Below are 113,441 nucleotides of genomic sequence, written 5' to 3'. Positions count from 1 at the left end.
GATTTAGTTAATAACTAACCTAAATTAATGCCCGTTTAGATTATAAATGGGCATTTTATCAAAAATTATTTAATATCTGTAAAAGATCCTAATTTTTTAAACATATTATTGATATGTTTATATGATGAACCTATACTCAATTTATAAGAAATTTAACTATACTAAAATAAATCATTACTAATAATAAATAACTGAATGGAATACCATTATGTCCCAAGATCGCCTAGAACAAATAATGTTGTTCTTAAAAAGCCATAATATCGCGACTGTCGAGCAGTTGGTTAAAGTTACAAATTCTTCGCCCGCGACAATTCGCCGTGATTTGATTAAATTAAATGAAGAAGGTTCGATTATTCGTACGCACGGTGGGGTGAGTTTAAATCAATTTATTCCCTTTCAGCCGACAACCAATGAAAAGCAATATCGCCAAATCGTCGAAAAAGATTGTATTGCCGAGTATGCGGTTTCGTTGATTTCTGCGGGAGATTCGGTGGTATTGGATGCCGGAACGACAACATTATGCATTGCAAAGAAAATCGCGCATATGCCGTTGCGGGTGGTGACGACCGATTTGCATATTGCCTTGCTGCTTTCCGAATATAAACAAATCGAGCTGATTTTAACGGGCGGGCGGATAGACAATAGTAGCCAATCTTGTATTGGTAATCACGGATTAACGTTTTTACAAAATCTAAATCCTGATATAGCCTTTATTAGCTGTAACTCGTGGAGTTTAGCTCGCGGTGTGACGGCTCCGACGGAAGAAAAAGCCTATTTGAAAAGATATTTGCAGCAAAACGCCAGAAAACGCGTATTGGTTGCGGATAGCAGTAAATACGGAAAATATTCTTTATTTTGTGCATTGGGATTAAATCAATTCACCGACGTGATTACCGATAAAGGACTAGCTCCCGAGGATAAAAAAGAACTTGAAGAAGGTTCGTTCAAACTGGCGTTAGTTTAAACTAAGTCCTGTTATTTTTTATTTTTAATACGCCGTCTAACAAAACAAACCCCATCGCAATCATCAAACACACAAACAGCGGGTAGGTTTCTGCGTCGATTTTTTCGCCGATGATGAGGGCGACGATGAGCATCATAATGGGTTCGACGTAGCCTAATAAGCCGAGCAAGTTAATCGGGAGGATGTTGCTGGCGGCGATGTAGGAGTTGAACGCTACGCCGCTGAGTAATCCGAGTAAAAATAACAGCCCGACGATGTGTTCGTTGGCGAGTTGAACGCTGGGAATATCCACTTGCGAGGCGAAGTAAATGCAAATCGGTAAGGTGGTGAGCATTTCGAGGGCGAAGGCGGCGATGTCGGTCATTTTCAGTTGTTTTCGAATAATGAAATACAGCGCATAGCCGCAGACGGCGAGGCTTTCCCAAGATAATCCGCCTTTGAGGGCGATGTTGGATGTGACGCCGATTGCGGCGAAAATAATGGCGATGAATTTCAGTTTGGAAATATGTTCGTTGAAAAAAATGCGTCCGCATAACACTAATACCAACGGCAAAAGCAAATAGCCGAGGGAGACGCTGAGGGCGCTGCCGTTATTCGGCGCCCATAAAAACAACCACATTTGAAAGCCCATCATTGCGCCGTTAAAACAAAAGACCAAAAACAGCCAAGGTTGTCGTTTGATACGTTTTAGATGACTGATCAGCATATGTTTTTGGCGAAAGATAAATACCGCTGCGACGACGAAGGGCACGGTGAAAATAACGCGATAGCCGAAAATATCTTCGCCGCTTAAAGGCAGTAATAAGGTGGAAAAATAATAAATATAGCCGAATAATACGGAAGCGAATAAAGAAAAACCGACGCCTTTTAACATATTTCATCCAAAAACATTGCGAAATTACACCGCACTTTACCCTAACATTTGCCAAAATGCACGAATTAACGGGAGATTTAAACATTTCTTTTGCGCGCAAATGCCTAAATCGAACGGCTCGACCGGAATGTCGAGAGATAAGGTGGAGATTTGGCTGTTGAGCGGGCTGTTTTTGATCACCACATCGGGCAACATTGCCACGCCGCAACCCAAAGCGACCATTGAAACGATGCCTTCGTGTCCTGAAACCGTGGCGTAAACCGTGGGATGTTTCACGTTTTTTTGCCGAAACCATTGGTCGATTCGTTGCCGCGCCGGGCCTTCCACCGGCAAGATAAACGGAATTTTTTGCCAATCTGTCGGGGTTTGTTGCAACAGTTGCGTTGCCGTGCACGCCACGCGCGGGGCGATTAACGAAAGGGTAATATCGTCGATATAATGAAAAATCAGGTTATTCGGTAAATTCGCCGGTCTGCCGGCTAAGGCGAGATCCACTTGTTGATTCTGAATGAGTTGCACCGCCATTGCCGGATCGCCGGTGGTGAGTTGAATTTCCACTTTCGGATAATGGGCGCGGAATTTTTCCAATAAACTCGGCAAGTGGCTGTAGGCGGCGGTGACGGAACAAAACAGGCGTAATTCTCCGCTAAGTTCTTGTTGTGCAGAGGTGAAAGATTGTTTCAGTTGTTGCCATTGTTGCCAATTTTGTTGGGCGAAGCGTAAGAAAGTCTCGCCCGCTTCGGTTAACGAAACTTGTCGATTGTCACGTAAAAGCAAAATTTGTCCGAGTTCTTCTTCCATTCGTTGAATTTGGCGGGAGAGGGTTGACGGCGACATATAATGTTGCGCGGCGGTTTTGCTGAAATTTTTGCTTTCCGCTAAGTGAATAAATAGATTGAGATCATTAAAATTCATCGTGTAAGCCTTAAAGTGCGGTGGTTTTTTGCTGAGAAATTTTGCCTCTACGTTGCAAAAAACGCAACATTAAATGTCAATAATATCAATTTACGCAATGTTTAAAAAGCGTATAATCTTTGACATTACAACACAATATGCAAACACAACCTCATCAACAAAGAGTAACAAAGGATTAAAAATGGCTAACTATTTCAACACATTGAATTTACGTCAACAATTAGATCAATTAGGTCGCTGTCGTTTTATGGATCGCGAAGAATTTGCCGATGAAGCGAATTTCTTAAAAGGCAAAAAAGTGGTTATCGTCGGTTGCGGCGCACAAGGTTTGAACCAAGGTTTAAATATGCGCGATTCCGGTTTGGATATTAGCTATGCGCTACGTCCGGAAGCTATCGCGGAAAAACGCGCGTCTTTCCAACGTGCAACGGAAAACGGCTTTGTGGTCGGTACTTATCAAGAATTGATTCCGACCGCGGATTTAGTGATCAATTTAACGCCGGATAAACAACACAGCAAAGTGATCGCCGATGTAATGGGCTTAATGAAACAAGGTGCGGCGTTAGGTTATTCGCACGGTTTGAACATTGTGGAAGTGGGCGAACAAATTCGTAAAGACATCACGGTTGTAATGGTGGCGCCGAAATGTCCGGGTACGGAAGTGCGTGAAGAATACAAACGCGGTTTCGGTGTGCCGACATTGATCGCAGTTCACCCTGAAAACGACCCGAAAGGCGAAGGTATGGCGATTGCGAAAGCGTGGGCTGCGGCAACCGGCGGTCATCGTGCGGGCGTGTTGGAATCTTCTTTCGTGGCGGAAGTGAAATCCGACTTAATGGGCGAACAAACCATTCTTTGCGGTATGTTGCAAGCGGGTTCTATCGTTTGTTACGACAAATTGGTGGCGGACGGCAAAGATCCGGCGTATGCGGGCAAATTAATTCAATACGGTTGGGAAACCATCACCGAAGCCTTAAAACAAGGCGGTATCACGTTAATGATGGATCGTTTGTCCAACAGTGCAAAATTACGCGCTTTCGAACTTTCCGAACAAATTAAAGACAAATTGGATTTCTTGTTCAAAAAACATATGGATGACATTATCAGCGGCGAATTCTCTCGTGTGATGATGGAAGACTGGGCGAACGGTGACGCGAATTTATTAAAATGGCGCGAAGAAACCGGCAAAACCGGCTTTGAAAATGCACCGAAAGCGGACGGTATCAAAATCAGCGAACAAGAATATTTTGATAACGGCGTATTAATGGTGGCAATGGTTAAAGCGGGCGTAGAATTAGCCTTCGACACAATGGTGGCATCCGGTATTTATGAAGAATCCGCATACTACGAATCATTACACGAATTACCGTTAATCGCCAACACCATTGCGCGTAAACGTTTATATGAAATGAACGTGGTGATTTCCGATACGGCGGAATACGGTAACTACTTATTCGCAAATGTCGCTACTCCGATTTTGGCGAAAGACATTATCCCGAACCTTGAACGCGGCGATTTAGGTGAGCCGACACCGGCAAGCGAAATCGACAACGTGACATTACGCGATGTGAACGACGCGATTCGCAATCATCCGATTGAATTAATCGGTCAAGAATTACGCGGTTATATGACAGATATGAAACGTATTTCTTCACAAGGTTAAGACACTTTATCCGAGCCGGTCGCAAAGACCGGCTTTTTTGTTTTTGTCAGGAGGAAAAATGAAACTTTGGTATTCCACCACCAGCCCTTTCGTGCGCAAAGTACGCGCCGTGGCGCATTATCACCATTTGCAAGATCAAATCGAATTATTATTGGTCACGCGCGCCTTTTCCGCCGATTCGCCGCACAATCAAGACACCCCGTTGGGTAGAGTGCCGGCATTGCAGCTTGATAACGGCGAATGGTTATATAATAGTCAAATTATCGCCGAGTATTTGGACGCTATCGGCACGCAGCCGACCTTGTTCCCGCAAGGCGAAAGCCGTTGGCAAGTGCTGAATTTGTATGCGTTGGCAGAAGGTGTGTTGGAAAATTTGGTCGGTTTGGTGCTGCCGGAAAGAATGTTTCGTCCGGAAAACGAATGGTGGGTTGGGCGTCATCAACAAATTATGCAACGAAACGACCGCACTTTAACGCTTATCGCGCAAACATTGAAACAATTCGGCACCAAATTAAACATCGGCACGTTATACACGGTGTGTATGATTGATTTCTTGCTATTTCGCGCCAATGTCACCGGCGCGGCGGAATATGCGGCGATGGACGAATTGCGTCAATGGTCGGAGGAAATGAACCGGTTATATCCTTGCTTGCAAGCCACCAAACCGGTAATGCCGCCGCAATAAACGCGAGAAAATTTCACCGCACTTTAAGTTAAGCGGTTCAGTGTAATTCGAATGCGGGCGCGTCGGTGCGATGCGCCGCTTTGTGTTCGCGAATAATCGTCATAAATGGTTGGGCAAAACGTTCCAATTTAATCGAACCGACGCCGTTGATTTGCAACATTTCCCTTGCGGTGGTCGGTTGATATTGCGCCATTTCTTGCAAAGTCGCGTCGTTAAACACAATATAGGGCGGAATATTTTCTTTATCTGCGATTTGTTTACGCAAGAAACGCAAGCGCGCGAACAGATCTTTGTCGTAATTAACCACCGCACTTTTTTCCGCCGTGCGCGTGATGACGGATGAAATTCGCGGCGTTGCCAGTTCTAATTCACATTCTCCGCGCAACACGGGCTTAGCGTTTTCGGTGAGTTGTAACGTGCTGTTATATTGATCCACCACTTGGCGGAGCAAACCTAAATGCACCAACTGACGAATCACCGATTGCCAATATTCTTTGCTGCGATCTTTCCCGATGCCGAACACGCTGAGTGTATCGTGACCGTTGTCTTTGATCTTTTGATTTTGCAAACCACGCAAAACCGCCACCACATAATGCACGCCGAAACGTTGCCCGACGCGATACACCGCCGACATCACTTTTTGCGCGTCGATTAAGCCGTTATATTTTTTCGGCGGATCCAAGCAAATATCACAGTTATTGCAAGGCGTTTGCCGCATTTCGCCGAAATAATTCAGCAACACCAAACGCCGGCAGGTTTGGCTTTCGGCGAACTCGCCGATAGCTTGCAATTTATGTTGCTCAATTTGACGTTGCGGCGTTTCCGGTTTTTCCAGCAGCATTTTTTGCAACCACGCGTAATCGGCGGGCTCATAAAATAGCACTGCTTCCGCCGGTAAATCGTCGCGTCCGGCACGTCCGGTTTCTTGGTAATAGGCTTCAATGCTGCGCGGCAAATCGAAATGGGCGACAAAGCGCACGTTGGATTTATTAATACCCATTCCGAACGCGATGGTCGCTACCACCACTTGCACATTATCGCGTTGAAAATCTCGCTGAACCCGCTCACGCAGGGCGTTATCCATTCCGGCGTGATAGGCTTGCGCCGCCACGCCTTTTTTGCGCAAACTTTCCGCGATACGTTCGACTTTATTGCGGCTGTTGCAATACACAATGCCGCTTTTGCCTTTTTGTCCGAGCACAAATTGGCAAAGCTGCTCCATCGGTTTGAATTTTTCCACCAACATATAACGAATATTCGGACGATCGAAACTGCCGATATAAATATGCGGCGTTTGTAATTTCAGGTGAAATAAAATATCGCGCCTTGTGGTTTCATCCGCCGTGGCGGTCAGCGCCATAATCGGCGCGTCGGGAAAGCAGCTTTTCAGCCCGCCGAGCTGGGTATATTCGGGACGAAAATCGTGTCCCCATTGGGAAATACAATGGGCTTCGTCAATAGCGATAAAACTGACTTGGCATTGGGAAATAAAATGGAAAAAGCTTTGCGTGGTGATTTTTTCCGGCGATAAATACAACAACTTCAGTTGTCCTGACATCGCCATGCTTTGCACTTGTTGCTGTTGTTCGAAGGTTTGGGTGGAATTGAGATAATCGGCGGCGATTCCGTTGGTAAGCAGTTGATCCACTTGATCTTTCATTAATGAAATCAAAGGCGAAATCACCAAGGTTAAGCCGGAAAAACAAAGCGCAGGAATTTGATAGCACAGGGATTTTCCGTTTCCCGTCGCCATTACCACAAGACTGTCTTGTTTATTTAAGGCGGCGTGAATCACCTCTTGCTGCCCTTTGCGGAAGGATTGGTAGCCGAAAACCGAATTCAGCTTTTCAAGTGCGGTGGTTTTTAGCGCAGAATCTTGCGAAAAATCCACCGCACTTTTTGCTGTTTCTGCGTGTTCCGCCGAATGCGCCGATACGCTCATTTACGCGAAGCTCACCGTTTCTCCGTGCGCACGGCAGGCTTCTTCCAAGCATTGCCAAAATAATTTACCGTCGGAAGTCACCCATTGTTGATTTTTAAAGGCGAAATGAAAGCCGCCGTTTTTACCGGCAAGCCAGAGTTCCAGCAAAGGTTCTTGCTTGTTTACCACGACTTGACTGCGATCGGCGAAGGTGATGGTGAACACCGAACCTTGCGTGTCGCAATCCACATCACAATCCTGTTGTTCTAATTGTTCTTCGATGCTTAACCAGATTTGCTCGATATTTTGATGAAATTCCGCTACGTTCATAAAACTTTCCCGAATAATAAAAGAATAAACCGAGATTATAGAGATTTTCGCGCTTTTTCGCCAGATTGTGATAGCGCAAAGCGCGATTTAATGGTAAAAAATATCATCTTAATTCAGAAGGTAAAAAATAATGTTTCAACCATAAGGTAGATATTTGATGAAAAAACTGATTGCTATTTTTATACTCGGCGTCGTAACGCTTTCTACAGTCGGTTGCGGCGTAAAAGGTCCGCTGTATTTTCCGGAAAAACAAACCTCGCAAACACAACAATAAACGGTAAGGTAATTTATGGATTTTTTCCACTATCAAGATAATCAATTAATGGCGGAATCCGTTTCGGTTCGCCGCCTTGCCGAACAATTCGGCACACCCGCTTATATTTATTCCCGCGCCACCCTTGAGCGCCACTGGCACGCTTTTGATGATGCGCTGGGTCAACATCCGCATTTAATTTGCTTTGCGGTGAAATCCAATCCCAATATTGCGATTTTAAATATTATGGCGAAACTCGGTTCGGGCTTTGATATTGTGTCGCAAGGCGAATTGGAACGTGTATTAGCCGCCGGCGGCGACGCGAGCAAAGTTGTGTTTTCCGGCGTGGCGAAATCGGTGCAAGAAATTCGCCGCGCGTTGGACGTCGGCATTCGCTGTTTTAATGTGGAAAGTCCGGCGGAATTGTATCGCATTAACGAAGTGGCGGGCGAAATGGGCAAAATCGCACCGATTTCGTTACGCGTCAATCCCGACGTGGATGCGCATACGCACCCTTACATTTCCACCGGTTTGAAACAAAATAAATTCGGCGTCAGCGTAGATGAAGCGCGCGAAGTGTATCGTATCGCCGCCGAATTGCCACATATCGTCGTTACCGGAATGGATTGTCATATCGGCTCGCAATTAACCGAATTACAACCGTTTTTAGATGCTACCGATCGTTTAATCGTATTAATGGAGCAGCTTAAACAAGACGGAATTAACATCAAACATTTGGATCTCGGCGGCGGCTTGGGTGTCACTTACACCGATGAAAACGCGCCGCATCCGACGGAATATGCCGCGGCGTTGTTGGCAAAATTAAAAGATTATACGGAACTGGAAATTTTGCTCGAACCGGGTCGCGCCATCACCGCAAATGCCGGCATTTTAGTCACGAAAGTGGAATATTTAAAAAGCAACGAAGCGCTTAATTTCGCCATTGTGGATGCCGGAATGAACGATATGATCCGTCCGGCGTTATATCAAGCCTATATGAACATCATAGAAGTTGACCGCACTTTAGCGCGTGAAAAACGCGTTTATGATGTGGTCGGCCCGATTTGCGAAACCTCGGATTTCTTAGGTAAACAACGCGAACTGGCGATCGCCCAAGGGGATTTTATCGCCCAACGTTCCGCCGGCGCATACGGCGCAAGTATGGCTTCCACCTACAATTCACGCCCGCGCGCCATTGAAATTATGGTGGATGGCGATCAAGCACATTTAATCAAACGCCGCGAAAGCTTCGCCGACTTATGGCGCTTGGAATCGGTATTGCCTTAGCTTGCTGAAAAGTAAATAAAAAACACCGCACTTTCATTTGATTCTTAGAATGATAGAAAAAGTGCGGTGTTTTTTTGTTTTATTTCACACCAATGTCATCGCCGGTAAGCAATATTTTCTATACTTTTGGCGATATTCACTCGGCGACAATCCGGTTTTCTGCCTAAAACATTTACCAAAGTAACTTTGTTGATTAAAACCCGTTTGTTCGGCAATATCCCCCACAGATAAACTGCTTTCCAAAAGTAACTGTTGTGCTTTGGCAAGGCGAAATTCCATTAAATATTGGTAAGGTGTAGTGTTCATTGTATTTTGGAAACAGCGTAAACATTCGGATTTGCTGACGTGTGCACTCTGTGCCAAGCTGTCTAATGAAATCTCTTCGGCATAATGGCGTTCGATATAGTGCAAAAATTGTCGCATTCGTTGGGCTGGTTTGTTTTTGGGGATTTCGGCGGTTGGCTGAACAGATTGGGTGTGTTGCAATAATGCCAACCATAAGCGAGATAAGGTACTTAATACGGCATATTCATAAAAGGGAATAGGTTGATTTTCTAGTGCAATCAGCTCTTGCAATAATGCGGTAATCGCTTGATGTCCTGCGGTTTGAGCGGTAAAGGCATAAAGCGGTAAATGCTCGTTTCCTGCAATGCGATTAACTTCACGGCTTGCAGGGCTACCTAAATAAAAACTGACTAACTGGCGTGGAAAACGGAAAGTTTTGTAGCAGGCGTTTTCGGTCGGCACAATTTGGTGCAAGATATTTTCGTTGATAAACACCGTATCACCTGCCTTCAAGTGATAACGTTGTTCCAGCGTTACACATTCGATTTCCCCTTTTTCAATGTAAGTAAATTGAAAATCATCGTGCCAGTGCATAATATGAAAGCATATTTGCTCGGGTACGGCAACCGTCATTTTTTCATCTAATACCAGATAGGGGAAATCGGTGTGAGCATTAAGATTGGTAAAGTTTAAATAGTCGTTGTTTTGCATTTTATTGCCAATATTGTCGGTTAAATATCGATTTATCCAACAATATTAGCAATATCTCGTCAATATTCAAAATTTCACTTAGGGTGCTGTACTGTGTTTCGGTACAAAATATTCATCTTTAAAAGCCCCTTCTAATTTTAGAAAGGTAATTTTCTTGTCGATACCGCCAGCATATCCTGCAAGGCTATTATTAGACGCAACCACTCTATGACAAGGCACAATCAAATTAAGATTGTTTTTGCCCACTGCCGTACCGACCGCTTGTGCCGACATACTTTCAATGCCTTTGCTTTGGGCGATTTTTCGGGCGATTTCTTTATAAGTGGTTGTCGTTCCGTAGGGAATTTCACGCAGGATATGCCAAACTTCTTGTTGAAATGCCGTGCCGATCATATGAATAGGCGGTTCAAAATCAGGTTGTTTGCCTTGAAAATAAACATCAAGCCAACGCTTCATTTCTCGGATGCTTTGCGTTTCCTTCGGTTCATATTCTTTATCAAGACAGTAGGCATAATACTTTTCGCCTTTAAACCAAATACCAACCACGCCGACATCATCACTGGCAAGTAATATTTCGCCAACAGGCGATTGATAGAAACTGGTGTAGTGCATATTATTTTCCTTAAGCTTGCTCCGACAGCGACAAAGTCGCAATCGGTTAATCATAAGTCAGCCACGTTGTGGCTGATAATATATCTAAATATTTCGATCAAAATAACGTTCATCGTATTCAATCCCAGCTTCATTTAAAAGATATTTTGTTTCTTCAAGAAAGCTAGTGTATTGATGATGCTCTTTTTTATTTTTGATGTAATTAACGATTTTTTCACGTTCTTTATCCGAATAGCTGATCGCACAATAGCCTTTAGACCACGCATAAAATTGCGGAAATTCGGCGTGATGTTTTTCTAATAGCAAATGTGTCGCATTTTTCAGCTCTCTGACAAAATCAGCAACGGCAATATCAGAGTGTAATGCCGTAAAAATATGAATATGATCAGGCATTCCGTTCACACGATATAAAACCGAATTTCGCTCTTGAATAAATTTCCAAATATAAGTATATAAAATCTTCTCGTGTTCTACGGTAATTGCAGGCTTGCCATTTTTCGTTCTAAAAACAATATGATAAAGCAATCTTGTATAACTCATTTTCACCTGCCGTTACAGTCGCAAAGCGACTGACTTATGATTAACCGATTGCGACTTTAGTCGCTGTCGGATAAACGTCTTTTTCCTAGCACGGCAAAGCCGTACTAGGTTAATCATAAGTGAGCGACTTTGTCGCTCTTTTTGAGATAGCAAAACTACCGACTTATGATTAACCGATTGCGACTTTAGTCGCTGTCGGATAAAAGCAACAAGTGTTTTATCTCAATTTTTCGCTCGAGATCGCAAATTTTCCAAAAAATCTCACCGCTTGTTTTAATCTTTCGGTTTCGCTAATAAGAATGCTCCAACAAGTGGCACAAGTGCCACGCTATAAAGTGCGGTAGTTAATCCGTAAATATCGGCGATTTTTCCAAGTATTGGGGCAGTAATCCCGCCGATACTGATGGCAAGCCCAAGCGTGATGCCTGATGCAAAACCGATACGGTTCGGCAAATATTGTTGCCCTAATACCACGGTCGGGCTGTACACAATATGAATTGCCGCCCCCATTGGCAATAAAAGTGCGGAGGCGAAAAGTTCGTTTCCTGTCATCGCAAGCAAGGCAATACTCGGAAACAACACGGCAAAACCACACTTCAACACATTGCGCGCACCGAATTTATCCGCCAATTTTCCGCCGAATAAGGTGCAAATTGCGCCGATGGTGTAATAAATGCTGAGCATGGTATTGCCTACCGTTTCAGTTGTGCCGAGAACGTTGATCCAATAAAGTGCCAAAAAAGTGTTCAGCCCGTAATAGATAATCGAACGCCCGAACATTACCACACACAACACGGAAAATGCGCCCCATTGATCTTGTTGTGTTGCCTGTGCATTTGCTTGTTTCGCTTTTATTGAACCGCCGTTTAATTCGGTCAATGCACGGTAATAACGCCCAATCATCAAACAAGCGAGCAGTTCAATCAGCAAAAACGTGAGCGTACCTTGCACACCGAATAAAGCGATTGATGCAGTAATTAAAATCGGACCCATTGCCGCCCCCGTACTACCACCAAAAGCGAAGATACTTAATGCCGTGCCACGATTATGCAAGCCTGATGCAAGATTGACTAATTTCGCCGCTTGCGGATGAAACATCGCAATGCCGATACCGCTTATCATCACGGCTAAACAGAGTTGCCAAAAATCAGATGTGTAACCCGTTGCCGCAATGCCACCGCCAGCCAATAACAACCCCACCGGCACAATCCACACCCAATTAAACTTATCCGCCAAATGCCCAAACAGCGGCTGCACCACCGAGCTGACCATATTGGCAACCAAAACCAACATCGCTGCTGTGGTGTAATCATAATGATGAATAGCAATTAAAAAGGGCAATAACGCCGTTAATGCGGTTTGATTGATATCCGAACAAAAATGCCCGAACGCCATTAGATACTGATAGATTTTTTGGTTTGACATAAATACCCCTTAATAACTGATTGGTATTTTATGTGCTGAATCTGGATAGATGTTAGCAGAAAATCGGCTGATTTTATGAATATATCGTCAAAAAAGAGCTTAAAATGAAAAAATGGCAAGATCTCAACGCTTAAATGTTATTTTTTCGATGCTGATCGCAAAAATCGTTATTGCTGGTTGTCAGTTCAAAAACATTGGAAATAATAAATCCACTTAATTTGAACCAAGGAACAAGCAATGAAAACGGAACTTATCAATCCAACAGAATATAACGAAATTTTACATCAAGCTATTTCACACATTCACACCACCAGAACCCAAGTCGCCAAACAGATCAACAGCGCAGTGACTTCAGTGTATTGGGTGTTAGGCAAGTTGTTGTTTGAAAAACAACTATCGGAAGGTTATGGCAGTGCAGTGGTAAAGCAACTCTCTATCGACCTGAAAAAAGAATTCCCTGATATGGGGCTTTCACCACGCAATTTATGGGATATGAAGCGCTTTTATGAGCGTTATTATCAGGCAGATGAAAAACTGCGACAAGCTGTCGCAGTTTTGCCGTGGGGACATAATTTACTGCTTTTGAATAAAGTTGAAAGTTTAAAGATGGTTGAATTTTATGCTAATGAAACTATCAATAAGAATTGGTCAAGAGCGTTATTACTCAACGCTATCAAAATGGATACCTATCGCCACGTTCAAAATCAAATCGCTACGCATAATTTTGCTGAAACCTTGCCACAAATCAGTGCGGAATACGCCAATGAAGTATTTAAAAATTCCTATAATCTCGGCTTTTTGGGCGTAACTGAACCGCTTAAAGAGCAAGAATTAGAAAAAAGGCTGACAGAAAAGATCCGCACTTTTGTGCTGGAATTAGGCAAAAGCTTTTCCTTTATCGGCAATCAATACCGTTTGGAATATAACCAAAAAGAGTATTTTGTGGATATGCTTTTCTTTCATCGTGGGTTGCAATCTTTGGTGGTGATTGAGCTTAAAATCGGCAGTTTTAAGCCTGAATATGTTGGAAAGATGAATTTCTATTTAACACTGTTAGATAAGTTAGAAAAAGGCGACCACGAAAACCCGTCAATCGGCATTATTCTGTGTGCGGATAAAGATCATTTAGACGTAGAAATCGCTTTACAAGATATCGCCAAGCCTATCGGTGTGGCGGAATATCAACTCTTGCTACCAAAAGACGAATTGCAAACATTGGTGTTAAATGAGTTAAATAAAGAGAAATCATAACGGAATGAAAACTGCGACGTAGCGTCGCAGTTTTCGTTGTAACTTATTCAAGTGGTCGGATTTTTAAAAAATTTTGCAAATGCCAATACTCAGCACTGCCGTACTGTGTTACTCATAGCGAACGATTTTAATACTTCAACACTTCCCCTTCTTTCGGCACGCTCACGCGATCAGTCATTTTGTTTGCTTTGACAAACTCACGCATTTCATCGCTGGTTACCGAGCCGTGATTAACGGCGTCCATATGCACGGTGATGATTTGGGCTTTCGGGGCAACTTGATAGGCTTTTGCCACGTCTTTCGTTCCCATAATGATACCGCCTTCAATGCCTTCCAATTTCGCATCGCCTGTGTTCATTACCATTACTTGCGGTTGGTAGGCGGAAAGTGCCTGATCCACTTCGGCATTCCAAATAGTATCGCCCACGATATAGAGCGTTTTTTCCTTATCTGCTTGGAACACCACACCCATTGCATCGCCCAATACTTCGGCAAGCATCGGTACGCTATACATCTGATCCGTACCGTGTTGTCCGCCTGTTTTGCTGAGTTTCACGCCGTTGAATTCGGTGTTTTTGCCTACCACACGCACATCGGTAAAGCCTTGTGAACGAATGATTTTCGCATCGCCTGCGTTTTGTACGAAGATCGGCAAGTGTTTCGGCAGTAACTCTTGCGCCGCTTTATCCCAGTGATCATCGTGGGTGTGAGTAACAATCACCGCATCAACGCCTTTGATCACATCATCGGCTGATTGCGCCATTGAAATTAACGGGTTGCGTTTTTCGCTGTTGAGCGTTTGTGCAAAGCCTTCATACGCCCCTTTTTCCGCCAAATACGGATCAACTAAAAAGGTTGTTCCACCGTAATTGATTTTTGCCGTTGCATTGCGGATATGCTGATAATCAAAGGCTTGGGCAGAAAGTGCGGTCGTTAATCCGAGTGTTAAAAGTAGAGATTTAAGTTTCATTTTGTTTTCCTTCTATTGTTTGAACGCCGACTATTTTGCCGAAAATACGCCTATCAAAAAATTGACTTTTACGCCAATAAACGAAAGAATTGGGTCAAAGCTCAAAATAAGGAAAACTATGCCAATTAAAATCGGATTACTCTTTCACCCTGACGTTAAACTGTTTCAGTTTTCCGTTCCCCATATGATTTTTAGCGACTTATTGCCCGATCAGAAACTGTTTGATTTGTTTGTATTAAATATTGAACCGCATCGAACAGGTTCGGTTTTTCTTCATTTTGACGGCGGATTGGAACGGGCAGAAGAGATGGACGTGTTGATTGTGGCGGGTTGGCACGATGTGGACGAACCGCCGAGTGCTGAGTTGCAACGGGTGTTACAAAAGGCTTATGCACAGAACAAAATTTTGGTCGGTTTGTGTTACGGCACTTATGCGCTGGCGTACAGCGGTGTGTTGGACGGCAAAAAAGCGGCAACCCATTGGGCAGGCGAGCAAGATTTTATCAGCCGTTTTCCGCAAGTAAAACTCGACAGCAACGCCTTGTATGTGGACGACGGCAATATCATCACGTCCGCAGGCACGGCAGCAAGTTTGGATTGCTGTTTATACATCGTGCGTAAATTTTATGGCAGTCGCACCGCAAACCAAATCGCACGGATAATGGTTGTTCCGCCCCATCGGGAAGGCGGTCAGGCGCAGTTTATTGATACCCCCGTTCCCACCAAAACCAACGATCGCAATATCAATCAGCTACTTGCAAAAATTCGGGAAAATTCAACCGCTTGTTACCGCATTGATGAGCTTGCTGAACAACTGGCGATGAGCCGCCGCACCTTTACCCGCCATTTCCAAAAAGCCACCGGCACGAGTTTCACCCAATGGTTGATCGCCGAACGGTTGCAGAAAAGTTTGGATTTATTGGAAAGCTCCGCCTTGAGCATTGAACAAATCGCAGAACAAATCGGCTTTCAAAGTGCGGTCAGTTTTCGAGAACATTTTAAAGAGAAGTATCAAGTCAGCCCGAACCAGTGGCGGAAGACGTTTGGGGAGTAGGGCAAGCGGTCGGTTTGCAAAAAAACGACCGTTCTTTTACTTCAACCTATCCCTAACCCTATTCAAAAACAATTCCGCCGCCTTAGACAACGGGCGGTATTTTTTCCACGCAATATGGCTTTCAACGCTCAAAATCGGCTCAAAGGGGCGGAACGTTAGCTTACTTTCTTCGCTGGTATTCGCCAAATTATCCAAGCCCAAAGCAACGCCAATGCCTTGTTCTACCATAAGTGTGGCATTGAAAATCAAATTGTAAGTGGCGACAATATTCAATTCGCTGTAATCGTATTTCAGCCACTGCGATAAAAAATCACCCACTTGATTTTGCCATGAAGAAATCAGTGGAATATCACGCAAATCTTGGGGAGAAATACTCTCTTTTTGGGCAAGTGGATTGTCTTTTCTCATCAGTACACCCCAAACGTCTTTTTCGGGCAAGGTAAGGCTTTCATACGCACTAATATAAGCGCTTTCCATTAACAACACGCCAAAATCCAATAAACCTTGTTCCAATTTTTCTAATACATCATTGCCGTCTGCACTAATAATATGTACTTTGACTTGCGGATAATCTTGTTGGAATTGGTGCAACAGATAAATCAAATGACGCATCACCACAGTTTCACCACAACCAATATAAATCTCACCGCTAACGGCTTCGCTGGACGGCTTAAATTCCTGTTCGGTTTTTGATACCAACGCCAAAATCTCTTCGGCTCGGTGGCGTAATTTTTCGCCGTCTTCGGTCAATGTAATTCGCCGACTACCACGAATAAATAATTGTGTATCAAGCTGATATTCCAAATCAGCTAATTGGCGTGAAAGGGTGGGCTGGGTTAAATGTAAGTATTCCGCCGCCCCTGAAATAGAGCCTGTTTTAGCAAGGGCGAGAAAATAGCGTAGGGATTTGATGTCCATTTTTATGCCTTATCTATACTTTTTGGGCATAGTTTAACATAGAAACAAAGTATTATTCATACCAAAATGTTTTTCCTATAATGCACTCAACACAAACAAGGAGAGAAACAATGCAAAAACGCACCGCACTTTTCAATCTATTTTTCGCTACAAACCTATTTGCACAGGAAAAGGCGGCGTAATCGCCCACAAGCGGTTATTTTTTTCAGAAAATTTTACAAATAACAGGAGTATAAAATGAACAATATTCAAAACAAAGTCGTGATTATTACAGGCGCATCAAGCGGTATCGGCGAAGCCACCGCCTATAAATTAGCGGAGCAAGGGGCGAAATTGGTGCTGGGCGCACGCCGTGAAGAGAAGCTCAAAGCCATTGTGGAAAAGATCAAAGCCAAAGGCGGTGAAGCGGTTTACCGTGTTACCGATGTGGTGAAACCCGAAGACAATACGGCATTGGTAGAACTTGCCAAAACCTCTTTCGGTAAGTTAGATGCGATTTTCTTAAATGCAGGATTAATGCCAAATTCGCCATTCTCAAAATTAGAAACGAACAACTGGAATGCAATGGTTGATGTGAATATTAAAGGCGTGTTAAACGGCATTGCAGCGGTATTGCCAACCTTTGAAGCACAAAAATCAGGGCATATTTTAAGTGTGTCATCGGTGGCTGGCTTAAAAGTGTATCCAGGCGCAGGTGTATACTGTGGCACAAAATGGGCGGTGAAAGCCATTATGGAAGCCTTAAGAATGGAAAGTGCACAAGCAGGCACAAACATTCGCACCGCAACCATTTACCCAGCAGCCGTGCAATCGGAATTGGTGGCAAGCATTACCGACAGCGAAACATCGTCAGGCTATCGTGAGCTTTACGATACCTATGAAATCCCTGCTGAACGTGTGACAAACGTGGTTGCTTTCGCTCTTAGCCAACCTGAAGACACCAATATCAGCGAATTTACCCTAGGACCGACAACTCAGCCGTGGTAAACCTATTGATGATTTTGAATTGACCGATACCAATATGCAGAAAATCAATGCCTTAGATTATGGCAAGCCACTGATCCTAGACACTTATTCAATTAACGAAGCCTATCGCTTACACAGTATTCAATAGGAAAAACAATGCAAAAACTCACCGCACTTTTCACCCTATTGTTCGCCATAAACGCATTTGCACAGGAGAACCCGATGAAAATCAACGTTATTGCCAACGGCAAAACCTTATCCGCCACAATCAGTAACGGCACCTCCGCACAAGATTTCTACAAAATGTTACCGCTAGAATTGGAATTATCCGATTACGCTGGCGAAGAGAAAATCAGCTATCTGCCACGCAAATTAGATGTAAGCCAAGAGCCGTCGGGCGTATCTGCTAGCATTGGCGACATTAACTATTACGCCCCGTGGGGAAATTTAGCGATTTTCTACAAACCGCACGAAAAATCTCGCGGATTGGTGCATTTAGGTAAATTTGACGGCGATTTTTCGGCGATACTATCAGGCGAAAAAATCAAAGTGCGGTTGGAAAAGGCGGAGTAACCGCCACAAGCGGTCGGATTTTCTCATCAATTTGCAAATAGCAAAAAATGGCAAAATCCGACCGCTCTTTACACCTTCAAACTTTCCACCACCAATCTTAACGCGGGTGAGATATTGCGGTGTGGGTAATACAAATAACAAGCAGGTAGGGAGATGCTGTAATTGGTCAGCACTTCCACCAATTCACCGCTGTTGAGTTCGTTTTCCACCAGCTCTTTCGGCAAATAGCAAAGCCCTAACCCGAGTTTTACCGCGGTGTATTCACAATAGCTGTCGCTGAGTACCCATTGTCCTTGTACTTTTTGGACAAAAGGCTTGCCCCTGTGTTGAAAATCCCACGCATATAACCCACCGCTACCCAAACGGTAACCAATGCAATTATGCTTTTCGAGATCTTGCGGTTTCACAGGTGTGCCGTATTGGGCGAAATAATCGGGCGTTGCCACCACTGCCATTGGGATTTCCTGCCCGATTTTCACGGCGATCATTCCTTCTTGCACATCATTTCCCAACCGAACGCCTGCATCATAACGCTCTGACACAATGTCGGTCAGCTGATTTTCGCTAATCAGTTCCAACTGAATATTAGGATAATCGTTTTTAAAATGCGCAAGTTTAGGCAGTAAAACATACTGAATAACGTGCTGACTGGCGGAAATCCGCACCTTGCCTTTCGGATTTTCCCGGTTGCCGACCAAATTATCCAGTTGATTTTCCAGCAAATCAAAACTCTGACTTGCCGTGAGAAACAACGCTTCGCCAGCGTGGGTAAGCGAGACTTTTCGGGTAGTTCGGGTAAAAAGTTGCACGCCCAAACGCTGCTCTAACTGCGAAATGGTTTGGCTTAATGCCGATTGGGTAACATTTAATTTTAATGCCGCTTTGGTAAACGAGCCTTCACGAGCCACATTTAAAAAGCTGTACAGATCGTTGAAGTTTTCTTTCATAGTTTGTTGCCATTGTTATCGTAGAATGGGCTTCAGCCCATCATTTAAAACGTTGATATTGTGATTGATGGGCTAAAGCCCATCCTACATTTATTAGATTAACTTATAACTATTATAAAAAAACAGCCGATTATCTTCAAATTCCTTTTCCCTATAATACACACATCAACAACAAACACTTATTAAAAGGAACTCAAAATGACTAAATCAGTTTTAGCACGTCGTCAATTTTTACAAGGTGCGGTTGCAACAGGTGCGGCAATGGCGTTAAGCCCGTTGGCAATGGCAGTTACAAACGGCGTACCATCTCAAAATATCAACACTGGCTCAGGCAACGGTATGCTCGCTTTAACTCAAGAATGGGATAAAACTTTCCCAAAATCCGATAAAGTCGATCACCGCAAAGTGACCTTCACAAACCGTTACGGAATTACCCTTGCAGGCGATTTATATATGCCAAAAAACCGTTCGGGCAAGCTTGCCGCCATCGCATTTAGCGGTCCGTTCGGCGCAGTAAAAGAACAAACATCAGGGCTTTATGCACAAACATTAGCAGAACGTGGTTTTATCACTATCGCTTTTGACCCGTCTTACGTTGGCGAGAGTGGCGGTCAGCCACGAGGAATGGCATCACCGGACATTAACAGTGAAGATTTTTCTGCGGCATTAGATTTTTTAGGCACATTGCCTGAAGTCGATCGTGAACGTTTAGGTTTATTCGGTATCTGTGGTTTTGGCGGAATGAGCTTAAATGCGGCATCAATGGATACGCGTGTAAAAGCGTTGGCGACTTCGGTGTTGTACGATATGAGCCGTTCCATCAGCAAAGGCGTGGGCGATCAGCAAGATCTCTATACTGCGGCAGACCGCCGTTTAGTGAAAGATTACCTTGCAAAACAACGCTGGGCAGACGTGGATAGCGGCACTCGAGCGGTTGCTATGCACGAATTGCCGATTATAAACGGTCAAGTGGTTGAAGGTCTTACCCAAATTTTACCTGAAAATAAACCTGATGATTTCCCTGAAATGTGGGCAGGTTTCTTTGATTACTATCGCACAAAACGCGGTTACCACCCACGCGGCATTAACTCAAACACAGCGTGGCTTGCCACTATGCCGCTGTCGTTCTTCACCATGCCGATGGACGCTTTCACTTATGAAATTTCAGTCCCTGTATTGATCGTAGCAGGCGAAAAAGCGCATTCTCGCTATATGAGTGAAGACGCATTTGCGAAATTAACAGGCACGCAAAACAAAGAGCTGGTTATCGTACCAAACGCAACGCACACGGATTTATACGACAATGTCGCAAACAAAATCCCGTTTGATAAATTTGAACAGTTCTTTAAGGCGAATTTGAAATAACTTAACAAACCCAAAACGCTGTTTTTTCTTGTGAGAAACGGCGTTTTTACCCCTAAATCCCATACTTTTTAGGCATATCTAATCATAGAAACAAAGCATTATTCATAGTACAGCGATTTTGGGCGACATATCCACATTTAAGGAAAAAACAATGAAAAAACTGACCGCACTTTTCACTCTATTGCTCGCCATAAACGCATTTGCACAGGAGAAGGCGATGAAAATTAACGTGATTGCCAACGGCAAAACCTTATCTGCGACGCTTGCAAACAGCCACGCTTCGCAAGATTTTTACCAAATGTTACCGCTTGAATTGGAGCTTTCCGATTATGCAGGCGAAGAGAAAATCAGCTATCTACCACGCAAATTAGACGTGAGCCAAGAACCGTCAGGCGTATCTGCCCGCATTGGCGATATTAACTATTTTGCCCCGTGGGGAAATGTAGCAATTTTTTACAAACCGCATCAAAAAGCCCGTGGGTTAGTTCACTTAGGCAAATTTGACGGTGATTTTTCGGCGATTTTAACAGGTGAAAAAATCAAAGTGCGGTTGGAAAAGGCGGAGTAAAACCTTTATGTTGATCCTAGCACGGCAAAGCCGTACAAGGTTAATCATAAGTGAGCGACTTTGTCGCTCGGTTTTAAAGGTAGTAAAGCTACCGATTTCCGTCATCATTACTACCTAGGGAGAATTTGTCCCTATAAAGATTGTATTTTTTATTTACAATCTGTGACAATTTGTCACGGGTTCATTGCATTCTTGTTTATGTACAGCTTAAATTCAGGCGAAATCCAAGATGCAAATTCCAAGGCTAAATCAGCGTGAGCAAAAGTGCCCCATACCGCCCCGATTTTGACACAATCCCAATAGCATTAGTGCTTTCGAACCATTTTTGTGGCGAAAGAGTAAATGAATTAAATCCAGCTTCGTTTTTAAACCCGTCGAATTCGACGGGTTTAAAATTCGGATTATTCATCGTTTCCCACAATCCTAAATAAGCTATCGTATCTTTACTACGTAACCAGTTACGAATAACATCACAGTATATTTAGGGTTTCAATACTGTATAACGATTTTTGCGATCTGCATCGAAAAAATAACATTTCGTATCATTTCACTTTTAGCTAAATTGCCGTCAAAAACGCTATTATCCCTAATACAACCCCAGGTGAATTAGCGAAGATAATCGGCATATCTCGTTTTTCTTTGAATAGACCGTAACAAAACCACAAACAGCAATTAATCGCTGTTGCCAAAGGCTGAATTAATCCGCCTTTTACGCCGTTTAAATTCAAATTGATTTGCTCTAAATAAGAGACATACATACAAACGGCAGTAAAAGTCGCCAACCAACCCAAAATCGTCATAAAACGTTCATTCATCATTCTACATCCGTCCGATACACTCGTCCCATTTCTTCTTGCTTGCCGTTTTGCCAGTTGAGTTGGAAGGTGCATTTATCTGCTCGGGTAATGGAATGGGTGTATTCCAAAACTGTGTGTTCATCAAGATAAGCTGTGCGATGGATAAAGAACCCTGCCATTTGCGGACATTCAAGCAAACGGGTCATTTCTTCCGTTAAAACAATGGCTTCAATGGTTTCGTTTGCCGTTTTGACTTCAAGCTGAAAGATTTTTTCCAATACGTTGTAAAGCGAACGGTGTTCAAAATCCACGGTTTCAATGCTTGGGCAAAGGTAGTAAGGAATATAGCTGGTTTCCCAAATCATTGGCATATCATCAGCTTTACGGATACGCTCAAGTTTAAATACCTTGCGATTAAATTCAGGTAATTTCAGGATCTCGGCAAGTTCTTCATCAGCGGTGATAATTTCACTGCTTAAAACGATCGAACTCGGTTGATGCCCCAATGCTGTCATACTTTCGCTAAAATTGTACACTTGGTTGATGTTGCGCTGAATTTTTTCGCTGGCAATAAACGTCCCTTTGCCCCGAATTTTCTGCACAATACCTTTTTTATAAAGAGCGTCCATTGCTTGTCTGACAGTCGTTCGGCTGATATTGAGCAAATCACACAGTTCGTTTTCCGAGATCATTTTGTCGTTTTCTTGAAAAGTCCCCAACCGCACTTGTGCCGTAACGTAGTTTTCAATTTGGCGGTAAATCGGCAATTCACTTTGCAGATTTAATACAAAATGTTGCTTAAAGTGGTCATAAATGGAAGGCATTTTTATAATCTCGCTAAAAATTCCGGGGTAATTTCACCTAAATGGTTGAGCTGATAATCCGCCAACTGCCAATAGCCGTGATGGGCGACATCGGAATGGGGAACCACAATACAAGTCATTAGTGCGGATTTTACCGCCGTCATTCCCACTTTCGAGTCTTCCACACCGACACATTCTTTTGGCTTCAAACCTAATTGCTGACAGGCGTTTAAATAAACTTGCGGATGGGGCTTATTATATTCCAGCTCGTGAGCGGAAGAAATCACGTCAAAGAAATCTGCAATATCAAGGCTTTGCACAATGGCATCTAACATATAACGGGGTGATGCTGACGCAATCGCCATTCGGTAGCCTTTTGCTTTAAGCAAATTTAGGGTTTCTCGAACAAAGGGCATTATCGGTTTCGCCTTGATGATGTTATCAATAGCTTTTGCTAAAAATTGCTCGGAAATCACCGCTTGATCTGCTTTAATTTGGTATAACGCACAGGCTTTTTCCACAATCACCGGCACAGGCGAGCCAGTCCATTGCAACATATTTTCAAGGGTTACGGGAATGGCGTGAGCATTAAGCACTTCAATGCCTGTGGCTTGCCAAAGGGGTTCGGAATTAATCAATAATCCGTCCATATCAAAAATAAAGGCTTTTTTCATTTTGTGTTCCTTATTCGGTAAATAATGCGCTAAGTTCCTGCCAGCTATTGACATACAGGCTCTGCGGTTCAGGCAGTAAATTATCTTGATGATCGACCAACACCAACTGCGTAAAGCATTGATTGCGGTCGCAGGTGAAATCGTGGAATTGATTGAGAAATAGGTAATCCACTTGGTTATTGTGCAAGAATTGGCTGAGATCCGCTTTATTGTTGCAAAAGGTGATTTGCTCTACATTTATCCCCAACGCCTTAGCCTGTGCCAACTGATTGGATTGCACCAAAACCCGATAATTTTGCACTTCAAGCGATGTTAACAGGCTTTCAGCCTGAGCCAAAAATTGTATGTTATTCCCTTGAAGATCAGCAATGGCTTGAAGTTCAAATACAAAACGAAGATGTGTGTTCATCATATTTCTCCTAAGTTGTTTATTGGTTTGATTGTATGATACAACTATAAAAATAATAAAACAACTAAAAGAAGAAAATTTTATGAATAAAAATAAAAGTGCGGTTGGAAAAAACGGAGTAAATTTATCCCGGCTGTGCGACGATTTCCTTCTTATTTAAATTCCCTTTTCAACACCTGCAATAACTCTTCCAGCACTCGCCCACGCTGATAACTGCGTGAGACAATAGCGGCGATTGGCACAAACACATCGCTCTCTTCAAAGGCTAAATCGAGTTTCACTAATTCGCCTGATTGCAACGCCTTTCGTACCAACGGCTCGGGCAACATCGTCCAGCCCATCGCTTGCTTTGCCATTTCCAGTAAAATAGCGTGGCTGTTGGCGTAGGTAAATTGGGCGGTGATGCGGTCGCTAAACCACAATTCACGTTGTTCCATATCGCGAAAAACAAGTTGGCGGTGGGCTTTTAACTGCTCGCCACTAATCGATGTTGCGGCTTTTGCCAGTTCGTGTTGGGGCGAAACCACGGTGATAAAACGTTGATAGCCTAAGGTAAAGAAATCAAAGTCGTTTTTAAAATCACTGCTTAAATAAACCAACCCAATCTGCGCCTTGCCTTGCTTAATCATTGCTTCGGCTTCAAACGTTGAAGTGGTAAAGATATTCAAATTTGTGATAGGGTGCTTTTGGTTAAATTGATTGATTTGATACAGTAATTTATCGCCTAAAATACTCTCATCACACACAAGCGATAGCTCACTCTCTTCTTCACGCGATAAGGCTTCAATCTTTTGATCGAGCTGATTTTTCTGCGACATCATCGCTTGCACAAGCGGTAGCAACGCTTGCCCTGCGGGTGTGAGCACAGGCTTTTGCGCACTTCGGTCAAATAATTCCTGCCCGACATCAATTTCTAAATTCGCTATCGCCTGACTAATGCCCGATTGCACCCGCTTTAATTGACGAGCACTTGCCGAAAACGACCCCGTCTCACACACACTTAAAAAAATACGTAACTGTTCTAAACTATACATCGCACCACCTATCACAAATAATGATACATTCTAACTTTTTTCATTGCCTATCTCAAAGGATAATACGCCTGTTTTTACGATTTAACTTAATAGGAGCAAACAAAATGCAATTTAAAGAACGTATTTTTCACGCTGTATTATTTGAAGTGTTGGCGGTTTTATTGACCACGATTGGTATGGCAATTTTTACTAAACACGAAACTAGCGCCATTTTCGGCACGATAGTGGCGATTTCATTAACGGCTGTGGTTTGGAATTTTGTATTCAACTACTTCTTTGACAAAGTCTTTACCGGTGCAAGAGAAAAGCGTTCTATCAAGTTACGCACGGCACACACGGTTATTTTTGAACTTGGTTTATTAATTTTTACCATTCCATTGGTGGCGTATCTGCTGAATGTGGATTGGTGGACGGCATTTGTGATGGATATTGGTATGACTTTATTTATTATGGTTTATACCTTTGTGTTTAACTGGTGCTACGATCATTTGCGTTTACGATTTGTTGCGCCTGCAACGGCGTAGTGTGTGTTGATGGGTAAATAAGGAAAAAGAAAATGACAGATAACACAAATATCATTGCTAAATTGTTGCAACCTGTGGTATTGCCCAATGGGGTCAGCCTGCCGACTCCGCTGGCAATGGCACCAATGGAAATTATCTCATCTAAACCCGATGGCACAGCAAGCCAAACGGATATGGATTATTTTGCCTACCGTTCTGACGTAGCAGGTTTACTCATTAGTGGTGCAGCGTCAGTAAATTTAGTTGGGCGGATTAATCGTTACCAGCTCGGCATTCACGATGATAAATTTATCCCCAACCTGCAAAAACTGGTTCAGGCAGCACAGCAAGACGGCAATCGTTTCATTATCCAACTGCAACATTCAGGACGCTTGGCACAAGAAGGATTTGAACAAACAGGCGAATTACTTGCACCATCAAAGCCCGCCGCCGGACGAACTGGAGACCAAGCCCGTGCGATGACTGAAGAAGATATTGCCCAAACTATTCGCGATTTTGCCGAAGCCACTCGCCGAGCTATTGAAGCAGGTGCATCGGGTGTGGAAATTCAAGGGGCGAACCATTATTTATTGCACCAGTTTTTCTCTAAATTGAGCAATCAACGCGAAGATAAATGGGGTGGTTCGTTGTTTAATCGTATGGCGTTTGCTTTGGCAGTAACTAAGGCGGTAAAAAACGTGATTGCTGAACTTGCACCGCCTGATTTTATTTTGGGCTACCGCATTTCGCCTGAGGAAATTCACGGTAATCATATTGGTTTCACTTTTGACGAATGTTTGGAACTCATCAATCAAATTGCTGAAATCGGCGTAGATTACATTCATTTGTCGCTGGAAGAGTACGGCGGCAAAGATCCGTTTTCGCAACAGGTCAAGGAGCGTTTGGTGAGTAGAAGCAAATTGATGGTTGCTGCTGCCTTTACCGCAGAACAAGCCGCACAAGCCCTGCAACACGCCGATTTCATCGCATTGGGGCGTGCAACCTTGATTGAACCGAATTTCTACAAAAAAATTAAATCGGGCGAGATGGTTAAAATCGTAACAAGTTATATTGAAGATTACGCCAAACTTCCAGCAGATTTGATTAATTGGTTTAAACAAGCTAACAGTCCACTTCCACCATTGCCGAGGCTGTGAAATTCAACAAAGCCATTTTTTATTTATAAATTCTTACAAGCGGTCTGATCTTGCAAAAAATTGTTAAAATCTGACCGCTATATTCTCTTATTTCTTCAATTTTTTGGGTTCAGGCGGTAAGAAGTTTTCGCCAGTAACTACGGATTTTCCTGTTTTAGCTTCTAATTCTTCACGGGCATTTTTGGCGATTTTACCGCCTTGTTTGCCCGCATTGGCATTTCCTTGCACACCTTGGGCTTGTTGTACTTCCGCAATTTGTCGGGTAGATAATTCAGCTAGTGCGGTAAAAAGCAACTCGGCTTCGCTCATATGATCTCGCAAATTCTGGCTTTTTAACCCTTTCAAATCTTTATGCTTTTGCACCGAAAGCCCCGTCCACTCTTGATGAATAATGTTGGTTAAAGTGGCAAAATCTTTCGGGGTTTCTACACCGTTTTCTTTCCAATAATCCGTGAGTTTATTGCGAGTTTCTTGCCCCGTCATTCGCTGTTGGATCCACTTTTCGCTTCGCCCCATTTTCTGCCAATTTTCACGAGCACGATCAAGGCTTTGGCTCGGATCTTGAATTTCTTGTAAACGTTGATAACCCACTTGAGCCAGCCATTGTTTAAACGGCTCGGCTTTCGGGCTGGGAATGGATTGGATAAGGCGGAAAATATGTTCAACGTTCCCTGCTAATGTTTTTCGTTTTTTTCCGCTCTCTGTCATCATCGCTACCTGGGGACAATTTGTCCCTATGTAAGAATGTAGAGATTCATCTCTTTTACGGATTTTTTTCAGATAATCAGTCGGATTTGCAGAATCAGTTAAAATTGCAACCACATCAACTAAAGAAAAATACCAAGTTTCCGTTTCTTCATCATAATGGCTTCTCACAGAACGCTGTTCAAACAGTTTAATTTCTTCCATTTCCCATATTCTTTATAGTGTAAATATAAACAGTATTTTAAGATTAAAAAAAGAAACTTCAACAATGAAATGTGATTTTTTCGATCGACATCGAAAAAATAAAAAAGAACGATCGGATCTTGCAAAAAATATGTAAAATACAGCCGCTTTTTCTATGCCTTTAGAGCATAATTAACCATAAAAACAAAGTATTATTTATAAATTAAAAACCACTTTATAATGCCCCATCAACAAAACGGAGCAAACAATGAAACTTAAAACCACATTCAAAACCTTAACCGCAGCATTACTTTTAAGCACAACATTTTTGAGGGCAAACGCAATGGCAAATCCACAGACAACAGGCATTTCTTACCCGACAGGCTATGCAAACTGGTATCAAAGCGAGAACGTCAACATTCAAAAAGTGAAATTTAAAAACCCGTATGGCATTGAAATCGCAGGCAATCTTGTACTACCGAAAAACTACAAACAAGGCGATAAATTACAAGCAATCATCATCGGACACCCGATGGGTGCAGTGAAAGAGCAGTCTTCAATGCTTTATGCACAAGTGTTAGCGGAGCAAGGCAATTTCGCCACGCTTGCCATTGATATGCCTTTCTGGGGTGAAAGTGGCGGTAGCCCACGTCAAGCGGTTGAACCGACAATGTTTGAAGATGCGTTTAGCTCAGCGGTGGATTATTTAAGCACTCGCCCTGAAATCGACAAAAACAAAATTGGCGTGTTGGGCATTTGTGCTAGTGGCGGTTACGGTTTGTCGGCAATGAAAATCGACCCACGCATTAAAGCAATGGCAACCACAGCGATGGTGGATATGGGCACAGCTTCGCGTGTGATGAACATTAAACCTGAAGATATGGTCGCTGGAATGGCGCAGCGTGAAGTGGAATTTGCAGGCGGAAAACCCGCTTACACTGGCGGTACAATCACCGAATTGACGGCAGACACCAACCCAATGCAAAAAGAATTTTACGATTTCTACCGCACTTCTCGTGGTGAATATACCCCTGAAGGTGCAGATAAAAGTCACACTACAATGCCATTATTAAGCCAAAATCCGAAGCTGATTAACTTCTATCCGTTTAACGATTTGGATAAAGTAAACCGCCCATTACTCTTTATCACAGGCGATGTGGCAATCTCTCGTGGGTTCTCGGAAGAGGCGTACAAATTGGCGAGTGAACCGAAAGAACTGTATTTAGTGGAAGGCGCAAGCCATACGGATATGTATGATAATGCGGATAAAATCCCGTTTGCGAAATTGGAAGAATTTTTTAAGGCGAATTTGAAATAAGAGAATTTTTATCTTAGCACGGCAAATCCACCGACTAATCATTAACCGATTGCGACCAAAGGTCGCTGTCGGAAAATTCATTCGGTTTCTTTTTCAATTTTTCTGACATCATTCATCACTTTGGCAAAATCAATGGCTTTCTTTTGCGTGATGACGGGTTGCCCTGTTTGCTGCTCAATTTCTTTTCGTGCATTACCAGCCACTGCACCACCACATTTTAAACGGCTCGGCTTTCGGGCTAGGAATAGATTGAATAATACGGAAAATGCCTTGCATTGTTGCTGCTTGAATTTTACGTTTTTTTCCATCTTGAGCTATCATTTCAACAGGGGTACAAATTGTACCCCACTTCAAATTTAGTTCATTATCTCGACTTCGCATTTTTTTTATATATTGTTTTGGATCGGCGCTTTCCGTCAGAACCGCGACAATATCAATAATGCTAAAGAACCATTCTTCCTGTTCATTATCCCAAACAGAACGAATTTGTTGATTTTCAAAAAGTTGAATATGGTTGTTCATTATTCCCTCCTAAAATAAATAACTGTAATTTTATACAGGTAAATTTGAGATACAAGACAGCATTACTATTTTTGCGATCTTCGTCGAAAAAATAAAAAAGTGATCTGCTCCCCAAAATTTGGACAGATAATTTAGATTAAATATTGAGCTCTGTAATTTGTAGGGTTCAAATTTTTTTAAGCTTAATTTTATTCGCTATCATTTAAGGCGATTGTTATTGGTTACACTGTCGGTCAAAGACAACAGCATTTCACCTTAATTTTTCGCTCAAGATCGCAAAAAATCCGGAAAAAACCACCGCACTTTTTCCGGATTAAATCGGTAGCCCTCGTTTTGCCACGATTTCTTTCATTACTAATGTTGAATTCATTCGATGTACGTTCGGTAATTTAGAAAGAGTTTTATCATAAAGTTGTTGAAATGCATCGAGATTTTCGGTGGTGATGTGTAACATATAATCCGTATCGCCGAACAATCGCTGCGCTTGGGTGATTTGCGGGATATCGGCAAGGGCATTTTCAAAGCGATCGATGTGTTCGCTTATTACGTCTTTCAATACCACAAACACAATGGCGGAAAAATGAAAACCGGCGAGTTCCGGTGAAATTTCCGCTCGATAACCGCTAATCACACCGGATTGTTCCAATAATTTCACGCGTCTTTGGCAAGGTGAAAGGCTGATTCCCACCTTTTCGCAAAGCTCGGTGAGAGAAATTCGCCCGTTCTTTTGTAATTCGGCAATAATTTTCTTATCTATCTTATCCATTTGAAATAATCTTCCAATTATTGAGTTATCTTTGATAAATATCGCAAATTCATTTCAACACGAATCCACTACAATAATCAACAGAAAGTGCGGTTATTTTTGGAGAAAATATGAACGAAAGTTTGATTATCGGATTTTGGTTATTGTCATTATCTTTAACCGTTACGCCGGGGGCGGATTGGGCGTATGTGATGTCGGCGGGCATTGCGCGGCGGATTTTGCCCGCCTTGTTCGGAATGTTGTTGGGCTATTTAATTGTGATTGTTGCGGTAATGTTCGGCGTGGGTGCGGCGGTGGCGTCTTCGCCGGTCTTGCTTTCATCGTTTACTTTTATTGGCGCGTTTTATCTGCTTTGGCTCGGCGTGCAAGTCTTTCGCCAATCCGCGACGTTACAGTCCTCCGCCGCCGCGCAAAATGCTCTGTCCCGTTGGATCGCCAAAGGCATTGCCGTGAGCGGATTAAATCCCAAGGTATTATTAATGTTCATCGCGCTTATTCCACCGTTTTTAACACCGCAAACCGGCGTTAGTCTGCCGCTACAAATTTTCTTGCTCGGTTCGCTTCATTTGGCGAATTGTGCGTTGATTTACCCGTTTGTCGGGCTTGGTGTGGGCAAATTGGTGCAAAAACATCCCGCTTGCGCCGATTATATTCGCCGTTTTTCAGGCATTGCGATGGTGACGTTGGCGGTAATGTTGGTTGTGGAACAGTTACAGTAAGTATTAGACAGGATAAAAATAATTAAAAACCACCGCACTTCCGGCATAAAAGTGCGGTGGTTTTTTTGAAAGAAATTATTCTTTCGGTAAGCGTTTGATTGAATAGAGCAAGCCACCCCAAATAATCACTAACGCAATAACCATCATAACGATTGCAATAGAACTCATTTTATTCTCCTTTTTTAACGGCTAATTCTTCGTCTTTCCATTTTAAACGGGAAAGGAGGAAGGAGACGACAAGTAAGGCGACGGACATTCCCCAGCCGAAGGTATTAACGAACCAGCTCGGGTAGCCTTCGTAGCCTTCGGAGAACACTTTCGCCCCTTCGCTGAATAGCATAAATGCTAAGATACCGGTGGTTAATACGATGCATAAGCGCCAGAAGAAACCGACTTTAAACGAAGAAGTTTCGTTTAAGTGATCGCCCAAAATGCCGAGTTTTTCGTTGGCGACGATGGCGATTAAGGAAACGAACGCAACGGCGACGATACCGAAATAGTTGACGAATTTATCCAACACGTCAAGCATCGGTAAACCTGTGGTGGTGCCGAATAACAATACTGAAACGAACATCATCGGGATACCGACCACGAAAGTTGCCTTCACGCGGCGCATTCTTAATTTATCTTGTACCGCGGAAATAATAACTTCGATTACCGAGATAAATGATGTTAATGCGGCGAAGGTTAAAGAACCGAAGAATAATACGCCGAGCACTTGACCGAACGGTGCTTCGTTAATAATGGTCGGGAAGGCGAAGAATGCCAAGCCGATACCGCCTTTCGCTACTTCGCTTACTTCTTGACCGGCTGCCGTCGCCATAAAACCGAGGGCGGCAAACACACCGATACCGGCTAATAATTCGAAACTACTGTTAGCAAAACCGACCACTAAGCCGCTGCCGGTTAAATCCGAATCTTTTTTCAAATAAGAGGCGTAGGTGATCATAATGCCGAAACAAATGGAAAGTGAGAAGAAAATTTGTCCGTATGCGGCGATCCAAACGCTTGGGCTGGAAAGTTTCGACCAATCCGGCGTAAATAATGCGTCTAAACCTTTTGCTGCGCCCGGTAAGAATAAGGCGGAAACCACCAAAATAATAAACATCACCACTAAAATCGGCATTAAAATACCGGAGGATTTAGCAATCCCTTTTTGTATGCCGAGCGCCAATACGCCGAGCGCTACCAGCCAAACGGCAATCAATGGGCCCGTAATCATTCCGACGAATTCAAAGCTGACGCCTTGAGTAATATCACCCATTTTCAAAAATTCGCCGATAAAGAAGTCGATTGGTTTATCACCCCACGCGGTGTTAAATGAGAAATAGGTGTAGCTTGCCGCCCAACCGAGCACCACGGCGTAATAAATCCCGATGATGACATTCACCATCACTTGCCACCAGCCGAAGGTTTCAAAGTGTGGGCTGAAACGACGATAAGACAACGGCGCGCCGCCGCGATGGCGATGTCCGATGGCGTAATCTAAAAATAAAAGCGGAATCCCTGCGGTAAGAAGCGCGATAAGATAAGGAATAATAAATGCGCCGCCGCCGTTTTCATATGTTGTATAAGGGAAACGCCAAATATTTCCCAAGCCGACTGCAGAACCGATTGCGGCGATAATAAATGCGCGACGTCCGGAGAACGTTTCGCGTTTAGCCGTTGATTGTGCCATAGTAATAACCTTTAGTAGAACGTTAAATAAATGTAAAGGTCTAAAAATATAGCGCGCAAAACGTTTTCCCGTCAATAGATAAAAATATCAAATTTATAAAAAATAACTCACTTTTACAGGATAAAAGTAAAAATTTTTAGTTTTTTATTCTACTAAAATTATTAAATTTAGTAAGATAATTTAATTAATCGTTTTGCTTAATTTTTATCGCTAAAAAACAAGGGAAATTGCCGAATAAAAAGCTAAGAATAAAAAAATGACGGATTGTTAAAAATTATCCGTCATTTTGTCGTTATTTTCGCCGAAATTGCAATAAATTTAACCGCACTTTCATCAAATATCTACCTTATGGTTGAAACCCCGCCATTTATGGCGGATAATTTAATTGGAAGAGGCGTAACCTCTTCCAATTCAGGGCAACACATAGGGCCTCGCTCTTGTGAGGCTCTGTGTGTTGAAACATTAAAGCCCGTTTAATAAGGGAGCGACATCCGGCATTACGCCGCGCCAAAGATAAAACGAATGTGCCGCCTGACCGACTAACATTCCGAAACCGTCGCAGGTTTGCGCTACGCCGAGGCGTTTGCACAATGCGATGAACGGCGTATCGGTATCTTTAGCGTATTGCATATCATAGACTGCGCCGGCTTGTTGCAAAATGCGCTCGTCCAGATCGACGGTTTTACCTTGTAAGCCCAAAGAGGTGGCATTGATAATTAAATCGAATTTTTGTTGTGGAACGGCTGAAATTTCCACCGCGCGCAATTTGCCGTAAGGCGCGAATTTCTCCGCCAACTCTTGCGCTTTACTCAAAGTGCGGTTGGCAATAGTGATGTTTTGCTGCGCTTGCAACAAGGGCAATAACACGCCTTTGGTTGCCCCGCCCGCGCCTAAGATCAATACGGATTGCTGCGGTTTTAACCAATTTAATCGCTGTAAATCGCTGACTAATCCTGCGCCGTCGGTGTTATCCGCATACAACGAGCCGTCGTCCAAGCGTTTTAATGTGTTACAGGCTTCTGCGCTTAAACAGCGTTCGCTGTGCGCGTCCGCCAAGCGAAACGCGCGTTCTTTAAATGGCGCGGTGATGTTGCAGCCTTTGGCGCCGGCGGCAAAAAAATCGCGTAATTGTTGTTCGAAATTTTGCTCGTCGCCCAACATAGCGACATAATCCAATGTCTGCCCGCATTGTTCGGCGAAACGGCGATGAATGAGCGGAGATTTGCTTTGCGCAATCGGGTTGCCCCACACGGCATATTGATCCATTTTTAATTAACCTTGTCTAAATAATTGATTTGTCAACAAATCGCGAATTTCCGACGGATTGACGGCGTTGCCCACCGCCATATCCAACACCGGAAAATGTTCGCCGAATTGTGACCGCACTTCTTGCGCAGAACGGCAAGGCGGCTGACCGCTAAGATTGGCGCTGGTTGACGTGAGCGCCAATCCGCTTTGTTCGCACAACATTTTAACCGCCTCGTGCCGACACAGCCGAATCGCAATGCTGTCAAAACGTCCGGTTAAAAATCGCGGCGTATCCGGATGCGCGGGAACCACCCAAGTGGTTGGGCGCGCGTATTCGGCGTTTAATCGTTGCCATTGTGCGTCGTTCAGCTTTTCCGCATCGATAAACGGACGCAGATAAGTCAAATCCGGCGCCACCAAAATCAGCCCTTTTTCTATCGGGCGTTGTTTTAAATCGAGTAATTTTCGCACCGCACTTTCACTTCGCGGATCGCATCCTAAACCGAAAACCGCTTCGGTCGGATAGGCAATCACTTGCTGTTGTTGAAGTTGTGCGACAAGTTGTTGAAGATTCATTGTTCGGTTTCAAATAAATGACGACAGGTTTTATTCGCGCACTGCCAAGTGCGGTGCGTTTCCGTCGTTTTTTTCAGCATACAAACCTGCCCGCCGCATTGCGGACAATCCACGGAATAAGGCTTGCTCGGTAAAGTAAATTTGCATTTCGGGAAACGATCGCAAGCATAAAACGGTTTACCTTGTCTGCCGCGCCGCGCAACCAAATGCCCGCGTTGACATTCCGGACAGCTCAACGCCACCTCGGATTCTTGCTCGCTTTGCGCCTCATTTTCTTGTTCATCGGGACGCACGCTGAAACGGCAATTCGGATAATCGCTACAGCCGATAAACATTCCGTAATGCCCTTGTTTTAATTGCAAAAAATGACCGCACTTCGGACAATGCTGTTCAAGATCTTTCAATACTTTCGGTTCGATTTGCGGCCCTAAGGGTTTTAAATAAGTGCAATCGGGATAATTGGAACAGCCTAAAAACAGTCCTTTCTTGCCGCGTTTAATCTGCAATATTCCCTGACATTGCGGGCAACGTTCGTCGTGTTTGGTCGGTTGAAAAAGGCTGTCGCTCATAATCGTTCCTGAAAAATAATTCGCCTTGAGATTAACAACAAACGCGTGATTTTACAATAAATTCACGCCCGCTCGGCGCAATAATTGCGCGCACTCGAAAATCGGCAAGCCCATTACGCCGGTGAAACTACCTTCAATATGTTCGATAAAAATCCCGCCCAAGCCTTGAATACCGTAAGCGCCGGCTTTATCCAGCGGCTCGCTGCTGCGAATATAACCGTCGATTTCCGCCTCCGTTAAGGCACGAAACCGCACCTGACTGATATTCAAATCGCTCAGCAGTTGATTTTCATAAGATAAACAAAGGGCGGTCAAAACTTGGTGCGTGCTAGCGGAAAGTTGTCGCAACATTGCTTTCGCGTGCGCCGCATCGCGCGGTTTGCCGAGAATTTGCCCGTTCGACACCACAATCGTATCGGCGGACAGCACGGGCAAGTGCGGTGCGTTTCCGCGCTGTTTTTGCCACAACGTGCGCGCCGCCTGATTTTTCTCGCGCGCCATTCGTTGCACATAATGCTGCGGCGTCTCCATCGGCGACGGCGTTTCGTCGATTTCCGCGGCGAACACCTCGATTTGCAAACCGAGTTGTTGTAAAAGCTGCAAACGGCGCGGGCTACCGGAGGCAAGATAAAGTTGAGTATTTTGCATAATATTCGTGTTTAAATCGGTTGAATCGGATAAATTTAGTTTATACTTAATCGCTCGAAGAAGGAATGATTATGCTTGAATTTACCCAAGATCAATTACTCGGCGCGGTGCTGTTTTTCGGTGTGCTGTGCCTGATTTTACTTGCCGTCGCCGTGCAACGTAAACGCGATGTGACGCAATTACGTCAAGAATTGAATAAAAATATCAATGATTTCAATCAATTATTAAATAAACACGAAACCTTGTCCGCGGCGAAACAACAAACGGATCAAATCGCCGTGCGCGCGCAAACCCACGCCGAAGGTTTGCAAATTCGCTTAGCGGAACGCGATGAAAAAATTCTCTATTTACAAAAAGAATTTGATGAATCCCAAGCGCGCAACGAAACCGTGGCAGCGCATATCACCGCGTTGAAAGAACGGTTCGGGATCGCCTCGGCGCAGGCGGAAAGTTTGCAAACTCAGCTGGAACAAAGCCGTCAAGCAATGTTGCGCAAAGAACGAGAATTGGCGGATTTAAGCGAAAAACATACCGCACTTTCGCAAGAATTTACCGAGCTGAAAACCGGTTTGGCGGAAAGAGAAAAGCATTTTCTTGAGCAGCAGCAACATTTTCAACAAACCAAACAACAAATGAGCATGGAATTCCAAAATCTGGCAAACCGGATTTTGGAGGAAAAAACCGAGCGTTTCAATCAAACCAATCAAACTGCGTTGAACACTTTACTTAAGCCTTTCCGCGAGCAAATCGAAGGTTTTCAAAAACGGGTGAACGAAATTCATTCCGAATCCTTAAAAGGCAATGCGGGCTTAGAAGCGGAAATCAAAAAGGTGCTGGATATCGGTTTAACGATGTCAAAAGAGGCGAATAATCTGACTTCCGCATTAAAAGGCGAGAAAAAAACGTTGGGCAACTGGGGTGAGGTGCAACTGGAAGGCGCGCTGCAATCCGCCGGCTTGCTGGAAAATACGCATTACACGGCGCAAGCGCATTTTAAAGATCAACAGGGAAAACATAATTATCCGGATTTCGTGCTGCACTTGCCTGATAACAAACATTTGATTATCGACAGCAAAATGTCGCTGGTTGCTTATGAAAGTGCGGTCAATTCCGAGGACGAAAATGCAAAACAAAGCTTTTTGCGCGAACACGTCAAGGCGTTAAGAAATCATATCGACGATTTGGCACGCAAAGATTACAGCAATTTGATCGGAATGCGCAGCCCGAATTTCGTGTTGATGTTCGTCGCGGTGGAACCGGCTTATATCGAAGCGATGAAACTGGACGGCGGGCTGTTTAATTACGGCTATGAAAAGAACGTGATTTTAGTGTCGCACACCACTTTAATGCCGATTTTACGCACCGTGGCGAATTTATGGCGTATCGAACGCGGCAATGCGGAAGCGAAGGAAATTGCCGAAAAATCCGGCGAAATTTATAACCAAATCTGTTTGGTGGCGGAACGTTTGAATAAATTGGGCGGCGCGCTTGCCGGCGTGAGTAACCATTATAACAGCACGGTGACGGCGCTGACCGGACAGCAAGGTTTAATCGGAAAAGTCGAGCGCTTTAAGGATTTATCCGCCAAAGCCAACAAAATAATGCCGACGGTGGAATTATTGAACAACGATTTTCACACGGAAAAATTAGTCGCGTTGAAAGCCGAATCGCAAAATGAGGTTAAATCAGTGTAAAATTCGTTGAAATTCGGTTAAAAAACAGGTAATTTTCTCAACCTTATTATTAGCTTAGTTTTGGAAAAAAATGGAACACACACCTTCTTCAGCATTACAAACGAAAAAGCGCCGAGCGCCTTCGTTGTTCAGCCATATTATTTTTGCCAGCCGTTGGTTGCAGCTGCCGATTTATTTGGGTTTAATCGTGGTGCAAGGCATTTATGCCTATAAATTTATGAAATCCCTTTGGCAATTAATCGTCGATCTGCCGGTTTTGGATTCCAATGCCATTATGTTGGCGGTGTTAAATTTGATCGATGTGGTGATGATTGCCAATTTGCTGGTGATGGTGATTGTCGGCGGTTATGAGATTTTCGTGTCGAAACTGAACACCGAAGGTCATCCGGACGAACCGGAATGGTTAAGTCACGTTAACGCTTCAGTGCTGAAAGTGAAATTATCAATGTCGATTATCAGCATTTCGTCGATCCATATGCTACAAACTTTCGTCAATGCCGCCAATATGCCGGAAAAAACAATGATGTGGCAACTGTTTTTGCATTTAGGTTTCTTGGTTTCCGCGATTGCAATGGCTTATACGGATAAAATTTTATATAGCACCAGCCATAAAAGTCATTAATTGTAAAAAAAAGCATAACGCTCAAATCGTTATGCTTTTTTCTTATCTCTATTTACCCTTACAACATTTTCTTCAGTTGATATAAATACGCCAATGCTTGTTTCGGCGTCATTTCATCGGGATCCAATTTTTCCAGCATTTCTAACAACGCTTGGCGGTTGTCATCTTCTTCCATTAATGCCAGTTCGCCTTGCGATTGGGTTAAAAGTGCGGTCATTTCCGCGTGAGTTTGTTTGCCGGACAATTTTTCCAGCTGTTTGAGCTTTTGTTTCGCCGATTTAATCACCGTTTGTGGTACGCCGGCGAGGGCGGCGACGGCTAAACCGTAACTTTTGCTCGCAGCGCCTTCTTGCACAGAGTGCATAAAAGCGATGGTGTCTTGGTGTTCAAGGGCATCCAAATGAACATTGACCACGCCGTCGATTTGTTCGGGCAAGACAGTTAATTCAAAATAATGGGTAGCGAATAAGGTAAGCGAGCGTAGCTGTTTCGCCAGTTGTTCGGCGCAGGCCCAAGCTAGTGATAAGCCGTCGTAAGTGGAGGTGCCTCGCCCGATTTCATCAATCAACACTAAACTATTTTGCGTGGCTTGATGCAAAATATTCGCCATTTCCGTCATTTCCACCATAAAGGTCGAGCGACCGGACGCCAAGTCATCGGAAGCGCCGATTCGGGTGAAAATACGATCAATCGGCCCGATCGTCGCTTGCTCCGCCGGCACGAAACTGCCGATGTACGCCATTAACGTAATTAGCGCGGTTTGGCGCATATAGGTGCTTTTACCGCCCATATTCGGGCCGGTGATGATCAACAAACGGCGCTGCGGCGAAAGCTCGGTCGGATTGGCGATAAAAGGCTCTTTCAGTACTTGTTCTACCACCGGATGCCGACCGTTTCGAATCGATACGCCGATTTTTTCGACAAATTGCGGTTGAACATAATTTAAGCTGTCCGCGCGTTCCGCCAAATTCACCAAAACGTCCAACTCCGCCAAACTCATCGCGGCGGCTTGCAATGCACCTAAGTGCGGTAATAATTGGTCGAAAATTTCTTCATAGAGCTGTTTTTCCAATGCTAAGGACGCGCCCTTGGATTTCAGCACCTTGTCCTCGTAAGTTTTCAGCTCGGGAATAATATAGCGTTCCGCATTTTTCAAGGTTTGGCGACGAACATAATGAATCGGTGCTTTGTGCGCTTGCCCTTGGCTAATTTGAATGTAATAACCGTGCACGGCGTTAAAGCCGATTTTCAGGGTATCAATGCCGGTGCTTTCGCGTTCACGCTGCTCCAGATCTTCCAAATAACGCGTGGCGCCGTCGGATAAGCTGCGCCATTCGTCCAGTTCGGCATTATAGCCCGGCGCAATCACGCCGCCGTCGCGAATTAGTAACGGCGGATTATCAATAATCGCCCGTTGTAATAAATCAAATTGCGGCGAAAAATCTGCGATTTGACGGGAAAGTGCGGTTAAATTTTCGCAACTTTCCGTTTGTAACACTTGTTGGATAAAAGGAATTTGTGCTAACGCAGTGCGCAAACGGGTGAGATCGCGCGGTCGGGCGGAACATAACGCTACGCGCGCTAAAATGCGTTCCATATCACCGACTTGTTGAAGATAAGGCTGTAATTCGCCAATCAAATCTTGTTGCAACACTTCACTAATAGCCTGTTGGCGACGACGCAATTTTGTAATATCGCGAATCGGCTGATGAATCCAACGTTTTAACAAGCGACTGCCCATCGGCGTCACGCAGTGATCCAAAATTGCCGCCAGCGTATTTTCCGTGCCGCCGGCAAGATTTTGCGTGAGTTCCAAATTACGCCGCGTGGCGGCATCTAATTGCACATTGTCCGAACTTTGCAACAAGGCAATACTTTGAATATGCGGCAATGCGGTGCGCTGGGTTTCTTTGGCATAATGCAATAAACAACCGGCGGCGCATAGCCCTAGCACGGCTTTTTCCACGCCGAAACCGCGCAAATCTTGCGTACCGAATTGGCGGTTAAGTAATTGAATCGCCGTTTTTAACTCGAATTCCCAAATCGGACGACGACGCAAGCCCTTCGCATTTTCGATTAAACCGAGATCGCGAAAATCCTCGCAATATAACAATTCGACCGGTTGAATACGTTGTAATTCCGCATAGAGTTGCGCACCGCTTTCCGGCTCGCTCAACTGAAATCGTCCGGAAGTCATATCCAACATTGCCAAACCGAAACGCTCTTTCTCTTGATATACCGCTGCGATCAAATTGTCTTGCCGTTCCGGTAATAGGGCTTCATCACTGACCGTACCCGGCGTCACAACACGCACGATTTGACGCTCCACCGGCCCTTTTGCCGTCGCAGGATCGCCGATTTGCTCACAAATCGCCGCACTTTCGCCTAATTGAACCAACTTCGCCAAATAGCCTTCCACCGCGTGATAAGGCACACCCGCCATCGGAATCGGCTGCCCTGCGGACTGCCCGCGTTTGGTCAACGAAATATCCAACAACGCCGCCGCTTTCTTAGCATCGTCATAAAAAAGCTCGTAAAAATCACCCATCCGATAAAATAACAGAATGTCGGGATTTTCCGCTTTTAAGCGCAGATATTGTTGCATCATTGGGGTGTGTTGTATTAAATTTTCCATATTTATCACTGTTCTAATTATTTTATCTTATTGATTTTAAATGGATTAATTCATCTCTCGAGTTTCAATAAGTTTTAAGTGGTTTTTTAAAGTTTCATAGAAACCTACATAAAAAAATATAGGCTAAAATGTAGCTTACTTGGCTAATTAAGTATATAAAATGTTGCTATTATACTGGATTTTAGCCGGCTTTATTATTCAGGATGAAGGATTTCTTGCGGAAAACAGGGTTTAAAAGATTTTTCTGCGCTATACAAGTCCACTGACTCAGCCAAAAATAGGTGGTAAACCCACCTCAGTTTATTGACAAAGTATACTTAAGTAGGATGGGCTTTAGCCCATCATATTGAAATAATTATATTTTTTTGATGGGCTGAAGCCCATCCTACACATAAAATACGATTTAAATCAGGTTTGTCATCAGTCTAAGGTGGTAAGGTAATGTCATTTCCTTTGGATTTTGGAAATATTCATCTTCAATGGCATCAAAAAAATTATAAGCCTTTCTGTTTTTAGAGCAGATTTAGAAAGAAATATCTGAGCAATTTTGTTGAATAATTAAGATCGATTTGACTCGCAATGATTTAGTCAATTTATCATTTAAGGCTTTTATTTCTGAAAATACTTGATTTCTTTCAATAGAAAAAGTGTAAGATTTAAAATGAAAATAGGTAGTTACAGATTTAAAAATAAGCTTAATCTGATGTTTTTTATAGAAGTTTTGTATTCTAGCGACAATTTTATCATTTTGAGTGAAAAAGATTAAATTATGGTATTTTTCCTTATTCATCCTTATATCCTATGAAACATATTTAATAATAATTTTCTCAATCGTTAACCTGATCAATAAGAATTGTTCTTTTTTCAATCTTATTAATGCCATTTTCTTGATAAAGAGCCTCAACTTTCCCCTCTAAACACCAAAATTCATTTTCATAAAAAATCTCTAACCACATTTTTTCTTCTGTAACTTCGGGTTTATTCGATTGCAATTCAAATGTATAAGGATATGAGGAGTTTGTTTGAAATCCCTTAAACCAAACATAAGTATTCGGTTTATCATCCTCTTGCTCATATTCAAATTTAATACTAAGTTCTTTTGTTGCAGGATTAAATTTTATCCAACAAGGGAAAGGTTCCTCCCATAAGGATTCGGAACTTCCCTCAAGAAATTCCTCATATTCCGCAACAATATCAAGTTCTTCAAGTTTCATAGGTTATTCCTCATTATCCGTACCTTGTTGGTTTTGATTGCTTATAAAAACTTCTTATGGAATAGATAGAGATTTTCACTATAACCGATATTCTCAAAAGAGTAAAACAATCACAAAATACCACTAAATGAAAAGAATTTAGACTCAGTGAGTTTGAATGATCTGAGAAAACCGGTAATACGGCACTTTTTTGCAACAATATGAAAAAAGATCAAAATTTTACTTGATACTGTATATCAATACAGTTAATATTATATGTAATTCTACTAATGATGATTTTCCTGAGGTATAAAATGGCGACACAAGAAGATAAAGCAAAAGCATTGGCTGCCGCGTTAGGTCAAATTGAAAAACAATTTGGTAAAGGCTCGATTATGAAATTGGGCGAAACCAAAACCTTAGACGTCGAAGCGGTTTCGACCGGTTCGTTAAGTTTAGACGTTGCATTGGGGATCGGCGGTTTACCGATGGGGCGTATCGTGGAAATTTTCGGGCCGGAATCCTCCGGTAAAACCACGTTAACGCTCTCGGTTATCGCGCAAGCGCAAAAAGAAGGAAAAACCTGTGCGTTTATTGATGCGGAGCACGCATTGGATCCGATTTATGCGGCAAAACTCGGCGTGGATGTAAAAGAATTATTGGTTTCCCAGCCGGATAACGGCGAACAAGCCTTGGAGATTTGCGACGCGTTAGTGCGTTCCGGCGCGGTGGATGTGGTGATTGTGGACTCGGTTGCCGCCTTAACGCCGAAAGCGGAAATCGAAGGCGAAATGGGCGATTCCCATATGGGTTTACAAGCACGTTTGATGTCACAAGCGTTGCGTAAATTAACCGCACAAATTAAAAGCTCGAACTGTTTGGTCGTGTTTATCAACCAAATTCGGATGAAAATCGGCGTAATGTTCGGTAATCCGGAAACCACAACCGGCGGTAACGCGCTGAAATTCTATGCATCCGTGCGTTTGGATATTCGTCGCGTGGGTGCAATTAAAGAAGGCGATCAAGTGATCGGTAACGAAACCCGTGTAAAAGTGGTGAAAAATAAAGTAGCACCTCCATTCCGTCAAGTGGAATTCCAAATCCTTTACGGCGAAGGTATTTCGAAACAAGGCGAATTAATCGAACTCGGCGTTAAACACAAATTGGTGGATAAAGCCGGCGCGTGGTATTCCTACCAAGGCGAGAAAATCGGTCAAGGTAAAGCCAATGCGATCAAATGGTTGACGGAACATCCTGAATCGGCGCAAGAATTGGAAAATAAATTGCGTGCCGAATTATTGGCGAATCCGGAAAAAGCGCTAATGGCGGACATTGAACAGCCGGAAGAAGCGCTAAACGAAATGGATAGCGATTTCTAATAAACTACACTGAAAAGTGCGGTTAAAATTGACCGCACTTTCATCACTTTTTATTTCATCTAACGCTCTATCTTATAGCTGAAACATCGGTTAAGTAAACGAAATGTCATCTCTTTCACTCGGCTATGTGCTGAATTTGTTAGCCAAACGCGAATACAGCGAATTCGAACTTCGTTGTAAAATGCAGGAAAAAGCTTTTTCCGAACAAGAAATTGAGCAAACTTTAGCACATTGTCGGCAAAAAAATTGGCAAAATGATCGACGCTTTACGGAAAATTATCTTTATATGCGCTCGCAGCGCGGTTACGGCGTGCAGCGAATTAAACAAGAATTGCGCCAATTAAAAGGTATTCAAGCGGATTTAATCAATGAAGTATTGGACGAATCCGAAATTGATTGGACGCAAATAGCCCTCTCTGTATTACAAAAAAAATTTCCGCAATATCGCACCGCACTTGATCTGAAAACCAAACAAAAGATTTGGCGCTATATGCTCTCTCACGGATTTTCTCCCGACGACTTTGCCGATGCTATGTGCTCCTCGCACGAGGATGACTAAAGATGTAAAGGCGAAAACAATGCGCGATAAATTTTCGCTTGGATGTCTTTCCTGTCTTCCGTTAGCATTTTTGACGTAGTACTTTTTTGCTTAACAAGCTGCACTTTTCCTCTTTTTTCCGCCTCTTGTTCAAACACGCTTTCGAGCCGCTTAGAGAATAATTCTCAATTACAATAACTATTTGATTTTAATCATTTTTTCGTTTGTTTTTTAAGCCGTGCATTGAATAATTTGATCGGAGTCACAGTCTTGTGCTGCCTAATAATGGTTAAATAACCCATTGATTTATGACTTACTAAATATGGGGGGATATTTATGAGTGAATCGATGGATAAATCACTGCTTTCCCGAAGAACTTTTTTAAAAGGCTCTTCGCTTGGCGCCGTTGCCGTCGCAGCGGATATTTCTTTACCTTTCAATGCGGTGGCGAATCCGTTACCGACCGAACCGTCCGATAATGAAGAGAAAATCGTCTGGAGCGCCTGCACAGTAAACTGTGGAAGCCGTTGCCCGCTAAGAATGCACGTTAAAGACAATAAAATCACTTACGTCGAAACCGATAATACGGGCACGGAAACTTATAATGCGGATCATCAAGTCCGCGCTTGCTTGCGCGGACGCTCAATGCGTCGTCGCGTATATAATCCGGATCGCTTGAAATACCCGATGAAACGTATCGGTAAACGCGGTGAAGGCAAATTCAAACGGATTAGCTGGGGCGAAGCATTAAGCGAAATTGCCGAATCATTAAAGAAAAATATCGCCCAATATGGAAATGAAAGCATCTATTTGAACTACGGCACGGGTACGTTAGGCGGTACGATGACAAAATCTTGGCCACCGGGTGCGACATTGATCGCGCGTTTGATGAACTGTGTCGGCGGCTACCTCAATCATTACGGTGATTACAGTACCGCGCAAATTGCCGTCGGATTGGATTATACCTATGGCGGCGGTTGGGTAGTCGGTAATGGTATGGCAGATATTGAAAATACGAAATTAATCGTGTTATTCGGGAATAATCCTGCCGAAACCAGAATGAGCGGCGGCGGTTTAACCTATTGCATTCAACAGGCAAAAGAAAAATCCAATGCCAAATTGATTATTATTGATCCGCGTTATACGGATACCGGCGTCGGTCGTGAGGACGAATGGATTCCAATCCGCCCGGGTACGGATGCAGCGTTGGTCTCCGCTCTTGCTTATGTAATGATCACCGAAGATTTAATAGATCAGGCTTTTCTTGATAAATATTGTGTCGGTTATGACGAAAAAACTTTACCGGAATCCGCGCCGAAAAACGGTCATTATAAAGCCTATATTTTAGGTCAAGGCGATGACGGCATAGCCAAAACGCCGGAATGGGCGGCGAAAATCACCGGCATTCCGCGCGAACGGATTATCAAGTTGGCTAGAGAAATCGCTTCGGCAAAACCGGCATTTATTGCGCAAGGTTGGGGACCGCAGCGTCGCAGTAACGGCGAATTGATCTCTCGCGCGATTGCAATGCTACCGATTTTAACCGGCAATGTGGGGATTCACGGCGGCAACACCGGCGCACGGGAAAGTGCCTATGCCATTCCGTTTGTTCGGATGCCGACTTTAACCAATCCGGTGCAAGCCAGCATTCCGATGTTCTTATGGACGGATGCCATTTTCCGTGCCCACGAAATGACCGCACTCACGGACGGTATTCGCGGCGTAGAAAAATTAACCGCGCCGATCAAAGTGATTTGGAATTATGCAAGTAACTGCCTAATCAACCAACACGCAGACATCAATCGCACGCACGATATCTTACAGGATGAAAGTCAGTGCGAATTGATTGTCACGATCGATAACCATATGACCTCAACGGCAAAATACAGCGATATTTTATTGCCGGATTGCGTGGCGGCGGAGCAAGCAGATTTTTGTTTGGATGCCTATGTCGCCAATATGAACTATGTGATTTTCGCTGATCAAGTAGTTGCGCCGTCATTCGAATGTCGTACTTTGTACGATATGATGAGTGATTTGGCAGAGAAATTGGGCGTGAAAGATCAGTTCACCGAAGGCAGAACGCAAGAGGAATGGCTGCGTCATCTTTACGCTCAATCCCGCGAGCGCCTTCCGGAATTGCCGACGTTTGAAGAATTCAGACAGCAAGGTATTTTCAAAAAAGTGGATCCGAACGGTTTCTATGTTGCCTATAAGAGTTTCCGCGAAGACCCACAAGCCAATCCGTTAAAAACACCGTCGGGTAAAATCGAAATTTATTCCGAACGATTGGCACAAATTGCCGCAGCTTGGACGCTGAAAGAGGATGAAGTGATTCATCCGTTGCCGGTTCACGCCCAAAGTTTCGAACATTACGGCGATCCGTTAATGCAAAAATATCCGCTACAAATGACCGGTTTCCACTACAAAGCGCGCACCCATTCCACATATGGCAATGTGGATGTGATTAAAGAAGCGAATCCGCAAGAAGTTTGGATTAACCCGATTGACGCGGAACCGAGAGACATTAAAAACGGCGATATGATCAAAATTTTTAACGATCGCGGAGAAGTGCGCATTCACGCAAAAGTCACACCGCGTATTATTCCCGGCGTAGTTGCGCTAAGCGAAGGGGCTTGGTATGCACCGGATAATAATCGCGTGGATCACTCCGGCTGTGTCAACGTACTCACCACCCAACGCCCGTCGCCGTTGGCGAAAGGGAATCCGCAACATTCTAATTTAGTGCAAATTGAGCGCGTGTAAGGAGTAGAAAATGAAACAATACGGTTTTTATTTTGATTCGGAACGTTGCACGGGCTGCAAAACTTGCGAATTGGCGTGCAAAGATTATAAAGATTTGAGTACGGAAGTGAATTTCCGTCGAATTTATGAATACGCCGGCGGAAATTGGGTGCAGGATAACGACGGCTGTTATCGTCAAGATGTCTTTGCGTATTATATGTCAATTTCGTGCAATCACTGCAGTGATCCGGCTTGCACTAAGGTGTGTCCGACCGGCGCAATGCATAAGAATGCCGACGGTTTTGTGATCGTCAACGAAGAAATCTGTATCGGTTGTCGTTATTGTCATATGGCTTGTCCGTATGACGCACCGCAATATGATGCGAAAAAAGGACATATGACCAAATGTGACGGTTGCTATTCACGTATTCAAGCAGGACATAAACCGATTTGCGTGGAAGCCTGTCCGTTGCGTGCATTGGATTTCGCGCCGATTGACGAATTGCGCGCAAAATACGGCGAGCAAGCTTCCATTGCGCCGCTTCCGCCGGCGGAGGTGACACAGCCGAATTTGGTGGTCAAACCGAACAAACACGCCCGCCCAAGCGGTGATACCACGGGCTTTTTAGCGAATCCGAGAGAGGTGTAATATGAACGCAGGTTTACACGAATTACCGTTAATTCTTTTTACCGTCTTGGCACAAAGTGCGGTCGGATCGGTGTTAGTTTTTGCTTTTGCATTGTTTAACACACAAAATACGCAAAGCCGAAATCATATTCACAAAGCGATGTTTGTGCTATTGGCATTGCTCGGTATCGGTTTTCTTTCCTCCGTAATGCATTTAGGTTCGCCGCTGCGCGCGTTTAATTCGCTTAACCGCGTAGGCGAATCAATGCTAAGCAACGAAATTGCAAGCGGCTCCGCATTTTTCGCTGTTGCCGGACTTTACTGGTTATGCGCAATTTTAAATAAATTACCGACCGCACTTGGTAAAGTTTGGATTGCCTTGGCTGCGATTGTCGGCTTGGTGTTTATGTGGATGATGGCGAATCTTTACCGCATTCCGACCGTACCGACGTGGGATACGGTGTTAACGCCGATTTCGTTTTATTTAACTCTTGTAGCCGGCGGGCTTTCCCTTGCCTATGCCCTGTTACAACCGAATCGCCACAAAGAATATTGCCTGAAATGGTTGCCTTGGGCGTATTTAGTCGGCGTTTTGCTGATTGCCATTACCGCAGTATATCAAGGCGTTCACATCGGTAGCATTCAAAGTTCCGCACAACAAGCGGCAGCCTTAGTGCCGGATTTTGCCCAAATGACCGCCTTGCGCTTGTGCTTACTTGGTGTTGCCGCGACCATTTTGTTTAAAGGCAAAAGTTTACCGCTACTCACCCTCGCATTTTTACTCACCTTTGTCGCCGAATTTATCGGCAGAACCTTGTTCTATGGCTTGCATATGACAGTAGGAACAGCGTTCGGCGGTTAAATAATTCGTTCGCATTAAATATAAGGGTAAGAACGGTTTCTTACCCTTCTCTCTTAAAAAGGAATAATATGCACTCGGAACTCATGCAATGGATTTCAACCGGCGGGCGAATTTTAGGTTCGTTATTCTATTACGAACCGACCTCCGCGCAAGCAAAATCTGCACTGGCATTTTTTCAACAACCGGATTGGGCGCTGCAATGGGGAAATGTGGAAAATCCGCAGACCATTACGTTTATTCAACAAGGATTGCAACAAGATTTAAGCGCGCAATATCAAGCGCTGTTTATCGGCCCGAATGCGTTACCGGCGCCGCCTTGGGGTTCGGTGTATTTGGATCCGGAAGCGGTGATTTTCGGCAATTCTCTATTGGATTTGCGTGATTTTTTGGCTCGACATCAAATCGCCTTTTCCGCAAGTCAACAAGAACCGGAAGATCATTTCGGCTTAATGTTAATGCTTTCCGCTTATCTGGCAGAAAATAAACAGGAGTTATTAAGCGAATTTCTTTCTCGCCATTTTCTAATTTGGAGCGGGCGTTATTTGGAATTACTTACCGCGCAAAGCGACTATCCGTTTTATCAAGGTCTGGGCTTATTGGCACGGCAAACGTTGCGTGAGTGGCAAGAAGAGCTCGCATTAATCGTGCCGAAAGCACAATTTTATCGCTAACTTTCGGGGCGGAATATGACGGCGAAAGACGAGCGTTATTATCAAGCCTATTTAAGTCATCACAGCGTCTCGCGACGCGGGTTGTTTCGCGGGGTTTTCGGCGCGGCACATAAAACTTTGAATTCAGATATGCCGCGCACGATAACACGCCCGCCCTTTGCTTGCGCGGAACATTTATTTTCGGAAGTGTGTAACGGCTGCGGAGAATGCGCTCGTGCTTGTCCTTACGGATTAATTGATGTGCATTCCGGCAAAGCCGAATTGACGATTGATTTTGCCGCCTGTGATTTTTGCCGACGTTGTGCACAAAGCTGTGCGACCAATGCGCTCAATGTCGCCTTTAAAGCAGATACAACATTGCGCCCGTCTTTTAGCGAAAATTGCCTGCAACGGCAAAATCAATCTTGCGATGTCTGTCAACAAGCCTGTCCGCAACAGGCGATTTCCGCCGAGCTTGAAGTGGATAATGAAAAATGCAACGGCTGCGGCGAATGTAAAATCCGCTGTTTTATGAGCGCAGTGCAACTGGTTCTTACTGCCTAACCGCCCGAAAATTTCTCGCCGAAAGCCACCGCACTTTTCATTCATCGGAAAAATTAAGCTTTCAATTTAGAATCGCTTTGTGCAAATCCCGGTCAATGATACACTATCGACAATTTTTCAATTCAAAATAACAAGGCATAGGAAAAAATGCGTACCAGTAAATATTTATTATCCACATTGAAAGAAACACCGAATGACGCACAGGTTGTCAGTCACCAATTAATGCTACGCGCGGGAATGGTTCGCCCGTTGGCGTCCGGACTTTATAACTGGTTGCCGACCGGTTTGCGCGTGTTGAAAAAAGTGGAAAAAATCGTGCGTGAAGAAATGAACAAAAGCGGTGCGGTGGAAGTGGAAATGCCGGTGGTGCAACCGGCGGAATTATGGCAAGAATCACAACGTTGGGAGCAATACGGCCCGGAATTATTGCGTTTCGTCGATCGCGGCAACCGCGAATTCGTGTTGGGTCCAACGCACGAAGAAGTGATCACCGATTTGGTGCGTCGCGAAGTCAGTTCATACCGACAATTACCGCTGAACTTATATCAAATTCAAACCAAATTCCGTGACGAAGTGCGCCCGCGTTTCGGTGTAATGCGCGGTCGTGAATTTTTAATGAAAGATGCCTATTCTTTCCACACCAGCAAAGAATGTTTACAACAAACCTATGAAGTGATGTATCAAACTTACAGCAATATTTTCACCCGCTTAGGTTTGGATTTCCGTGCGGTTCAGGCGGATACCGGTTCGATCGGCGGCAGCGCGTCGCACGAATTCCAAGTGTTGGCACAAAGCGGTGAAGACGATGTCGTTTTTTCTACCGAATCCGATTTTGCTGCCAATATCGAATTGGCGGAAGCGGTCGCCGTGGGCGAACGCCAAGCGCCGAGCGCCGCAATGGAATTAGTCGATACGCCGAATGCGAAAACCATCGCCGAATTGGTAGAGCAGTTCGATTTACCGATTGAAAAAACAGTGAAAACCCTGATTGTCAAAGGTGCGACGGAAGAACAACCGCTGATCGCGTTAATTATTCGCGGGGATCACGAATTAAACGAAGTGAAAGCACAGAAATTACCGGAAGTTGCCGATCCGTTGGAGTTTGCCGATGAAGCGGACATTAAAGCCAAAATCGGTGCCGGCGTGGGTTCTTTAGGGCCGATTAACTTACCGATTCCGGCGATTATTGACCGCAGCGTCGCTTTAATGAGCGATTTCGGCGCCGGTGCGAATATCGACGGAAAACATTATTTTAATATTAACTGGGAACGCGATGTCGCATTACCGAAAATCGCAGATTTGCGTAATGTGGTGGAAGGCGATCCGAGTCCGGACGGCAAAGGCACGTTGCTAATCAAACGCGGTATCGAAGTGGGACACATTTTCCAACTCGGCACGAAATATTCCGAAGCGATGAAAGCCACCGTGCAAGGCGAGGACGGTCGTCCGCAAACAATGATTATGGGCTGTTACGGTATCGGGGTCAGCCGTGTCGTTGCGGCGGCGATCGAACAACATCACGACGAACGCGGTATTATTTGGCCGACCGACGCGATTGCGCCGTTTACCGTGGCGATTGTGCCGATGAATATGCATAAATCGGAAAGCGTGCAACAATTCGCCGAAGAATTATACCGCACTTTATTAGCACAAGGCGTGGATGTGATTTTTGACGATCGCAAAGAACGTCCGGGCGTAATGTTCGCCGATATGGAATTAATCGGCGTGCCGCATATGATCGTCATCGGTGAGAAAAACCTCGCCAACGGTGAGATTGAATATAAAAATCGCCGCAGCGGCGAAAAACAAATGATTGCAAAAGAACAATTATTGTCCTTCCTTCAAACGCAAATTCAAGCATAGAAAGACAAACGGCTGAGAAATCTCAGCCGTTTTTGTTTTGCAAATTATGCTTTTTTCTGAAATAAAGTGCGGTCGAATTTTTACAATTTTTCCACCAATTCAACTGCCGCGCCGATATAAGTCGCCGGCGTTAATTGTTGTAAGCGCACTTTTTCTTCTGCAGGAATAGCTAATTTTTCGATAAATTCGCGCATTGCCTGTTCGTCAACCCGTTTGCCGCGGGTTAATTCTTTCAGTTTTTCATAAGGTTTTTCAATGCCGTAACGACGCATTACGGTTTGGATCGGTTCCGCCAACACTTCCCAGTTTTGGTTTAGTTCGTCGCGTAAATGCTGTTCGTTGACTTCCAATTTGCTGATGCCTTTGCGTGTGGCGGCGTAAGCGATTAAACAATAACCCAAACCGACGCCGAGGTTGCGCAATACGGTGGAATCCGTTAAATCGCGCTGCCAGCGTGAAATCGGTAATTTTGAACCCAAATGCGCCATAATCGCATTGGCTAAACCGAGGTTGCCTTCGGAGTTTTCGAAGTCGATCGGGTTGACTTTGTGCGGCATTGTGGAAGAACCGATTTCGCCGGCGATGGTGCGTTGTTTGAAGTGGTTTAACGCGATATAGCCCCATAAATCGCGGTCGAAATCAATAACGATCGTGTTGAAACGCGCCACGTTGTCAAAGAATTCGGCGATATAATCGTGCGGTTCAATTTGCGTGGTGTACGGGTTCCAAGTAATGCCGAGCGAGGTGACGAATTCTTCGCTGAATCGATGCCAGTCGATTTCCGGATAGGCGGATAAATGCGCGTTATAGTTTCCTACTGCGCCGTTGATTTTGCCCAGAATGTCGATCTGTTGCAGTTGTTTGAATTGGCGGGTTAAACGATAAACGACGTTCGCCATTTCTTTTCCGACGGTGGTCGGCGACGCCGGTTGACCGTGCGTGCGGGAAAGCAACGGAATGGTTTTGTATTCGTTTGCCAAGCGGGTAACTTCGTCGATCAATTTTTGCCACTCCGGTAACAACACTTCTTCGCGCGCGGTTTTTAGCATTAAGGCGTGGGAAAGGTTGTTAATGTCTTCCGAGGTGCAGGCGAAGTGAATAAATTCGCTGACGGCGGCAAGCTCGGGAAGTGCGGTGCTTTTTTCTTTTAAAAAATATTCTACCGCTTTCACGTCGTGATTGGTGGTGCGTTCGATTTCTTTAATGCGTTCGGCATCGGAAACGCTGAAATTTTCGACGATTTGATTGAGGTAATCGTTTGCTTTTTGCGACAAAGCGGGAACTTCTTGAATTTGTGCGGTGGCTGCCAATTTTTGCAACCAGCGAACTTCAACGGTTACTCGGAATTTTAATAATCCGAATTCACTAAAAATACCGCGCAATGCGGCGGCTTTGTTTTGATAACGCCCGTCAATCGGGGAAAGCGCAGTTAATGCGTTAAGTTGCATAGCGGTTGCTCCTAAAGAGTTGAGTAGATTTGTTGCGCCGCATCGGCTAATTTACGGCGTGAAAAAAGAATTTGCCATTTGGTGCCGCCCACTTGACGCCACAGCACCGCCGAACGAATGCCGGCGAGCAAACAGGCGCGAATACGGTGATGTATCGCCGGTTGTTGCAAATATTCCGGCGAACCTTTCACTTGAATTTTGCTGCCGAGCGGGCTAATGACGTCCACATAAATGGACGCTAACGTGGCTAACATTTGTTCGTCAAATAAATCATAATGGGTCAGTTGCGTCGGCAAATATTGAATACGGCGCGCCAGCTCGGCTTTGGCTTGCGCATTTTTATTCAATTTGCTTTCCAACGCCAATAAGCTTAACCAATAGCGATGTAAATCCGGATCGCTGCCGTTGAGTTGTTCCAATAAAATTTGAAAGCCTAATTTAAGGTTACGTTCGTGCCCGCCGTAAACTTCAAGCATATTTTCCGGCGTGGTTTGCAAGAGGCTGTTTAATGTCGTTTTAAATGCCGCGTCGTCCGCCGTGCCGTCAATCGCGAATTGTTGTACTAATTTTGCCGATTGACAAACACCCGCCAACGCCAAGGTGATTTCGTAATAATTTGCCATAAAGATAAATCAAAGCTAAACTGAAAATTGTGAGCAATATAGCATTTTTTCGCTATTTTTTAAAGGCGAACCGTTCAAGCCGCTGCCGTCAAGCGGTTATTTTTCAGGAGAAAAAATGAGAACTTTATTCAAAATCGGTTTAATTTGCACCGCACTTTTACCTTTTTACGCGAGTGCGAAAATCACTGTCGAGCAAGCGCAGATTATCGCGACAAAAAACGCCGGCGAACCGAGCGCGATTTTTATGCAAATTTCAAATGATGCACCGCAGGGCGTGGGCTTAGTAATTGCGGAAAGTGATGTTGCGCGTTTGGAATTACACGGAATGCAACAGGGAAAAATGCACGCGTTGCAAGCCATTGATATTCCGCCGGCGGGCAAAACGGCATTAAAACGCGGCGGCTTGCATATTATGGCATTTGATTCGAAACAGGCGATTTTAGCAGGCAGCCGTTTTCCGCTTAAACTGTTTTTCGATAACGGCGAGATTTTATCGCTGGACGCCGTTGCGATCGAACCTTAAAGTAGGCTTTTCGAAAAATAATTAAAGCGCGTTTGCAGCGTCCAACCGGATTTTTGCCAAAACTCGGTTGCCGTTTCGTTGGTTTTAAATGCCAATAAGCGACCTTTGGTGATATTTTTCGCTTTTAAGGTGCGTTCGACTTGCGCGAGTAAGCGCGAGCCGATGCCCAACCCGCGATGACTTTCGGCGACGGCGGCGTGATAAATCGTTGCTCGACGTCCGTCAAAACCGCACATAATAACGCCGACAATGCGATCTTGCGCCACGGCGACATAATTCAAATCGGGATTAAAATCAAGAAATTTGCTGATCGCTTGCGGGTTATCATCTAACGGATTCAGATCCATTCCGTCGATCTTGTTCCAAAGGCGATATACTTCTTCATAATGCTCGGCGAGCATCGGTTTAATTTGATAGTCCATTTCGTTTCCGTAGAGATTAAGTAAAAAGTGCGGTGAAATTTTTGTGAAAATCGACCGCACTTTGCGTTGTTATTTAACTGATTATTTAAGCTGTTGCTCGATAATGCCGCCGCCCAAACAGACTTCGCCTTGATAGAACACGGCGGATTGTCCCGGCGTGACGGCGATTTGCGGTTCGTCAAAACGCACTTCGATACAATCGTCGCTCAGCGGGATAATTTCGCAAGGAATGTCCGTTTGACGATAACGGGTTTTCACCGTGCAACGCAAAGGTTCGCGAATCGGCAGGCGATCCACCCAGTGTAGTTGCTGTGCAATCAAGCCGCGCGAGAGTAGTGCGGAATTATCCAATCCTTGCGCGACGATCAGCACGTTGTTCACCAGATCTTTTTCCACCACATACCAAGCATTTTCGTCTTTGCCTTTGACGCCGCCGATGCCCAAGCCTTTGCGCTGTCCTAAGGTGTGATACATCAAGCCGTCGTGGCGACCGATGACTTCGCCTTCGGTGGTTTTGATGTCGCCGGGTTGCGCCGGCAAATAGCGGGCAAGAAAATCTTTAAACTTACGTTCGCCGATAAAACAAATGCCGGTGGAATCTTTTTTCTTCGCCGTGGCTAACCCAAGATCTTCCGCAATGGCGCGCACAATCGGTTTTTCAATATCGCCGACCGGAAACAGACTTTGCGCCACTTGATCTTTGCTGAGGGTGTAAAGAAAATAACTTTGATCCTTGTTATTGTCCAAGCCGCGCAACAGTTGCGCCCCGTCGTTCGTATCCCGACGGCGCACATAATGTCCGGTAGCGATATAATCGGCACCCAAATCTTCTGCCGCATATTCCAAAAAGGCTTTGAATTTGATTTCTTTATTGCACAGAATGTCCGGATTCGGCGTGCGGCCGGCTTTGTATTCGGCAAGAAAATGTTCGAATACGTTATCCCAATATTCCGCGGCAAAATTAATTTTGTGCAATTTGATGCCGAGTTTATCGCAAACCGCTTGCGCATCCGCTAAATCTGCAGCGGCGGTGCAATAATCCGTGTCGTCATCTTCTTCCCAATTCTTCATAAACAAGCCTTCCACTTGGTAGCCTTGTTGTTGAAGAATAAACGCCGAAACGGAGGAATCCACCCCGCCCGACATTCCGCAAATCACCTTTTTTTGCCCGTTTTCAGTGCGTTGTTGTTCGCTTAATGGCGCAAAATGTTGTTCATAGGTTTTTGATTTCATTGAATTTCCTATTAAAACTAAAGCCGATTACTTTACTTCGTAAAACTGCGGTTCGTTTTTGGCGAATTTTTCTTCATATTCTGCTTTGGCTTGCTCGTCACCGGCTTCCAATTTGGCTTTGAGGTTGTCGCACGGTTCTTCGCAATCGCAGACTTTTTTCATTCCGAGTGCGGAGATTCCGCCGCAGCTGCCGGCGATGGATTTTTTCTTCACGATATAACCCAGCGACATTCCTAAAATAATCAAAATAAAAATCGCGAAGGTAATAACAAATAATTGCATAGTGTTCGTCCTATTGCTGGCTCATCTTGCGAAACGCCGATGAGGTTTTGGTTTCGAATCCGTTATCCGTTTTGATGATCAGATAAACGGGAATATTTTGTTGTTCGGCAACTTCAAGCGCCTTTTCTTCGCCCAAGACGAATAAGCCGGTGGAAAGTCCGTCGGCGGTCATCGAGCTTGGCGCAAGTACGGTAATGGATGCCAAACGGTGCTGAATCGGCATACCGGTTTTCGGGTCGATTTCGTGTGAAAAACGCAAGCCGTTTTCTTCAAAATAATTGCGGTAATCGCCGGAAGTCGCCATCGCTATGTTATGCAAGCCGATCACTTGCGCAACGCTTCTGTCGCCGTCGAAATTCGGCTGTTCGATAGCGATTTGCCAATTCTTTCCTTCAATATTTTTGCCTTTGGTGCGAATTTCGCCGCCGATTTCCACCATATAATTTAATGCGTTTTGGCTTTCCAAATAATCCGCCGCTTGATCCACGCCGAATCCTTTGGCGATGGAAGATAAGTCTATATAAAGCTGCGGTACGGATTTTTCAAGGAAAAATTTACCCGCACTTTGTTCGAGTTTGAGTTTTTCAATGCCGACCCACGCCCGACGCTCATTAATTTGTTCCGCCGACGGTTGTTTTTCAACGCGTTTATCCGGTCCGAATCCCCACAAATTCACCAAAGGCCCGACGGTAACGTCCAATGCGCCTTGGGTTACTTGATTTAAGCGGATAGCTTCCGCAATCACTTTGGCTAAATCTGCGGAAATCTCGACCGGCGTGTCGGTTTGTGTAAATTGATTAAATCGACTTAATTCGGATGTCGGAATATAAGTGGACATTTTGGCGTTCACATCTTTTAAAATCAGTTCGATTTGTTGGTGAATAGCGTCCGATTTATTTTTCACTTCACCTTGATCAATATATTTAATCGTATAAGTCGTGCCCATTGTTTTGCCGGTTAAAGTCACGATTTCCGGTGATTTATCACATCCGGTTAGTAATAAAACGAAACCGGTTAACAGTAAAAAAAGTTTTTTCATAGCGTGCTATTTTTAATTCTTCATCAGGAGATAAGAACATTATTTTATCAGATTCTGCCGCGAAAGGCACTTTGCCTCACACGGTGCTCGCCAAAAGGCGGGAATGCAAATAAAAAAACGGTCGGAAATCCGACCGCTCTTTTGCTGCTTGTCGTAAGACATCAACCGCCGAAGTCATCCAAGAGGATATTTTCATCTTCTACGCCGAGATCTTTCAACATTCTGATCACTGCCGCATTCATTACCGGAGGTCCGCACATATAGTATTCACAGTCTTCCGGCGCTTCGTGATTTTTCAGGTAGTTTTCATAAAGTACATTATGAATAAATCCTGTGTAACCCGTCCAATTATCTTCCGGTAATGGATCGGAAAGGGCAACGTGCCATACGAAGTTATCGTTTTCCGCTTGTAACGTATCGAAATCTTCCACATAGAACATTTCACGTTTAGAACGCGCACCATACCAGAATGACATTTTACGTTTAGATTTTAAACGTTTTAATTGGTCGAAGATATGTGACCGCATTGGCGCCATACCTGCACCACCGCCGATAAATACCATTTCGTTATCGGTTTCTTTCGCGAAGAATTCACCGAACGGACCGGAAATCGTTACTTTATCACCCGGTTTTAATGACCAAATATAAGAGGACATTTGACCCGGAGGCGCATCCGGTTGTTTCGGCGGAGGCGTTGCGATACGCACGTTCAGCATAATAATGCCTTTTTCTTCCGGATAAGATGCCATTGAATAAGCGCGGATAATATGTTCGTCCACTTTGGAAACATAACGCCAAAGGTTATATTTATCCCAGTCTTCGTGATATTCTTCCGGAACATCGAAGTCTTTATAATAAACCGTATGCGGTTCCGCTTCGATTTGGATATAGCCGCCCGCGCGGAACGGCACTTCTTCGCCTTCCGGAATCGCCAATTTCAGCTCTTTAATGAAAGTCGCTTTGTTATCGTTGGAGATAACGGTACATTCCCATTTTTTCACGCCGAATACTTCTTCCGGTAATTCGATTTTCATACTGTTCTTCACGTTTACTTGGCAAGAAAGACGATAGCCTTCTTTCGCTTCACGTTTAGAAATATGAGATAGTTCCGTCGGCAGAATATCGCCGCCGCCTTCGGTGACTTTCACCACACATTGACCGCAAGAACCGCCGCCGCCGCACGCAGAAGAAACGAAGATGCCTTGACTTGCCAACGCACCTAGCAATTTACCGCCGGCAGGGAGGCTAATTGCTTTGCTCGGATCATTATTAATTTCAATCGTAATGTCCCCGGAGTTAACCAATTTGGATTTAGCGAATAAGATAATGACAGCTAAAGCCAAAACGATCACGGTGAACATTGCAATACCAAGAGTAATTTCCATTTAAGTCTCCCCTTTCTTACAACTGAATACCAGAGAATGACATAAAACCAAGCGCCATTAAGCCCACGGTGATAAAGGTGATCCCTAATCCGCGTAATCCTGCCGGCACATCGGCATATTTCATTTTTTCCGTAATACCTGCAAGCGCTACGATAGCAAGCATCCAACCCGTACCCGCACCGATGCCGTACACAACGGATTCGGCGAAATTATAGTCGCGTTGAACCATAAAGGATACACCGCCGAAAATCGCACAGTTTACGGTAATCAACGGTAGGAAAATACCCAACGCGTTGTATAACGCCGGGAAGAATTTATCCAACACCATTTCGAGGATTTGCACTAACGCCGCAATAACACCGATGAAGGTGATGAAGTTTAAGAAGCTTAAATCCACCCCTTCTACTAATGCGCTGTCTTTAAGAATTAAAGAATACACTAATTGGTTTGCCGGCACGGCGATACCTAATACTACGATTACCGCAATACCCAAACCGAAAGCAGTGGACACTTTCTTAGATACCGCAAGGAACGTACACATTCCGAGGAAGAAAGAAAGCGCCATATTTTCGATAAAGACGGATTTAACGAATAGGCTGATATAATGTTCCATAAATTATTTCTCCACCTGTTCCGGTTTCCACGTTCTTAGGCCCCAAATAATGAAACCGATAATAAAGAATGCGCTTGGTGCTAACAGGAACAAACCGTTTGTTTGATACCAACCGCCGTCTTGGACTGTTTGCAATACGGTCATACCGAATAATTTGCCGGAACCGATTAATTCGCGGATAAAAGCGACGGTAATTAAAATCGCACCGTAGCCCAAACCGTTACCGATACCGTCAACAAAGCTTTCTACCGGTGCGGATTTCATTGCAAAGGCTTCCGCACGTCCCATTACGATACAGTTTGTAATAATCAAACCGACGAAAACGGAAAGTTGTTTTGACAAATCGTATGCGTATGCACGCAAAATTTGGTCAACCAAGATTACCAATGACGCGATAATTGCCATTTGAACGATAATACGAATACTGTTCGGAATGTAATTACGAATCAAAGAAATAAAATAGCTTGAAAACGCCGTAACCAAACTTACCGCAATCGCCATTACTACGGCGGTTTCCAATTTGGTTGTTACCGCTAATGCGGAACAAATCCCTAAGATTTGTAATGCAATCGGGTTGTTATCCACCACCGGTGATAACAATAACTTTTTAAGATTTGAACCAGCCATTAGTTAGCCCCCGCTTTTAATTTTGCTAAATACGGACCGAACCCTTTTTGACCCAACCAGAATTTGAAGGAGTTGTTTACCCCGTTACTGGTTAAAGTCGAGCCTGAAATTGCGTCGATACCGTGCGCTTTATTTGCCGATGCACCTTTGCCGACGAATAATGCCGCGTGGTTTTGCTCGTCAAATAATTGTTTGCCCGCAAATTGCGCTTGCCAACGCGGATTTTCGATTTCACCGCCCAATCCCGGTGTTTCACCGTGTTCATAGTAAGTGATACCGTTTACCGTATTGCCGTCCGGTTGAACGGAAAGGAAACCGTACATTACCGACCATAACCCTTTACCGTAAACCGGTAAAACAATTTGGTTGACTTGACCGTCATTATCTTTCACTAAATAAATTTCGGCTAAATTTTCGCGATTGCGAATTCCCGCCGGATCTTCATCAGGTGAAAGTGCGGTGCTTTGCGCCGGATTTTTTGCCGCCGCTTTGGCATCGAAGTTCGCCGGGCAATCCGTATAATCGCCGCTATCCAATTCGACGCAACGCGCTTCGATGTTTTTAGCGAAGATTTCTTTGATTTGGCTTGCCTTCGTATCCGCTTGCAATAAGCCGGCAACACTTAGGATATTTTTTTGTTTATCAAGTTGTTTTTGTTCTTCTTGGGTCGATTTTAATAAAACTGCCGAACCCGCGACGATAACGGAACAAGCTAAACTTAACAGAACAACCACTGAAATTGTTCCGCCGATACTGTCTTTATTAAATTTAGCCATTGCGTGCTCTCCGACGTTTAATATTTGCTTGAACGACGATGTAGTCGAATAACGGCGCAAATAAGTTAGCAAATAGAATTGCCAACATCATACCTTCAGGGTATGCAGGGTTTGCGACACGAATCAATACGCACATCGCACCGATTAAAATCCCGTACCACCATTTACCTTTGTTGGTAAATGCTGCGGAAACCGGATCGGTTGCCATAAACAACATACCTAACGCGAATCCGCCCAAGACTAAATGCCAATGCCAAGGCATTGCGAATAGCGGGTTGGTGGCGGAGCCGATTAAGTTGAATAACGTTGAAGTTGCGATCATACCGATCATTACGCCGGCGATAATACGCCAAGAGGCAATGCGTGCAAATACGATAATTGCCGCGCCGATCAATAATGCAAGGGTGGAAACTTCACCGATAGAACCCGGAATATTACCTAAAAACGCATCCATCCAAGTAATCGGTTGACCGGTTGCAACGTGTTTTAACGCTGCTTCGCCGCCGACAGCCCATTGGGAAAGTGCGGTTGCGCCGGAGAAACCGTCTGCCGCCGTCCATACCAAATCGCCTGAAATTTGCGCCGGATAAGCGAAGAATAAGAATGCACGACCTGCTAGCGCCGGGTTCATAAAGTTTTTACCGACACCGCCGAATACTTCTTTCGCCACAACCACACCGAAGGTCGTTGCAAGCGCGGCTTGCCACAACGGTAATGTCGGCGGAACGATAAGTGCCAACAAAATGGAAGTCACGAAGAAACCTTCGTTGATTTCGTGTTTACGCACCATTGCGAATAAAACTTCCCAGAAACCGCCTACTAAGAACACGGTTAAATAAATCGGTAGGAAGAAAATCGCACCTAATGCCATTTTCGCCAACACGCCGGCATCGGCAGATACCAAACCTAATGCATTGGCAAGAGCGAAATGCCAGTCGTTTGCGGCGCTATTGGCAAGATTTTGCACAAAATCGCCCGCACTTAATGCCAAAATCGATTGTTGACCGACGTTATACATTCCGTAGAACATCGCTGGGAACAATGCAAGCCAAACAAGCACCATCATACGTTTTGAGTCTAGCGCATCACGAACGTGTGAAGATTTGCCCGTTACTGTACCCGGTGTATATAAGAAGGTTGCCGTCGCTTCAAACAAGGCATACCATTTCTCATATTTACCACCCGGTAAAAATGCAGGTTCCATTTTCTCTAAAAGATGTTTTAAACCCATTTTTAACCTTCCTTCTCGATCTTATCTAGCGCTGCGCGCAACATCGGACCATATTCGTTTTTGCCCGGACACACGAACGTACATAACGCTAAATCTTCTTCATCCAGCTCCAGACAACCTAACGCTTGTGCGCTGTCGGTATCGCCTGAGGCTAAATCACGCAGTAATAATGTCGGAATAATATCCAACGGCACGACACGCTCGTAAGCGCCAATCGGCACCATTGCGCGATGACCGCCGTTCACTGCGGAAGTAAAGTTAAATAATTTTTTGCCGAAGTGACCTAACACGGTGCGGGTAATGGAGAATTTATCCGCGCCCGGCATAATCCAACCTAAAAATTCTTTCTCACGACCTTCCGCAATCACGGAAACTTGCAACGCGTAACGACCTAAATAATCGTGCGCGCCCGCCGCTTGAGTACCGCTTAATACCGAACCGGAAATCACGCGATTTTCACCGTCTTTCAATTCGTTAGCGGTTAATTGGGAAAGATTCGCGCCTAATTGCGTGCGAACTAAACGTGGATTTTTCACTTGTGGGCCGGCTAAGGATACGACGCGACCGGTATAAATTTCACCGCCGGTAAATAATTTACCGATTGCGATCACATCTTGGTAATTCACATACCAAACGGATTTGGTCGCGCTTACCGGATCGATAAAGTGAATATGCGTACCGCTTAATCCCGCCGGATGCGGACCGCCGAAATCGTGCACCGCAAGATTCGGTAAATCCACCGTCGGAATATTGCTATCGCCGGCTTTACATAAATGTAATTTACCGTCGTGTAAACGACTTAACACCGTTAAACCGTCGGTAAAATCTTGCCAATGTTCTTTTAATACGACTTCCGGATTCGCCGCTAACGGATTGGTATCCATCGCATTGACGAAAATAGAAGAAGGAACGGCATCAACCGCCGGTACTTTACTGAACGGACGCGTGCGAAGTGCGGTCCATAAACCGGAAGTTTGTAGATTTTGACGCACTTGTTCGGAGGTCAAGGTTTTTAATTCATCAGCCGAATAGCGGGCAAACGTCAGTTGATCGTCGCCTGAAACTCGGATGACTACCGATTGTAAAACTCGCTTAGCGCCGCGGTTAATCGCAGTCACGGTACCACTGGCAGGTGCGGTGAAAACGACGCCCGGATTCTTTTTATCTTCAAAAAGCACCTGACCTTTTTTCACCACATCACCTTCGCGCACCTTCATAGAAGGACGCATTCCCACATACTCTTCACCAAGCAAGGCAACTTCGGTAACGGTATTACCGTCACGGATTACTTGTTCCGGCTTCCCGGCAATAGGAAGATCCAAGCCTTTTTTAATCGTAATCATATAATTTGCACTACTTTTGTTAGATTAAAAATATAGCTGTCGCCATTCGATAAAGCATTAACGAAAAAACGACAACCTCGTCTTGAGTAATGATCTTTAAAATCACCGCACTTATCGGAAATAAGCGCTGAATTTTGCCGATCACATAAAATTAAAACTCAAATTCTGGGTATATTTTTGTGTAAAATTTGTACAAAAATAAGGGTTAAAATTTTGATAAAAAATCAACGGTTCATTTTAACCAAATAATTACATTCATTCCACTTTAGGGAGGGGTTTTTCCGTTATTTACGTTAAAAAAAAGCGAATTTTTTGTGAAAAATCAAAATTTCTTCTCACAAAAGAATCCGCCATACCTTTAATGAGGTATATTGCCTCCGCTTATTTCCCCACGCCCGCACAAGCGGTCGATTGCGGAATTTGTTGCGCCGTTTGCGCCCATTCCGCAGGCGTATAAGTATGCAGCGCTAAAGCGTGCAAGCCTTGACGAAATTCTTCCGCCAACACGCGATAAATCGCCTGATGGCGCACTACTTTACTCATTCCGTCAAAGCGTTCGCTGACAATCACCACTTTAAAATGTGATTCCTCGCCGCGGTCGGAACGGTGCAGATGACTTTCGTTTTCAATGTGCAAAAAGTGCGGTGAAAATTCGGCGAATAATGCCGTTTGAATGGATTGTTGTCGAGACATATGGGCTCCTAATGAATTTTTGGTTGTTTTCGCGGTCAGAGACTATACATTCAATGCGAAGTTTGCAAGAATAATCCTATATTTTAGTTCAGATCGAGGTATCTATGCGTTTTACAAAACTTTCTCTCGCGGCGTTAATGGCAAGCGCCGTGTTATTAACCGCTTGCCAAAGCCAGCCGAGCACAACTTTAAGTTTCTCACCGGCGGCTCCGGTCGCCCAATTTAATGCGGCGAATCAAAATGCCGTGTTGAACGTCGTAACGCGCGATGTGCGTGCGCAACCGGAAATATCTTCTTATGTGTATAACGAAGGCTTATTAAAGCTTTCCGCCAATCCTTCCGTGGCACAGCTGTTCGATCAAGTGATGAAACAAGACTTGAACGCGAAAGGTTTCCGCATTGCCGGCACACCGGCGGAATCCAACACGAACGTGCTTGTTAACGTCACGGATTTCTACGCGAAAGTGGAACAAGGCAATTTGCGCCACAAAATTTCAACCAAAATTCAAGTAAACGTGCAAGTGCAAGGGGCGAAAGGACAATTCACCAAAAACATCAGCGGCACGCGCACCCAAGAAGGCGCGTTTAGCGTCAGCAATGCGGACATTCAAAAAGTGTTGACGCAAACCTTATCCGAAGTGGTGCAATCCATTTATCGTGATCAAGAAATTCCGGCGGCGATCAACAAATACGCCTATTAATCTCCGAACGAACATAACCGCTTTTAAATCAAGCGGTTATTTTTTTACAAAATTTCGCCGAATTCGACCGCACTTTCAGGCGAAAACATTAAGCAAAAAGTGCGGTCGATTTTCTTTCGGTTTTATAATCCGACTGAAATCATTTTTTCTAAAAAATAGGTTTTAACCATAAGAGGAATTGCAATGAAAAAATCTTATCCGGCACTGTTGATTGCCGCCGTTTTAGCACTTAGCGCCTGCAATGAGCAAGAATCTTCCGGCTTAAGCGAAAAACCGAACCAAGCGGATCAAACGACGCTGAAGTTAAAAGAAGAATTGAATACCTCGCGGGCAGAAATCGATAGCTTAAAAGCGCAATTAGCGGAAAAACAGGATTCTCCCTTGGGTTTGCTGGTGAATATCGAGAAGGTTTTCGATAAATCGGTCAGTCTCAATCTTCCCGAAGATAAAGCGGAGGAATTGCCCGCTTCCGAAGCGAATGTGGAATATTCCCTTTCCTTGCCGGTCACTCAAGTGCAATGGCTCGATCAGTTATTGTGGACGGAGATAATTAAATCCTTCTATTTTATTGAGGATCAAACGCCAAACGAGGAAAATGTTTCCGAAGAAGCCTTGCGAAAAGCGGCGCAAGCTCAAGAAGTGGAACGAAAAGCGAAAGATGCCCATTTTGCGAAAAATCCGCCGCAAAAAGATGATCTGATTAAAGAAATAGAGAAATGGTTTGAACAGGCAAAATCAACGGCGGAAAAAGAACGTATTCCCGCCGATGTTTATCATATTGAAAGTGCGTTTTTAGGGCAGCGCAATAATATTGCTTCTTTTGCCCAATATGTTGACGTTTATACCGGCGGCGCACACGGGATGAACTGGGCGACCTTCCAAAACGTTGATTTGAAAAATCGCAAACTCATTAGGCTACAGGATTTGCTTAAACCGAATCAACGGGAGGCGCTGAAAGAAAAGCTTTGGCACGCCTATGAATACGAGTGGGGTCGTTTAACCGCGTTTGATCAAGAAAATCCGACGTTCGTCTCACAAGAGGATTTCGATATATCCGACGATTTTTATTTTTTAGGCGACAGCATTTATTTCTTCTATCCGCCTTATGCCTTAGGGCCTTATGTAATGGGAAGTTTCGAGCTTCGAATGTCTTTTGAAGAATTAAAAGAATTGATGCATCCGGATTATTTAAACTAAACCTTATCAAAAACGACCGCACTTTAACGCCGAAATATCCGGCGAAAGTGCGGTCGATTTCATTTAACTTTTACAGGAATTGCTTTTTTTAACCACCACGCCGAAATCGTTTTTCGCATTTGGTTTGGTCATATTATCCGGCGCGCCTTTTTGCACCGGATAAATATTAACACTAATGTCGTAAAACAAGGCAATTATTAAAACAACAAATTCGGCAAGGTACAAAAAAGCCCGAGAATTTTGCGGGCTTCGGATTAAGGTTTTAATTCAAAGGTTTGCAACGGATATTGAACGCCGTTGGCATTAACTTTCAACGTGTATTTGCCGAGCGGATCCAAAGCATCGAATTTCCAGCAATTCAAGAATGTACCGTTGACCGGTTTGATGATCAACGCGAATTGATGTTCGGTTTTATCGACGCTGTTAATGCCAGAGAAGGAAAAAGTCGATTTTGCCGGCGAAGTAATGACTAACTGAAGTTTTACCGGATCCGTATCGTTCGCAAATCCTTTTAATTGCCAGCAAAAGCGGCGATTAGTGTCATTTTTGGAATAAACTTTACCGTTATCCAACCACACATCGGCAAGAGAATCTTGATTTTTCGCGCCGAACGTGAAAACGGGATCTGCCGCAATGATATTTGCAGAAGCGAAAAGTGCGGTAGAAATAAGTAGGATTTTTTTCATCATAAACGCTCCGTATGCGTAAAAGAAAAAAGCCGTTAATTTGCATTAACGGCTTTCGGAATTTGGCTCCTCCTGCTGGACTTGAACCAGCGACATATGGATTAACAGTCCACCGTTCTACCGACTGAACTAAGGAGGAAAAGTGGTGCCTCGAGGCGGAATCGAACCACCGACACGGGGATTTTCAATCCCCTGCTCTACCGACTGAGCTATCGAGGCAACTCATCAGTGGTGCGTATTAAACGTTTTTTTCGCTTTCAAGTCAACAACTAAATTCAAAAAATTTAAAATTTATCGTTTGTTTGCGCATTTAATAGGCAAGAAGAATAGAAAAAAAGCGGTTTTTGCTTAAAAAATAAGGGCGATTGTCTTTTTTCAATCACCCTAATAGATAAGTTATTTTACCGAAATTAACGAATTACACGATAACTTTTTTGCGCTTTATCCACTTTAATCAGATAATTCCGCGCCTGTGAGGACGGATGCGCCGTGGTTAAAATGCGATAAACTTGTTCCGGATAAAGCTGATTAATGCGATAAATCGCCATATCGCGATCTTCGTCAAACACGCGCAACACCGCACCGGCACCGCTGTTATAAGCGGAAATCATCGCAAAACGTTTAGAAGTCGGATTGGTAATGCCGTCTAAATATTTATTTTGCAACAACCATAAATACGCCGCACCGGCATCAATATTTTTTTCCGGATCGAACAGATAACTTTTCGACGGTTGTCCGCCGCGACCTTTCATTTGGAAAATATCCCGACCGGCGGTATGCGGCACAACCTGCATTAAGCCGATGGCGTTCGCATAGCTTATCGCATAAGGGTTAAAACTGGATTCCGTTTGCATTATGCCCAAAATCAAACTCTCGTCCAAATTGTAGCGTCGTGCCGCTTTACGCACCAACGGAACGTATTTTTGCGCGCGCACCGCAACGTGGTTGGCGATCATCGGGATCACCACGAATCGCACGGTTTTACCGTTACTCAAACGACGCGTTTGCAATTTGTTGCGAATCAAATAATCGGCGAAATTGCCCGCTACGATCGTATTGGTGATTTGCCCGCCCAAATGATCGACGACCTGTCCGACCAAAAACGGGCGCGGACTAATCGGCACATCGCCGGAAGCGAATAAATCGATGCCTTTCGCATCGGAACCCATTAACAGCGTATGCACGATGGCATTTTGTAAGCGATTAATATCGGAATGGGTTTCCACCGTAATCACCCCTTCGTCAAAACTGACGTGGCTACGCGTATAAAAACTGTCCGTATATTTCACATAATCTTTACGACTTGCGACCAACAGCTCGTTCACCCCCCAAATCTGATCGATATTATGAGAGAATTGTCCGGTTAAAATATCCAAACCTTGCGTGTCTTTGGATAAGGCTTCATCGTAATTGATCCCTTTATTGCTCGAACCGCCGCAAGCAAACAAAAACGGAATAAGCGCCGCAATAAGATATTTTTTCATAATTATTTTTCTGCAGGTGGAACATAACCTTCGATATGAACCTCTTTGCCTTCAAACAAAAAGTTCACCATTTCTTGTTCTAAGAATTTGCGATGCTCGGCATTCATCATATTTAATTTTTTTTCGTTAACCAACATCGTTTGCTTTTTCATCCAATCCGCCCACGCCTGTTTGCTGATATTATCGAAAATGCGTTTGCCGAGTTCACCGGGATACAGTTGGAAATCCAAGCCGTCCGCTTCTTGTTTCAAATACGCACAGAACACCGTTCTTGCCATAATCATTTCCTTTTTTGAAATTCAATCAATAAATTTTTTACCGGCGTCGCCAGCCCGATTGAATCGGGATTTTCCGGATCATACCAATATTTGACCGCACTTGATACAGAAGATTGATATTCCGCGTGATTTTCCTGCACTTTTTTCCAATCGGTGCGATCAACATCATCTTGTTCTCGATTAAGCTCGGCATAAATCGGATAAATATCCAAATGAAAATGGCTGAACGTATGCCGAAAACTTACCCATTCTTGATAAACCGACACACCTTGCGCGCGCAAATATGCCAAGGCATCCGCTTTGCGTTCGAATTGCGGAAAACAATATAATCCGCCCCAAATGCCGCTCGGCTCGCGTTGTTCTAACAACACTTTGCCTTGCTCGGCTAAAATGACAAAAAAACTTTCTCGCTGCGGCAAGGTTTTCTTCGGTTTTTTGTTCGGATAAGCCGTCTGATTTTGTTGCAGATTTGCCTGACAATCGGCGTTTAACGGACATAAATCGCATTTCGGCTTGGTTCGCGTGCAAACCATTGATCCCATATCCATCATCGCCTGATTAAAATCCGCCACCTGATCTTGCGGCGTAACTTGCGCGCTGAACGCCCAAAGTTTCCGTTCCGTTGACATTTCACCCGCCCAACCGCTGACGGCAAAATAACGCGAGAGCACCCGTTTGACGTTCCCGTCTAAAATCGGATAAGGCGCATTTAAGCAAGAGGATAAAATCGCGCCGGCGGTACTTTGCCCGACACCCGGTAACGCCAAAACTTGCTGAAAACCCGTTGGAAATTCCCCGTCGTGTAGATCACGCACGTTCTGCGCCGCTTTATGCAAATTGCGCGCCCGCGCGTAATAACCCAAGCCCGTCCATAAATGCAATACTTCGTCCAACGGCGCATCGGCAAGTGCGGTGATATTCGGGAAAGTTTTGATAAAACGCTCGAAATAAGGAATCACCGTCGCCACTTGGGTTTGTTGCAACATCACCTCTGACAGCCACACGCCGTACAAAGTTTTATTCTGCTGCCACGGCAAAGTTTTACGCCCGTATTTTGCATACCACGCCAGCACGGCTTGAGCGAAAGGCGCTTGAGGATTGGATTGCGCTTGCATATTTTTCGTCATAAAAATAAAAATCAGTCTAGCATAATCAAACGGAAAGTGTGATTTTATCGCGCATTATGCTAGAGTAAAGCCATTTTTCAATCCGATAAAATAATCCTATTAATATGTTCGAACGATTCTTTCTAAGTGCTCAGCAAGATATGAAATTAGCGATTCTCGCACCGCTGATTTGCGCGTTATTTCGTCTTATTTTTATCCGTTTTTACGGCCCGCAATATTCGCTTAAACAAGATTGGCGCAAGTTATATCATTGTTTTCGCTATGGATTTTGGTGGGGAATGGATTTTAACGCTTACGTTTTTCTTGTGCCGCTTGTTTTAATTAGTTTGCCGAGCATTTTTTTCGCCGATTATTTTGTCTTCGGCGATATATTAAGAATCATCGGATTAAGCCTTTATTTACTCGTGCTTTATGTGGCGTTTATCGGCAAAATGATTTTTTATTATCATTTCCGCGACATATTTAATGCCACAATGCGCTTGGGCGGAAAGGCGGACAAACGCAATTTGCTTGATATTTTCTTTAATCAACATCACGGCGCGTGGCTGTTGTTAAGCTGTATTCCGTTTTTAGCCTTATGCGTATTCGCTGCCGACGCATTGCTTAAACTGCCTTCCGTGCCTTATCCGCAGATTGAAAATGTGTTTCTCGCTTATGCCTTTAACTTTTTATTCGTCGCCTTTTGCGTGGTGGGATTTTATTATTGTCGTTTCGGCGGATCGCTTAAACACGCGGATAAACCGGAATGGGACGAAGTGCCGGAAATCGTGAAAGCGGATATTTTTCTCGGCAAGGCGACGGTGGACGATTTGGTTGCCATAGAAATGGTGTATAGTCGTCCGGTGCAGGATTTACTCAATCACAACGATGAACAAAGTAGCGAAATTTTACGCCGCGAGCCGCTGTTTGCCGATGTGACAAGTGCGGTCATAAATCGGGAAAATTTATTGGCGCGGTTTAAAAAACGAGCGCAAGGCGCCAGAATTACGCCGCCGAAGAAAATTTTCTTTTTACTTGGCGAAAGTTATACTCAAGCGCCGTTCGACCCGTTATATGACAATCTGCATTTATCCGATCGCGGCAAAGCTTTTCGCGCCGATCCGCACAGTTTTGTCATCAACAATTTTTTACCGGCGGGATTGATTTCTCAGCCGGCGATTACCAGCTTAATTAGCGGACTTTTCGACAGTAATCTGGAAATCAACGAAAGAGAGATTTTTTGGCACAACACCTCGCTGTTGTCCTTGCCCTTGCAATTAAAAAAACTCGGCTATAAAACGCATCTCTGGTATGGCGGCGGGTTGTCGTGGTCAAGTTTAGGCTTGTTTAGCCAAGCAAGCGGATTTGATCGTGTTTACGGCGGCAATGAAATTTGTCCGAAAGACACGCCGAAAACGTGGCTAGGCATTTATGATCATTTATTTTTGCAACAAACGGCGAAAAACATTGTAACCACCGACTCGGAAGAATTCGAGTTTCACTTTATTTACACTACATCCAACCACGGCCCTTATACGATTCCGATTAAAAAATACGGTTGGGATGCGGAAAAAATTATGCCGAATGTGCCGTCGAGCTTGAAGAAAGATAAAGCGAAACTCGCGGATCTCGGCACTTATTGGTATGCGGATCAAGCCTTATTTGATTTTGTCGATGAGATCAAAACGCGCTATCCGGACAGTTTAATTATCGTCACCGGCGATCATTCTCGTCCGGTATTGCCGCTCAATCACGACATTATCAAGCGGCAAGAGGAAACGCTGCGCGAACGCTTTTGTACTTCTTTTGCAATGTATCACCCGCAATTTACTCAAGCAATGTTCGCCGGCAATACTATCGGCGGGCATATGAATATTCTACCGACCATCATCGAAAGCATTGCGCCCGCCGGTTTTGAATATTATAGTCTAGCGCCTTCGTTTTTTGAGCCATTGGAACGCGTCGTCACGCCTTATCATTGGTTAACCGCAAACCAAATGGGTTATTACCAAGATCGCATCGCGCAAACATTAACCGTTTCGGCGGATGAGGTCGATTTAATCCGAAATACCGCGCGGTTTGAATCCGAACGCGATGCCGTGGTGGAATTAACCGGTTGGTTGGTTCGTCATCCGGAGTTTTTGCTTAACGCAAAGGAACCTTCTGAGCTATAATCTGCCGCGATATAAAAAGGACGAAAAAAGAATGACAGAACAAAAAACAACCTTTGCCGATCAAAAACGCAAAACCGTTGAAACGGCGGAATTTACCGAAGACGGACGTTATAAGCGCAAAGTGCGCAGTTTTGTGCTGCGCACCGGACGATTGAGCGAGTTTCAGCGCAATATGATGAATGAAAATTGGGCAACGCTGGGCTTAGAGCACCAAGCCACGCCTTTCGATTTCGTGCAAATTTACGGCAATCACAATCCGGTGATCTTAGAAATCGGTTTCGGAATGGGGAAATCCTTAGTGGAAATGGCGTTGCAAAATCCCGACAAAAACTACTTGGGCATTGAAGTGCATACGCCGGGCGTGGGCGCTTGTATCGCTTATGCGGTGGAAAAACAAGTGAAAAATTTACGCGTGATTTGTCACGACGCCACGGAAATTTTACGCGACTGCATTGCGGACGGTAGTCTAGGCGGTTTGCAGTTGTTTTTTCCGGATCCTTGGCATAAAGCCAAACATCATAAACGTCGTATCGTTCAACCGCACTTTGTGGCGCAAGTGACGCAAAAATTAATGCCGCAGGGCTTTATTCATATGGCGACGGATTGGGAAAATTATGCGGAACAAATGTTGAACGTACTGAAAAGTGCGGTGGATTTACGCAACGTTTCCGAAACCGGCGATTATATTCCGCGTCCGGATTTTCGCCCGTTAACGAAATTCGAACAACGCGGTCACCGCCTCGGACACGGCGTGTGGGATTTGTATTTTATTAAAAAATAACGACGAAATGTGCTATCATTATGCGCGATGATAATGACAGCAACCATAGGAGAAAAATATGGCGATCAAACGTAATCAAAGACAACGTAAAAAAATGCACTTGGCGGAATTCCAAGAATTAGGTTTTTTAGTCAACTGGCAATTTGCGGAAAATACCCCGATCGAACAAGTAGATGAAACGGTTGATCGTTTTATTCGTGACGTGATTCAACCGAACGGCTTGGCTTATGAAGGCAGCGGCTATCTTCATTGGGAAGGCTTGGTTTGCTTGGAAAAATTAGGAAAATGCGACGAAAATCACCGCACTTTGGTGAAAAATTGGTTGGAACAAAACGGATTGCAACAAATCGAAATCAGCGAATTATTCGATATTTGGTGGGATTATCCGGCGAAATAATCATCGTCCCGCAGCTTAAATTCATCCCGCTTTTCTGGCGGGATTTTCTTTGCAAAAAACTTGACGAAATAGGCTTTCGAGCGTAACATTCCGCACGATTTAGTAACAAGAGGACACACACTTTGGACAGTCACAGTCGATACCGATCGCAATCTTTTTTCTAAATCTCGTCATTTACTTATCGGCGAGATTTCGCGGGTAAGTTTTCATTACCTTGTTTTTAACATTAGGTATCTTTTTTGATCAAACAATCGGATTTTTAACCGCACTTTCGCGCCGATTTTTTGATTTTTCTTTGTTCATAGCGTTTGTTCATAATCCATTAAGGAGTATGACAAGATGATTAATGCATTTGCGCTTGAAGATGCGCGTTTGGTGCGCCTTGACGAAACCGACGAGGCACTCAATAACGCCGTTTGGTTGGATTTGCTTGAGCCGACGGTGGAAGAACGCGAGATCTTACAAAAAGGCTTGGATCAAAGTCTGGCGTCTTTCTTAGAATTGGAAGACATTGAGGCATCCGCTCGTTTCTTTGAGGACGAAGACGGGTTACATTTGCACTCATTCTTTTATTGCGAAGATGAAGACGATTACGCGGATTTAGCCAGCGTCGCTTTTACCGTGCGCGACGGACGTTTGTTCACCTTGCGTGATCGCGAATTACCGGCGTTTCGGCTGTATCGTATGCGTTCGCGCAATCAACGTTTAATTGAATGTAACGCGTATGAAGTGCTGTTGGATTTATTCGAAACCAAAATCGAGCAACTCGCGGACGTTATCGAAAACGTTTATGCGGATTTGGAAAAATTAAGCCGCGTGATTTTGGACGGCAAACAAGGCGAAGCCTTTGATGATGCCTTGGCAACATTAACGGAGCAAGAAGACACCAGCTCTAAAGTGCGCCTTTGCTTAATGGATACCCAACGCGCCTTGAGCTTTTTGGTGCGCAAAACCCGTTTACCGGCAAATCAGCTGGAGCAAGCGCGCGATATTTTACGCGATATCGAATCCTTGCAGCCGCATAACGAATCTTTGTTCCAAAAAGTCAACTTTTTGATGCAAGCGGCGATGGGTTTCATTAATATCGAACAAAACCGGATTATCAAAATCTTCTCGGTGGTGTCGGTGATTTTCCTGCCGCCGACATTGGTGGCGTCCAATTACGGAATGAACTTCAGTAATATGCCGGAATTGGGTTTTGCCTACGGTTACCCGATGGCATTAGGGCTAATGGGACTTGCGGCATTCGCGCCTTATTGGTATTTTAAACGCAAAGGCTGGTTATAATTTAAGGGAAATTTATGGGGTTGAATTCATTACAATTTTTGCTTTATACGTTAATTAACGTTTTTTGTTTCGTGCTATTTTTAAGAATGTGGTTTCAATTTTGCCGCGTGGATTTTTATAACCCATTGTCGCAAACTTTGGTGAAAATCACCCAACCCGTGTTGTCGCCGTTGCAAAAAATTATCCCGACGGTAAAAAATATTAACTTGGCGGCAATTTTGCTGATTATCGTACTCGGCGCGTTAAAATATCCGCTGTTAAATGCTATCGGCACGCCGGTTATGGCAACTTCGGTCGAAAATTACGCCATTATCGGTGTATTGCACGCGGTCAGAACGGCAGGAGAAGCGTTGCTTTACATTTTATTTATCGGTGCGATTATGAGCTGGTTTAATCGCGGTGCCAATCCGTTACAATATACCTTAAATCAGTTGAGCGAACCTTTGCTGGCACCGATTCGTCGAATTTTGCCGAACACCGGAATGATTGATTTTTCACCGATGTTGTTGGCATTCGTGTTATTTTACGGCAATCGCGTGTTATACGATCTGCTCGGACAATTTTGGGCGCTGGCGTAATTCATCGGGCGGGTGAAAATGACAAAGGGCGAGGCAAGCGAAAAAAGTGCGGTGGAAAAATGCGGCGATGATCTGCGCCTACGCATTTTTCTGCAACCGAAAGCCAGTCGCGACAGCATTCAAGGCTTGCACAATAACGAATTGAAAATCGCCGTGACCGCCCCGCCGGTTGAAGGTCAAGCCAACGCGCATTTGATCAAATTTCTCAGCAAGCTGTTTAACGTGCCGAAAAGCGCGATTTTGTTGGAAAAAGGCGAATTGAATCGCCATAAGCAAGTGTTGATTCCCTCACCGAAAACCATTCCCGCCGAAATTGCGGCATTATTATGATTTGACGAAAAATAGCGGTATCAAACCGCTATTTTTTCGCGCCAAAGTGCGGTCGATTTTGACCGAATTTATCGGTTTTCCTGTTGTTTTTCCGCTTTTTTCACCTCGTCCCACAAGATATCCATTTCCACTAAAGAAGTTTCATCGAAGGTTTTGTTTTGCGCGTGCAGTTTTTGTTCCACCGCGCGAAAGCGTCGTTCGAATTTCAAATTGGCGCGGCGCAAGCTTTCTTCCGGCGCACACTTAAGATGGCGGCTTAAATTCACTGCGGCAAACAGTAAATCGCCGATTTCTTCCGCAATTTTATCGGGATCTTGCGTCGGTTTTTCCCATTCTTGGCGCACTTCTTCCAATTCTTCTTGCACTTTAGCAAAAACCGGTGCGATTTCCGACCAATCAAAGCCGATTTTCGCACAACGTTTTTGCAATTTTTCCGCACGAACTAATGCAGGAAAGGCGAAGGGAATATTATCCAAAATAGATTGATGTCCTTTTTGCTTGTTTTCATCGGCTTTCACCGCATTCCAATTTTGTAACGCGGCTTGTTCGTCCTCTGCTTTTTCGCTGCCAAACACGTGAGGATGACGGCGGATGATTTTTTCGCACAACCCTTGCACCACATCATTAAAGGTGAATTGGTGTTCTTCCGTCGCTAGTTGACTGAAAAAGGCAATCAAGAGGAGTAAATCGCCCAGTTCTTCTTTAAGATCTTGCGGGTTATTTTGCTCGATAGCCTCGACGGTTTCATAAGTTTCTTCGATTAAACAAGGGATCATCGTGCGAAAATTTTGTTTTAAATCCCAAGGACATCCTCCATTTGGATCGCGGAGTTTTGCCATAAGTTGAATCAAATCGTTAACGGAATACATTTATTTTTGTCCTGACAGTGAATTATTCGGATAGCTGATCATCATAGCACAACCTTTATACATAAGATTATCGCTAAAAAAATAAAAGTTTTTTTTAAAACGTGATCGAGTCCATATTTTTTTTTCGGCGAGGGTGCTAGTATAACTCCAAAATAAATGAGTGAGTCCCAAAACGGAATAAGGAGTCGGTTATGTACAAACATATATTAGTTGCGGTTGATCTTTCTGAAGAAAGCCCATTTTTATTGAAAAAAGCGGCGGGTGTAGCACAAAGACACGATGCAAAATTGTCGATCATCCACGTCGATGTGAATTTCTCCGATCTTTATACCGGATTGATTGATGTGAATATGTCTTCAATGCAAGATCGCATTTCCACCGAAACGCATCAAGCGTTGATCCAACTCGCGGAACAAGCCGGCTATCCAGTTTCGGAAAAACTTAGCGGTAGCGGCGATTTAGGTCAAGTGTTGTCCGATGCTATTGCGCAATATGACGTCGATTTATTAGTTACCGGTCATCACCAAGATTTCTGGAGCAAATTAATGTCCTCCACGCGTCAAGTGATGAATACCATTACGGTCGATATGCTTGTGGTTCCGTTACGCGAAGAATAATCGCGGTGAAATAACCGCCGGATCGGTTCGTAAAGGACTAGATCGGATAGCCGATTTAGTCCTTTTTTATTTACTTTATCCTTTCAGTAATAAGACTTCTTATTTTTATACTTTAATCATTTAAAAATGTTTTTTCTAAATTTTAAAAATATGCAACAATAAGTAAATTTACAAAAAATTTGATCAAATAAAACAAGGCTTAGCAATGAAAACAACAGCAGAAATCAGAAAATCTTTTCTTGATTTTTTCCACTCCAAAGGACATCAAATTGTTGATAGCAGTTCTTTGGTGCCGGAAAACGATCCGACGCTTTTATTTACCAACGCGGGGATGAATCAGTTTAAAGACGTTTTCCTCGGAATGGATAAACGTCCGTATTCGCGCGCTACCACGGCGCAACGTTGCGTGCGTGCCGGCGGTAAACATAACGACTTGGAAAACGTCGGTTATACCGCGCGTCATCATACCTTCTTCGAAATGTTGGGCAACTTCAGTTTCGGCGATTATTTCAAACGCGATGCGATTCATTTCGGTTGGGAATTCCTCACGTCGCCGCAATGGTTAGGCTTGCCGAAAGAAAAACTTTGGGTAACCGTTTATCACACCGATGACGAAGCATATGATATTTGGCACAACCAAGTCGGTGTTCCGGCGGAACGCATTATTCGCATCGGGGATAATAAAGGCGCGGCTTATGCGTCGGACAATTTCTGGCAAATGGGCGATACCGGCCCGTGCGGCCCTTGTACCGAAATTTTCTACGATCACGGCGATCATATTTGGGGCGGCCCGCCGGGATCGCCTGAAGAAGACGGCGATCGCTATATCGAAATTTGGAATATCGTCTTTATGCAATTTAACCGCCAAGCAGACGGTACATTGGAAAAATTGCCGCGTCCGTCGGTGGATACCGGAATGGGCTTGGAGCGTATCAGTGCGGTAATGCAACACGTTAATTCCAACTATGAAATCGATATTTTCCAACAATTAATCGCAAAAGTCGCCGAGTTAACCGGACAAACCGATTTAACCGATAAATCCTTACGCGTGATTGCGGATCACATTCGTTCTTGCGCTTATTTGATCGCCGACGGCGTCATTCCGTCTAACGAAGGACGTGGCTATGTGTTGCGTCGTATTATTCGCCGCGCCGTGCGTCACGGACATTTATTAGGTGCGAAAGAAACCTTCTTCTATAAATTGGTGCCGACATTGATCGAAGTAATGGCGGAAGCCGGCAAACAAGTGCAAGAGAAACAAGCGAACGTGGAAAAATTATTACGCTTGGAAGAAGAACAGTTCGCACGCACCTTAGAACGCGGTCTCGCGCTGTTGGATGAAGCTTTGGCAAATGTGAAAGATAACGTGTTATCCGGCGATGTGGCATTTAAATTATATGACACTTACGGTTTCCCGTTGGATTTAACCGCCGATGTTTGTCGTGAGCGCAACATTACGATCGACGAAGAAGGCTTTGAGCGCGAAATGGAAGCGCAACGTTCACGCGCCCAAGCGGCAAGCCGATTCGGGGTGGATTACAACAACGTCATTCGTGTTGACGGCGTGACCAAATTCGAAGGTTATACCGAAGTGGAAAGCCTGTCAAAAGTGACCGCACTTTTCCACGACGGTAAACCGGTCGAAAGCATTGTCGCCGGTCAAAGTGCGGTGGTTATTTTGGAAAATACGCCGTTTTATGCGGAATCGGGCGGACAAATCGGCGACAGCGGTCGCTTAGCCGGTCAAGGGTTCACGTTCGACGTGAAAGACACGCAGAAATACGGTCAAGTGTTCGGGCATATCGGCGAATTGACCCAAGGTTCGCTCTCCGTCGGACAATCCGTTAATGCGACGGTGGATGCACAACGTCGTCATCAAACTTCCTTGAATCACTCGGCGACTCACCTTTTACACGCAGCGCTCCGTCAAGTATTGGGTACGCACGTTGCACAAAAAGGCTCACTGGTGTCCGATGCGGCTTTACGTTTCGACTTTGCGCATCCGGAAGCCATTACCAAAGCGCAATTATTTGAAGTCGAGCGTATCGTGAATCAACAAATTCGCGCAAACAACCCGATTCAAACCGATTTAATGGAATTGGAAGCGGCAAAAGCGAAAGGGGCGATGGCATTATTCGGTGAAAAATATGCGGAACAAGTTCGCGTGTTGACAATGGGCGAGTTCTCCATTGAGTTGTGCGGCGGTATTCACGCCGAACGCACCGGTGACATCGGTTTATTCAAAATTTTAAGCGAAACCGCGATTGCCGCCGGCGTGCGTCGTATTGAAGCCGTGACCGGTGAAAATGCGATAACTTGGTTGCATAATCAGCAAACCTTGCTAAACCACAGCGCGGAATTGCTTAAATCGGATGTGAATTCCCTTGCGGAGAAAATCCAACAGTTGCAAGACAAAGCGAAGAAAACCGAAAAAGAACTTCTCGCTTTGAAAGAAAAAGCAGCAATGCAAGCGGGCGCGGATTTGGCAAAAAGTGCGGTGAAAATTCAAGACGTTTCCGTATTAATTCATCAAATCGATGGTGTAGAAACCAAATCCTTACGAGTAATGGTAGATGATTTGAAAAATCAACTCGGTTCCGCAATTATCGTATTGGTGTCCGTCATTGATGAAAAAATCAACTTGGTCGTCGGTGTCACCACCGATTTAACCGCAAAAGTGAAAGCAGGCGAATTGGTCGCTTTAATGGCGCAGCAAGTGGGCGGAAAAGGTGGCGGTCGTCCGGATATGGCAATGGCAGGCGGTTCGCAACCGGAGAATGTTAACAAAGCGTTATCGGTTTGTTCCGAATGGTTACATAAAAACCTATAATGCGCATAAATTTTGTGTGGTAACTCACAACTTTGGGTTTTATTTATCACCGACGATGAATAAATACGATACCATAGGGTGAGGTTAGATTTTGATTAAATAAGGATGTTTTTAATGGATGATAGGATGTCGCATCAAAGAATGGAATGAGGAGGTTGTTATGCTTATCTTAACCAGAAAAGCCGGAGAGAGCTTACTCATTGGTGATGATGTTTCTATTACGATACTGAATATTCGTGGTAATCAGGTAAAGATCGGTGTGAAAGCACCGAAAGATGTTTCTGTTCATAGGGAAGAAATTTACCAACGCATTAAAGACGCGCAAGATGAACAGCAATCTTAAGGGCTTTGTAATTTAGTGAGAAATGGAGAAGTTATGAGTAAATTGACTTGCTTTAAAGCTTATGATATCCGTGGTCGCTTAGGCGATGAATTAAATACGGATATTGTTTATCGAATCGGGCGTGCGTTCGGGCAATTCTTAAAGCCTAAAACAATCGTAGTCGGCGGCGATGTTCGCTTAACCAGTAAAGAACTGAAAAGTGCGGTCACAAACGGTCTGTTGGATTCGGGCGTGAACGTGATCGATTTAGGCGAAACCGGTACGGAAGAAGTCTATTTCGCAACATCGTTCTTAAAAGCGGACGGCGGTATCGAAGTGACCGCAAGCCATAATCCGATGGATTATAACGGCTTAAAATTGGTTCGCGAAGGTTCGCGTCCGATTAGCGCGGATACCGGTCTTGCCGATATTCAACGCTTGGCGGAAGAAAATAACTTCCCACCGGTTACTCAACGCGGCGAATATAAACAGCTTTCCGTATTAGGCGATTATGTCGAACATTTATTATCCTATGTGAATTTGGATAATTTGAAACCAATGAAGCTCGTCATCAACTCCGGAAACGGCGCAGCAGGACACGTTATCGACGCGATCGAAGCGCAATTCCGCGCGAAACGCGTGCCGGTGGAATTCGTCAAAGTCCACAATAATCCGGACGGCACATTCCCGAACGGTATCCCGAACCCGCTGTTACACGAAAACCGTCAAGACACTATTGACGCCGTATTAGCAAACAAAGCGGATATGGGTATCGCCTTCGACGGTGACTTCGACCGTTGTTTCTTATTCGACGAAAACGGCGGCTTTATCGAGGGCTATTACATCGTCGGATTATTAGGTCAAGCCTTCTTGCAAAAGAACAAAGGCGCGAAAATCATCTATGATCCGCGTTTAATTTGGAACACCATTAAATTGGTCGAAGAAAACGGCGGCGAAGCGGTAATGTCAAAATCTGGTCACTCGTTCATCAAAGAAAAAATGCGTGCAATCGACGCAATTTACGGCGGTGAAATGAGTGCGCACCACTATTTCCGCGATTTCTTCTACTGCGACAGCGGTATGATCCCGTGGTTATTGGTGCTTGAATTACTTTGTACAACAGGTAAAACCTTGGGTGAACTTGTGGGCAACAGTATCGATACTTATCCGTCTCCGGGTGAGATCAACAGCAAATTGGCAGATGCCCAAACGGCTATCGCACGCGTTCGCGCCGCTTATGAAAAAGACGCGATCAGCGTGGACGAAACCGATGGTATCAGCATTGAATACCCGACTTGGCGTTTCAATTTACGCTCCTCCAACACCGAACCGGTGGTGCGTTTAAATCTTGAAACCCGCGGTGACAAACAATTAATGGCAGAAAAAACCGAAGAAATTTTGGCTTTATTACGTCAATAATTGCATAAAATTTGACCGCACTTTAGCGTTATGCATAAAGTGCGGTTGTTTATTATTTAAAATAAGGAAAACCAATGAAAGCTATTATTCCGGTGGCGGGTTTAGGGACCCGAATGCTACCAGCAACCAAAGCAATCCCAAAAGAAATGCTCACATTAGTGGATAAACCGTTGATTCAATATGTTGTCAGCGAGTGTGTCGCCGCCGGTATTAAAGAAATCGTGTTAGTGACCCATTCTTCCAAAAATGCCATTGAAAACCATTTTGATACCTCTTTCGAACTGGAAACAATGTTAGAAAAACGGGTGAAACGCCAATTATTAGAAGAAGTTCGCTCCATTTGCCCGAAAGACGTCACCATTATGCACGTTCGCCAAGGTAACGCCAAAGGTCTCGGACACGCCGTATTATGCGGACGCCCGGTGGTCGGCAACGAACCTTTCGCCGTCGTTTTACCGGATGTTCTCTTGGCGGAATTTACTGCCGACCAAAAGAAAGAAAATTTGTCGGCAATGCTGAAACGGTTCAAAGAAACCAATGCCAGTCAAATTATGGTCGCACCGGTTGATAAAAAAGATGTCAGCAGTTACGGTATCGCAGACTGCGGCGGCGTCGAACTTCAAGGCGGCGAAAGCGCTAAAATCAACAGCATCGTCGAAAAACCGAATGTTGACGACGCACCTTCTAATTTAGCCGTCGTCGGTCGCTATGTTTTCTCCGCAAAAATCTGGGATTTATTAGAAAAAACCCCAGTCGGCGTGGGTGATGAAATTCAATTAACCGACGCAATCGATATGTTAATTGAAAAAGAAACCGTCGAAGCCTTCCATATGACCGGCGAATCCTTCGACTGCGGCGACAAAATCGGCTATATGCAAGCATTTGTCGAATACGGCCTCCACCACCCGCAACTCGGCACAAAATTCGCCGATTATCTGAAAAAACTGGTTAAATCCTTATAATTAAACCCCAAACGGCATTTTGAGTGCCGTTTGGGATTACCTTATCCCATATTCTCTTGCACTCCCATCAACTTCCGCTATCATATTCCGCCTGATTTGAGTTATTTTGCGGAATGTTTTCTTATGTATAAATTAAAAATGGTTTTCTTAACCGCTGCGTTTGTTATGTTATTTGCTTGTACACCGTCTAAGCCGGTAAAAAAAGGGTATTTGAAAGACAATATCAGTCAAGCCGAGTTATCCAATACCGTCGATTACAAACGTTATTATTACATTTGCCGTAATTTTGAAACGGGTTCCGAGGCGTATTTATTCACCTATTTTCCGCTTTCGCGGGAAAGTCGTTTGAAGGATAATTTCGGGTTTTATTTTCAGTTGGACGGTGCTCGTGCGGAGCCTTTTGATCATATTGAAAACAAACCGCTGAATGTGCGCGGATCGCGTTTTGAAGTGATTTATCGTTCTTATCATCCAATTCAAGGCGCGGAAATCGAGTTAATTGCGCGCGAGCGGAGTTCGACTTATTATAAAAACCGCAACGGTGTGCGTCTGCCTTGGTTGGAATGTCGAGAAGTGTAGTTGAATCAACAAGTTATCATCAAAGTGCGGTCTTATTTTTGCGGATTTATACGCAAAATTCACCGCACTTTTACCGAAAAGCGATTAATTCGCAATTTGTTTAATTAAACGATCCATTCCTTGCTCGTCATAAGCTTCAAAATTTTCATCATTTGCATCATTAATGACGAGATCATTGATCGTCGCGCAGCCGTAAGACTCCAATTTATTTTTCGTAAAATTAGAGCGCGAGGCGGAGCTGGCATTATTTAAGCTGATGACGCCGATTGTCGCGTTATTACAGATATGTTTATTGACGAACACCAAATTGTAGCCCGATTCGCGAATATAGCCCGTTTTGCTGAGTGCGGCGTCGAAAATTTCTTCACGCACCAATTTGTTCGTATTCTGCATAAACACATTCTGGCGATTAGCGCGGATATAAACGGCGCGGGTGTTGGAAAGATTTTTCAGCTCCGTTTTATGCAATGAATATTTCGCTAATTTCACCAAATCCATCACGCTCGACACGTTATGATTCGACAAGCCGGAACTGTCGATAAAATGTGTGGAATTCATTCCCAATTCTTGCGCCTTTTGATTCATTTTCTTAATGAATTGCGCACGACTCATTCCCGCCGAGCGCGCTAATGCGTGGGCGGCGTAATTATCCGAATGAATAAACATCGCTTTCAGCAATTCCGAGCAAGCAATCGGCGTATATTGCGGTAATTTCGAGCCGGTACCTTTGAGATAATCGTAATCTTCCTCGGTAATACTTGCCGTACATTTATCGTTCTTATTATTTTCTAAAAAAACAACCGCCGTCATTAATTTTGTCACCGACGCAATCGGCTGTACGCTATTCGGCGAGCGACTTTCCAACACGCGATTATGTGTAAAATCATACACCACATAAGACTGAGCCGTGACAAACGGCACAAAGAACAAACACAAAGCAGACAAAAGCGATTTCTTAAACATTTTTACCACAAATTAACCCGAAAACAGGCGGAAATTATAGCGATTTTTCTTGAATGATTCTAGGAATAACCTTACCGATTTGAAATCAATGATACCGACTCAAAACGAGGCAAAAATTCTTGAGAAATCGACCGCACTTTTCTTTTATGCGTTGATATTTGATATAGATCTCAAATCTAAAATTTACAAATTTGTAATTCTTTACATTTTCTTCCGCTATCGGCTATCTTAGCAACATTCAGTAACAAATAAGGAGAGCATATGAATCAATTACTTTCATCTTCTTCTCAGATAGCCTTTGCTGCGTTGGTTCATTCTTTGAAAACCTTTGCAACGCAGCATAATCTTCCTTTTTCACCCGAAAACTTTACGTTATATCAAAAACCTGATCATCAACTATTGAGCATTTTTACCGAAGCGGAAAAAATCGCATCGAATATTAACGGTCAAGTTGAGCACGCGTCAGATAAATTACGGACATTATTAGAACAAATTACGTTGTCAAAAAATAAATCCGCAAAACCGCGATTCGGCTATCCTATTCAGCCGATGAGTGCCGAAAGTATTTTTCCGACCGAATTAAATCGGCTGAATATCTCATCCGAGAAAATAAAAGAACATTGGGAGCGCTTTAATCAAGCCTTAAAGGATATTCCCTCCTCCCATCAGGGCGATCTTTGGCTAGATCATTTTGACACCGCGTTTCAATGTTTCGGCACTTGCCTTCCGTCACAAACGGCGGATATTTCACTGTATGATCATAGTAAAGCGGTGGCAGCGTTGGCAACGGCACTTTGGCGAAACGAGCAAGAGTCGAATACACCGACATCGGAAAAATTCTTGCTAATCCAAGGCGATTTCTTCGGTATTCAAGATTTTATTTTTTCAGGCGGTCGAGAAACCAATAAACAAGCGGCAAAACTATTGCGTGGACGCTCCTTTCAAGTTTCGCTTTTTGCGGAATTAGCTGCCCTCAAAGTATTGCAAGCTTGCGAATTACCGACAACGAGTCAAATTATCAATGCTGCCGGTAAATTTTTAATCGTTGCACCGAATACCACGAAAATAAAACAAGCGATTGAGCGCGTACAAACGGAACTTGATCAATGGTTTATTAAAAAAACATATGGGTTGATCGGCTTAGGTATTGCCACTCAAACGGCAACAGCGCAAGATTTCACGGCGATGGAATTTCGCAAATTGCAAAAATCTCTATTTGAAGCATTGGAAGTGAAAAAATTACAACGATTGGATTTAACTGCAAGCACCGCAAGCGTACAAGATATTGAATACTCAAACGGCGTATGTGAATTGAACGGTAATTTCCCTGCGGAACAAGATGGTTGCTCGGTAATTTCACGCGATCAAATTAAAATCGGTGATCTTCTTGCAAAAAAAGATCGCATTATTATTGCAGAATATAATGCGAAAATTTATGAAGACTATCGCACAAAATCACTAGAACTCAATATTTTCGGTTTTAGCATCGTTTTTACTGATGAACAAGAATCCTCAGGCGATTTCAGCAAATTGTCAAGAGCCGAGCAAATTTATCGTTTTTGGGATTTTTCTATTCCGCAAAAATTAACCGAACAAATTTGGAAAGGCTACGCGCGCCGCTATATTAACGCATATATCCCTTATTTTAAGGAAACGGATCGGTATGATGAAGGGAAATATTCACAATTTGATCTATCGGAGCGGATTGTCGAACAGCCGAAGACCTTTGATTATTTAGCTTGCGAAGATCGTTTCCAAAACGCGAACGGAAGTTGGATTGGGCAAAAAGCCTTAATGACTTTAAAAGGCGATGTGGATAATCTCGGCACAATCTTCCAAAAGGGATTGGAAAAACCGAATTTCGCCAAAATGGCAGCCCTTTCTCGCCAAATGAATCAGTTTTTTAGCTTGTGGCTGCCGGCGTATTGTGCGGAACATTATCCGAATATGTACACGGTCTTCGCGGGCGGTGATGATTTCTTTTTAATCGGTCCGTGGCACACCACACAAAAAATCGCCAATGCAATGCGGCAGCATTTTGCCGATTACGTCGCTCGAAATCCGGATATTCATTTCTCCGTCGGAATGGTAATGACCAAAGTCGGCGTACCGGTGCCGCATTTAGGCGAAATGGCAGAGGAAGCGCTTGAACAAGCAAAAGCTGTGGACGGGAAAAATGCGGTAACCATTTATAAACGTGCGGTTTCGTGGAATAAATGGCATTTATTGACTGATCTTGAAGATGAAATCAACCGCCTTGCCGAAAATTATGATATTTCAACAGGATATTTTTATTCGCTTATCCGTTTCGCTAAACAAGCGGAAGATAAAGAAAATCTGGAAAGCACGATGTGGCGTAGCCGTTTCGCTTATCGCACATCTCGCTATGTGACCGATAAATTAGCGAAAGAAAAACGTCCGAAAGCACTAAATGAACTGATTATTTCTTTAGGTGATAAAGGTATCGAACAACACAAGGGGAATTTTATTATTCCATTATTTAACTATTTCTATTCAAAACGTTAGAGGCACAATATGAATGTATCACAAATTAAACTTGGTGCAGGAAATCGCCCACGCGATTTATTTTCAACCTTGGCGGAAGAATTTGCCAAAAGCATTAAGCACAATGCAGGCAGAGCAAATAAACCTGCTCAATTACGCAAATTTTATGACGAGCTTTGTATGTGGAATGACCGCGTCCAACAAGCCACCAATCGAGGAAAAACATATCAAGAACTTGAGCCTTTTATCAAAATGTTAAAAGCCAAAGTAGCATACGCTTTAGGGCGAGAACTTGTTAACAAAAATTTTAGTGATATTTTTAACCGCACAATGGACGAAATTAAATCTGCTGAAACCTTAAAAGAAGGCAAATTATTTATGGAAGCGGTAATGGGTTATTGCAAATTATACGAGTAAGGAATTGACTATGAAACTAACAAACATCATTGAAATCAAAGCAAATCTTGTTTTAAAAACCGGTTTACATATCGGTGCCGGCGATAGCGAAATGCACATTGGCGGCATTGATAATTCTGTGATCAAACACCCTATTACCCAATCTCCATATATTCCGGGTTCAAGCCTTAAAGGAAAAATCCGTTCATTGCTGGAATGGCGAAGTGGTGAGATTTCCAAAACGGACGGTAGCGTATTGAGTATTAATCATTTGAAAAACGCTACAGATAAAAGTGCGGTTGAAAATATCTTAAAACTTTTCGGCATTAGTGCTGATAGCCAAAAAGAAAGTGATATTCAAAAAGAACTCGGCGTGTCCCGCTTAGGCTTTTGGGATTGTGCTTTAAATGCTGAATGGGAAAAACGTGTGCGTGAAGATAACTTACTGCTGACCGAAGCGAAAAGTGAAAACACCATTAACCGTATTACGGCAACAGCCGATAACCCACGCCAAACTGAACGTGTGCCTGCCGGTGCGATCTTTGATTTTAAACTTACCTTGCGTCATTTTGAAGGCGATGGAGACGAATTATTAGATCTCATATTAAAAGGTTTACGTTTACTAGAACTCGACAGCCTCGGCGGTTCAGGTTCACGCGGTTACGGTAAAGTCAAATTTGAAAATTTAACCGTTGGCGAAAAAGCTCTAGACTTAAGTGAGATCAACCCGTTTAAATAGGATAAGGTTATGAAGACTTATCGAATTACACTCAACATTCAAAGTGCCTTTGGTACACCGCTAATGGGCGATACCCTATTCGGGCAACTTTGTTGGGCGATTGTTCACCGCTTCGGTGAAAGTCGTTTAAATGCGTTGCTTGAAGGTTATGATAATCAACAGCCGTTTGCTGTGGTATCCGATGCACTACCTCAGAATCATTTGCCGCTGCCTACGCTGCCTTCAAGATTTTGGCAAGAAGGGGGGGGGAAAGATCGCAAAAAACTCAAGAAAAAACAATGGATTGAAGTGAAAGATACTCAACAAGCGGTGACTTTATGGCAACAATCTGCAAAAGCGGAAAAAGAAATTTTTGCTAAAGAAAACCGCGAGCAACCGCACAATACCCTAAATCGCTTAACCGCATCTACAGGCAAAGATGAGTTCGCACCTTATGTAATGTCACAGATTTGGTATAAACCGAGTACCTTGCTTGATATTTATATCGTGATTGATGAAACGCGTATTTCTCTTGAAGAAATAACCGCACTTTTAACCGACATCGGCACATTTGGCTACGGGCGAGATGCCTCTATCGGCTTAGGCAAATTTAGTATTGAGCAAACGGAAGCCTTTGACTATACAAAAGCAAATGCCAACGCCTATTTAACCCTTGCAAATTGTGCACCACAGGATTTAGGGCTAAATAAAGAACGCTGTTTCTACCAAATTACTACCCGATTTGGGCGACACGGCAGTCTCGCGGTGTTTAGCGGAAATCCATTTAAAAAGCCGATTATTCTAACCAAATTAGGTGCAGTATTTACACCTAACAAGTGGGAGGAAAAGTTATTTATCGGTAATGGCTTAACTGGCGTTTCCTATGGGCAAACGAATGCGGTACACCAAGGTTATGCACCCGTAATTCCACTCAGCATTCATTTTGAATAAGGAGATTGCAATGAAAGAGTTTATGACAACCCATAAAATATTTCTTACCCCAATCAGCCCAATTCATATTGGCTGCGGGGAAGATTTCGAACCGACAAATTATGTTATTGACGGAAATATGCTTTATCACTTTGAGCCGAGTAAACTTCCGATTTCTAAAGAACAAAGAAAGGAACTTCTTAATTTATCTTCTCAAGAATATGTTGATGAAACTCAATTATTTGAGTTACAGGGGTTCTTTTCGAAAAATGATGAAATTATTAACGGTATTAAAGATATTGCACATTATAAAATACTCGTAAGTACAGCTATTACCAAAGAATGGAAAGAAAAACTAGGAAATCCAACTCAGATAAAAGAGAATGGGAAAGCAGAAGGAAATCGCTTTTATATTGCTCGGCATAGTTATTCACCTTATTTATCTAATGTTTATATCCCAGGTAGCTCCGTTAAAGGGGCGGTTTTTTCAGCTATTATTCAATCAAAACATCAGAATAAACCGCTTACCGACAAAGATCTAAATCTTGATAAAGGATTAGGAAATAATAAAAAAAGGGATAAGGGAATCTTTTCTGCTGCAAATAAAAAACTTATTTATACTTACATCGGAGATTTTAATCGTTTAAGTAATGAGAAAATTATTTCTCAATATATAAAATTTTCTGATCTAATGCCAAATACTAAATTTAGTCATTTTTCTAAAGTAATATATTCAGTAAATTTGAAGAGGACTAAAGGGAAAAAAGGCTATTCGCAAGGTATTTCAACTAGAATGGAGTGTATTCAACCGGAATTATATCGGGGCTTCCAAGGTGAACTTACACTTACTGATATATCGCCTGAAAAGTCATTATCTAAGGATTTCTATCAAAGCATAATTAAAATGCTAAATGATTTTTATCGACCCATTTTTGATAAAGAATGTCAGTTGTTTATTCAAAATGGATTTATTAATTCTCTTTTTTTCGAAAATATTAATTTGCTTTTAAATACGAATAAAATTGCACTTATTCGACTAGGAAAGAATGGTTCAGAATCTAAGCTATTAGCAGAGAAAAGCCTTAAAAAAATTAATATCAAAGGCGAATACAAGGAGCAATCTAATACATTTTGGTTGGCCTCAGAAAAAAATGATGCAGAAACCCAATTACAGCCTTTAGGTTGGGCCTTGTTAGAATTCTCTCCTATAGCAGAAAATGAATTGCTACAATAATGGACGCAAAATCCAAACCGCTCATTAGCATTATTCATTAAAAATAAGGAAATAGAGCAGAAAGAACAAGCATTATCACGAGAAAAAGCCCGAGCAATGAGCCAGTTTTCAGAGATTCAACGAAAGGTTATCGAACTTGAGGATAAATTTAAATCAAGTAATGAAAAACAAATTGATTCATCTTCACCTCTTTATAAAGAAGTCAAATTACTGATTGAAGAAACTAATTCTTGGAGTAATGAAGATAAACAATTTATGGCTAACCATATTACCAAAGAACTAATTAAAAGCCGCGTTGAATTGAAAAAGAAAAATGCGGAAAAAGACTTAGATAAACTGCTTAACAAACTAGGTACTGCATAAATGGAATTATCAAACTTCCCCATCGCCCGCTATCAATTTGATTTTCAGGTAACCGAACCCATTGCATTGCCTGAATATGCAGGCTCTGCACTTCGTGGTGCCTTTGGGCGAGCATTACGAAAAATTAGTTGTATGACAAAGCAGGACGACTGCAAATCTTGCCCGCTTTATCGCAGCTGCCCATACACCAATATTTTTGAAACGCCAGCACCAGAAAATCACGAAATCCAACAGTTCAGCCAAGTACCGAACGGCTATATGATTGAACCGCAAGGCTGGGGAGAACGCACTTATCAAATCGGCGAAATTTTCTCCTTTAATCTCGTGCTATTTGGACGTTTAACCCAACAGCTGCCACTAATTGCTTTCGCCTTTAAGCGTGCTTTTGAATGGAATATTGCCGGCGGAAAAGGCGAACTTATTGCGATCTTCTTATGTAATCAACATAATCAGCAGACCCCGATTTTGCAAAAAGGCAATATTATCGAACATTCACAAGCGGTGGTTTTACCTGAAAATTTTGCAAATACGCTGAATATTGACTTGCTTACACCATTACGCCTGCACAAGATAACGGCAAACCTCTGAAGCCGGAGCAAATTAGCCTAAACCGCTTTTTAATTACTCTTGCGAAACGGATTTCGCTCTTAAGCGAATTTCATCATCAGCCATTAAAGTTAGATTTTGAGGCATTAATTGCCCAAATTCCGCAAATTCAAGATCAAAAACAGCTAAGATGGCAAGATTGGACGCGTTATTCCTACCGCCAAAAGCAAAAAATGAAACTGGGCGGCGTTGTCGGCAGCTGGCAGTTAAGCAACGTTCCTGCTGAATGGGTAAAATTGCTTTACCTTGGGCAATGGCTGCATTGCGGCAAAAACGCAACATTTGGCTTGGGGCGATATAAAATCACAAATTTGTAAAATCAGGATTTAAATAAAGGCAATGGTATGATTCCGTTTCATTTTAATTAAAAGGAAGGTTTTACAATGACAACATGGTTTATTTCAAGACATCAAGGTGCGATTGACTGGGTGAAACAACAACCGATCCAAATTGATCGTTTTGAAAGCCATTTAAATGTAGAAGATATTCAAGCCGATGATACCGTTATCGGCACACTACCGATTCATCTTGCAGCACAAGTGTGTGCAAAAGGAGCGAAATTTTATTTTTTATCCGTGAATCTACGAGCGGAACAGCGTGGTATTGAACTGACTGCTGATGAAATGGCTGCATTACAATGCACAATCGAACCTTTTTATATTCAAAAACTTTAGAGGAATGCAATATGCAAAAGTATGATATTCATTTTTGTTTAATTTCAGGACAAGCCGCACCTAATTTATTACCTGTATTAGATACAACATTTAAACCTCAAGAAGCCGTTTTTATTGTTTCTAAAACAATGAAAAATAAGGCTGAATTTTTAGCTAATACATTTAAAAATCTCCATATCAAAGTAACTATTGAAGAAGTTGCTGATGAATTTAATTTTGGCGAAATGGAAGATCAATTTTTGGATCTTATTAACCGTTATGAAGATAAAAACGTTGCAGCTAATGTTACCGGCGGAACAAAATTAATGTCGATTGCTCTTGCAAATGCTTTTACCTTTGCTGGCAAGCCTATTTTCTATGTTGATACCGACCAAGAAAATCGTATTATTTTTATTACTAAAGATGAAAATAAAGCTTGGTTACCTAATCAACCGCTTAATGCAATTAATAATGTGAAAACTTATTTATCTGCGTATGGTGCAACAGTATTAAACCAAGGCGATCCTCAAGAAAATATAAAATTACTTCCAGCCATTGATCCATTTATTCAAAATTATGCTAATTATACAAATCTTGTCCCAATGCTAAATAATCACGCCTCAATTTCAAGAGATAATGGATACAAATCCCAGTTTGATAAAAAAGAAAAAAGACCAAAAACAAAAGAAATGGATAATTTATTCCTTGGATTAGATTATCAAAAATTGATTGAATATGACGGTGAAACGGTTAATTTTAAAAATCGCAAAATTCAAGAATTTTTAAGTGGTGGTTGGTTAGAAGACTACACTTACCATCAAATTAAAAATATCAAAAGCATTGAAGATATTCTATTAAATGCTGACGTTGCCAATTTCCGCTATCGTTCGGATAAATCCGGATATGCCAATGAGAATAAAGGTCATAAAAATGAATTTGATATTGTGTTTATGGCAAAAAATAAATTACATATCATCGAATGTAAAACGGAAAAAATGGAGAAAAAAGCAGAAGATATTCTTTATAAATTAGAAACACTAAAAGATTATGGTGGATTATTTACTAAAAAATGTTTGGTAAGTTATTTTGAAGTATCTGACGCTGTAAAAAATCGAGCAAAATTTTTAAATATTGAGATCATTCAAGCGACAGATTTAAAACGTTTACCAACTAAAGTTCAAGAATGGATCGCAAGAAAATGGTAGAAAATTACAAAAAACGCATTTTACTCTCTGTTACAGGAATGTCACCGGCGGTAGTAACAGAAACACTTTATGCGTTAGTTACGGAAAAAGGCTTTATTCCAACAGAAATCCGAGTAATTACTACATTACAAGGTAAAAACCAACTAATCAAAATGCTACTTGGCATTGAAGGCGGACGAAAAGAACGGAAAGGTGCATTGGAAGAATTTATAGAAGATTACGGCACACAATACGGCTTTTCTCATATCCATTTTGATGAAAGCTGCATTGAGGTGATCGAAGATAAGTGCGGTGAAAAATTAAGTGATATTCGCTCGCCTGAAGAAAATGAATTGGCTTCTGACCAAATTGTCAAATTAGTGGGTAAGCTTTGCCAAGATGATGATACTGCCCTTCACGTCTCTATTGCAGGTGGTCGCAAAACAATGGGCTTTTTCTTAGGTTACGCCCTTTCCCTTTACGGACGTAAACAAGATAGTCTCTCTCACGTTTTGGTTTCCGCAGAATTTGAAAATCAACCGAGTTTTTTCTACCCTAAACCTTATAGCCATAAGATTTATAATACAAAAGGGATAGAATTTGATGCTAAAGACGGCAAAGTAATGCTGGCGGAAATTCCTTGGGTGCGCTTAGGGTTAGGCGTGCCGGACGAGTTATTAAACAATCAAATTTCCTATAGCGAATCGGTGAAAAACGCTCAACAAATTTTGGATGTGGCGACATTAAAATTTCTCTCGCCGATAGAAAGAAGAGCAGTCTTATTCGGTACAAAAAAAATTAAACTTTCACCAAGAGGCTATGCTTTATTGCTGAGTTTATTTATTGCCAAAAAACAACAATGGGCATTCGGCGTGTATGAAAATATGGAAAATTTAAGCCGCACTTATTTAGGTATTTATGACGTATTGAAATATTCCGATAGCAATATGGCTGAGCAATTTAAAGATCTGGATAAAATCCGTCGAACTCTAAGTGATTCGCAAACGGATATTACCAAAAAAGTCCGCAGTGCATTTTCTATCGGTAAACACAGTAAAAGCCAATATATTCCTTATTCCTATAATGAGATTTATGTGCTGCAAATTAATTTGGAAAATATTGATATTCGCCAAATTCAAGAAAACATTTCTCATATTCTCTAATATCTCAAACCGCCGGAAGGCGTTTTTTTTACAAATTTGCAATTTTATATTTTCTTTTTAATTTCCTTCTATACTTAACTTATTCCAAGTAATAAATAAAAAATTCAGGAGAAATATTATGGATAAAGAAATGGCAAATAAAATAATGCGGGCTGTGATTATCGCTGTAGTAACAGTTATTGCAAATGAAATCAAAAAAAGTAAATAGGGAAATCAATGAATATCCAATTTGTAGTAAAAACGCTAACAGTCGCTGTAATTATTTATGCTTATACAATGAGTATTAAGGATGATTTCCTTACAAAGACTTAAGCAATAAAAATCTCAATCTCATCGGATAATAAAAATGAACACCCAACGTACCCGCTACCTTATCGCCTACGATATTTGCGATCCAAAACGCCTTTATCGCGTTCATAAAAAAGTCGAAAGCTATGCTATCGGCGGGCAAAAATCGTTTTATGAATGTTGGTTAACGGCGCACGAACTTGCAAAATTTCGTGTAGAAATCACCGCACTTATGGAATGTTTTGAAGACAGATTATTTATTTTTCAGTTGCACAACGATACCGAACCGATGTTATTCGGCAAGGCTCACCTTCAATCTACTCAACCTTTTTTATTGGTATAACGGAGGCACTATGTCTAGTTTATATATTGATCGTAAAGGCTCGGAAATTAAACTCAGCGGCGAAGCATTAGTCTGTTATGAAAATGAGGAGCGTATCGGCACTATTCCTCTTGCCCCGATTGAACGAATCTACTTAAAAGGCGATGTTAAACTGCAAGCCTCGCTACTCGCCAAACTAGGCGAACGCAATATCGGCATTATCTGTCTTTCAGGGCGGAAAAACGAACCGACACTCTTTATGTCTCAACCGCATAATGATGCCGAACGCCGCCTCGCTCAATATGAACTAGCCAATAACGAAGCTTTTTGTCTTTCCTTTGCCCAAAAACTCCTTAAACTTAAATTAATTACCCAGAAAAATTGGCTTTGGCAAGCCTCCAACGCTCGTTTAGATAAAAAATGCTTGCTCGTGCCGAAAGCGGAAGAACTAGATAGCCTCATCGCCAAAATCAACGAACAGACCAATTTGCCTTCGCTTCGTGGTATTGAAGGCAGAGCCGCAGCAGCATATTTCACCGCCCTTAGCCTTTATCTTCCGCCTTCCTTACGTTTTAACGGCAGAAATCGCCGCCCGCCAAAAGATCCGTTTAATGCCGTTTTATCCTTAAGTTACACCTTATTACATAGCGAAGCCGTGCTCGCGATTTATGGAGCAGGGTTAGATCCGTTTATCGGCTTTTTTCACAGCCTTGACTACGGGCGAGAATCCCTTGCGTGCGATTTAATCGAACCGCTGCGTCCATTGGTAGATAATTGGCTGTTAGGCTGTTTTCGCAAAAATAGATTAAGAGAAGAATATTTTTCCACCACGCAAGAAGGCTGTTTTTTAGGCAAAACCGGACGAGTGCATTTTTATCAAGAATATGAAAAAGCTATCGGCAACTGGCGAAAAATGTTGGAAGAAAATTGCCGCGATTTGGTTAATTTATTAAAAAGCAGTAATTTAAGCAGCTCACCACAACGCCGTTCCAGCCAATACTTACCGGGCAATATTGAGCAATATGAAGAAAACTGGAAAAAGCTATTGGAAAATTACTACTTCAATCAACGCACAATGCTGGCTAATTATGAATTTTATTTCTAGGAGGCGATATGCAATATCTTATTGGCTATGATATTTCTGATGCAAAACGGCTGCAAAAAGTGCATAAGCAGATGTTGAAATATGCCACGCCGATTCAATACAGCATCTTTTTATTTGAAGGAAAGTTAAAAGAGCTTCAAGGCTGTTTAAATGATGTTTTGACCTTAATTCACAAAAAACAAGATGATTTACGGGTTTATCCCTTGCCTTCAAACGCCAAACAATGGCAAATCGGCAAGCCGGTATTACCGGAAGGGATTATCTGGACGGGATTGCCGCTAAATTCGGAAGAATAACCCTTCGCCTCTCTTGCTTTTAATTGTTATAATAACGTGGTTTTTAGGCTGTGGAATAATGAATTTGATTAGATTTTCACCAAATCAATACCTCACTCTGAAGTATATTGAAAAAGTTGGGAAGCCTCTCTCTAACTTATTGAGAGAAAAAGAAAATTCCGCCCTCCGCAGTCGAAAGACCCCGCCCTGTCCGAAAGGGATTAAGACTGCCGAGAAAAACGAAGTAGCAAAATCAGAAAACGTCGAAAGACCCCGCCCTGTCCGAAAGGGATTAAGACCATTTGCATATTCTTGAAGTTCTTGCATAATTTTTCGTCGAAAGACCCCGCCCTGTCCGAAAGGGATTAAGACTCCTATTGGCATGTTTAAGCTTTGCCGAGTAGGTTCAGTCGAAAGACCCCGCCCTGTCCGAAAGGGATTAAGACATACCCGATTTTTTGGCTTGTTGTGCGAGTCTGAGTCGAAAGACCCCGCCCTGTCCGAAAGGGATTAAGACCACACTGCCATATAGACAGAAAAACAATAGGTAGTCGAAAGACCCCGCCCTGTCCGAAAGGGATTAAGACTTTTGTTTAGTTTCCAATAGTTCTAAACAACGTTCGGTTGAAAGACCCTGCCCTGTCTAAAAGGGATCTTCAAAAAACAAAAATGCCGCTAATTCGCGGCATTTTTTTCAATATTAAGAATCTCTTTTCGTTCTTTATCAATCGTTACATTCACGTTAAACCCTTTCGCCAAATTCTCCTTAGTTAACACTTGTGCCGTTTTACCGCTGGCGAGGATTTTGCCGTGGTGGAGCAAAATCACCTCATCGCAAAAACGATAAGCTAGAGAAAGATGATGGATCACCACTACGCAAGTGTGCTCAGGCGTTAGGGCTTTGAGTTGTTCCATAATGTCGATTTGGTAGTAAGGATCAAGGGCGGCGATGGGTTCGTCAGCAAGCAGCAATGGGCTGGCTTTTATGCAGCAACGAGCAAGTTGTACGCGTGTTTTTTCGCCGCCTGAAAGCTGCTGATAAGGCTGATTTAATAAATGGGTAATGGAAAATTTTTCAGAAACCGACCGCACTTTTTCCGCTTCTTGGCTGGCAGAAAGTGGGCGAGGCAAGCCGAGAGCGATTACGTCATAGACGGAAAGATCCCAGTTGATCTGCGTATTTTGGGCAAGATAGGCGAGCTGTTCGCTTTTTTGTTGGGCAGTCAATTCGCTTAATTTGCGATTTTTCAGCCAAATCTCACCGCTTGCAGGCGGTAAGATTCCGGCAATACTTTTCAATAGCGTTGATTTTCCTGCTCCATTTGCCCCCATTATGCCGACCAGTTTGCCTTGTGGGATTTGGCAGCTCACATTGTTTAAGCCATAAGGCAGGCTGATATTTTCAACTTTTATCATTGGGTAAGCCTCCGTTGTTGAGTGAGCAAAATCCAAATTAGGCAAGGTGCACCAAGAATGGCGGTGAGCGTGCCGATATAAATATGCGAGAAAAATGGCACATATAAAATCGCTAAATCGGCAATAAGTAGCAGCAATGCACCAATTAAGGCACTTGTAAGGTAAAGTTGCGATGGGCGTTTTTTTAGCAAAATGCGGGCAAAGTGCGGTGCAATTAAGCCGATAAATCCGATGCTGCCAGTTTGCGGAATGGTTGCACCCACCAGCAAAGCCACGCCAAAAGTGGTGATAAAAAAGCTGCGTTTAGGGTTTACACCCATTGTGCTGGCGGTTTCTTCGCCGAAGGTGAGCAGGTCGATATAACGGCGTTCGGCATATAAACAGAGACAGCCCGCGAACACAATCGGCAGCGAAATTAGCAAGGTTTCCATTTTCGCCCACATTAGCGAGCCTTGCAGCCAGCGATAAAGCTCCGCCAACGCCCACGGGCTTTGAGCGTTAGACAGCAGTAACGCGATTGCCGAGCTGAGCAGCATATTCACCGCCAAGCCGCTTAAGATCATCATTGTTGTGCCGTGATTTTTGGCGATTGCATACACCAATAGAAAGCTTGCTAACGCCCCCAAAATGCCGCCGAAAAGCAAGACGGTAAAAGGTGCTGAGAAGTAGTAGAGAATAAAGACGCTGGCGGTGGTCGCCCCGTTCGCACTCCCCAGTAATCCCGGGCTTGCCAGCGGATTTTGGAAAATCCCCTGCATTGCATTGCCCGCTAAAGCGAGGCTTGCCCCCGTGAGCACGGCGAGCAAAATGCGAGGCAAGCGAATATCCCAAAGCACCAGAGATCGCATATCGCTGATGATCCCATCGGCATTTTTGAGTGCGGCAAAATCGCCCAGTTGGTGGCTAACCGCAAGGGCGATAATGGCGATTAATAGGGTGAAAAGGCAAAAATTTAATTTATTTATGTTACGCATTTTTATTTCAACTGATGATAAATTATCTCCGCCCCCTGCCAAATGCCGTGATCGAAGCAATAAGTATATTTCAGCGGAGCCGTTGCAAGCGGTCGGTTCGCAAAGATTTTTTGCAAAATCGGGTGGTGAAGCAGCTCCGCTTGTTCGTTATAACCTTGCTTATCCGTTAAAGAAATCAGCACATTCGGCTGGCTGAGCAACACTTTTTCGAGCGAAAAATTTTGCTGGGTTAGCGAGTTTTTCAGCGGCTTTAATCCAAGCAGATTTAACAAGGTTTGATATTGCGGAAGTGTGGTTTCAACAATTCCCGTATCCGATAAAATCAGGGTTTCTGCAAGCGGTGAGTTTAACCGAAAACTTTGCGATTGTAATTTTTCCACCAATTTTTCGGCTTGTTCTTCATTGCCTGTCAATTTACCTAACTGCAAAATCAGCTCAAACAGCTGCTCAGGCGTTTGGGCGGTGTCGTTTATCGGCATAATCTTCGCCCCTAATCTTTTCAAACTCTCCACCAGCTGCGGGTAAAAATATTCATTCACCAAAATGGTTTTATCTAAATAGGGCAGAAGTTCCGTCAGCTTCGGCTCTAGGGTCGGCTTATCTGTGTTGATTTTATCCAACATCATCAACGGATTTTGTGAATAAGGCGACATCGCTGCAATTTGCTCCGAGCGAGCCAGATCGATAAGCAATCTGTCACTACACAAATTCAGCGAAATAAATTGCTCGGCATTTACCTGACTCATCGCGCAAAAAAACAAAAGTGCGGTGGAAAGTTTGTGTGGTTTTTGCATATAGATATAAACCCCATACGAGCTGTATAGGGTTCCATAAAATGTTATGAGCGCTTAAAAACTTCCCTTCAGTCCGACATACAGATTACGTCCGTCTTGACCGTAGCCGACGGTGTGTTCGTATTTTTTGTCGAACAGGTTATTTAAATTAACGTACAGGTTAACCGCATCGTTTAACTGATAGTTTGCGCCTAAATTCACTAAGGTGTAAGACGGCAATTTGACGGAATAACTGGTATAAACCGCCGGTGTGAAATAGCTGTCGAGGCGGTTGCCGGTGTGGATGACGTTGAAATTCGCGCCGAGTTTTTCCGTAATTTGATAGGCTAAACCGAATGCGCCTTGGTGTTTTGCATAGCGTTGTAAATCTTGATGCTGATTATCTTTCGCGCGGGTGAAAGTGTAATTCGCATAAGCGGTTAACGCGTCGGTTAATTTGCCGTTATAGGCGATTTCAATGCCTTGAATTCGGCTGGTTCCATTTTCATTAATGGATTGCGTCCAAGTGTTATTAATTCGGATAAGATCTTTTACGTTACGCGCAAAATAAGTAATGTCTAAACTATGGCGTTTATCCGTTGTTTCAATTAATAATCCCGCATCGCAGCCGACACTTTTCGCCGGTTTCAGATTCGGATTAGCTAAATAACTGCCGGAATAGCCGTAATAATCGTAGATATTCGGATTTTGAATTGCCGATCCGAAACTTGAATGGGCGCGGAAATTCGGTGATAACCGATATGCGCCGGAAATGCGTCCGGTCCACGCATTTTCATATTGCGAATTATCGGTATAACGTCCGCTTAAAGATAAGCTATGATCCGCTCGGCTAAATAAGCGATATTCCGCTGCGAGGCTTTTTTCCGTGAGTTTTTTCTTGCCGGAATTGATTTTATTCGATTCGAATTCGGTTTTTTGTATTTCACCCAATAAGCTAATCGCTTGGGTAATATCGCCTTCACGATCAAAATTTACATCCAGTTGATAATTGGCATTGGATTTTTTCATTTCCGTTGCGGTTAAACCCCAAGTGCCGAGGTCATCAATTTCCGTTTTAAATTGGCTGACCGTCACTTTATGTTTGAGCAATTCCTGTTCATTGCCCAAATAAGCGCTTAATTTAACTAAATTTTCCCGCGTGCGCGTTTGCGCATCCAGCACATCGTCCGTAAGTTGATCCGTATCGTCGATATGCACCGTTTGTGATGAATGCGCGGCAAGCAATTCGATACCTTTATTATTATCGTCGAAGCCTAAACGAACGGAGCCGTTATCTCGGTGGAATTTATCTTTTTCCACTGCACCGCCCGAAGTGAAATCCTGCCCGTCGGTGGAGCGATAATGAAAACTGTGCGAGCTAAACGCGGAAATGCCGCGCGTGCGATGGCTGTCGCCGTGTAGGGCGTAATAAAAGCCTTTATGATAACCTGAAACCGTTGCGGAACCGTCATAAGTGCCGTGCGAACCGGTGCCGAGGTCGAAATCAAGGTTGATAGGTTTGTCTTTATACAGACCGCTTTTGGTGGTGATATAAATCACACCGCCCATCGCGTCGCTGCCCCACAAGGCGGATTGTTCACCGCGCAACACTTCGATACGATCAATATTGCTTAAACTTAAGCCGCCGAAGTCAAAGCCGAAACCGGTTGTCGGATTGACTTTCACACCGTCGATAATCACAGCGGTTTGATTCCATTTCGCTCCGCGTAAGGAAAAATTGGTGAGCGTGCCGCGTCCACCGTAAGAGGACAACATCACGCTCGGCACGGTTTTCAACACATCGCTTACATAAGTGGCGTTGCGCGCGGTGAAATCATTTTCCGTTAATACCGTCACCGACGACGCCGTTTGATCTTGATTAACCGGCGCGGCATAGGCGGAATACACGGTGATCGGTTGAAGTTCGGCGGTTTGCGCAGCAACCGATTGAGACAACGCGATAAAAAGTGCGGTGGTAATTACATTTTTTTTCATTTTTCATCTCACATCAAAATAAAGTTAAACGTTTGCATTATACAAAATAAACCGTTTGATACCAGCTTTTATGTCTCACTTTTCGCCACCTGCGTAGCAAAAAAATCGCCGAATTTTCACCGCACTTTGCCGCCGAATCTACGTCATTGCTTACACGAAAATCTATCCTAACCTAGCCTGATTTTTGACCGACTTTAAAAATATTGATTTTTTTGCTATAATAATCATTAAGTTATATTTTCTTAAGGCAATCCTGCCTATCAAACAACGGTTCTGTGCCTTTTCATTCGCCTGATTCGGGCGTTCTTTTCATCATAATGATGACGTAAATAATTTAACCCTTACTAGGGCTTGTTGATCTTTTGAGTTTAACATTTAATCTAAAACTGCGTTGTTTTCACCCTAGCACGGCAAAGCCGTACTAGGTTACGATCAGCCTACGGCTGACTCAGCCCCTCTGGGGCTGTAAAGAGTGGCGGAGCCACTACACTGTGCGTAACCGATTGCGACCGTAGGTCGCTGTCGGATAAAAATAAAGCTACCTTGGTGTAATTTATATTCTCAAAAGATCAACAAATCCTACTTTTTTCTGAGCAAGTTACTTGGCATTTGCTCATTGGTTTATTTTTGCAAAATTTTAGGAGAGAAATAATGAACGAACGTTTTATTACTATTTTAGGTTGGGTGGCGACTTTTACCGCTGTGTGTATGTATGTGTCGTATTTAGAACAAATCGGTTTAAATTTAGACGGCAACAAAGGTGGATTGATTCAACCCCTTGCCACCGCAGTCAACTGCACCCTTTGGGTTTGCTATGGTTTATTTAAAGAAAAACGTGATTTACCTGTTGCCTTAGCTAATTCACCGGGTGTCGTGCTTGGGTTAGCAGCATTTGTGACGGCGATTTAATAGGTTAAAAAACAGGAGTATCTATGACATTCAGTACTTTTTGGCGTGAAAAATCTTCATTTAATCCGTTTGTAACAGGTGCAACGCTATTGATTGTCGTGCTGTTGGTTGCAAGCACCTTACTGCTGCCTTTGCAAACGCAAGCTGTTTTAGATGGGCTAAAGTCAGGTATTTTTCAGTATTTTAGTTGGTTTTATATTTTAATTTGTTCGATTTTTCTCTTTTTTCTGATTTTTGTTGCAATCAGTAATTTCGGCAATATCAAACTCGGCACAAACGAAGAAGAGCCTGAATTTAGTTTCCTTTCTTGGTTGGCAATGCTGTTTGCTGCAGGAATGGGCGTAGGATTGATGTTCTTCGGCGTTGCCGAGCCGCTTTCTCACTATAATTCGGAAATCACTTCAGGCTCATTAGCTCAACGTACTCAAGAGGCACTTTTGCATACCGTGTTCCATTGGGGCATTCACGCGTGGGCGATTTATGGTGTGATTGCATTGGCTCTCGCTTATTTTGCCTTCCGTTATAAATTACCACTAGCATTGCGTTCTTGTTTTTACCCGCTTTTTAAAGAGAAAATTAACGGCAAGATCGGCGATATCGTCGATATTATGGCACTTATTGCAACCTTATTCGGGATTATTACCACCTTAGGCTTCGGTGCGGCACAACTGAGTTCAGGATTACACACCTTAGGCTGGTTTGAAAATGGCGATTTTGGCTTACAAGTTGGCGTGATTATTGTCGTAATGCTCCTTGCGGTGTTATCTGCCATTTCAGGCGTGGGCAAAGGCGTGAAAATTCTTAGCGAAACTAATTTAGGCTTAGCGATTTTATTGATGTTGTTCGTCTTGTTCACAGGTCCAACACGCTATTTGCTCTCTGCGTTTAGTGAAAATATTGGGACTTATTTAAGCAATTTAATTCCGCTTAGCTTCAAAACCTTTGCTTATGAGTCAGAACATATCGGCTGGTTTAACGGCTGGACAATTCTTTACTGGGCGTGGTGGTGTTCTTGGGCACCTTTTGTCGGCTTGTTTATTGCTCGCATTTCTCGTGGTCGCACAATCCGTGAATTTGTCTTCGGTGTGTTGGCAATTCCAAGCCTATTTTGCTTACTGTGGTTCACGATTTTTGGGAATAGTGCCATTTGGTTTGACAGCAGTATTGCACAAGGTTCGCTTTCGGCAATGACTTCAAGCCCTGAAACCTTACTGTTCAAATTCTTAGATTATTTACCGCTTTCAAGTTTAACGAGTTTGGTTGCCTTAAGTTGTATCGCTCTCTTTTTTATCACTTCGGCGGATTCAGGTATTTATGTACTAAACAATATTGCCTCACGAGATAAAAGCTTGGCTTCACCTCGCTGGCAAGCGGTAATGTGGGGCGTGTTGATGTCGCTGGTGGCAATTACGCTATTAGGTGCAGGCGGTTTGGCAACGTTGCAAACAATGACATTAATCACCGCGCTTCCCTTTGCGATGTTGATGGCGATAATTTGTGTCAGCCTTGCGAAAGCGTTATGGCTAGACAAACAATATTTCGAAGCAAAATTTAACCCGACCACGGTACTTTGGACGGGCGAACGTTGGAAATCTCGCTTAAAACAGATGATGAACCCGACGGAAGACAAAGATATCCTGAAGTTTCTCAAGCAAACGGCATTACCCGCAATGCGAGAGCTACGAAATGAATTACGTTCGGAATACGATCTAACTGTTGATGTGTTATCGGATTTCACCGCCGATGAGCCTTTTGTCGAATTTGTGATCCACAAAGATTCGCTGCAAGATTTTAAATATGGCATTCGTTCCGTTGAACGGGAAATTGCCGAGCAGTTGGTGAAAGATGAAACCTTGCCGCATATTCAGCAAAACACGGTTTATGAACCAATCAGTTATTTCTTTGACGGGCGAAACGGCTATGATGTGCAATATATGACTCACGAAGAGTTAATTGCCGATATTCTTAAGCATTATGAACGTTATCTCAGCTTATTAACAGGCGTTGGGCAAGAACTAATGACCCACGAACAAACCGAGCTAGCAGAATAAAAAAGAGCGGTCGGATTTTGTGAAATTTTTGCAAAAAATCACGAAAATCTGACCGCTCTTTTATTACTGTTCTTTCTCCATTTTCACAGGAAAGAACAAACTCAATGGTTGTCGTTTCACCTGTTGCCAGAAGGCTTGAGCAATATTTTTCCAGCTATCAATTTCTGCATTCAGAGAACGCAAAGCAACAAACAGCGTAAGCGAAAAACTCACCGCCAAATTAACCGTGCCAATGAGTAAGATAAAAAACAGACTTTGCAGGAAAATGCCACAGCCTAAATCACCGCTCACCACCGCATAACCCACGTTTGCTGAAGAGAAGGCAATATGGCGAATATCCAACGGCAAGCCAGAAAGATAGCCAACCACGCCCGTTAAACCAAGCAGCATACCAAAGCACAGATTACCCATAATTGCACCGTAATTTTTATGGATATATTCTGCAAAAGCGACTCGCGTTTTCAACGGCATTATCCGTTTTAAAAGCGGGTGTTCCGTTAATCGCATTCGCATATTCAAATAGTTACAACGGTTATCAAAAAATCCTGCAATAATGCCTGCACAGAAAAGCCACACGCCTGCAATGGCAGCAAACCATAAAGTACCGCTTAGCGGATCAATGGAGTGCAGTTGATATGCCACTTGATCTTGAGTGAGCAAAGGTTTATCTGCAAAGATTTCATAGCTAGTTGCCACCACACTTGCCACCAATACCGCAATCAGCACATTGCCTAGCACCGCTGCAGTTTGCGAGCGAATTACGTCCATCAATAATTGTGCCAATTTTGTATTCACCGCTTTACCTTGCTGTTGCCCAACGGCTTCGGCAAATCGTGCGGCAGTCATTGCTGGCTGTTTGGTTGCTACGGTAAAATGCAGCATAAAAATTAAGGTGAAACCAAAGCCATAATTTAGCCCTTCTAAAACGCCTCGCCACACTTTGTCATCAACAACTGTGCCTAAATAAATTTTGAGAAGTGCCATTAACGCAATCAACACACCACCGCCTGCGGCAGAATAGAACATGGCGAAATATTCCTTGCTGGAATGGGCAATATAATGCTCACCGTGATCGCTTGCATTTTGTGTAATACTGCGGGAGAGCATTCGTACACTTTGTTTCAGCAAACTTCTTACGCTATGTTTATCCGCCGAAGCCTGTGCAAGATTGGCGATCAACAGCAACATTCGGCGAGGCAAAAAGCGGTTAGACGCAAATACGCCCATCAACACCGACAAACGCTCTAAACTTTGACTTAGACGTTCGAGTAGATATGCCACGCCAAGCGATGAACCCTGTGTTGCCCCTTTTTTCTGCAACCGTTCGATTAACGATTTACTCTGTTCAAACATCACTTGTAAATGAGCATCATCAAAAGGCTGTTGTTGATTTTGGGCTGCTATCCAAAGGGACACCTCTTTTTGTAATTCGACAAAAGGGCTATCTGCACTAAGCAAACTTGGATCAAGCCGCATTAATTCAGGTTCAATATCTTCCGCTGCAATCCAAATAGAGAGCATTTTGATCGCAAAAAGCCCTTCATAACGGAAGTGATTTTGCAAAGTTTCACGCTCGTGCGGCGTGGTTTTGCGATAAAGCAAACGGAATAATTTATCCCATTTTGCCAACGGAATAAGGCTTAGCCATTCGCTATCGTTTTTGTCTTTAAACAACAGAAAGAACACATCTCGCAAATCGCTGCTATCTTTAAAAGACGGATTAATCTTTTCATACAGGCGTTTTTTCATTTCTCGCCCGAATCCGCTACGGCTTAAAATGCCTCGGCTGATAAACAACGGATACAATCGCATTGAACAGATCCAGCGACATAACGCCCCCGCAAATTGCTCAGCTAACGGGCGATCCTGTTTTAAGGTGTGAATGAGCAAAGAAAAATTTGCTGAAACATTGGTTTGATCGCTTCGCAACCAATCACAAATGTCATTTAATAATCCGAAAATATCCTCTTCCTGTAATTTTTGGGCAATAAAATCATTTAAATGGTGAGGTTTTAACATAGCCATTTTTACTCCTAACAACTACCAAGGCTTATCTTTAAAACATTCTACTAGAAAATCTAACAAAATCCGCACCGCTTTTGGCAATTTATTGCGTGAAGAATAAAGGGCGTAAGCCTGCATTTTCGGCAACTCCCAATCGGTTAAAAGTGGCACTAAGGTGCCAGCATTGAGCTCCTCTTCCACCAAATAACGTGGCAACATTGAAATACCGCCGCCAAGCATCGTGATCTGCTTTAATGAACTCGCTTCGTTGGTGCTAAAAACGTTATTCAAGGTTAGCTGAATCTGCTCGCCATTTTGACTAAAGCTCCATTCGCTGCGGTTAACGTTGGAGTGAGCCAAACAGCGGTGTTGTTGCAGGTCTTTCGGCAGTTGCGGTGTGCCGAAACGGGCGAGATAATCAGCTGTTGCCACCAGCACCGAATGACAAGGGGCAAGTGGTCGGGCAATTAAAGCTGGATTAGGGCTGCTGCTGATACGAATGGCAAGATCAATCCGTTCCTCCACCAAATTCAAACTCTCCTCACTTAAATTCAGGTGAATTTTTAAATTTGGGTGCAAAGTTTGGAACTGGTGCAACGCACCCAATAAATGCGAAGTGCTAAAAGAAAGGCTGGAGGTTAGCCGAATCACACCACGCAATTCGCCGTCTTGCTCCACCGCTTCTTGCTCAACATCTTCCACCAAATTTGCAATTTGTCGGCAATATCTCACCGCTTGCTCACCCGCTTCCGTGAGCGTAACAAGCCGTGTTGTACGATGAAAAAGCCGTGCGTTCAACCATTCTTCAATCAAGGCGATGTGCCTTGACACCATCGGCTTCGACATCTCTAATTTATCCGCCGTAGCAGTAAAACTGCCTGTTTCCGCCACCGTTAAAAAGACTTTAATTGCCGTTAGTCTATCCATTTTTTGCTCTCATTGTTTCAAAATATGAAACAAATATAATCGCTTTTTCGGTATTATGTAGCAGTTGCACAAAACACCAAAATCAACCTTTTACCCATAAAAAAATACCTTTAGTTCCTCTAAACTAAAGGTATTTTTACATTAAACCGTACTAACAATGTTTAGGTTTTATTGCTCCCGCCAAAAGCAGTTTTTTATCTTCTTCGCTTAAATTGAGGTTTACCTTTGTCCCTCGGCGTTTTTCGTACTCTTTTTCCCACAGTAGATCTTCCATCACAGGTGGGTAAGCTAATTCACAACGTGCCACATATTCAGGTTGCGTGAGATATTTTCTTATGCGGGCTGAACAGCGTAAGTTGCGTTCATCGTCTGCAAAACTCACTTCAACGCTTGTCATATTGGGCGCGGTATTATCGTCGGCAGGTGAATCAATATCTATTCTAAAGACAGCAACCACCACCTGATTATCTTTGATTTCATACGCGCCATAAATCGTGAAAAAATCGAACGGTAGGCGTTCAACACGTTTGGCGATACTGCGCAAATCATTAAAGATGGAAATAAAGTTGTGATTGCTGCTTGTACCTGAATAAAGCAAGGCTAATCCTTTCATAAAGTCTTGAAATTCGTCATAGGACATTTTGCTTAAATCTGCGTTTAGGGTTGATTGTGTCATAGTGTTTCCTTTTGTTTAGGCTGCGATTAAATGTTGTGGGTCATTGGAAGCTGTTAAGTTTGCCAAGCCGAATACGGCTTCAGCTTTCTTGTTGCCTTGCCAATAACCGACAAAATCGTGTGATGGCAAGGTATTCAAACAACAGTGTAAAAGTTGTTCAAATTTATTTTTAACGCTCTTACGGCGATTATCTTCTCGCCACGCCATTTCATTGGCGTAGTAGAGTAAGTATTTATTGCTCATTTTGTGATATACCCCTGTAATTGCCCGCCGTAGTCTTGCGAAAAAGGATTCCGCAAGATTGTTGGTGATGCCGTCTATCGAACAGTATTCTTGCGAGTGATTGACACGCCATAAGTCATAATGAAACGCGAGACTGTCATACGCTGGATTTTCATCCGCATGAATACGGCTGTTGGGTTTCACTAAGCGTTGAGTGAGTTGCAAAATGTCGTCTGCATTTTCTTCTTTCACTAACGCAACAATGGTGCGGTCTGCGCCTTTCATTACCGCTTGATTGGCAGCACGTTGGCGGAATACCAACACACAAGATTTATCAGGGCGTTGATTACGCTTTTTCCGTCTATCAATGCGTTTATGGCGAAAGTTTTTAGGGCGAATGTAGTAATTCGTGTAAGCCCCATCAATATGCACTTCACCTTTAAGCTGTGTTAAATCTTTGGCTTTATCTAGACTTTCCCTGAATTTGTGCAACAGTACCCAAGCGGTTTTGTATTGCACGTTAAGATGATGCGATAACGCAATTGCTGATATACCTTTGCTCGGTATTGAAAAGAACAGAATGGCTTTCAAAATTTTGTGCAGTGGTAATTTTGCACCTTGAAAAATCGTGCCTGCGGTAATCGAAAAGCGGTGCTGACAATGTTTGCATTGCCATTGTTTGCGAGTAGAAATGAAGTAAGCGTGGTGGCGGATATGGCAATGCGGACAAACGACATCATTCATCTCATCCGCATTTCCCCAACGAGCTTGTTTCAATAAGGCAAGAATTTCGGCATCAGAAAGCAGTGCCAAGCCATCCGAAGATAGCTGGCGTGCTGCCGCTGATAATGCAAAATGCTGTGCCATAGAAACAAAAATCCCTTCATGAAAACTCTACTGCTTTTAAACCTTTTACAGCTTAAAAAACGAAAGTCATCATAAAGGGACTATTCTCTGTGGGAAATAAGGTATTATATTAAGAGGTGTTTGTCAAGTTTTTTCTTTTGTCAAGAATTTTTTGAGATTTTTTGCATTTTTAAGAAAAGTTAGCTTGAATAAGGGTTGAATGTTGTCAAGGGAAATTTTTTAATGCGTTTGATTGATGATATTTTGAACAATTCAAAAGAATGGTTTAAATTGAATTCTGTACAAATAAAAAGCAACCTTTCCGAAGATAAGGTTGCCTTTTTTCTCTTATGAATAAATTAGTTGAAATCTGTTAATTAACGTAAGTTCATCGGTAATGCTTGTGGGTAAGGATTACCCATAATGCGTGGACTGTACGGATATTTGTCGTCATACAGTGGCGCTGGACCGATTGGATCTGCTTCTTTCATATCTTCTACAATTTACTTAATGCTATTTTTTTGTTTGAATGAGAAATTTTAAAATTTTGGTGTAACGCCTTAAAGACTAATCTTTTTTCATTACACCTATTTAGTCGATTACAATCTATCACCATAAGGCAAAGATTTTATGTAATTTTCCATAAAATCCCAATCAGGAATATAACCTGTATCAGAATACTGCTTAGATTTATCAATAAGAGGAGAACCATTCGGATTTTTTACAATAGGTAACTTAATGATTTCTTTTTGTAATTTCCCTAAGATTCTTGCCCTCCCATAGGAAAAACGATAATATTCGTTATTGAGAATAGTGCTGACAAACATAGCATTATAGACATTCAGGTTATCGTTTCTTAAAGTATAAACTTTGTTACCAGTTACAAAATCTTCTGGTTGGAAAAAGCTATAAATACCCTCAGCACCAATAGTTAAACATCCTCCTTTTACAACATAAGATTCATCAATATCAACATAGCCAGTACAACCATTATTCTCACCACTACGAGAGATAAATGGTATGTTACCATCGCTTAAATCATCTTTAACCAACATAGTAGTTGTTTCGCATTGAAATACACGTCCTACTTCAAAACTTTCCCATTCATTAATATTTAATTCAAATGGCATATTATATTTGTTTTTTGTAGTAAGTGGCTTATACGACAAAGATCTTATATAATTGTCCATAAAATCCCAATCAGGCTGATGCTCATTACCATTTATTCTTACTGGTAAAAGTATTTCTATTGTTGGTATAGTCTTATTTGCTATGGCGACCATAGCTATAACGAAATTTATTAGCTTCTATCAATGTAATAATAAAAAATTTGGCATATTCACTGATATTGTATTTTGCTTCTAATGTATATAAATCTCTACCACTATAAAATGGTTCAGATTGGTAAAATGAAGATAATACACTGCCTCCAGCAGCAACGCTGATCAAACCTGATTTTTGAGGTTTAATATTTTCCATCTTGGCAACTTTAGCTGAAATACCATTATTTATTTCGGTTCTGCTAACAAAATTAATTGCATATTCATCATTGGATTCCGTACAAGTATTTAGTTCAAGGTTTGAACCATATTGAATATTAAATAAATCTTTTAACAGAAATGGTTTCCAATGCGATATATTAAGATTCATAAATTTTTCCAATTTTTATTTGATAAGCAAGATAACTATTGATAGTTTGTTGAAAATCGTTTTTGGTAAGTTTGCTATAATCGGTTTTCATGTAAGCTTCACAAAGCCATTCATCATTTCCAGTAACTACCGCCATTGCTGATAAGCCATCCACAATAGTTTTATTGCGATACATCGCAATCCAATCGTTTTCAATTTTTTTCCAAAGGCTATTATTTTCTTCATCAAACTGTTCAATTCGCCCTAAGTTTTTCTTTTTCTTAAATCCATCTTCCTTATAGTACCCAAAAAATGTTTGATTTATTGTGCCATCAGTATTTTTATGTGGTTTGCCAAGTGTAAATACCATACAACAAGCAGATGCAGATGCCCCCGGATAGAAAATTTCATTTGGTAATGAAAATACTGCTTCAAGGGTATTATCAATAAGTATTTTATGTTTTGCCTCAGTTAAAATATTGCTTGTACCAATAGCCACAGCGACAGGTAATAATACAGCTAATTTTACTTCTTTTATTTCTTCGCCATTGGCTAAACGTTGCTCATTCATCTCTTTTATGCAGTCAGAAATAAATTGAATAAAAACCATTCCTTTGGTCGGATCTTCTTTTCCTTCCTTAGCAGCTTTTGTCCAAGATGATTTATATATAGATGGTATACTAATTGGTTTTGCGTTATAAGGTGGGTTCATTAAAATTACATCAGGATTGGCTTTTTCAATAAAGGTTTTATTTTCAAATAAGTTACCTAATTTGATATTACTATTACCATCACCATGAATTAGCATATTAGTTGTAGCTAACCCATAAGCATTTTCTTCAATTTCTATACCCCAAATATGCTCTCTTTTTACTGTTTCTGCCCAAGATAATTTTTGTTCGTTAGTTGTTTGCATCGCATGACAATCAGATAATTTTTTTACTAAAGCTTGTACTAGGAATGCTCCTGAACCGCAAGTGCCATCAAAAACTCGTTTATTACGGTTAATATCGGTAATTCTACACATGAATTCAGTAATGTGATCAGGTGTAAAAGCCTGATTTTTATCAGCTTTACCTGTGTATTTATTAAATGCAATAAAAAATAGATTTAAAATATCTTGTCCTTCAGAACTTTGAGTATCAATATAGGCATAAATATTTTTTGTTATAGTATCTAAGATCTTTACCCAATCAGTAGTTGTTAATCTCTTTATTTTTTGATTTGCAAGCACATTTTGTTGAATTAACTCAATTTTTTTAGTTTTGTTTTCAGATCCATTTAACAATCCAGATAAAGTATCTTCAATACCAGCTCTGATTTGTTTTTCGGAAAGATTAGACCAAAATTGTTTTAGTTTTTTACAGGTATCTTCATCAATAAGATCATACCCTTGTTTATTAATAGTATCTTTGATATACAATAAAGTTGTACCTACAAATTGACTTCTTAATTTTTCATCAATGTCTTTTTTGTGTAATAACTCATTTAAATCATAAGTGTTTTTTAAGACTTTCTCTCTATTATTTTGTTTGTTTTCAACAAATAAAGATTTATAGTGTTCGAATGTGTCAATAACCTTTTCATTTTCAAGGAAATGATCATCATCAATAAATGATTTCCAAACTTTAATTTGATCATTTTTAGTATTAGCTAAAATGCAAATAACCTTTTTACTATGATGTAAAGCTTTTTCCTCATTTAAATATTCCCTTAATTGATCTTCATCATTTTTAACAAATTGTTGTTTAGTTTCTATCAAAATAACAATATTATCAAATTCAAAACGAATATCTAATTTAAAATGTTTGGGTGTATAACCAAGAGCATCAACTAAAGATTTTTTACTTCCAGCTGCTGCAACATAACTATATTCCCCACCTTCAATATTAGATATATGGTATTAAATACCAATCCTATTAATAATAGATGTTCTATCCATTAACAACCTCCCAAAATAAATTTGCAAGGTTGATATTTAGAGAATAAGCTACTTGTAGGCTTGTAGGCTTGTAGGCTTGTAGGCTTGTAGGCTTGTAGGCTTGTAGGCTTGTAGGCTTGTAGGCTTGTATTAGCATTGGGAGGTTCCTTTTATTTATCAAGTATTATTTTAACTCTGTATTGATTGCTTTAAACGATATTTCTACCGCTTTTTGTAATTCATTTGACATTGCTCGATAATGATTAAGTAGCTCAATTTCGGTTTGATTCAGGTCGGTTTGTTGTTCGGTTTCTTTAAACATCTCACCTTCACCACTGACTAGCCAATTTAAGTTCACCCCCACTTTAGCGATTGCGGTCATACCTTCGGCATTCGGCTCACGCTCGCCGCCGATATAGCCTTGCATTGTTCGGTAGGGTAATCCTGTCAGCTCTGCGAACTCTTTAATTTTCCAATTCTTATGCTCACAGACGAGTTTTAATCTTTCTGATATACGCATTTGTGCATTCTCAATCGTGCTTTATATTGACAAATAACGCAAATGAGCGTATATTTGCACTTAATGAATTAAATTATATCGCATTTGAGCGTGTAGTTACTAATGATTTTTAAGCTTGTAATTACTGATGATTTATTCGATAAACCAATAATTCATTCGATAAATTAACAACACAAAGGTTTACATTCTGTCTTATGGCACAACACTTCCTACTGAATTCCAAAGCGAAAACGCTTTCTACGTTGCGGATAGCGCGCCTATCTGACGAAGAAGCGTTTGCGTTTTTATGTGAATTACGTTGGGGAGGTCAAGAGCAGGTTGTTTGCCCGAAATGTGGTGTACAGCATAAAGCTTACTTTATTTCTACGCGCAAACAGTGGCGGTGCAAGCATTGTAAACATACCTTTTCGATTACATCAGGCACGATTTTTGCCAACCATAAATTACCCCTTCAAACCTATTTATATGCCATTGCGCTATTCGTTAATGCGGTAAAAGGGATTTCTGCGTGTCAGCTTTCGCGTGATTTGTGTGTGCAGTACAAAACCGCCTTTGCCCTTTCACATAAAATTCGTGAAAGTTTAATGGTACAGCGTGCGCTTTTCCCATTGCAAGGCGAAATCCATATTGACGGCACGTATGTACATGCCGCCCCACGCCCAAAGAATAAGAAATCTGAACGAGTGGATAGACGATTAAAAGCGAATAGTAACCCAAACAAACGTGCGGTTTTGGTGATGCGTGAACGTTATTCTGCAGAAGAAACCGCAAAGAATCCACTATGTGTTGGTGCGAAGAAAACGCTGACATTTCCGATTTTGTCTGAGAATACCGACACCGTGAAAAAACTCGCCACGGCATACATTGCGCCAAACAGCCGTATTCACGCCGATGAAAATGCCGCTTACGATGAATTAATGGTACGTTACGACCTACACCGCGTAAACCACCAAAAAGAATACCGTAGCGATGAAGGTATCACAAACAACCTTGCGGAAAGTTATTTTTCTCGCTTTAAGCGTATGTATTACGGTCAAGTGCATAAAATGAGTAATATCTACCTTGATAACTATGCCAATGAAGTTGCCTACCGAGAAGATACGCGCAGACTGGATAATTTCACCATTTTTAAAGACATTACCAACAAATGCCTTGCCACTTCATCAGATAATCACTGGAAAGGCTACTGGCAAGGGCATCATAGACAAGTAGAACGGTTGGTGATGTAATGGCATATACGTTGGATAAAAAGCTCAAAGAATTAGAATTTGAGCGTAAACAGGTGCAACAACATCTTGCCTTGCTTGACGACAAAATCTACACCTTACGCAAAGCCATTCAAATAATGGAAGAAGAACATCAAGATATTACCGAATACAACACGGCACAATTCCAATATCGCACACGTCGTCGCCGTTTTAACACCAATTCAGCGACCTTGATTATCCGTTTACTCAAAACCGAGCAAAATCGTTATTGGCGAGTGGAAGAAATCACACGCGAAATCTTAATTGCGGATAATCAACCGAATACCCTAGTAAACCGCACCTATATTAAGAATGTTCACGCTGCGATGGATAGACTACTCAAGAAGGGTATTGTTGAGCGAGAATCGGATAAGGCGCATAAGGTGGCACTGTGGAAATTGAAAGCATAAAAATAGCGGCAAACACCGCTATTTTCTAGGCTTCAATTGCTTTTATCCGCCATTTAGACCGCGCAAAAATCCCACGCCTTTTCGCTTTATGATGTAAATACGTTTCTTCCCTTTCAATAATCCCTTGCTTGTACAGTTTACGAAGTGCGTTGCCCACCGCATACTGATGTTCACGCCCCACGATAATGCGATAACCTGATTGCAAGCCCTTATCCAGTTTCATGACATCACTGGTGAGCGAATGTAACGTCCGCCAATGGTTCTCGCGTTTGAATACTTCGGCAATAAGCTGTTGTATGCTGCCTTCAAATAACTGTTTACGCACCAACCGTTCAGCATCAAAGACTTTACGAATAGACTTAAAGTCAAAATGGGGATCGAGATAACCGAGCGTTTTCTCAAAAGACTGTATCTGCTCGCCGAGCAAGTTTAATTGGTCGTTTAGCTGTGCAATTTGATAAGAGACGATTGCTTTTTCTTTGTAACTTCTTTCAATTAACTTAGCAAGCTGGGAAACAAGGTGACTTTCTGACATAAAAAATCCTCATTGATGATTAACACAATGAGGATATGTTAAGAAATTTGGTGAGTTAAATCTTTGTGCAACTGCTACATAATACCG

Annotated in this window: 121 protein-coding genes, 2 tRNA genes and 1 CRISPR repeat array (1 of these 124 running past the window's edge); of the genes, 59 read left to right on the top strand and 64 right to left on the bottom strand. The window is 43.0% G+C overall.

Annotation, left to right across the window (positions count from 1 at the left end; translation table 11 throughout):
- Together CVP04_RS09210 and CVP04_RS09205 are read left to right on the top strand one after the other, a co-directional pair.
- Positions 1-18 carry the 3' end of a tripartite tricarboxylate transporter substrate binding protein gene (locus CVP04_RS09210; protein WP_100297215.1) on the top strand. It extends 963 nt beyond the left edge of the window, so the window shows 18 of its 981 coding nt (coding positions 964-981); the start codon falls outside the window, past its left edge; it ends in the stop codon at positions 16-18.
- Between the two features lie 190 nt (positions 19-208).
- Complete coding sequence (locus tag CVP04_RS09205) at positions 209-964, top strand: DeoR/GlpR family DNA-binding transcription regulator (protein WP_100297214.1); 756 nt, start codon at positions 209-211, stop codon at positions 962-964.
- A gap of 1 nt (position 965) precedes the next feature.
- On the opposite strand, the gene rarD is transcribed toward CVP04_RS09205, so the two are convergent.
- Positions 966-1,838 (bottom strand): EamA family transporter RarD, encoded by an 873-nt coding sequence (gene rarD / locus CVP04_RS09200; protein WP_100297213.1) that lies wholly within the window; start codon positions 1,836-1,838, stop codon positions 966-968.
- Positions 1,839-1,874: 36 nt separating this feature from the next.
- On the bottom strand, positions 1,875-2,753 hold the full coding sequence (gene ilvY / locus CVP04_RS09195; protein WP_100297212.1) for an HTH-type transcriptional activator IlvY: 879 nt from the start codon (positions 2,751-2,753) through the stop codon (positions 1,875-1,877).
- 181 nt (positions 2,754-2,934) lie between these two features.
- Here ilvY and ilvC point away from each other — a divergent pair, with 181 nt between their 5' ends.
- Both ilvC and CVP04_RS09185 read left to right on the top strand, forming a co-directional pair.
- On the top strand, positions 2,935-4,416 hold the full coding sequence (gene ilvC, locus CVP04_RS09190) for a ketol-acid reductoisomerase (protein WP_100297211.1): 1,482 nt from the start codon (positions 2,935-2,937) through the stop codon (positions 4,414-4,416).
- Positions 4,417-4,474: 58 nt separating this feature from the next.
- Complete coding sequence (locus CVP04_RS09185; RefSeq protein WP_100297210.1) at positions 4,475-5,101, top strand: glutathione S-transferase N-terminal domain-containing protein; 627 nt, start codon at positions 4,475-4,477, stop codon at positions 5,099-5,101.
- Positions 5,102-5,138: 37 nt separating this feature from the next.
- Here CVP04_RS09185 and recQ read toward each other — a convergent pair whose 3' ends face one another.
- On the bottom strand, positions 5,139-7,043 hold the full coding sequence (gene recQ, locus CVP04_RS09180; RefSeq protein ID WP_100297209.1) for a DNA helicase RecQ: 1,905 nt from the start codon (positions 7,041-7,043) through the stop codon (positions 5,139-5,141).
- Positions 7,044-7,352 carry an iron donor protein CyaY gene (cyaY, locus tag CVP04_RS09175; protein WP_100297208.1) on the bottom strand — a complete coding sequence of 103 codons (309 nt, stop codon included), beginning with the start codon at positions 7,350-7,352 and terminating at the stop codon, positions 7,044-7,046. It lies immediately after the preceding gene.
- A gap of 157 nt (positions 7,353-7,509) precedes the next feature.
- Between cyaY and lptM the strand changes: the two genes are divergently transcribed.
- A complete protein-coding gene (lptM, locus tag CVP04_RS09170; RefSeq protein WP_100297207.1) occupies positions 7,510-7,626 on the top strand; it encodes an LPS translocon maturation chaperone LptM in 117 nt (38 codons plus the stop codon).
- Between the two features lie 15 nt (positions 7,627-7,641).
- Positions 7,642-8,892 (top strand): diaminopimelate decarboxylase, encoded by a 1,251-nt coding sequence (gene lysA / locus CVP04_RS09165; protein ID WP_100297206.1) that lies wholly within the window; start codon positions 7,642-7,644, stop codon positions 8,890-8,892.
- Between the two features lie 84 nt (positions 8,893-8,976).
- Here the strand turns inward: lysA and CVP04_RS09160 are convergent, their stop codons facing one another.
- From CVP04_RS09160 to CVP04_RS09145, 4 genes are all read right to left on the bottom strand, one after another.
- The gene (locus CVP04_RS09160) at positions 8,977-9,888 is read right to left on the bottom strand and encodes an AraC family transcriptional regulator (protein ID WP_100297205.1); all 912 of its coding nucleotides are present in this window, start codon (positions 9,886-9,888) and stop codon (positions 8,977-8,979) included.
- A 78-nt stretch (positions 9,889-9,966) separates the two neighbouring features.
- Positions 9,967-10,500, bottom strand: coding sequence for a methylated-DNA--[protein]-cysteine S-methyltransferase (locus CVP04_RS09155; protein WP_100297204.1), 534 nt, complete (start codon positions 10,498-10,500; stop codon positions 9,967-9,969).
- An 84-nt stretch (positions 10,501-10,584) separates the two neighbouring features.
- A complete protein-coding gene (tnpA, locus tag CVP04_RS09150) occupies positions 10,585-11,040 on the bottom strand; it encodes an IS200/IS605 family transposase (protein ID WP_100297203.1) in 456 nt (151 codons plus the stop codon).
- 273 nt (positions 11,041-11,313) lie between these two features.
- Entirely contained in the window at positions 11,314-12,465 is a 1,152-nt protein-coding gene (locus CVP04_RS09145; protein WP_100297202.1) for an MFS transporter, read from the bottom strand.
- 237 nt (positions 12,466-12,702) lie between these two features.
- On the opposite strand from CVP04_RS09145, the gene CVP04_RS09140 reads away from it, so the two are divergent.
- Positions 12,703-13,716, top strand: a complete 1,014-nt coding sequence (locus CVP04_RS09140) for a PDDEXK nuclease domain-containing protein (RefSeq protein ID WP_100297201.1) — start codon at positions 12,703-12,705, stop codon at positions 13,714-13,716.
- A gap of 127 nt (positions 13,717-13,843) precedes the next feature.
- Here CVP04_RS09140 and CVP04_RS09135 read toward each other — a convergent pair whose 3' ends face one another.
- Positions 13,844-14,686, bottom strand: a complete 843-nt coding sequence (locus CVP04_RS09135; protein WP_100297200.1) for an MBL fold metallo-hydrolase — start codon at positions 14,684-14,686, stop codon at positions 13,844-13,846.
- A gap of 118 nt (positions 14,687-14,804) precedes the next feature.
- Between CVP04_RS09135 and CVP04_RS09130 the strand changes: the two genes are divergently transcribed.
- Entirely contained in the window at positions 14,805-15,740 is a 936-nt protein-coding gene (locus CVP04_RS09130) for a GlxA family transcriptional regulator (protein ID WP_100297199.1), read from the top strand.
- A gap of 36 nt (positions 15,741-15,776) precedes the next feature.
- Here the strand turns inward: CVP04_RS09130 and CVP04_RS09125 are convergent, their stop codons facing one another.
- Positions 15,777-16,658 carry a LysR family transcriptional regulator gene (locus CVP04_RS09125; protein WP_100297198.1) on the bottom strand — a complete coding sequence of 294 codons (882 nt, stop codon included), beginning with the start codon at positions 16,656-16,658 and terminating at the stop codon, positions 15,777-15,779.
- Between the two features lie 237 nt (positions 16,659-16,895).
- On the opposite strand from CVP04_RS09125, the gene CVP04_RS09120 reads away from it, so the two are divergent.
- Entirely contained in the window at positions 16,896-17,645 is a 750-nt protein-coding gene (locus tag CVP04_RS09120) for an SDR family oxidoreductase (RefSeq protein WP_100297197.1), read from the top strand.
- Between the two features lie 135 nt (positions 17,646-17,780).
- Positions 17,781-18,197, top strand: a complete 417-nt coding sequence (locus CVP04_RS09115; protein ID WP_207761636.1) for a cyclophilin-like fold protein — start codon at positions 17,781-17,783, stop codon at positions 18,195-18,197.
- A gap of 68 nt (positions 18,198-18,265) precedes the next feature.
- Here CVP04_RS09115 and CVP04_RS09110 read toward each other — a convergent pair whose 3' ends face one another.
- Positions 18,266-19,144 (bottom strand): LysR family transcriptional regulator, encoded by an 879-nt coding sequence (locus CVP04_RS09110; protein WP_100297196.1) that lies wholly within the window; start codon positions 19,142-19,144, stop codon positions 18,266-18,268.
- Between the two features lie 198 nt (positions 19,145-19,342).
- Between CVP04_RS09110 and CVP04_RS09105 the strand changes: the two genes are divergently transcribed.
- Both CVP04_RS09105 and CVP04_RS09100 read left to right on the top strand, forming a co-directional pair.
- Positions 19,343-20,509: a CocE/NonD family hydrolase gene (locus tag CVP04_RS09105; RefSeq protein ID WP_100297195.1), complete on the top strand. Its 1,167-nt coding sequence runs from the start codon at positions 19,343-19,345 to the stop codon at positions 20,507-20,509.
- A 151-nt stretch (positions 20,510-20,660) separates the two neighbouring features.
- Positions 20,661-21,077 (top strand): cyclophilin-like fold protein, encoded by a 417-nt coding sequence (locus CVP04_RS09100; protein WP_207761635.1) that lies wholly within the window; start codon positions 20,661-20,663, stop codon positions 21,075-21,077.
- A gap of 173 nt (positions 21,078-21,250) precedes the next feature.
- Here CVP04_RS09100 and CVP04_RS12455 read toward each other — a convergent pair whose 3' ends face one another.
- The 6 genes from CVP04_RS12455 to CVP04_RS09070 form a co-directional block, all read right to left on the bottom strand.
- Positions 21,251-21,319, bottom strand: a complete 69-nt coding sequence (locus CVP04_RS12455; RefSeq protein ID WP_341476053.1) for a hypothetical protein — start codon at positions 21,317-21,319, stop codon at positions 21,251-21,253.
- 315 nt (positions 21,320-21,634) lie between these two features.
- Positions 21,635-21,895, bottom strand: a complete 261-nt coding sequence (locus CVP04_RS09090) for a SemiSWEET family transporter (RefSeq protein WP_100297194.1) — start codon at positions 21,893-21,895, stop codon at positions 21,635-21,637.
- Positions 21,892-22,698 carry a GntR family transcriptional regulator gene (locus tag CVP04_RS09085; protein ID WP_100297193.1) on the bottom strand — a complete coding sequence of 269 codons (807 nt, stop codon included), beginning with the start codon at positions 22,696-22,698 and terminating at the stop codon, positions 21,892-21,894. Before CVP04_RS09085 ends, CVP04_RS09090 begins: the two co-directional genes overlap by 4 nt.
- Positions 22,699-22,700: 2 nt before the next feature.
- Positions 22,701-23,351 carry a hexitol phosphatase HxpB gene (hxpB, locus tag CVP04_RS09080; RefSeq protein WP_100297192.1) on the bottom strand — a complete coding sequence of 217 codons (651 nt, stop codon included), beginning with the start codon at positions 23,349-23,351 and terminating at the stop codon, positions 22,701-22,703.
- A gap of 10 nt (positions 23,352-23,361) precedes the next feature.
- Positions 23,362-23,763: a hypothetical protein gene (locus CVP04_RS09075; RefSeq protein ID WP_133118483.1), complete on the bottom strand. Its 402-nt coding sequence runs from the start codon at positions 23,761-23,763 to the stop codon at positions 23,362-23,364.
- A gap of 149 nt (positions 23,764-23,912) precedes the next feature.
- On the bottom strand, positions 23,913-24,794 hold the full coding sequence (locus CVP04_RS09070) for a LysR family transcriptional regulator (protein WP_100297190.1): 882 nt from the start codon (positions 24,792-24,794) through the stop codon (positions 23,913-23,915).
- A 104-nt stretch (positions 24,795-24,898) separates the two neighbouring features.
- On the opposite strand from CVP04_RS09070, the gene CVP04_RS09065 reads away from it, so the two are divergent.
- Positions 24,899-25,318 (top strand): PACE efflux transporter, encoded by a 420-nt coding sequence (locus CVP04_RS09065; protein ID WP_100297189.1) that lies wholly within the window; start codon positions 24,899-24,901, stop codon positions 25,316-25,318.
- 32 nt (positions 25,319-25,350) lie between these two features.
- On the top strand, positions 25,351-26,454 hold the full coding sequence (locus tag CVP04_RS09060; RefSeq protein ID WP_100297188.1) for an oxidoreductase: 1,104 nt from the start codon (positions 25,351-25,353) through the stop codon (positions 26,452-26,454).
- A gap of 87 nt (positions 26,455-26,541) precedes the next feature.
- Here the strand turns inward: CVP04_RS09060 and CVP04_RS09055 are convergent, their stop codons facing one another.
- Positions 26,542-27,363, bottom strand: a complete 822-nt coding sequence (locus tag CVP04_RS09055) for a BRO family protein (protein ID WP_100297187.1) — start codon at positions 27,361-27,363, stop codon at positions 26,542-26,544.
- Positions 27,364-27,610: 247 nt separating this feature from the next.
- Here CVP04_RS09055 and CVP04_RS09050 point away from each other — a divergent pair, with 247 nt between their 5' ends.
- Complete coding sequence (locus CVP04_RS09050; protein ID WP_133118482.1) at positions 27,611-28,660, top strand: alpha/beta hydrolase; 1,050 nt, start codon at positions 27,611-27,613, stop codon at positions 28,658-28,660.
- Positions 28,661-28,737: 77 nt separating this feature from the next.
- Here CVP04_RS09050 and CVP04_RS12440 read toward each other — a convergent pair whose 3' ends face one another.
- The 3 genes from CVP04_RS12440 to CVP04_RS09040 form a co-directional block, all read right to left on the bottom strand.
- Positions 28,738-28,863 (bottom strand): hypothetical protein, encoded by a 126-nt coding sequence (locus tag CVP04_RS12440; RefSeq protein WP_279324768.1) that lies wholly within the window; start codon positions 28,861-28,863, stop codon positions 28,738-28,740.
- A complete protein-coding gene (locus CVP04_RS09045) occupies positions 28,853-29,182 on the bottom strand; it encodes a BRO-N domain-containing protein (RefSeq protein ID WP_100297186.1) in 330 nt (109 codons plus the stop codon). The genes CVP04_RS12440 and CVP04_RS09045 overlap by 11 nt, the downstream gene beginning before the upstream one ends.
- Positions 29,183-29,495: 313 nt before the next feature.
- Positions 29,496-29,948 (bottom strand): Lrp/AsnC family transcriptional regulator, encoded by a 453-nt coding sequence (locus tag CVP04_RS09040; protein WP_100297185.1) that lies wholly within the window; start codon positions 29,946-29,948, stop codon positions 29,496-29,498.
- Between the two features lie 110 nt (positions 29,949-30,058).
- On the opposite strand from CVP04_RS09040, the gene CVP04_RS09035 reads away from it, so the two are divergent.
- A complete protein-coding gene (locus CVP04_RS09035) occupies positions 30,059-30,667 on the top strand; it encodes a LysE family translocator (RefSeq protein ID WP_100297184.1) in 609 nt (202 codons plus the stop codon).
- A 75-nt stretch (positions 30,668-30,742) separates the two neighbouring features.
- Here CVP04_RS09035 and CVP04_RS09030 read toward each other — a convergent pair whose 3' ends face one another.
- From CVP04_RS09030 to CVP04_RS09005, 6 genes are all read right to left on the bottom strand, one after another.
- Positions 30,743-30,835, bottom strand: a complete 93-nt coding sequence (locus CVP04_RS09030; protein WP_100297183.1) for a methionine/alanine import family NSS transporter small subunit — start codon at positions 30,833-30,835, stop codon at positions 30,743-30,745.
- 1 nt (position 30,836) lies between these two features.
- Positions 30,837-32,345, bottom strand: a complete 1,509-nt coding sequence (locus CVP04_RS09025) for a sodium-dependent transporter (protein ID WP_100297182.1) — start codon at positions 32,343-32,345, stop codon at positions 30,837-30,839.
- 462 nt (positions 32,346-32,807) lie between these two features.
- Positions 32,808-33,611, bottom strand: coding sequence for a shikimate dehydrogenase (gene aroE, locus CVP04_RS09020; protein ID WP_100297181.1), 804 nt, complete (start codon positions 33,609-33,611; stop codon positions 32,808-32,810).
- A gap of 6 nt (positions 33,612-33,617) precedes the next feature.
- Positions 33,618-34,169 (bottom strand): L-threonylcarbamoyladenylate synthase type 1 TsaC, encoded by a 552-nt coding sequence (gene tsaC / locus CVP04_RS09015; protein WP_100297180.1) that lies wholly within the window; start codon positions 34,167-34,169, stop codon positions 33,618-33,620.
- The gene (locus tag CVP04_RS09010; RefSeq protein ID WP_100297179.1) at positions 34,166-34,738 is read right to left on the bottom strand and encodes a DNA topoisomerase family protein; all 573 of its coding nucleotides are present in this window, start codon (positions 34,736-34,738) and stop codon (positions 34,166-34,168) included. Before CVP04_RS09010 ends, tsaC begins: the two co-directional genes overlap by 4 nt.
- 51 nt (positions 34,739-34,789) lie before the next feature.
- Positions 34,790-35,386 (bottom strand): Maf family protein, encoded by a 597-nt coding sequence (locus CVP04_RS09005; protein ID WP_100297178.1) that lies wholly within the window; start codon positions 35,384-35,386, stop codon positions 34,790-34,792.
- Between the two features lie 65 nt (positions 35,387-35,451).
- On the opposite strand from CVP04_RS09005, the gene CVP04_RS09000 reads away from it, so the two are divergent.
- Complete coding sequence (locus CVP04_RS09000) at positions 35,452-37,080, top strand: DNA recombination protein RmuC (protein ID WP_100297177.1); 1,629 nt, start codon at positions 35,452-35,454, stop codon at positions 37,078-37,080.
- A 70-nt stretch (positions 37,081-37,150) separates the two neighbouring features.
- Positions 37,151-37,702 carry a TIGR00645 family protein gene (locus CVP04_RS08995; protein ID WP_100297176.1) on the top strand — a complete coding sequence of 184 codons (552 nt, stop codon included), beginning with the start codon at positions 37,151-37,153 and terminating at the stop codon, positions 37,700-37,702.
- A 58-nt stretch (positions 37,703-37,760) separates the two neighbouring features.
- Here the strand turns inward: CVP04_RS08995 and mutS are convergent, their stop codons facing one another.
- From mutS to CVP04_RS08980, 3 genes are all read right to left on the bottom strand, one after another.
- Positions 37,761-40,337 carry a DNA mismatch repair protein MutS gene (gene mutS, locus CVP04_RS08990; protein WP_100297175.1) on the bottom strand — a complete coding sequence of 859 codons (2,577 nt, stop codon included), beginning with the start codon at positions 40,335-40,337 and terminating at the stop codon, positions 37,761-37,763.
- A 523-nt stretch (positions 40,338-40,860) separates the two neighbouring features.
- Positions 40,861-41,127, bottom strand: a complete 267-nt coding sequence (locus CVP04_RS08985; RefSeq protein ID WP_100297174.1) for a hypothetical protein — start codon at positions 41,125-41,127, stop codon at positions 40,861-40,863.
- A 37-nt stretch (positions 41,128-41,164) separates the two neighbouring features.
- Positions 41,165-41,551, bottom strand: coding sequence for a hypothetical protein (locus CVP04_RS08980; RefSeq protein ID WP_100297173.1), 387 nt, complete (start codon positions 41,549-41,551; stop codon positions 41,165-41,167).
- A gap of 293 nt (positions 41,552-41,844) precedes the next feature.
- Between CVP04_RS08980 and recA the strand changes: the two genes are divergently transcribed.
- The 8 genes from recA to proS all read left to right on the top strand — a co-directional run bounded on the left by recA (position 41,845) and on the right by proS (position 50,759).
- Positions 41,845-42,909, top strand: coding sequence for a recombinase RecA (gene recA / locus CVP04_RS08975; RefSeq protein ID WP_100297172.1), 1,065 nt, complete (start codon positions 41,845-41,847; stop codon positions 42,907-42,909).
- A gap of 103 nt (positions 42,910-43,012) precedes the next feature.
- Positions 43,013-43,468: a recombination regulator RecX gene (gene recX, locus CVP04_RS08970; protein ID WP_100297171.1), complete on the top strand. Its 456-nt coding sequence runs from the start codon at positions 43,013-43,015 to the stop codon at positions 43,466-43,468.
- Positions 43,469-43,783: 315 nt separating this feature from the next.
- Positions 43,784-46,213 (top strand): DMSO/selenate family reductase complex A subunit, encoded by a 2,430-nt coding sequence (locus tag CVP04_RS08965; RefSeq protein ID WP_100297170.1) that lies wholly within the window; start codon positions 43,784-43,786, stop codon positions 46,211-46,213.
- 10 nt (positions 46,214-46,223) lie between these two features.
- Complete coding sequence (locus CVP04_RS08960) at positions 46,224-46,841, top strand: DMSO/selenate family reductase complex B subunit (RefSeq protein ID WP_100297169.1); 618 nt, start codon at positions 46,224-46,226, stop codon at positions 46,839-46,841.
- A 1-nt stretch (position 46,842) separates the two neighbouring features.
- Positions 46,843-47,682 (top strand): DmsC/YnfH family molybdoenzyme membrane anchor subunit, encoded by an 840-nt coding sequence (locus CVP04_RS08955; protein WP_100297168.1) that lies wholly within the window; start codon positions 46,843-46,845, stop codon positions 47,680-47,682.
- A gap of 68 nt (positions 47,683-47,750) precedes the next feature.
- Positions 47,751-48,353, top strand: coding sequence for a Tat proofreading chaperone DmsD (gene dmsD, locus CVP04_RS08950; protein ID WP_100297167.1), 603 nt, complete (start codon positions 47,751-47,753; stop codon positions 48,351-48,353).
- Between the two features lie 15 nt (positions 48,354-48,368).
- A complete protein-coding gene (gene napF / locus CVP04_RS08945) occupies positions 48,369-48,896 on the top strand; it encodes a ferredoxin-type protein NapF (RefSeq protein ID WP_100297166.1) in 528 nt (175 codons plus the stop codon).
- Positions 48,897-49,043: 147 nt separating this feature from the next.
- Positions 49,044-50,759 carry a proline--tRNA ligase gene (proS, locus tag CVP04_RS08940; protein WP_100297165.1) on the top strand — a complete coding sequence of 572 codons (1,716 nt, stop codon included), beginning with the start codon at positions 49,044-49,046 and terminating at the stop codon, positions 50,757-50,759.
- Between the two features lie 80 nt (positions 50,760-50,839).
- Here proS and purB read toward each other — a convergent pair whose 3' ends face one another.
- Together purB and hflD are read right to left on the bottom strand one after the other, a co-directional pair.
- Entirely contained in the window at positions 50,840-52,207 is a 1,368-nt protein-coding gene (purB, locus tag CVP04_RS08935) for an adenylosuccinate lyase (protein WP_100297164.1), read from the bottom strand.
- An 11-nt stretch (positions 52,208-52,218) separates the two neighbouring features.
- On the bottom strand, positions 52,219-52,830 hold the full coding sequence (gene hflD, locus CVP04_RS08930; protein ID WP_100297163.1) for a high frequency lysogenization protein HflD: 612 nt from the start codon (positions 52,828-52,830) through the stop codon (positions 52,219-52,221).
- Between the two features lie 115 nt (positions 52,831-52,945).
- Here hflD and CVP04_RS08925 point away from each other — a divergent pair, with 115 nt between their 5' ends.
- The gene (locus CVP04_RS08925; RefSeq protein ID WP_100297162.1) at positions 52,946-53,353 is read left to right on the top strand and encodes a copper chaperone PCu(A)C; all 408 of its coding nucleotides are present in this window, start codon (positions 52,946-52,948) and stop codon (positions 53,351-53,353) included.
- Here the strand turns inward: CVP04_RS08925 and CVP04_RS08920 are convergent.
- The 11 genes from CVP04_RS08920 to CVP04_RS08870 all read right to left on the bottom strand — a co-directional run bounded on the left by CVP04_RS08920 (position 53,350) and on the right by CVP04_RS08870 (position 62,997).
- On the bottom strand, positions 53,350-53,775 hold the full coding sequence (locus CVP04_RS08920; protein ID WP_100297161.1) for a GNAT family N-acetyltransferase: 426 nt from the start codon (positions 53,773-53,775) through the stop codon (positions 53,350-53,352). The genes CVP04_RS08925 and CVP04_RS08920 overlap by 4 nt on opposite strands.
- An 81-nt stretch (positions 53,776-53,856) precedes the next feature.
- Positions 53,857-55,008 carry a tRNA 2-thiouridine(34) synthase MnmA gene (gene mnmA / locus CVP04_RS08915; protein WP_100297160.1) on the bottom strand — a complete coding sequence of 384 codons (1,152 nt, stop codon included), beginning with the start codon at positions 55,006-55,008 and terminating at the stop codon, positions 53,857-53,859.
- Between the two features lie 27 nt (positions 55,009-55,035).
- On the bottom strand, positions 55,036-55,290 hold the full coding sequence (nqrM, locus tag CVP04_RS08910) for a (Na+)-NQR maturation NqrM (RefSeq protein WP_100297159.1): 255 nt from the start codon (positions 55,288-55,290) through the stop codon (positions 55,036-55,038).
- A 10-nt stretch (positions 55,291-55,300) separates the two neighbouring features.
- Complete coding sequence (locus CVP04_RS08905; RefSeq protein WP_100297158.1) at positions 55,301-56,329, bottom strand: FAD:protein FMN transferase; 1,029 nt, start codon at positions 56,327-56,329, stop codon at positions 55,301-55,303.
- A 161-nt stretch (positions 56,330-56,490) separates the two neighbouring features.
- The gene (gene nqrF, locus CVP04_RS08900) at positions 56,491-57,714 is read right to left on the bottom strand and encodes an NADH:ubiquinone reductase (Na(+)-transporting) subunit F (protein ID WP_100297157.1); all 1,224 of its coding nucleotides are present in this window, start codon (positions 57,712-57,714) and stop codon (positions 56,491-56,493) included.
- Positions 57,715-57,730: 16 nt separating this feature from the next.
- Entirely contained in the window at positions 57,731-58,327 is a 597-nt protein-coding gene (gene nqrE / locus CVP04_RS08895) for an NADH:ubiquinone reductase (Na(+)-transporting) subunit E (protein ID WP_100297156.1), read from the bottom strand.
- A gap of 3 nt (positions 58,328-58,330) precedes the next feature.
- A complete protein-coding gene (locus CVP04_RS08890; protein ID WP_100297155.1) occupies positions 58,331-58,954 on the bottom strand; it encodes an NADH:ubiquinone reductase (Na(+)-transporting) subunit D in 624 nt (207 codons plus the stop codon).
- Complete coding sequence (locus tag CVP04_RS08885) at positions 58,954-59,730, bottom strand: Na(+)-translocating NADH-quinone reductase subunit C (RefSeq protein WP_100297154.1); 777 nt, start codon at positions 59,728-59,730, stop codon at positions 58,954-58,956. Before CVP04_RS08885 ends, CVP04_RS08890 begins: the two co-directional genes overlap by 1 nt.
- Entirely contained in the window at positions 59,723-60,961 is a 1,239-nt protein-coding gene (locus CVP04_RS08880; RefSeq protein WP_100297153.1) for an NADH:ubiquinone reductase (Na(+)-transporting) subunit B, read from the bottom strand. The genes CVP04_RS08885 and CVP04_RS08880 overlap by 8 nt, the downstream gene beginning before the upstream one ends.
- Positions 60,962-60,963: 2 nt before the next feature.
- Complete coding sequence (locus CVP04_RS08875; RefSeq protein WP_100297152.1) at positions 60,964-62,304, bottom strand: Na(+)-translocating NADH-quinone reductase subunit A; 1,341 nt, start codon at positions 62,302-62,304, stop codon at positions 60,964-60,966.
- Between the two features lie 381 nt (positions 62,305-62,685).
- Positions 62,686-62,997 (bottom strand): BolA family protein, encoded by a 312-nt coding sequence (locus tag CVP04_RS08870; RefSeq protein ID WP_100297151.1) that lies wholly within the window; start codon positions 62,995-62,997, stop codon positions 62,686-62,688.
- Positions 62,998-63,101: 104 nt separating this feature from the next.
- On the opposite strand from CVP04_RS08870, the gene CVP04_RS08865 reads away from it, so the two are divergent.
- Positions 63,102-63,698 (top strand): YajG family lipoprotein, encoded by a 597-nt coding sequence (locus tag CVP04_RS08865; protein WP_100297150.1) that lies wholly within the window; start codon positions 63,102-63,104, stop codon positions 63,696-63,698.
- A gap of 183 nt (positions 63,699-63,881) precedes the next feature.
- Positions 63,882-64,895, top strand: a complete 1,014-nt coding sequence (locus tag CVP04_RS08860) for a DUF3298 and DUF4163 domain-containing protein (RefSeq protein WP_100297149.1) — start codon at positions 63,882-63,884, stop codon at positions 64,893-64,895.
- Positions 64,896-65,149: 254 nt separating this feature from the next.
- Here the strand turns inward: CVP04_RS08860 and CVP04_RS08855 are convergent, their stop codons facing one another.
- The 6 genes from CVP04_RS08855 to mutY form a co-directional block, all read right to left on the bottom strand.
- A complete protein-coding gene (locus tag CVP04_RS08855; RefSeq protein ID WP_100297148.1) occupies positions 65,150-65,584 on the bottom strand; it encodes a hypothetical protein in 435 nt (144 codons plus the stop codon).
- A gap of 60 nt (positions 65,585-65,644) precedes the next feature.
- Positions 65,645-65,720, bottom strand: a tRNA-Asn gene (locus tag CVP04_RS08850).
- A 4-nt stretch (positions 65,721-65,724) separates the two neighbouring features.
- Positions 65,725-65,800 (bottom strand) — tRNA-Phe (locus CVP04_RS08845).
- A 191-nt stretch (positions 65,801-65,991) separates the two neighbouring features.
- Positions 65,992-67,065 (bottom strand): membrane-bound lytic murein transglycosylase MltC, encoded by a 1,074-nt coding sequence (gene mltC, locus CVP04_RS08840; RefSeq protein WP_100297147.1) that lies wholly within the window; start codon positions 67,063-67,065, stop codon positions 65,992-65,994.
- A gap of 2 nt (positions 67,066-67,067) precedes the next feature.
- The gene (locus CVP04_RS08835) at positions 67,068-67,343 is read right to left on the bottom strand and encodes an oxidative damage protection protein (protein ID WP_100297146.1); all 276 of its coding nucleotides are present in this window, start codon (positions 67,341-67,343) and stop codon (positions 67,068-67,070) included.
- 2 nt (positions 67,344-67,345) lie between these two features.
- Positions 67,346-68,458, bottom strand: coding sequence for an A/G-specific adenine glycosylase (gene mutY / locus CVP04_RS08830; protein ID WP_100297145.1), 1,113 nt, complete (start codon positions 68,456-68,458; stop codon positions 67,346-67,348).
- A 152-nt stretch (positions 68,459-68,610) separates the two neighbouring features.
- Between mutY and CVP04_RS08825 the strand changes: the two genes are divergently transcribed.
- From CVP04_RS08825 to yggU, 6 genes are all read left to right on the top strand, one after another.
- Positions 68,611-70,623, top strand: a complete 2,013-nt coding sequence (locus CVP04_RS08825; protein WP_207761634.1) for an LTA synthase family protein — start codon at positions 68,611-68,613, stop codon at positions 70,621-70,623.
- Positions 70,624-70,654: 31 nt separating this feature from the next.
- A complete protein-coding gene (gene trmB / locus CVP04_RS08820) occupies positions 70,655-71,404 on the top strand; it encodes a tRNA (guanosine(46)-N7)-methyltransferase TrmB (RefSeq protein ID WP_100297143.1) in 750 nt (249 codons plus the stop codon).
- A gap of 58 nt (positions 71,405-71,462) precedes the next feature.
- Positions 71,463-71,801 carry a YggL family protein gene (locus CVP04_RS08815; RefSeq protein WP_100297142.1) on the top strand — a complete coding sequence of 113 codons (339 nt, stop codon included), beginning with the start codon at positions 71,463-71,465 and terminating at the stop codon, positions 71,799-71,801.
- A 339-nt stretch (positions 71,802-72,140) separates the two neighbouring features.
- On the top strand, positions 72,141-73,088 hold the full coding sequence (gene corA / locus CVP04_RS08810; RefSeq protein WP_100297141.1) for a magnesium/cobalt transporter CorA: 948 nt from the start codon (positions 72,141-72,143) through the stop codon (positions 73,086-73,088).
- A 20-nt stretch (positions 73,089-73,108) separates the two neighbouring features.
- A complete protein-coding gene (locus CVP04_RS08805; RefSeq protein WP_100297258.1) occupies positions 73,109-73,666 on the top strand; it encodes a YggT family protein in 558 nt (185 codons plus the stop codon).
- 18 nt (positions 73,667-73,684) lie between these two features.
- Positions 73,685-73,996, top strand: coding sequence for a DUF167 family protein YggU (gene yggU / locus CVP04_RS08800; RefSeq protein WP_100297140.1), 312 nt, complete (start codon positions 73,685-73,687; stop codon positions 73,994-73,996).
- Between the two features lie 68 nt (positions 73,997-74,064).
- On the opposite strand, the gene mazG is transcribed toward yggU, so the two are convergent.
- Positions 74,065-74,865: a nucleoside triphosphate pyrophosphohydrolase gene (gene mazG / locus CVP04_RS08795; RefSeq protein WP_100297139.1), complete on the bottom strand. Its 801-nt coding sequence runs from the start codon at positions 74,863-74,865 to the stop codon at positions 74,065-74,067.
- Positions 74,866-75,056: 191 nt separating this feature from the next.
- On the opposite strand from mazG, the gene uspA reads away from it, so the two are divergent.
- The 6 genes from uspA (at position 75,057) to CVP04_RS08765 (ending at position 81,594) form a co-directional block, all read left to right on the top strand.
- Positions 75,057-75,482, top strand: coding sequence for a universal stress protein UspA (gene uspA, locus CVP04_RS08790; protein WP_100297138.1), 426 nt, complete (start codon positions 75,057-75,059; stop codon positions 75,480-75,482).
- 205 nt (positions 75,483-75,687) lie between these two features.
- Positions 75,688-78,312, top strand: coding sequence for an alanine--tRNA ligase (gene alaS, locus CVP04_RS08785; RefSeq protein WP_100297137.1), 2,625 nt, complete (start codon positions 75,688-75,690; stop codon positions 78,310-78,312).
- A gap of 160 nt (positions 78,313-78,472) precedes the next feature.
- Positions 78,473-78,655 carry a carbon storage regulator CsrA gene (csrA, locus tag CVP04_RS08780; RefSeq protein ID WP_100297257.1) on the top strand — a complete coding sequence of 61 codons (183 nt, stop codon included), beginning with the start codon at positions 78,473-78,475 and terminating at the stop codon, positions 78,653-78,655.
- Between the two features lie 33 nt (positions 78,656-78,688).
- The gene (locus CVP04_RS08775) at positions 78,689-80,053 is read left to right on the top strand and encodes a phosphohexomutase domain-containing protein (protein ID WP_100297136.1); all 1,365 of its coding nucleotides are present in this window, start codon (positions 78,689-78,691) and stop codon (positions 80,051-80,053) included.
- Positions 80,054-80,127: 74 nt separating this feature from the next.
- On the top strand, positions 80,128-81,015 hold the full coding sequence (gene galU, locus CVP04_RS08770) for a UTP--glucose-1-phosphate uridylyltransferase GalU (protein WP_100297135.1): 888 nt from the start codon (positions 80,128-80,130) through the stop codon (positions 81,013-81,015).
- Positions 81,016-81,138: 123 nt separating this feature from the next.
- Positions 81,139-81,594 carry a hypothetical protein gene (locus CVP04_RS08765; RefSeq protein WP_100297134.1) on the top strand — a complete coding sequence of 152 codons (456 nt, stop codon included), beginning with the start codon at positions 81,139-81,141 and terminating at the stop codon, positions 81,592-81,594.
- A gap of 84 nt (positions 81,595-81,678) precedes the next feature.
- Here CVP04_RS08765 and CVP04_RS08760 read toward each other — a convergent pair whose 3' ends face one another.
- Entirely contained in the window at positions 81,679-82,557 is an 879-nt protein-coding gene (locus CVP04_RS08760) for a D-alanyl-D-alanine carboxypeptidase family protein (protein WP_100297133.1), read from the bottom strand.
- Positions 82,558-82,818: 261 nt separating this feature from the next.
- On the opposite strand from CVP04_RS08760, the gene cas10 reads away from it, so the two are divergent.
- The 14 genes from cas10 (at position 82,819) to cas2 (CVP04_RS08695) (ending at position 94,320) form a co-directional block, all read left to right on the top strand.
- The gene (gene cas10 / locus CVP04_RS08755) at positions 82,819-85,083 is read left to right on the top strand and encodes a type III-A CRISPR-associated protein Cas10/Csm1 (RefSeq protein ID WP_100297132.1); all 2,265 of its coding nucleotides are present in this window, start codon (positions 82,819-82,821) and stop codon (positions 85,081-85,083) included.
- Between the two features lie 9 nt (positions 85,084-85,092).
- A complete protein-coding gene (gene csm2 / locus CVP04_RS08750; protein WP_100297131.1) occupies positions 85,093-85,479 on the top strand; it encodes a type III-A CRISPR-associated protein Csm2 in 387 nt (128 codons plus the stop codon).
- Between the two features lie 10 nt (positions 85,480-85,489).
- Positions 85,490-86,197 carry a type III-A CRISPR-associated RAMP protein Csm3 gene (csm3, locus tag CVP04_RS08745; protein ID WP_100297130.1) on the top strand — a complete coding sequence of 236 codons (708 nt, stop codon included), beginning with the start codon at positions 85,490-85,492 and terminating at the stop codon, positions 86,195-86,197.
- 9 nt (positions 86,198-86,206) lie between these two features.
- The gene (gene csm4, locus CVP04_RS08740; RefSeq protein WP_100297129.1) at positions 86,207-87,127 is read left to right on the top strand and encodes a type III-A CRISPR-associated RAMP protein Csm4; all 921 of its coding nucleotides are present in this window, start codon (positions 86,207-86,209) and stop codon (positions 87,125-87,127) included.
- Positions 87,128-87,137: 10 nt separating this feature from the next.
- Entirely contained in the window at positions 87,138-88,340 is a 1,203-nt protein-coding gene (csm5, locus tag CVP04_RS08735) for a type III-A CRISPR-associated RAMP protein Csm5 (RefSeq protein WP_100297128.1), read from the top strand.
- A 96-nt stretch (positions 88,341-88,436) separates the two neighbouring features.
- Positions 88,437-88,703, top strand: coding sequence for a hypothetical protein (locus tag CVP04_RS08730; protein WP_100297127.1), 267 nt, complete (start codon positions 88,437-88,439; stop codon positions 88,701-88,703).
- Complete coding sequence (locus CVP04_RS12390; RefSeq protein ID WP_243385236.1) at positions 88,704-89,291, top strand: hypothetical protein; 588 nt, start codon at positions 88,704-88,706, stop codon at positions 89,289-89,291.
- Positions 89,258-89,626, top strand: coding sequence for a CRISPR system precrRNA processing endoribonuclease RAMP protein Cas6 (gene cas6, locus CVP04_RS12385; protein ID WP_341476052.1), 369 nt, complete (start codon positions 89,258-89,260; stop codon positions 89,624-89,626). Before CVP04_RS12390 ends, cas6 begins: the two co-directional genes overlap by 34 nt.
- Positions 89,627-89,692: 66 nt before the next feature.
- Entirely contained in the window at positions 89,693-89,983 is a 291-nt protein-coding gene (gene csx16 / locus CVP04_RS08720; RefSeq protein ID WP_100297126.1) for a CRISPR-associated protein Csx16, read from the top strand.
- Between the two features lie 11 nt (positions 89,984-89,994).
- A complete protein-coding gene (locus CVP04_RS08715; protein WP_100297125.1) occupies positions 89,995-91,167 on the top strand; it encodes a Card1-like endonuclease domain-containing protein in 1,173 nt (390 codons plus the stop codon).
- Entirely contained in the window at positions 91,146-92,309 is a 1,164-nt protein-coding gene (gene csm6, locus CVP04_RS08710) for a CRISPR-associated ring nuclease Csm6 (RefSeq protein ID WP_243385226.1), read from the top strand. Before CVP04_RS08715 ends, csm6 begins: the two co-directional genes overlap by 22 nt.
- Before the next feature lie 346 nt (positions 92,310-92,655).
- Positions 92,656-92,940 carry a CRISPR-associated endonuclease Cas2 gene (gene cas2 / locus CVP04_RS08705; protein WP_100297124.1) on the top strand — a complete coding sequence of 95 codons (285 nt, stop codon included), beginning with the start codon at positions 92,656-92,658 and terminating at the stop codon, positions 92,938-92,940.
- Positions 92,941-92,950: 10 nt separating this feature from the next.
- Positions 92,951-94,024 (top strand): CRISPR-associated endonuclease Cas1, encoded by a 1,074-nt coding sequence (cas1, locus tag CVP04_RS08700; protein ID WP_100297123.1) that lies wholly within the window; start codon positions 92,951-92,953, stop codon positions 94,022-94,024.
- 8 nt (positions 94,025-94,032) lie between these two features.
- Positions 94,033-94,320, top strand: a complete 288-nt coding sequence (gene cas2 / locus CVP04_RS08695; RefSeq protein WP_100297122.1) for a CRISPR-associated endonuclease Cas2 — start codon at positions 94,033-94,035, stop codon at positions 94,318-94,320.
- Between the two features lie 170 nt (positions 94,321-94,490).
- A CRISPR array of direct repeats spans positions 94,491-94,886; the repeat unit is 37 nt; unit sequence GTCGAAAGACCCCGCCCTGTCCGAAAGGGATTAAGAC.
- Between the two features lie 88 nt (positions 94,887-94,974).
- On the opposite strand, the gene CVP04_RS08690 is transcribed toward cas2 (CVP04_RS08695), so the two are convergent.
- Genes CVP04_RS08690 through CVP04_RS08675 form a run of 4 tightly spaced genes read right to left on the bottom strand, consistent with a single transcriptional unit; the run spans position 94,975 to position 99,457 of the window.
- Positions 94,975-95,715 (bottom strand): ABC transporter ATP-binding protein, encoded by a 741-nt coding sequence (locus CVP04_RS08690; protein WP_100297121.1) that lies wholly within the window; start codon positions 95,713-95,715, stop codon positions 94,975-94,977.
- Positions 95,712-96,689 carry a FecCD family ABC transporter permease gene (locus CVP04_RS08685; protein ID WP_100297120.1) on the bottom strand — a complete coding sequence of 326 codons (978 nt, stop codon included), beginning with the start codon at positions 96,687-96,689 and terminating at the stop codon, positions 95,712-95,714. Before CVP04_RS08685 ends, CVP04_RS08690 begins: the two co-directional genes overlap by 4 nt.
- A gap of 2 nt (positions 96,690-96,691) precedes the next feature.
- Positions 96,692-97,483, bottom strand: a complete 792-nt coding sequence (locus CVP04_RS08680) for an ABC transporter substrate-binding protein (protein ID WP_100297119.1) — start codon at positions 97,481-97,483, stop codon at positions 96,692-96,694.
- A gap of 54 nt (positions 97,484-97,537) precedes the next feature.
- The gene (locus tag CVP04_RS08675) at positions 97,538-99,457 is read right to left on the bottom strand and encodes a TonB-dependent receptor plug domain-containing protein (protein ID WP_100297118.1); all 1,920 of its coding nucleotides are present in this window, start codon (positions 99,455-99,457) and stop codon (positions 97,538-97,540) included.
- A 651-nt stretch (positions 99,458-100,108) separates the two neighbouring features.
- On the opposite strand from CVP04_RS08675, the gene CVP04_RS08670 reads away from it, so the two are divergent.
- Both CVP04_RS08670 and CVP04_RS08665 read left to right on the top strand, forming a co-directional pair.
- Positions 100,109-100,366 carry a SemiSWEET family transporter gene (locus CVP04_RS08670; RefSeq protein ID WP_100297117.1) on the top strand — a complete coding sequence of 86 codons (258 nt, stop codon included), beginning with the start codon at positions 100,109-100,111 and terminating at the stop codon, positions 100,364-100,366.
- Positions 100,367-100,389: 23 nt separating this feature from the next.
- Positions 100,390-102,417 carry a BCCT family transporter gene (locus CVP04_RS08665; RefSeq protein ID WP_100297116.1) on the top strand — a complete coding sequence of 676 codons (2,028 nt, stop codon included), beginning with the start codon at positions 100,390-100,392 and terminating at the stop codon, positions 102,415-102,417.
- 63 nt (positions 102,418-102,480) lie between these two features.
- Here CVP04_RS08665 and CVP04_RS08660 read toward each other — a convergent pair whose 3' ends face one another.
- The 8 genes from CVP04_RS08660 to CVP04_RS08625 all read right to left on the bottom strand — a co-directional run bounded on the left by CVP04_RS08660 (position 102,481) and on the right by CVP04_RS08625 (position 111,162).
- Positions 102,481-104,436, bottom strand: a complete 1,956-nt coding sequence (locus CVP04_RS08660) for a site-specific recombinase (protein ID WP_100297255.1) — start codon at positions 104,434-104,436, stop codon at positions 102,481-102,483.
- Positions 104,437-104,457: 21 nt separating this feature from the next.
- Positions 104,458-105,348, bottom strand: a complete 891-nt coding sequence (locus CVP04_RS08655; protein WP_100297115.1) for a LysR family transcriptional regulator — start codon at positions 105,346-105,348, stop codon at positions 104,458-104,460.
- Positions 105,349-105,499: 151 nt separating this feature from the next.
- Positions 105,500-106,024 (bottom strand): hypothetical protein, encoded by a 525-nt coding sequence (locus CVP04_RS08650; RefSeq protein WP_100297114.1) that lies wholly within the window; start codon positions 106,022-106,024, stop codon positions 105,500-105,502.
- Positions 106,025-106,039: 15 nt separating this feature from the next.
- Positions 106,040-107,113: an IS1595 family transposase gene (locus CVP04_RS08645; RefSeq protein ID WP_100297113.1), complete on the bottom strand. Its 1,074-nt coding sequence runs from the start codon at positions 107,111-107,113 to the stop codon at positions 106,040-106,042.
- Between the two features lie 578 nt (positions 107,114-107,691).
- Positions 107,692-108,375: a restriction endonuclease subunit S gene (locus tag CVP04_RS08640; RefSeq protein WP_100297112.1), complete on the bottom strand. Its 684-nt coding sequence runs from the start codon at positions 108,373-108,375 to the stop codon at positions 107,692-107,694.
- The gene (locus CVP04_RS08635; RefSeq protein ID WP_100297111.1) at positions 108,356-108,742 is read right to left on the bottom strand and encodes a restriction endonuclease subunit S; all 387 of its coding nucleotides are present in this window, start codon (positions 108,740-108,742) and stop codon (positions 108,356-108,358) included. The genes CVP04_RS08640 and CVP04_RS08635 overlap by 20 nt, the downstream gene beginning before the upstream one ends.
- Positions 108,732-110,483, bottom strand: a complete 1,752-nt coding sequence (locus CVP04_RS08630; RefSeq protein ID WP_207761633.1) for an HsdM family class I SAM-dependent methyltransferase — start codon at positions 110,481-110,483, stop codon at positions 108,732-108,734. Before CVP04_RS08630 ends, CVP04_RS08635 begins: the two co-directional genes overlap by 11 nt.
- A 343-nt stretch (positions 110,484-110,826) precedes the next feature.
- Positions 110,827-111,162, bottom strand: coding sequence for a helix-turn-helix domain-containing protein (locus CVP04_RS08625; RefSeq protein ID WP_100297110.1), 336 nt, complete (start codon positions 111,160-111,162; stop codon positions 110,827-110,829).
- Between the two features lie 194 nt (positions 111,163-111,356).
- On the opposite strand from CVP04_RS08625, the gene CVP04_RS08620 reads away from it, so the two are divergent.
- On the top strand, positions 111,357-112,391 hold the full coding sequence (locus CVP04_RS08620; RefSeq protein ID WP_100297109.1) for an IS1595 family transposase: 1,035 nt from the start codon (positions 111,357-111,359) through the stop codon (positions 112,389-112,391).
- Positions 112,391-112,819 (top strand): hypothetical protein, encoded by a 429-nt coding sequence (locus tag CVP04_RS08615; RefSeq protein WP_100297108.1) that lies wholly within the window; start codon positions 112,391-112,393, stop codon positions 112,817-112,819. The genes CVP04_RS08620 and CVP04_RS08615 overlap by 1 nt, the downstream gene beginning before the upstream one ends.
- A gap of 25 nt (positions 112,820-112,844) precedes the next feature.
- Here the strand turns inward: CVP04_RS08615 and CVP04_RS08610 are convergent, their stop codons facing one another.
- Positions 112,845-113,354 carry a hypothetical protein gene (locus CVP04_RS08610; protein WP_100297107.1) on the bottom strand — a complete coding sequence of 170 codons (510 nt, stop codon included), beginning with the start codon at positions 113,352-113,354 and terminating at the stop codon, positions 112,845-112,847.
- Positions 113,355-113,441: the final 87 nt, after the last annotated feature.

This window comes from Caviibacterium pharyngocola (assembly GCF_002795405.1).
Lineage (GTDB): Bacteria > Pseudomonadota > Gammaproteobacteria > Enterobacterales > Pasteurellaceae > Caviibacterium > Caviibacterium pharyngocola.
This window is presented reverse-complemented; position numbering and strand designations above follow the sequence as displayed.

Excerpts from the sequence above, each read along its gene's own strand:
- CVP04_RS09205 (WP_100297214.1), top strand. The coding sequence starts at position 209 with ATGTCCCAAGATCGCCTAGAACAAATAATGTTGTTCTTAAAAAGCCAT.
- rarD (WP_100297213.1), bottom strand. The coding sequence starts at position 1,838 with ATGTTAAAAGGCGTCGGTTTTTCTTTATTCGCTTCCGTATTATTCGGC.
- ilvY (WP_100297212.1), bottom strand. The coding sequence starts at position 2,753 with ATGAATTTTAATGATCTCAATCTATTTATTCACTTAGCGGAAAGCAAA.
- ilvC (WP_100297211.1), top strand. The coding sequence starts at position 2,935 with ATGGCTAACTATTTCAACACATTGAATTTACGTCAACAATTAGATCAA.
- CVP04_RS09185 (WP_100297210.1), top strand. The coding sequence starts at position 4,475 with ATGAAACTTTGGTATTCCACCACCAGCCCTTTCGTGCGCAAAGTACGC.
- recQ (WP_100297209.1), bottom strand. The coding sequence starts at position 7,043 with ATGAGCGTATCGGCGCATTCGGCGGAACACGCAGAAACAGCAAAAAGT.
- cyaY (WP_100297208.1), bottom strand. The coding sequence starts at position 7,352 with ATGAACGTAGCGGAATTTCATCAAAATATCGAGCAAATCTGGTTAAGC.
- lptM (WP_100297207.1), top strand. The coding sequence starts at position 7,510 with ATGAAAAAACTGATTGCTATTTTTATACTCGGCGTCGTAACGCTTTCT.
- lysA (WP_100297206.1), top strand. The coding sequence starts at position 7,642 with ATGGATTTTTTCCACTATCAAGATAATCAATTAATGGCGGAATCCGTT.
- CVP04_RS09160 (WP_100297205.1), bottom strand. The coding sequence starts at position 9,888 with ATGCAAAACAACGACTATTTAAACTTTACCAATCTTAATGCTCACACC.
- CVP04_RS09155 (WP_100297204.1), bottom strand. The coding sequence starts at position 10,500 with ATGCACTACACCAGTTTCTATCAATCGCCTGTTGGCGAAATATTACTT.
- tnpA (WP_100297203.1), bottom strand. The coding sequence starts at position 11,040 with ATGAGTTATACAAGATTGCTTTATCATATTGTTTTTAGAACGAAAAAT.
- CVP04_RS09145 (WP_100297202.1), bottom strand. The coding sequence starts at position 12,465 with ATGTCAAACCAAAAAATCTATCAGTATCTAATGGCGTTCGGGCATTTT.
- CVP04_RS09140 (WP_100297201.1), top strand. The coding sequence starts at position 12,703 with ATGAAAACGGAACTTATCAATCCAACAGAATATAACGAAATTTTACAT.
- CVP04_RS09135 (WP_100297200.1), bottom strand. The coding sequence starts at position 14,686 with ATGAAACTTAAATCTCTACTTTTAACACTCGGATTAACGACCGCACTT.
- CVP04_RS09130 (WP_100297199.1), top strand. The coding sequence starts at position 14,805 with ATGCCAATTAAAATCGGATTACTCTTTCACCCTGACGTTAAACTGTTT.
- CVP04_RS09125 (WP_100297198.1), bottom strand. The coding sequence starts at position 16,658 with ATGGACATCAAATCCCTACGCTATTTTCTCGCCCTTGCTAAAACAGGC.
- CVP04_RS09120 (WP_100297197.1), top strand. The coding sequence starts at position 16,896 with ATGAACAATATTCAAAACAAAGTCGTGATTATTACAGGCGCATCAAGC.
- CVP04_RS09115 (WP_207761636.1), top strand. The coding sequence starts at position 17,781 with ATGCAAAAACTCACCGCACTTTTCACCCTATTGTTCGCCATAAACGCA.
- CVP04_RS09110 (WP_100297196.1), bottom strand. The coding sequence starts at position 19,144 with ATGAAAGAAAACTTCAACGATCTGTACAGCTTTTTAAATGTGGCTCGT.
- CVP04_RS09105 (WP_100297195.1), top strand. The coding sequence starts at position 19,343 with ATGACTAAATCAGTTTTAGCACGTCGTCAATTTTTACAAGGTGCGGTT.
- CVP04_RS09100 (WP_207761635.1), top strand. The coding sequence starts at position 20,661 with ATGAAAAAACTGACCGCACTTTTCACTCTATTGCTCGCCATAAACGCA.
- CVP04_RS09090 (WP_100297194.1), bottom strand. The coding sequence starts at position 21,895 with ATGATGAATGAACGTTTTATGACGATTTTGGGTTGGTTGGCGACTTTT.
- CVP04_RS09085 (WP_100297193.1), bottom strand. The coding sequence starts at position 22,698 with ATGCCTTCCATTTATGACCACTTTAAGCAACATTTTGTATTAAATCTG.
- hxpB (WP_100297192.1), bottom strand. The coding sequence starts at position 23,351 with ATGAAAAAAGCCTTTATTTTTGATATGGACGGATTATTGATTAATTCC.
- CVP04_RS09075 (WP_133118483.1), bottom strand. The coding sequence starts at position 23,763 with ATGATGAACACACATCTTCGTTTTGTATTTGAACTTCAAGCCATTGCT.
- CVP04_RS09070 (WP_100297190.1), bottom strand. The coding sequence starts at position 24,794 with ATGTATAGTTTAGAACAGTTACGTATTTTTTTAAGTGTGTGTGAGACG.
- CVP04_RS09065 (WP_100297189.1), top strand. The coding sequence starts at position 24,899 with ATGCAATTTAAAGAACGTATTTTTCACGCTGTATTATTTGAAGTGTTG.
- CVP04_RS09060 (WP_100297188.1), top strand. The coding sequence starts at position 25,351 with ATGACAGATAACACAAATATCATTGCTAAATTGTTGCAACCTGTGGTA.
- CVP04_RS09055 (WP_100297187.1), bottom strand. The coding sequence starts at position 27,363 with ATGGAAGAAATTAAACTGTTTGAACAGCGTTCTGTGAGAAGCCATTAT.
- CVP04_RS09050 (WP_133118482.1), top strand. The coding sequence starts at position 27,611 with ATGAAACTTAAAACCACATTCAAAACCTTAACCGCAGCATTACTTTTA.
- CVP04_RS09045 (WP_100297186.1), bottom strand. The coding sequence starts at position 29,182 with ATGAACAACCATATTCAACTTTTTGAAAATCAACAAATTCGTTCTGTT.
- CVP04_RS09040 (WP_100297185.1), bottom strand. The coding sequence starts at position 29,948 with ATGGATAAGATAGATAAGAAAATTATTGCCGAATTACAAAAGAACGGG.
- CVP04_RS09035 (WP_100297184.1), top strand. The coding sequence starts at position 30,059 with ATGAACGAAAGTTTGATTATCGGATTTTGGTTATTGTCATTATCTTTA.
- CVP04_RS09030 (WP_100297183.1), bottom strand. The coding sequence starts at position 30,835 with ATGAGTTCTATTGCAATCGTTATGATGGTTATTGCGTTAGTGATTATT.
- CVP04_RS09025 (WP_100297182.1), bottom strand. The coding sequence starts at position 32,345 with ATGGCACAATCAACGGCTAAACGCGAAACGTTCTCCGGACGTCGCGCA.
- aroE (WP_100297181.1), bottom strand. The coding sequence starts at position 33,611 with ATGGATCAATATGCCGTGTGGGGCAACCCGATTGCGCAAAGCAAATCT.
- tsaC (WP_100297180.1), bottom strand. The coding sequence starts at position 34,169 with ATGAATCTTCAACAACTTGTCGCACAACTTCAACAACAGCAAGTGATT.
- CVP04_RS09010 (WP_100297179.1), bottom strand. The coding sequence starts at position 34,738 with ATGAGCGACAGCCTTTTTCAACCGACCAAACACGACGAACGTTGCCCG.
- CVP04_RS09005 (WP_100297178.1), bottom strand. The coding sequence starts at position 35,386 with ATGCAAAATACTCAACTTTATCTTGCCTCCGGTAGCCCGCGCCGTTTG.
- CVP04_RS09000 (WP_100297177.1), top strand. The coding sequence starts at position 35,452 with ATGATTATGCTTGAATTTACCCAAGATCAATTACTCGGCGCGGTGCTG.
- CVP04_RS08995 (WP_100297176.1), top strand. The coding sequence starts at position 37,151 with ATGGAACACACACCTTCTTCAGCATTACAAACGAAAAAGCGCCGAGCG.
- mutS (WP_100297175.1), bottom strand. The coding sequence starts at position 40,337 with ATGGAAAATTTAATACAACACACCCCAATGATGCAACAATATCTGCGC.
- CVP04_RS08985 (WP_100297174.1), bottom strand. The coding sequence starts at position 41,127 with ATGAATAAGGAAAAATACCATAATTTAATCTTTTTCACTCAAAATGAT.
- CVP04_RS08980 (WP_100297173.1), bottom strand. The coding sequence starts at position 41,551 with ATGAAACTTGAAGAACTTGATATTGTTGCGGAATATGAGGAATTTCTT.
- recA (WP_100297172.1), top strand. The coding sequence starts at position 41,845 with ATGGCGACACAAGAAGATAAAGCAAAAGCATTGGCTGCCGCGTTAGGT.
- recX (WP_100297171.1), top strand. The coding sequence starts at position 43,013 with ATGTCATCTCTTTCACTCGGCTATGTGCTGAATTTGTTAGCCAAACGC.
- CVP04_RS08965 (WP_100297170.1), top strand. The coding sequence starts at position 43,784 with ATGAGTGAATCGATGGATAAATCACTGCTTTCCCGAAGAACTTTTTTA.
- CVP04_RS08960 (WP_100297169.1), top strand. The coding sequence starts at position 46,224 with ATGAAACAATACGGTTTTTATTTTGATTCGGAACGTTGCACGGGCTGC.
- CVP04_RS08955 (WP_100297168.1), top strand. The coding sequence starts at position 46,843 with ATGAACGCAGGTTTACACGAATTACCGTTAATTCTTTTTACCGTCTTG.
- dmsD (WP_100297167.1), top strand. The coding sequence starts at position 47,751 with ATGCACTCGGAACTCATGCAATGGATTTCAACCGGCGGGCGAATTTTA.
- napF (WP_100297166.1), top strand. The coding sequence starts at position 48,369 with ATGACGGCGAAAGACGAGCGTTATTATCAAGCCTATTTAAGTCATCAC.
- proS (WP_100297165.1), top strand. The coding sequence starts at position 49,044 with ATGCGTACCAGTAAATATTTATTATCCACATTGAAAGAAACACCGAAT.
- purB (WP_100297164.1), bottom strand. The coding sequence starts at position 52,207 with ATGCAACTTAACGCATTAACTGCGCTTTCCCCGATTGACGGGCGTTAT.
- hflD (WP_100297163.1), bottom strand. The coding sequence starts at position 52,830 with ATGGCAAATTATTACGAAATCACCTTGGCGTTGGCGGGTGTTTGTCAA.
- CVP04_RS08925 (WP_100297162.1), top strand. The coding sequence starts at position 52,946 with ATGAGAACTTTATTCAAAATCGGTTTAATTTGCACCGCACTTTTACCT.
- CVP04_RS08920 (WP_100297161.1), bottom strand. The coding sequence starts at position 53,775 with ATGGACTATCAAATTAAACCGATGCTCGCCGAGCATTATGAAGAAGTA.
- mnmA (WP_100297160.1), bottom strand. The coding sequence starts at position 55,008 with ATGAAATCAAAAACCTATGAACAACATTTTGCGCCATTAAGCGAACAA.
- nqrM (WP_100297159.1), bottom strand. The coding sequence starts at position 55,290 with ATGCAATTATTTGTTATTACCTTCGCGATTTTTATTTTGATTATTTTA.
- CVP04_RS08905 (WP_100297158.1), bottom strand. The coding sequence starts at position 56,329 with ATGAAAAAACTTTTTTTACTGTTAACCGGTTTCGTTTTATTACTAACC.
- nqrF (WP_100297157.1), bottom strand. The coding sequence starts at position 57,714 with ATGGAAATTACTCTTGGTATTGCAATGTTCACCGTGATCGTTTTGGCT.
- nqrE (WP_100297156.1), bottom strand. The coding sequence starts at position 58,327 with ATGGAACATTATATCAGCCTATTCGTTAAATCCGTCTTTATCGAAAAT.
- CVP04_RS08890 (WP_100297155.1), bottom strand. The coding sequence starts at position 58,954 with ATGGCTGGTTCAAATCTTAAAAAGTTATTGTTATCACCGGTGGTGGAT.
- CVP04_RS08885 (WP_100297154.1), bottom strand. The coding sequence starts at position 59,730 with ATGGCTAAATTTAATAAAGACAGTATCGGCGGAACAATTTCAGTGGTT.
- CVP04_RS08880 (WP_100297153.1), bottom strand. The coding sequence starts at position 60,961 with ATGGGTTTAAAACATCTTTTAGAGAAAATGGAACCTGCATTTTTACCG.
- CVP04_RS08875 (WP_100297152.1), bottom strand. The coding sequence starts at position 62,304 with ATGATTACGATTAAAAAAGGCTTGGATCTTCCTATTGCCGGGAAGCCG.
- CVP04_RS08870 (WP_100297151.1), bottom strand. The coding sequence starts at position 62,997 with ATGTCTCGACAACAATCCATTCAAACGGCATTATTCGCCGAATTTTCA.
- CVP04_RS08865 (WP_100297150.1), top strand. The coding sequence starts at position 63,102 with ATGCGTTTTACAAAACTTTCTCTCGCGGCGTTAATGGCAAGCGCCGTG.
- CVP04_RS08860 (WP_100297149.1), top strand. The coding sequence starts at position 63,882 with ATGAAAAAATCTTATCCGGCACTGTTGATTGCCGCCGTTTTAGCACTT.
- CVP04_RS08855 (WP_100297148.1), bottom strand. The coding sequence starts at position 65,584 with ATGATGAAAAAAATCCTACTTATTTCTACCGCACTTTTCGCTTCTGCA.
- mltC (WP_100297147.1), bottom strand. The coding sequence starts at position 67,065 with ATGAAAAAATATCTTATTGCGGCGCTTATTCCGTTTTTGTTTGCTTGC.
- CVP04_RS08835 (WP_100297146.1), bottom strand. The coding sequence starts at position 67,343 with ATGGCAAGAACGGTGTTCTGTGCGTATTTGAAACAAGAAGCGGACGGC.
- mutY (WP_100297145.1), bottom strand. The coding sequence starts at position 68,458 with ATGCAAGCGCAATCCAATCCTCAAGCGCCTTTCGCTCAAGCCGTGCTG.
- CVP04_RS08825 (WP_207761634.1), top strand. The coding sequence starts at position 68,611 with ATGAAATTAGCGATTCTCGCACCGCTGATTTGCGCGTTATTTCGTCTT.
- trmB (WP_100297143.1), top strand. The coding sequence starts at position 70,655 with ATGACAGAACAAAAAACAACCTTTGCCGATCAAAAACGCAAAACCGTT.
- CVP04_RS08815 (WP_100297142.1), top strand. The coding sequence starts at position 71,463 with ATGGCGATCAAACGTAATCAAAGACAACGTAAAAAAATGCACTTGGCG.
- corA (WP_100297141.1), top strand. The coding sequence starts at position 72,141 with ATGATTAATGCATTTGCGCTTGAAGATGCGCGTTTGGTGCGCCTTGAC.
- yggU (WP_100297140.1), top strand. The coding sequence starts at position 73,685 with ATGACAAAGGGCGAGGCAAGCGAAAAAAGTGCGGTGGAAAAATGCGGC.
- mazG (WP_100297139.1), bottom strand. The coding sequence starts at position 74,865 with ATGTATTCCGTTAACGATTTGATTCAACTTATGGCAAAACTCCGCGAT.
- uspA (WP_100297138.1), top strand. The coding sequence starts at position 75,057 with ATGTACAAACATATATTAGTTGCGGTTGATCTTTCTGAAGAAAGCCCA.
- alaS (WP_100297137.1), top strand. The coding sequence starts at position 75,688 with ATGAAAACAACAGCAGAAATCAGAAAATCTTTTCTTGATTTTTTCCAC.
- csrA (WP_100297257.1), top strand. The coding sequence starts at position 78,473 with ATGCTTATCTTAACCAGAAAAGCCGGAGAGAGCTTACTCATTGGTGAT.
- CVP04_RS08775 (WP_100297136.1), top strand. The coding sequence starts at position 78,689 with ATGAGTAAATTGACTTGCTTTAAAGCTTATGATATCCGTGGTCGCTTA.
- galU (WP_100297135.1), top strand. The coding sequence starts at position 80,128 with ATGAAAGCTATTATTCCGGTGGCGGGTTTAGGGACCCGAATGCTACCA.
- CVP04_RS08765 (WP_100297134.1), top strand. The coding sequence starts at position 81,139 with ATGTATAAATTAAAAATGGTTTTCTTAACCGCTGCGTTTGTTATGTTA.
- CVP04_RS08760 (WP_100297133.1), bottom strand. The coding sequence starts at position 82,557 with ATGTTTAAGAAATCGCTTTTGTCTGCTTTGTGTTTGTTCTTTGTGCCG.
- cas10 (WP_100297132.1), top strand. The coding sequence starts at position 82,819 with ATGAATCAATTACTTTCATCTTCTTCTCAGATAGCCTTTGCTGCGTTG.
- csm2 (WP_100297131.1), top strand. The coding sequence starts at position 85,093 with ATGAATGTATCACAAATTAAACTTGGTGCAGGAAATCGCCCACGCGAT.
- csm3 (WP_100297130.1), top strand. The coding sequence starts at position 85,490 with ATGAAACTAACAAACATCATTGAAATCAAAGCAAATCTTGTTTTAAAA.
- csm4 (WP_100297129.1), top strand. The coding sequence starts at position 86,207 with ATGAAGACTTATCGAATTACACTCAACATTCAAAGTGCCTTTGGTACA.
- csm5 (WP_100297128.1), top strand. The coding sequence starts at position 87,138 with ATGAAAGAGTTTATGACAACCCATAAAATATTTCTTACCCCAATCAGC.
- CVP04_RS08730 (WP_100297127.1), top strand. The coding sequence starts at position 88,437 with ATGAGCCAGTTTTCAGAGATTCAACGAAAGGTTATCGAACTTGAGGAT.
- CVP04_RS12390 (WP_243385236.1), top strand. The coding sequence starts at position 88,704 with ATGGAATTATCAAACTTCCCCATCGCCCGCTATCAATTTGATTTTCAG.
- csx16 (WP_100297126.1), top strand. The coding sequence starts at position 89,693 with ATGACAACATGGTTTATTTCAAGACATCAAGGTGCGATTGACTGGGTG.
- CVP04_RS08715 (WP_100297125.1), top strand. The coding sequence starts at position 89,995 with ATGCAAAAGTATGATATTCATTTTTGTTTAATTTCAGGACAAGCCGCA.
- csm6 (WP_243385226.1), top strand. The coding sequence starts at position 91,146 with ATGGATCGCAAGAAAATGGTAGAAAATTACAAAAAACGCATTTTACTC.
- cas2 (WP_100297124.1), top strand. The coding sequence starts at position 92,656 with ATGAACACCCAACGTACCCGCTACCTTATCGCCTACGATATTTGCGAT.
- cas1 (WP_100297123.1), top strand. The coding sequence starts at position 92,951 with ATGTCTAGTTTATATATTGATCGTAAAGGCTCGGAAATTAAACTCAGC.
- cas2 (WP_100297122.1), top strand. The coding sequence starts at position 94,033 with ATGCAATATCTTATTGGCTATGATATTTCTGATGCAAAACGGCTGCAA.
- CVP04_RS08690 (WP_100297121.1), bottom strand. The coding sequence starts at position 95,715 with ATGATAAAAGTTGAAAATATCAGCCTGCCTTATGGCTTAAACAATGTG.
- CVP04_RS08685 (WP_100297120.1), bottom strand. The coding sequence starts at position 96,689 with ATGCGTAACATAAATAAATTAAATTTTTGCCTTTTCACCCTATTAATC.
- CVP04_RS08680 (WP_100297119.1), bottom strand. The coding sequence starts at position 97,483 with ATGCAAAAACCACACAAACTTTCCACCGCACTTTTGTTTTTTTGCGCG.
- CVP04_RS08675 (WP_100297118.1), bottom strand. The coding sequence starts at position 99,457 with ATGAAAAAAAATGTAATTACCACCGCACTTTTTATCGCGTTGTCTCAA.
- CVP04_RS08670 (WP_100297117.1), top strand. The coding sequence starts at position 100,109 with ATGAACGAACGTTTTATTACTATTTTAGGTTGGGTGGCGACTTTTACC.
- CVP04_RS08665 (WP_100297116.1), top strand. The coding sequence starts at position 100,390 with ATGACATTCAGTACTTTTTGGCGTGAAAAATCTTCATTTAATCCGTTT.
- CVP04_RS08660 (WP_100297255.1), bottom strand. The coding sequence starts at position 104,436 with ATGTTAAAACCTCACCATTTAAATGATTTTATTGCCCAAAAATTACAG.
- CVP04_RS08655 (WP_100297115.1), bottom strand. The coding sequence starts at position 105,348 with ATGGATAGACTAACGGCAATTAAAGTCTTTTTAACGGTGGCGGAAACA.
- CVP04_RS08650 (WP_100297114.1), bottom strand. The coding sequence starts at position 106,024 with ATGACACAATCAACCCTAAACGCAGATTTAAGCAAAATGTCCTATGAC.
- CVP04_RS08645 (WP_100297113.1), bottom strand. The coding sequence starts at position 107,113 with ATGGCACAGCATTTTGCATTATCAGCGGCAGCACGCCAGCTATCTTCG.
- CVP04_RS08640 (WP_100297112.1), bottom strand. The coding sequence starts at position 108,375 with ATGGTCGCCATAGCAAATAAGACTATACCAACAATAGAAATACTTTTA.
- CVP04_RS08635 (WP_100297111.1), bottom strand. The coding sequence starts at position 108,742 with ATGAATCTTAATATATCGCATTGGAAACCATTTCTGTTAAAAGATTTA.
- CVP04_RS08625 (WP_100297110.1), bottom strand. The coding sequence starts at position 111,162 with ATGCGTATATCAGAAAGATTAAAACTCGTCTGTGAGCATAAGAATTGG.
- CVP04_RS08620 (WP_100297109.1), top strand. The coding sequence starts at position 111,357 with ATGGCACAACACTTCCTACTGAATTCCAAAGCGAAAACGCTTTCTACG.
- CVP04_RS08615 (WP_100297108.1), top strand. The coding sequence starts at position 112,391 with ATGGCATATACGTTGGATAAAAAGCTCAAAGAATTAGAATTTGAGCGT.
- CVP04_RS08610 (WP_100297107.1), bottom strand. The coding sequence starts at position 113,354 with ATGTCAGAAAGTCACCTTGTTTCCCAGCTTGCTAAGTTAATTGAAAGA.